Annotated in this window: 90 protein-coding genes, 1 tRNA gene and 2 riboswitches; of the genes, 55 read left to right on the top strand and 36 right to left on the bottom strand. The window is 70.7% G+C overall.

Annotated elements, in window-relative coordinates; all coding sequences use genetic code 11:
* Positions 1–114: 114 nt before the first annotated feature.
* Positions 115–1,392 (bottom strand): nicotinate phosphoribosyltransferase, encoded by a 1,278-nt coding sequence (locus tag AC5L3X_RS33870; RefSeq protein WP_494862460.1) that lies wholly within the window; start codon positions 1,390–1,392, stop codon positions 115–117.
* Positions 1,393–1,435: 43 nt separating this feature from the next.
* On the opposite strand from AC5L3X_RS33870, the gene clpS reads away from it, so the two are divergent.
* The 5 genes from clpS to AC5L3X_RS33845 all read left to right on the top strand — a co-directional run bounded on the left by clpS (position 1,436) and on the right by AC5L3X_RS33845 (position 4,053).
* Positions 1,436–1,738, top strand: coding sequence for an ATP-dependent Clp protease adapter ClpS (gene clpS / locus AC5L3X_RS33865; RefSeq protein ID WP_263648343.1), 303 nt, complete (start codon positions 1,436–1,438; stop codon positions 1,736–1,738).
* Between the two features lie 10 nt (positions 1,739–1,748).
* Complete coding sequence (locus AC5L3X_RS33860) at positions 1,749–2,279, top strand: DUF2017 domain-containing protein (protein ID WP_494862456.1); 531 nt, start codon at positions 1,749–1,751, stop codon at positions 2,277–2,279.
* A gap of 10 nt (positions 2,280–2,289) precedes the next feature.
* Positions 2,290–2,691 (top strand): M67 family metallopeptidase, encoded by a 402-nt coding sequence (locus AC5L3X_RS33855; RefSeq protein WP_494862454.1) that lies wholly within the window; start codon positions 2,290–2,292, stop codon positions 2,689–2,691.
* A gap of 140 nt (positions 2,692–2,831) precedes the next feature.
* Positions 2,832–3,104 (top strand): MoaD/ThiS family protein, encoded by a 273-nt coding sequence (locus AC5L3X_RS33850; protein WP_189126154.1) that lies wholly within the window; start codon positions 2,832–2,834, stop codon positions 3,102–3,104.
* A 1-nt stretch (position 3,105) separates the two neighbouring features.
* Positions 3,106–4,053 carry a PLP-dependent cysteine synthase family protein gene (locus tag AC5L3X_RS33845; protein WP_189126155.1) on the top strand — a complete coding sequence of 316 codons (948 nt, stop codon included), beginning with the start codon at positions 3,106–3,108 and terminating at the stop codon, positions 4,051–4,053.
* A gap of 43 nt (positions 4,054–4,096) precedes the next feature.
* On the opposite strand, the gene AC5L3X_RS33840 is transcribed toward AC5L3X_RS33845, so the two are convergent.
* Positions 4,097–6,085 (bottom strand): DUF3352 domain-containing protein, encoded by a 1,989-nt coding sequence (locus AC5L3X_RS33840; protein WP_494862458.1) that lies wholly within the window; start codon positions 6,083–6,085, stop codon positions 4,097–4,099.
* Positions 6,086–6,398: 313 nt separating this feature from the next.
* Between AC5L3X_RS33840 and AC5L3X_RS33835 the strand changes: the two genes are divergently transcribed.
* From AC5L3X_RS33835 to AC5L3X_RS33825, 3 genes are all read left to right on the top strand, one after another.
* A complete protein-coding gene (locus tag AC5L3X_RS33835) occupies positions 6,399–7,190 on the top strand; it encodes a thioesterase family protein (RefSeq protein WP_494862451.1) in 792 nt (263 codons plus the stop codon).
* A 65-nt stretch (positions 7,191–7,255) separates the two neighbouring features.
* Positions 7,256–8,122, top strand: a complete 867-nt coding sequence (murI, locus tag AC5L3X_RS33830; RefSeq protein ID WP_494862449.1) for a glutamate racemase — start codon at positions 7,256–7,258, stop codon at positions 8,120–8,122.
* The gene (locus tag AC5L3X_RS33825) at positions 8,076–8,828 is read left to right on the top strand and encodes an MBL fold metallo-hydrolase (protein ID WP_494862447.1); all 753 of its coding nucleotides are present in this window, start codon (positions 8,076–8,078) and stop codon (positions 8,826–8,828) included. The genes murI and AC5L3X_RS33825 overlap by 47 nt, the downstream gene beginning before the upstream one ends.
* Here the strand turns inward: AC5L3X_RS33825 and AC5L3X_RS33820 are convergent.
* Positions 8,813–10,054: an MFS transporter gene (locus AC5L3X_RS33820; protein WP_494862446.1), complete on the bottom strand. Its 1,242-nt coding sequence runs from the start codon at positions 10,052–10,054 to the stop codon at positions 8,813–8,815. The two genes, AC5L3X_RS33825 and AC5L3X_RS33820, sit on opposite strands and share 16 nt — an antisense overlap.
* A 68-nt stretch (positions 10,055–10,122) precedes the next feature.
* On the opposite strand from AC5L3X_RS33820, the gene rph reads away from it, so the two are divergent.
* The 5 genes from rph (at position 10,123) to AC5L3X_RS33795 (ending at position 14,752) form a co-directional block, all read left to right on the top strand.
* Entirely contained in the window at positions 10,123–10,842 is a 720-nt protein-coding gene (gene rph / locus AC5L3X_RS33815) for a ribonuclease PH (RefSeq protein ID WP_494862444.1), read from the top strand.
* Positions 10,839–11,441: an RdgB/HAM1 family non-canonical purine NTP pyrophosphatase gene (rdgB, locus tag AC5L3X_RS33810; RefSeq protein ID WP_494862442.1), complete on the top strand. Its 603-nt coding sequence runs from the start codon at positions 10,839–10,841 to the stop codon at positions 11,439–11,441. Before rph ends, rdgB begins: the two co-directional genes overlap by 4 nt.
* A gap of 47 nt (positions 11,442–11,488) precedes the next feature.
* Positions 11,489–13,108, top strand: a complete 1,620-nt coding sequence (locus tag AC5L3X_RS33805) for a molybdopterin-dependent oxidoreductase (RefSeq protein ID WP_494862440.1) — start codon at positions 11,489–11,491, stop codon at positions 13,106–13,108.
* A 751-nt stretch (positions 13,109–13,859) separates the two neighbouring features.
* Complete coding sequence (locus tag AC5L3X_RS33800) at positions 13,860–14,486, top strand: toxin glutamine deamidase domain-containing protein (protein ID WP_494862439.1); 627 nt, start codon at positions 13,860–13,862, stop codon at positions 14,484–14,486.
* A complete protein-coding gene (locus AC5L3X_RS33795) occupies positions 14,483–14,752 on the top strand; it encodes an SUKH-4 family immunity protein (RefSeq protein WP_189126163.1) in 270 nt (89 codons plus the stop codon). The genes AC5L3X_RS33800 and AC5L3X_RS33795 overlap by 4 nt, the downstream gene beginning before the upstream one ends.
* Before the next feature lie 144 nt (positions 14,753–14,896).
* On the opposite strand, the gene AC5L3X_RS33790 is transcribed toward AC5L3X_RS33795, so the two are convergent.
* The 4 genes from AC5L3X_RS33790 to AC5L3X_RS33775 form a co-directional block, all read right to left on the bottom strand.
* On the bottom strand, positions 14,897–17,386 hold the full coding sequence (locus tag AC5L3X_RS33790) for an ABC transporter permease (protein WP_494862437.1): 2,490 nt from the start codon (positions 17,384–17,386) through the stop codon (positions 14,897–14,899).
* 1 nt (position 17,387) lies between these two features.
* The gene (locus AC5L3X_RS33785) at positions 17,388–18,161 is read right to left on the bottom strand and encodes an ABC transporter ATP-binding protein (RefSeq protein WP_189126165.1); all 774 of its coding nucleotides are present in this window, start codon (positions 18,159–18,161) and stop codon (positions 17,388–17,390) included.
* 105 nt (positions 18,162–18,266) lie between these two features.
* Positions 18,267–18,917 carry a response regulator transcription factor gene (locus tag AC5L3X_RS33780; protein ID WP_494862435.1) on the bottom strand — a complete coding sequence of 217 codons (651 nt, stop codon included), beginning with the start codon at positions 18,915–18,917 and terminating at the stop codon, positions 18,267–18,269.
* Positions 18,917–20,068 (bottom strand): sensor histidine kinase, encoded by a 1,152-nt coding sequence (locus AC5L3X_RS33775; RefSeq protein WP_494862433.1) that lies wholly within the window; start codon positions 20,066–20,068, stop codon positions 18,917–18,919. Before AC5L3X_RS33775 ends, AC5L3X_RS33780 begins: the two co-directional genes overlap by 1 nt.
* A 157-nt stretch (positions 20,069–20,225) precedes the next feature.
* On the opposite strand from AC5L3X_RS33775, the gene AC5L3X_RS33770 reads away from it, so the two are divergent.
* Both AC5L3X_RS33770 and AC5L3X_RS33765 read left to right on the top strand, forming a co-directional pair.
* Positions 20,226–20,396: a hypothetical protein gene (locus AC5L3X_RS33770; protein ID WP_494862431.1), complete on the top strand. Its 171-nt coding sequence runs from the start codon at positions 20,226–20,228 to the stop codon at positions 20,394–20,396.
* Between the two features lie 326 nt (positions 20,397–20,722).
* Positions 20,723–21,052, top strand: a complete 330-nt coding sequence (locus tag AC5L3X_RS33765) for a hypothetical protein (protein WP_494862429.1) — start codon at positions 20,723–20,725, stop codon at positions 21,050–21,052.
* Between the two features lie 111 nt (positions 21,053–21,163).
* Here AC5L3X_RS33765 and AC5L3X_RS33760 read toward each other — a convergent pair.
* Both AC5L3X_RS33760 and bcp read right to left on the bottom strand, forming a co-directional pair.
* Positions 21,164–21,246: transfer RNA gene (locus tag AC5L3X_RS33760), tRNA-Leu, on the bottom strand.
* A gap of 95 nt (positions 21,247–21,341) precedes the next feature.
* Positions 21,342–21,815: a thioredoxin-dependent thiol peroxidase gene (bcp, locus tag AC5L3X_RS33755; protein ID WP_494862427.1), complete on the bottom strand. Its 474-nt coding sequence runs from the start codon at positions 21,813–21,815 to the stop codon at positions 21,342–21,344.
* A 145-nt stretch (positions 21,816–21,960) separates the two neighbouring features.
* Between bcp and AC5L3X_RS33750 the strand changes: the two genes are divergently transcribed.
* On the top strand, positions 21,961–22,287 hold the full coding sequence (locus tag AC5L3X_RS33750) for a DUF3618 domain-containing protein (protein ID WP_189126168.1): 327 nt from the start codon (positions 21,961–21,963) through the stop codon (positions 22,285–22,287).
* Between the two features lie 79 nt (positions 22,288–22,366).
* Here the strand turns inward: AC5L3X_RS33750 and AC5L3X_RS33745 are convergent, their stop codons facing one another.
* The gene (locus tag AC5L3X_RS33745) at positions 22,367–23,560 is read right to left on the bottom strand and encodes an amino acid deaminase/aldolase (RefSeq protein WP_494862425.1); all 1,194 of its coding nucleotides are present in this window, start codon (positions 23,558–23,560) and stop codon (positions 22,367–22,369) included.
* A gap of 138 nt (positions 23,561–23,698) precedes the next feature.
* Here AC5L3X_RS33745 and AC5L3X_RS33740 point away from each other — a divergent pair, with 138 nt between their 5' ends.
* Together AC5L3X_RS33740 and AC5L3X_RS33735 are read left to right on the top strand one after the other, a co-directional pair.
* Positions 23,699–24,298, top strand: coding sequence for a DUF6286 domain-containing protein (locus AC5L3X_RS33740; protein WP_494862423.1), 600 nt, complete (start codon positions 23,699–23,701; stop codon positions 24,296–24,298).
* Positions 24,298–24,798: a hypothetical protein gene (locus AC5L3X_RS33735; RefSeq protein ID WP_494862421.1), complete on the top strand. Its 501-nt coding sequence runs from the start codon at positions 24,298–24,300 to the stop codon at positions 24,796–24,798. The genes AC5L3X_RS33740 and AC5L3X_RS33735 overlap by 1 nt, the downstream gene beginning before the upstream one ends.
* Before the next feature lie 31 nt (positions 24,799–24,829).
* On the opposite strand, the gene AC5L3X_RS33730 is transcribed toward AC5L3X_RS33735, so the two are convergent.
* Positions 24,830–25,558 carry a hypothetical protein gene (locus AC5L3X_RS33730; RefSeq protein WP_494862420.1) on the bottom strand — a complete coding sequence of 243 codons (729 nt, stop codon included), beginning with the start codon at positions 25,556–25,558 and terminating at the stop codon, positions 24,830–24,832.
* Positions 25,545–26,048, bottom strand: a complete 504-nt coding sequence (locus tag AC5L3X_RS33725) for a SigE family RNA polymerase sigma factor (protein ID WP_229697643.1) — start codon at positions 26,046–26,048, stop codon at positions 25,545–25,547. Before AC5L3X_RS33725 ends, AC5L3X_RS33730 begins: the two co-directional genes overlap by 14 nt.
* Before the next feature lie 151 nt (positions 26,049–26,199).
* Here AC5L3X_RS33725 and AC5L3X_RS33720 point away from each other — a divergent pair, with 151 nt between their 5' ends.
* Positions 26,200–27,072: a hypothetical protein gene (locus AC5L3X_RS33720; RefSeq protein WP_494862419.1), complete on the top strand. Its 873-nt coding sequence runs from the start codon at positions 26,200–26,202 to the stop codon at positions 27,070–27,072.
* A gap of 36 nt (positions 27,073–27,108) precedes the next feature.
* Here AC5L3X_RS33720 and AC5L3X_RS33715 read toward each other — a convergent pair whose 3' ends face one another.
* From AC5L3X_RS33715 to AC5L3X_RS33685, 7 genes are all read right to left on the bottom strand, one after another.
* Positions 27,109–28,485: an L-serine ammonia-lyase gene (locus AC5L3X_RS33715; protein WP_189126175.1), complete on the bottom strand. Its 1,377-nt coding sequence runs from the start codon at positions 28,483–28,485 to the stop codon at positions 27,109–27,111.
* A gap of 51 nt (positions 28,486–28,536) precedes the next feature.
* Positions 28,537–28,926: a glycine cleavage system protein GcvH gene (gcvH, locus tag AC5L3X_RS33710; RefSeq protein ID WP_494862417.1), complete on the bottom strand. Its 390-nt coding sequence runs from the start codon at positions 28,924–28,926 to the stop codon at positions 28,537–28,539.
* Complete coding sequence (gene gcvT, locus AC5L3X_RS33705; RefSeq protein WP_494862415.1) at positions 28,923–30,008, bottom strand: glycine cleavage system aminomethyltransferase GcvT; 1,086 nt, start codon at positions 30,006–30,008, stop codon at positions 28,923–28,925. Before gcvT ends, gcvH begins: the two co-directional genes overlap by 4 nt.
* A gap of 34 nt (positions 30,009–30,042) precedes the next feature.
* Positions 30,043–30,141: riboswitch (glycine riboswitch) on the bottom strand.
* A riboswitch (glycine riboswitch) is annotated at positions 30,142–30,239 on the bottom strand. It lies immediately after the preceding riboswitch.
* Between the two features lie 94 nt (positions 30,240–30,333).
* Complete coding sequence (locus AC5L3X_RS33700; protein ID WP_494862414.1) at positions 30,334–31,035, bottom strand: gamma-glutamyl-gamma-aminobutyrate hydrolase family protein; 702 nt, start codon at positions 31,033–31,035, stop codon at positions 30,334–30,336.
* Positions 31,035–31,799, bottom strand: a complete 765-nt coding sequence (locus AC5L3X_RS33695; RefSeq protein ID WP_494862413.1) for a 3-oxoacyl-ACP reductase — start codon at positions 31,797–31,799, stop codon at positions 31,035–31,037. The genes AC5L3X_RS33700 and AC5L3X_RS33695 overlap by 1 nt, the downstream gene beginning before the upstream one ends.
* Before the next feature lie 50 nt (positions 31,800–31,849).
* Complete coding sequence (locus AC5L3X_RS33690; protein ID WP_494862412.1) at positions 31,850–33,193, bottom strand: aldehyde dehydrogenase family protein; 1,344 nt, start codon at positions 33,191–33,193, stop codon at positions 31,850–31,852.
* Between the two features lie 7 nt (positions 33,194–33,200).
* The gene (locus AC5L3X_RS33685; protein ID WP_494862411.1) at positions 33,201–34,571 is read right to left on the bottom strand and encodes a glutamine synthetase family protein; all 1,371 of its coding nucleotides are present in this window, start codon (positions 34,569–34,571) and stop codon (positions 33,201–33,203) included.
* A 124-nt stretch (positions 34,572–34,695) separates the two neighbouring features.
* On the opposite strand from AC5L3X_RS33685, the gene AC5L3X_RS33680 reads away from it, so the two are divergent.
* From AC5L3X_RS33680 to AC5L3X_RS33670, 3 genes are all read left to right on the top strand, one after another.
* Positions 34,696–35,400, top strand: coding sequence for a FadR/GntR family transcriptional regulator (locus tag AC5L3X_RS33680; protein ID WP_494862409.1), 705 nt, complete (start codon positions 34,696–34,698; stop codon positions 35,398–35,400).
* Between the two features lie 93 nt (positions 35,401–35,493).
* Positions 35,494–36,249: a hypothetical protein gene (locus tag AC5L3X_RS33675; RefSeq protein ID WP_189126183.1), complete on the top strand. Its 756-nt coding sequence runs from the start codon at positions 35,494–35,496 to the stop codon at positions 36,247–36,249.
* A gap of 3 nt (positions 36,250–36,252) precedes the next feature.
* Complete coding sequence (locus tag AC5L3X_RS33670; protein ID WP_494862407.1) at positions 36,253–36,648, top strand: hypothetical protein; 396 nt, start codon at positions 36,253–36,255, stop codon at positions 36,646–36,648.
* Positions 36,649–36,681: 33 nt separating this feature from the next.
* Here the strand turns inward: AC5L3X_RS33670 and AC5L3X_RS33665 are convergent, their stop codons facing one another.
* From AC5L3X_RS33665 to AC5L3X_RS33655, 3 genes are all read right to left on the bottom strand, one after another.
* On the bottom strand, positions 36,682–38,265 hold the full coding sequence (locus AC5L3X_RS33665; RefSeq protein WP_494862405.1) for a nickel/cobalt transporter: 1,584 nt from the start codon (positions 38,263–38,265) through the stop codon (positions 36,682–36,684).
* Between the two features lie 46 nt (positions 38,266–38,311).
* Positions 38,312–39,511: a tetratricopeptide repeat protein gene (locus AC5L3X_RS33660; RefSeq protein ID WP_494862403.1), complete on the bottom strand. Its 1,200-nt coding sequence runs from the start codon at positions 39,509–39,511 to the stop codon at positions 38,312–38,314.
* Between the two features lie 151 nt (positions 39,512–39,662).
* On the bottom strand, positions 39,663–41,039 hold the full coding sequence (locus AC5L3X_RS33655) for a DUF4331 domain-containing protein (protein WP_494862401.1): 1,377 nt from the start codon (positions 41,037–41,039) through the stop codon (positions 39,663–39,665).
* 203 nt (positions 41,040–41,242) lie between these two features.
* On the opposite strand from AC5L3X_RS33655, the gene AC5L3X_RS33650 reads away from it, so the two are divergent.
* The 16 genes from AC5L3X_RS33650 (at position 41,243) to AC5L3X_RS33575 (ending at position 60,387) form a co-directional block, all read left to right on the top strand.
* The gene (locus AC5L3X_RS33650; protein ID WP_494862399.1) at positions 41,243–42,964 is read left to right on the top strand and encodes an ABC transporter ATP-binding protein; all 1,722 of its coding nucleotides are present in this window, start codon (positions 41,243–41,245) and stop codon (positions 42,962–42,964) included.
* Positions 42,965–43,049: 85 nt separating this feature from the next.
* Positions 43,050–44,699, top strand: coding sequence for a urocanate hydratase (gene hutU / locus AC5L3X_RS33645; RefSeq protein ID WP_494862398.1), 1,650 nt, complete (start codon positions 43,050–43,052; stop codon positions 44,697–44,699).
* Positions 44,700–44,743: 44 nt separating this feature from the next.
* Positions 44,744–45,577, top strand: a complete 834-nt coding sequence (locus tag AC5L3X_RS33640; protein ID WP_494862397.1) for a MurR/RpiR family transcriptional regulator — start codon at positions 44,744–44,746, stop codon at positions 45,575–45,577.
* 102 nt (positions 45,578–45,679) lie between these two features.
* Positions 45,680–46,366, top strand: a complete 687-nt coding sequence (locus AC5L3X_RS33635; protein WP_494862396.1) for an SDR family oxidoreductase — start codon at positions 45,680–45,682, stop codon at positions 46,364–46,366.
* Positions 46,367–46,399: 33 nt separating this feature from the next.
* A complete protein-coding gene (locus tag AC5L3X_RS33630) occupies positions 46,400–47,584 on the top strand; it encodes an allantoate amidohydrolase (protein WP_494862395.1) in 1,185 nt (394 codons plus the stop codon).
* Positions 47,575–48,897 (top strand): formimidoylglutamate deiminase, encoded by a 1,323-nt coding sequence (locus AC5L3X_RS33625; RefSeq protein WP_494862394.1) that lies wholly within the window; start codon positions 47,575–47,577, stop codon positions 48,895–48,897. The genes AC5L3X_RS33630 and AC5L3X_RS33625 overlap by 10 nt, the downstream gene beginning before the upstream one ends.
* 100 nt (positions 48,898–48,997) lie before the next feature.
* Positions 48,998–50,146: an imidazolonepropionase gene (gene hutI / locus AC5L3X_RS33620; protein ID WP_189126195.1), complete on the top strand. Its 1,149-nt coding sequence runs from the start codon at positions 48,998–49,000 to the stop codon at positions 50,144–50,146.
* A gap of 103 nt (positions 50,147–50,249) precedes the next feature.
* On the top strand, positions 50,250–51,188 hold the full coding sequence (locus AC5L3X_RS33615; RefSeq protein ID WP_189126196.1) for a sigma-70 family RNA polymerase sigma factor: 939 nt from the start codon (positions 50,250–50,252) through the stop codon (positions 51,186–51,188).
* Between the two features lie 53 nt (positions 51,189–51,241).
* Positions 51,242–51,811: a CGNR zinc finger domain-containing protein gene (locus tag AC5L3X_RS33610; protein ID WP_494862392.1), complete on the top strand. Its 570-nt coding sequence runs from the start codon at positions 51,242–51,244 to the stop codon at positions 51,809–51,811.
* A 215-nt stretch (positions 51,812–52,026) separates the two neighbouring features.
* Positions 52,027–53,337 carry an ammonium transporter gene (locus AC5L3X_RS33605; RefSeq protein ID WP_494862391.1) on the top strand — a complete coding sequence of 437 codons (1,311 nt, stop codon included), beginning with the start codon at positions 52,027–52,029 and terminating at the stop codon, positions 53,335–53,337.
* A complete protein-coding gene (locus AC5L3X_RS33600; RefSeq protein WP_189126198.1) occupies positions 53,334–53,672 on the top strand; it encodes a P-II family nitrogen regulator in 339 nt (112 codons plus the stop codon). Before AC5L3X_RS33605 ends, AC5L3X_RS33600 begins: the two co-directional genes overlap by 4 nt.
* Positions 53,673–53,814: 142 nt before the next feature.
* On the top strand, positions 53,815–56,040 hold the full coding sequence (locus tag AC5L3X_RS33595; RefSeq protein ID WP_494862390.1) for a [protein-PII] uridylyltransferase: 2,226 nt from the start codon (positions 53,815–53,817) through the stop codon (positions 56,038–56,040).
* A 290-nt stretch (positions 56,041–56,330) separates the two neighbouring features.
* Entirely contained in the window at positions 56,331–58,991 is a 2,661-nt protein-coding gene (locus tag AC5L3X_RS33590; RefSeq protein WP_494862388.1) for a sensor histidine kinase, read from the top strand.
* Positions 58,992–59,016: 25 nt separating this feature from the next.
* Positions 59,017–59,439 carry a roadblock/LC7 domain-containing protein gene (locus AC5L3X_RS33585; protein WP_189126202.1) on the top strand — a complete coding sequence of 141 codons (423 nt, stop codon included), beginning with the start codon at positions 59,017–59,019 and terminating at the stop codon, positions 59,437–59,439.
* A gap of 26 nt (positions 59,440–59,465) precedes the next feature.
* Positions 59,466–59,828: a DUF742 domain-containing protein gene (locus AC5L3X_RS33580; RefSeq protein ID WP_189126203.1), complete on the top strand. Its 363-nt coding sequence runs from the start codon at positions 59,466–59,468 to the stop codon at positions 59,826–59,828.
* A complete protein-coding gene (locus tag AC5L3X_RS33575) occupies positions 59,809–60,387 on the top strand; it encodes a GTP-binding protein (RefSeq protein ID WP_189126204.1) in 579 nt (192 codons plus the stop codon). The genes AC5L3X_RS33580 and AC5L3X_RS33575 overlap by 20 nt, the downstream gene beginning before the upstream one ends.
* 22 nt (positions 60,388–60,409) lie before the next feature.
* On the opposite strand, the gene AC5L3X_RS33570 is transcribed toward AC5L3X_RS33575, so the two are convergent.
* A complete protein-coding gene (locus AC5L3X_RS33570; protein WP_494862385.1) occupies positions 60,410–61,180 on the bottom strand; it encodes a TetR/AcrR family transcriptional regulator in 771 nt (256 codons plus the stop codon).
* 67 nt (positions 61,181–61,247) lie between these two features.
* Here AC5L3X_RS33570 and AC5L3X_RS33565 point away from each other — a divergent pair, with 67 nt between their 5' ends.
* Entirely contained in the window at positions 61,248–61,565 is a 318-nt protein-coding gene (locus AC5L3X_RS33565) for an AAA family ATPase (protein WP_494862383.1), read from the top strand.
* On the opposite strand, the gene betA is transcribed toward AC5L3X_RS33565, so the two are convergent.
* From betA to AC5L3X_RS33540, 5 genes are all read right to left on the bottom strand, one after another.
* Complete coding sequence (betA, locus tag AC5L3X_RS33560; protein WP_494862381.1) at positions 61,495–63,132, bottom strand: choline dehydrogenase; 1,638 nt, start codon at positions 63,130–63,132, stop codon at positions 61,495–61,497. The genes AC5L3X_RS33565 and betA overlap by 71 nt on opposite strands.
* Complete coding sequence (locus AC5L3X_RS33555) at positions 63,129–64,064, bottom strand: ABC transporter substrate-binding protein (protein ID WP_494862379.1); 936 nt, start codon at positions 64,062–64,064, stop codon at positions 63,129–63,131. The genes betA and AC5L3X_RS33555 overlap by 4 nt, the downstream gene beginning before the upstream one ends.
* Before the next feature lie 86 nt (positions 64,065–64,150).
* A complete protein-coding gene (locus AC5L3X_RS33550) occupies positions 64,151–65,116 on the bottom strand; it encodes an ABC transporter substrate-binding protein (protein WP_494862377.1) in 966 nt (321 codons plus the stop codon).
* Complete coding sequence (locus AC5L3X_RS33545) at positions 65,113–67,026, bottom strand: ABC transporter permease (protein WP_494862376.1); 1,914 nt, start codon at positions 67,024–67,026, stop codon at positions 65,113–65,115. Before AC5L3X_RS33545 ends, AC5L3X_RS33550 begins: the two co-directional genes overlap by 4 nt.
* The gene (locus AC5L3X_RS33540; RefSeq protein ID WP_189126209.1) at positions 67,023–68,117 is read right to left on the bottom strand and encodes a quaternary amine ABC transporter ATP-binding protein; all 1,095 of its coding nucleotides are present in this window, start codon (positions 68,115–68,117) and stop codon (positions 67,023–67,025) included. Before AC5L3X_RS33540 ends, AC5L3X_RS33545 begins: the two co-directional genes overlap by 4 nt.
* Positions 68,118–68,448: 331 nt before the next feature.
* Here AC5L3X_RS33540 and AC5L3X_RS33535 point away from each other — a divergent pair, with 331 nt between their 5' ends.
* The 3 genes from AC5L3X_RS33535 to AC5L3X_RS33525 all read left to right on the top strand — a co-directional run bounded on the left by AC5L3X_RS33535 (position 68,449) and on the right by AC5L3X_RS33525 (position 72,069).
* Complete coding sequence (locus AC5L3X_RS33535) at positions 68,449–71,064, top strand: sensor histidine kinase (protein ID WP_494862375.1); 2,616 nt, start codon at positions 68,449–68,451, stop codon at positions 71,062–71,064.
* A gap of 140 nt (positions 71,065–71,204) precedes the next feature.
* Positions 71,205–71,519 (top strand): DUF742 domain-containing protein, encoded by a 315-nt coding sequence (locus tag AC5L3X_RS33530; RefSeq protein ID WP_372459741.1) that lies wholly within the window; start codon positions 71,205–71,207, stop codon positions 71,517–71,519.
* Positions 71,500–72,069 carry a GTP-binding protein gene (locus AC5L3X_RS33525; protein ID WP_189126212.1) on the top strand — a complete coding sequence of 190 codons (570 nt, stop codon included), beginning with the start codon at positions 71,500–71,502 and terminating at the stop codon, positions 72,067–72,069. The genes AC5L3X_RS33530 and AC5L3X_RS33525 overlap by 20 nt, the downstream gene beginning before the upstream one ends.
* A 21-nt stretch (positions 72,070–72,090) precedes the next feature.
* Here AC5L3X_RS33525 and AC5L3X_RS33520 read toward each other — a convergent pair whose 3' ends face one another.
* Together AC5L3X_RS33520 and AC5L3X_RS33515 are read right to left on the bottom strand one after the other, a co-directional pair.
* On the bottom strand, positions 72,091–73,059 hold the full coding sequence (locus tag AC5L3X_RS33520) for an SIS domain-containing protein (protein WP_494862374.1): 969 nt from the start codon (positions 73,057–73,059) through the stop codon (positions 72,091–72,093).
* Complete coding sequence (locus AC5L3X_RS33515) at positions 73,056–74,168, bottom strand: hypothetical protein (protein ID WP_494862372.1); 1,113 nt, start codon at positions 74,166–74,168, stop codon at positions 73,056–73,058. The genes AC5L3X_RS33520 and AC5L3X_RS33515 overlap by 4 nt, the downstream gene beginning before the upstream one ends.
* 169 nt (positions 74,169–74,337) lie before the next feature.
* Between AC5L3X_RS33515 and AC5L3X_RS33510 the strand changes: the two genes are divergently transcribed.
* From AC5L3X_RS33510 to AC5L3X_RS33495, 4 genes are read left to right on the top strand one after another with little or no spacing between them, the layout of a single operon-like run.
* Positions 74,338–75,459 carry a polyamine ABC transporter substrate-binding protein gene (locus AC5L3X_RS33510; protein WP_494862371.1) on the top strand — a complete coding sequence of 374 codons (1,122 nt, stop codon included), beginning with the start codon at positions 74,338–74,340 and terminating at the stop codon, positions 75,457–75,459.
* A 16-nt stretch (positions 75,460–75,475) separates the two neighbouring features.
* Positions 75,476–76,342 (top strand): ABC transporter permease, encoded by an 867-nt coding sequence (locus AC5L3X_RS33505; RefSeq protein WP_225263482.1) that lies wholly within the window; start codon positions 75,476–75,478, stop codon positions 76,340–76,342.
* The gene (locus AC5L3X_RS33500; protein WP_189126216.1) at positions 76,335–77,114 is read left to right on the top strand and encodes an ABC transporter permease; all 780 of its coding nucleotides are present in this window, start codon (positions 76,335–76,337) and stop codon (positions 77,112–77,114) included. The genes AC5L3X_RS33505 and AC5L3X_RS33500 overlap by 8 nt, the downstream gene beginning before the upstream one ends.
* Positions 77,101–78,150 (top strand): ABC transporter ATP-binding protein, encoded by a 1,050-nt coding sequence (locus AC5L3X_RS33495; RefSeq protein ID WP_494862370.1) that lies wholly within the window; start codon positions 77,101–77,103, stop codon positions 78,148–78,150. The genes AC5L3X_RS33500 and AC5L3X_RS33495 overlap by 14 nt, the downstream gene beginning before the upstream one ends.
* Before the next feature lie 11 nt (positions 78,151–78,161).
* Here AC5L3X_RS33495 and AC5L3X_RS33490 read toward each other — a convergent pair whose 3' ends face one another.
* The gene (locus AC5L3X_RS33490) at positions 78,162–78,767 is read right to left on the bottom strand and encodes a TetR/AcrR family transcriptional regulator (RefSeq protein ID WP_189126218.1); all 606 of its coding nucleotides are present in this window, start codon (positions 78,765–78,767) and stop codon (positions 78,162–78,164) included.
* A 137-nt stretch (positions 78,768–78,904) separates the two neighbouring features.
* Here AC5L3X_RS33490 and AC5L3X_RS33485 point away from each other — a divergent pair, with 137 nt between their 5' ends.
* The 6 genes from AC5L3X_RS33485 (at position 78,905) to AC5L3X_RS33460 (ending at position 86,284) form a co-directional block, all read left to right on the top strand.
* A complete protein-coding gene (locus AC5L3X_RS33485; protein ID WP_494862368.1) occupies positions 78,905–80,152 on the top strand; it encodes a glycosyltransferase in 1,248 nt (415 codons plus the stop codon).
* Between the two features lie 5 nt (positions 80,153–80,157).
* A complete protein-coding gene (locus AC5L3X_RS33480) occupies positions 80,158–81,555 on the top strand; it encodes an aminobutyraldehyde dehydrogenase (RefSeq protein ID WP_494862366.1) in 1,398 nt (465 codons plus the stop codon).
* A gap of 250 nt (positions 81,556–81,805) precedes the next feature.
* Positions 81,806–84,883 (top strand): sensor histidine kinase, encoded by a 3,078-nt coding sequence (locus AC5L3X_RS33475; protein ID WP_494862364.1) that lies wholly within the window; start codon positions 81,806–81,808, stop codon positions 84,881–84,883.
* The gene (locus AC5L3X_RS33470) at positions 84,880–85,302 is read left to right on the top strand and encodes a roadblock/LC7 domain-containing protein (protein ID WP_055507217.1); all 423 of its coding nucleotides are present in this window, start codon (positions 84,880–84,882) and stop codon (positions 85,300–85,302) included. Before AC5L3X_RS33475 ends, AC5L3X_RS33470 begins: the two co-directional genes overlap by 4 nt.
* 18 nt (positions 85,303–85,320) lie before the next feature.
* Positions 85,321–85,725, top strand: a complete 405-nt coding sequence (locus AC5L3X_RS33465; protein ID WP_225263479.1) for a DUF742 domain-containing protein — start codon at positions 85,321–85,323, stop codon at positions 85,723–85,725.
* On the top strand, positions 85,706–86,284 hold the full coding sequence (locus AC5L3X_RS33460; protein ID WP_189126222.1) for a GTP-binding protein: 579 nt from the start codon (positions 85,706–85,708) through the stop codon (positions 86,282–86,284). Before AC5L3X_RS33465 ends, AC5L3X_RS33460 begins: the two co-directional genes overlap by 20 nt.
* A 104-nt stretch (positions 86,285–86,388) precedes the next feature.
* On the opposite strand, the gene AC5L3X_RS33455 is transcribed toward AC5L3X_RS33460, so the two are convergent.
* The 5 genes from AC5L3X_RS33455 to AC5L3X_RS33435 form a co-directional block, all read right to left on the bottom strand.
* Positions 86,389–87,171, bottom strand: coding sequence for an ABC transporter ATP-binding protein (locus tag AC5L3X_RS33455; protein ID WP_494862362.1), 783 nt, complete (start codon positions 87,169–87,171; stop codon positions 86,389–86,391).
* 105 nt (positions 87,172–87,276) lie between these two features.
* The gene (locus AC5L3X_RS33450) at positions 87,277–88,734 is read right to left on the bottom strand and encodes a dihydroorotase (RefSeq protein WP_494862361.1); all 1,458 of its coding nucleotides are present in this window, start codon (positions 88,732–88,734) and stop codon (positions 87,277–87,279) included.
* A gap of 9 nt (positions 88,735–88,743) precedes the next feature.
* Entirely contained in the window at positions 88,744–89,520 is a 777-nt protein-coding gene (locus tag AC5L3X_RS33445; RefSeq protein ID WP_225263476.1) for an ABC transporter permease, read from the bottom strand.
* Entirely contained in the window at positions 89,517–90,326 is an 810-nt protein-coding gene (locus AC5L3X_RS33440; RefSeq protein ID WP_494862359.1) for an ABC transporter permease, read from the bottom strand. The genes AC5L3X_RS33445 and AC5L3X_RS33440 overlap by 4 nt, the downstream gene beginning before the upstream one ends.
* Positions 90,323–91,294, bottom strand: coding sequence for an ABC transporter substrate-binding protein (locus AC5L3X_RS33435; RefSeq protein WP_494862357.1), 972 nt, complete (start codon positions 91,292–91,294; stop codon positions 90,323–90,325). Before AC5L3X_RS33435 ends, AC5L3X_RS33440 begins: the two co-directional genes overlap by 4 nt.
* Positions 91,295–91,822: 528 nt before the next feature.
* On the opposite strand from AC5L3X_RS33435, the gene AC5L3X_RS33430 reads away from it, so the two are divergent.
* From AC5L3X_RS33430 to AC5L3X_RS33420, 3 genes are all read left to right on the top strand, one after another.
* A complete protein-coding gene (locus AC5L3X_RS33430) occupies positions 91,823–94,531 on the top strand; it encodes a sensor histidine kinase (RefSeq protein WP_494862355.1) in 2,709 nt (902 codons plus the stop codon).
* Positions 94,528–94,950, top strand: coding sequence for a roadblock/LC7 domain-containing protein (locus tag AC5L3X_RS33425; RefSeq protein ID WP_225263474.1), 423 nt, complete (start codon positions 94,528–94,530; stop codon positions 94,948–94,950). The genes AC5L3X_RS33430 and AC5L3X_RS33425 overlap by 4 nt, the downstream gene beginning before the upstream one ends.
* A gap of 5 nt (positions 94,951–94,955) precedes the next feature.
* The coding region (locus AC5L3X_RS33420) for a DUF742 domain-containing protein (RefSeq protein WP_494862353.1) at positions 94,956–95,158 on the top strand (203 nt) is incomplete at its 3' end.

Below are 95,158 nucleotides of genomic sequence, written 5' to 3'. Positions count from 1 at the left end.
GTCAACATCCTCAGGGCGGGGCTTGCCCTTCGCGACGCTGCGGAAGCGGCTTAGCGAGAAGCCGCTCCCTTCAGGGAGCGGAGGAGTCACAGGCAGCACGATACGTCAGGCGCGTCAGGCGAACTCGGTCGGGATCGCCGCGTAGCCGCGCGCGAGGTGCAACGCCTCAAGGGGGAGCAGCGCGACCGCTTCGGCGTGACGCTCGCGGGCGGCGGAGAGCGGCTCCGCGCCGACGGTCCGGCCGTCGCGCACCAGCTCGCGCAGCAGCGGGACACCGCCCTCCGGCACCACGTCCGAGGTGGTGATCAGCTCGGTCTCGGCCCGTCCGTGCTCGTCGAACAGCCGGTACGCGCGCTTGCGTCCGCCGCGCGACGGCTTGCCGACCGAGCGCTTGGCGACGGGCTCCATCCGGCCCCCGGCGGTCTCGCGGGCCACCATCTTGTAGACCAGCGCCGCCGTGGGCACCCCCGAACCGGTCACCAGCGAGGTGCCCACGCCGTAGCCGTCGACGGGGGCCGCGGCCAGGGCCGCGATGGCGTACTCGTCGAGGTCGGAGGTGACCAGGATGCGGGTGTCGAAGGCGCCGACCGCGTCGAGCTGTTCGCGCACCTCCTGGGCGGCGGCGCCGAGGTCGCCCGAGTCGATGCGGACCGCGCCCAGCTTGGCGCCGACCAGCTCGACCGCCGTGCGGACCGCCTCGGCCACGTCGTAGGTGTCGACCAGCAGCGTGGTGCCGGGCCCGAGTGAGGCGACCTGGGCCTCGAACGCGGCCTTCTCGGAGTCGTGCAGCAGCGTGAACGCGTGCGCCGCCGTACCGGCCGTGGGGATGCCGTAGAGGTGGCCGGCCATCAGGTTGGACGTGGAGGCGAAACCGGCGAGGTGGGCGGCGCGGGCGGCGGCGACGGCGGCGCGCTCGTGGGTGCGGCGCGAGCCCATCTCGATGAGGGGGCGTCCGCCCGCCGCGTTGCGCATCCGGGAGGCGGCCGAGGCGATCGCGCAGTCGTGGTTGAGGATCGACAGGATCAACGTCTCCAGCAGCACGGCCTCGGCGAACGTGCCCTCCACCACCATGATCGGGGAGGCGGGGAAGTAGAGATCGCCTTCGGCGTAGCCGTGGATGTCGCCGGAGAACCGGTAGTCGGCGAGGTAGGCCAGGGTGGATTCGTCGACCACCTGGTGGTCCCGCAGAAAAGTAAGCTCTTCGTCACCAAAACGGAATCGTTCCAGCTCGTCGAGCACCCGCCCGGTGCCGGACACGACGCCGTACCGCCTGCCACCGGGCAGATGCCGGGCGAACACCTCGAAGACCGCGCGCCTGGAGGCGGCTCCGCTGCGCAGCGCCGCCTGCAACATTGTCAGCTCATAGTGATCTGTCAGCAACGCGGTGCTCATGGTCGTCGTCACGACTCGAAGACTACGGCCGAGGTAGGGCAGGATGGTGGATGTGGGTAGCACCGCTCCAATCGCCGTCGAGCGTCCGTCAACGGACGTCCGGCCCGATCTGCCATGGGTGACGATCGTCTGGAACGACCCGGTCAACCTCATGTCCTACGTGACCTATGTCTTCCAGACCGTCTTCGGCTACACCCGCGAGAAGGCCGAGAAGCTGATGATGGACGTCCACCAGAAGGGCAAGGCCGTGGTGTCCAGCGGCACCCGTGAAGAGATGGAACGCGATGTGCAGATTCTTCACTCCTACGGCCTGTGGGCGACGCTCCAGCCGGATTCGGTCAAGTGAGGCGGCACGCGTGAGCTCCGGATTCTCTTCAGGTCGCGGCGGGTCCGTCGTCGCCGACTTCGAGGCGGCGGAGGTCTCGATCCTGCGCTCGCTCGTCACGCAGGTGCTCGGGCTGGTGGAGCCGGGCGAGACGGGTGACGATCCGCTCGAGCGCGCGCTCGGCATCGGCGCCGCGGGCGGCAAGGCGCCCGACGACCCGGTGCTGGCGCGGCTGTTCCCCTCGGCCTACCAGGACGCCGACGAGTCGGCGGAGTTCCGCCGCTACACCGAGGCGACGCTGCGCGACGGCAAGCGCGCCGACGCGCAGACCATGCTCGACACCGCCCGGCCGGGGCGCAGCGAGCTCACGCCGGAGCAGGCCCAGGCGTGGCTGCGCTCCCTCAACGACGTGCGGCTGGCGCTCGGCACCAAGCTGGAGGTGACCGAGGAGATCCACGACGAGATCGCGATGATGTCCGAGGACGACCCCCGCTATCCGGCCTACGTGACCTACGACTGGCTGACCTACCTCCAGGACACCCTGGTCCGGGCCCTCTGGTAGCTTCCGGGGCATGCTGACGATCCCGCAGGAACTCGTGGACAAGATCGTTGCCCATGCGCGGGCCGACCACCCCGATGAGGCGTGTGGCGTGATCGCCGGACGAGACGGTGTCCCGGAGCGGTTCATCCCGATGGCCAACGCCGAGCGGTCGCCCACCTTCTACCGCTTCGACTCGATGGAGCAGTTCCGCGTCTGGCGCGAGATGGACGAGCGCGACGAGGAGCCCGTGGTGATCTATCACTCCCACACGGCCACCGAGGCCTACCCCTCGCGCACCGACGTGACCTACGCCTCCGAGCCGAACGCCCACTACGTGCTCGTCTCGACTCGTGACGAGGACCAGGTGGAGTTCCGCTCCTACCGGATCCTGGACGGCGAGATCACCGAGGAAGAGGTAAGGTTTGTCCCATGATGGTCCGGCCTGTGCAGAGTTATCGTTTCGCGCACACTCCGGCTGTCGTCCTCTACGACTGTCGTTGAGCTGGAATTCCGCACCCAGCCATCGGTGTTGCCGCCGATGAACGACGACCTGATCCGAGGAGACTGACCGCGATGGCCATCGAGGTTCGCATTCCGACCATCCTCCGTAACTACACCGACGGCGCCAAGGCCGTCGACGCCGAGGGCGCCACCCTCGACGAGCTCATCAGCAACCTGGAGTCCCGCCACCCGGGTCTCAAGGAGCGGCTCGTCGAGCAGGGCAACCTGCGCCGTTTCGTCAACGTCTACGTCAACGACGAGGACGTCCGGTTCCTCGGCGGGCTCGGCACGCCGGTGTCCGACGGCGACACGGTGACCGTGCTGCCGGCCGTCGCCGGCGGCTGACATGCGTTTCGACTCACTGATCGACTCCGTCGGGCGCACGCCGCTGGTCGGTCTTCCCCGGCTCTCGCCCTCCGCCGACGTGCGAGTCTGGGCCAAGCTGGAGGACCGCAACCCGACCGGATCGGTCAAGGACCGGCCCGCGCTGTGGATGATCGAGGCGGCCGAGAAGGACGGGCTGCTCACGCCCGGCTGCACGATCCTCGAACCGACCAGCGGCAACACCGGCATCTCACTGGCCATGTCGGCCAAGCTCAAGGGCTACCGGCTCATCTGTGTGATGCCGGAGAACACCTCCGAGGAGCGGCGCCAGCTGCTGCGCATGTGGGGCGCCGAGATCATCTCCTCGCCCGCCGCCGGCGGCTCCAACGAGGCCGTCCGGGTGGCCAAGGGGCTCGCCGCCGAGAATCCGTCCTGGGTGATGCTCTACCAGTACGGCAACCCGGCCAACTGGCGCTCCCACTACGAGACGACCGGGCCGGAGATCCTCGAGGATCTGCCGGGCGTGACCCATTTCGTCGCCGGTCTCGGCACGACGGGCACCCTCATGGGCGTCGGGAGGTTCCTGCGCGAGCGGGTGCCCGGCGTGCGGATCGTGGCCGCCGAGCCGCGCTACGGAGAGCTCGTGTACGGCCTGCGCAACGTGGACGAGGGCTTCATCCCCGAGCTCTACGACGAGTCCGTGCTGACCACGCGCTTCTCGGTCGGCTCCGTCGACGCGCTGCGCCGCACCCGTGAGCTGCTGTCGGCCGAGGGCATCTTCGCGGGCGTCTCCACCGGCGCCGCGCTGCACGCCGCCCTGGGCGAGGCCCGCAAGGCGGTCAAGGCGGGGGAGCGGGCCGACATCGTCTTCGTCGTGGCCGACGGCGGGTGGAAGTACCTGTCCACCGGGGCCTACGAGGGCACCCTGGACGAGGCCGAGGAACGGCTCGAAGGCCAGCTCTGGGCTTAGGGCGGCCGGTGGGAGACCGGCCGCCCGTTCACGTGTCAGGGCTTCAGTTGAACAGCACCCGCAGGGAGAACGTGCCCTCGGTGTCGGTCTGCTTGCCGCTGAGGCCGATGGCGCGCAGGACCTGGGCGTTGGCCTTGTCGTCGCCCTTCATGCTCTCCAGGTAGTACTTCTCTACCTTGTCCAGGTCGACGAACAGGGCGAAGGTCGCCGCGTCGGCGTCGGGGACGGCCGTGGTGAAGGTCTCGTTCTCGCCCAGCTCGCCCTCGGCGGACAACTGCTTGGCGTACTCCTCGGACGTGGCCAGGGTGAACGTGCCGTCGCCCGCGACCTTGGCGATCTGCGGCGCGGCCTGGCCGCTGGAGGTCATCGCCTGCTGGACCTTGTCGAAGACGGCCTGGGCCTTGGCCGGGTCGGTGACGATGCGCACGCCGCCCTTGACCTGGTCGCTGTCCAGGCCCTCGCTGTCGACCGCGACCGTCAGGTTCTTGCCCAGGAAGGTGGCCAGGTCGTCGGGCAGCTGCAGGCCGTACGCCTGCTTGGCCTGGTCCACGAACTGCTTGAACTCGGTCCCGCCGGCGGCGGTGGCCGACTGCTCGATCTCCGCCCACCGCTTGGTGATGATCTGGTCGAGGCCCGAGATGGACAGCGCGCCCGCGGTGCTGGCCGGCAGCGTGCTCAGGTTGGCGCTCTGCGGGTCGCCGTCGGTGAAGCCCTCCAGACCGCGGACCGCGCCGGCCAGCTCGACGTAGGCGCTGTCGAAGCGGAGCGCGCCCGCGAACCGGGCGTTCTTCACCTGGCCCAGCAGCTTGGTCTGCTCCGCCGTCATCTCGCCCTTGGCCAGCTCGGCGAGCTTGCCCAGGTGACCCCAGAAGGACAGGACACCCTGTTCGCCGAGAGCGTCCAGGTCGTCGCTGAAGTCGCCGTTGGCGGCGAGGCTGCCCTCGGCGGTGGCGTACTTGTCGGCCTCGGCCTGGGTGGCGGCGAGCAGCGCGTAGTCGTCACGGAAGGCGACCCCGATCTTCTCCCCGTTCATCAGCTTGGCGATGCCCGCCTTGGCCAGCGCCTCGTCCTTGACCTGGACGGCGACGGCGACGCCCGGTTCCTTGGCGCCCGCCGCCGGCGGCAGCACGGCCATACCGATCCTGCTGCCCAGCCAGGGGTCGACGTCCTTGGCGAAGTCGAGGCCGGCGACGCTCTTGTTGCTCTTCTTGATCGCGTCGAACAGCGCCTGGCGCGGGTCCTCACCGGAGAAGGAGTCCTTCGTGACGGTGAACTTCCTGGCCAGCTGGAACAACGCCACCTTCTGGTTGGCCGCAGGGTCCAGGTCGAACCGGACGTAGGCCACGGCGGCGGCGGGCAGCACCTCGTGCGGCTGCGTGCCACCACCGCCGATCGCGCCCACGGCCCACACGGCGCCGCCACCGAGCACCACCACGGCCAAGGCGGCCGCGACGGCCATGATCCAGCCCTTGCGGGCCTTCTTCGGCGGGTCGGCGGGGCCGAAGCCCTCCGGGCCCTGCTGCTGCCAACCGGCCTGCGAGTACGGATCCTGCTGGCCGTACTGCGGCTGCTGCCCGTAGTGCGCCTGCTGTGTGTACGGGGCCTGCTGCGCGTAGGGGTCCTGCCGGGTGGGCGGCTGCTGGCCGTAGCCCTGCTGCTGCGCGTAGCCCTGCGGCTGGCCATAGCCCTGCTGGCCGTGGCCCTGCTGCTCGTGCGACTGCTGGCCATAGCCCTGCTGACCATGTGAGTGCTGACCGTGCGACTGCTGGCCGTAGGGCTGCTGGTTGTAGCCGGCCTGCTGCTGGAAGGCGGCCTGCCCGTGGTCGGGCTGGCCGTAGGACGCCTGCTGCCCGTACGGGTCCTGCTGGCCCGAGGACGCCTGCTGCCCGTACTGGGACTGCTGGCCATAGGACTGCGGTGGGTATGGCTGGCCCGGTGAAAGCGGTGGGTTCGCGGGCTCCTGCTCGGGATTCCAACGGTATGCCGTGGTCCGGTCGGGATCCTGGCCACTAGGGGGATTATTCGCAGACATCACTCAACTCACAATGTGGACTTATGACCACAGTGAAGGTAGCTGATGTTGCTAGACGGGCGCTTGCAATGTGCTGAAGTCTGGATTCATGCCCAAGTGACCTCTTTGCGCCCTGTGTTGAGGTGGACCTCGCCCTCGTCGTAGTCCTCCACCGCCGACCACGGCACGACTGCGCGTCCCGCGCACCACGCGCAGCACTTGCCATGCTCGAACTGTCCCATTCGAGTGCGTTTTCCCAGGTCGGCGCTTTGATGGACGAATGCCGTAGAGTATGGGGCTACTAGAATAAAGTTCGGATTCAAAGGCAGGGCTGATGACCAAGTTCGACGAGGCCACGCAGGCGATCCGGGTGGACGAGAGCACCTATGATGTCTGCCTCGATCCCGGATACGCGATCGGCGGCCCGCTCAACGGTGGATACCTGATGGCCGTCGTCCTCCGCGCGGTGGTGGACTCCTCGCCGTTCGATCACCCCGTCAGCACGACCTCGCAGTTTCACCGGTCGCCCGCCGCCGGCCCCGCGCGGGTCGTGGTCGAGCAGCTCAAGGCGGGCCGGACCGTGGCCTTCACCAGGGCGACGCTCGTCCAGGACGGCGTGACGCAGATCGAGAGCCTGGTCACCACGGCCACCCTCGGCGACGCCGAGCCCGCGTACGCCGACAAAGCGGGATATGTCATGCCGCCCCCCGAGGAGTGCCTGAAACTGCCGGACCCCAAGCCCGAGTCCAACATGACGCTCAACGCCCGCATGGAGATGCGCTTCGACCCGCCCACCGTCGGCTGGTTGAACGGCGAGCCGACGGGACGCCCCGAGTCGCGCGCCTACTTCAGGATGGCCGAGCCCCAGGACCCCGACCCCTACGTGCTGGCCCTCGCGGTCGACGCGCTGCCGCCCGTGGTGTTCTCGGCCGGCGCCCGTGGCTGGGCGCCGACCGTCGACCTGACCTGGCACCTGCGGGCGCTGCCGGCCCCCGGCTGGCTCACGCTGATCGGCGGCGGCCGGCTCATCTCCGACGGCTGGTTCGACGAGGACGTCGAGGTCTGGGACTCGGCGGGGCGGCTCGTCGCGCAGTCACGCCAACTGGCTCGCGTGGGACGCGGGTGACACGAACGAGCACTGTGAGCATTCTTACGCAGAGAGAATCCCGCAGGTCGCCTACCCTCTGAAGGGTGCCGGACGCGAGCATTGGGATCTTCGACAGCGGGGTGGGCGGTCTGACGGTCGCCAGAGCGATCATCGATCAGCTGCCTCATGAGTCCATCACCTACGTGGCTGACACCGCCCGTCAGCCCTACGGCCCGAGGCGCCTCGCCGAGGTGCGCACCTACGCGCTGGAGGTGATGGACCACCTCGTCGAGCACGACGTCAAGATGCTGGTGATCGCGTGCAACAGCGCCAGCGCCGCCGTATTGCGCGACGCCCGCGAGCGTTACGACGTGCCGGTCGTCGAGGTGATCCAGCCGGCCACCCGGCGCGCGGTGCGCGCCACCCGCACCGGCAGGGTCGGCGTGATCGCCACCCGGGCCACCATCCAGTCGATGGCCTACCACGACGCCTTCACCGCCGCTCCCGACGTCCGGCTCACCGGCGTGGCCGCCCCACGCCTGGTGGAGTACGTCGAACGAGGGGAGACGGCGAGCGAGGAGCTCATCGAGGTCGTACGCGAATACCTCCGGCCCGTCCAGGAGGCCGAGTGCGACACCCTCATCCTCGGCTGCACCCACTACCCGCTGCTCACCGGCGCCATCTCCTACGTCGCCGGCGACGGGGTCACGCTGGTCTCCAGCGCCGACGAGACGGCCAAGGACGTCTATCGGATCCTGCACGACCGCGACCTGGCGGCGGGAAGTGAGGCCACCCCCCGGCACCGCTTCCGCGCCACCGGCGATTCCACCCTGTTCGGCCAGCTCGGACGCCGCTTCCTGGGCCCGGAGATCGACGCGGTCGAAGTCACACCGGTGGGGGGTACTACCTCTAACGGAGGCCCACATGAAGGTGACCATCATCGGCTGCTCAGGGAGCTTCCCCGGTCCTGACAGCCCCGCGTCCTGCTACCTGCTGGAGGCCGAGGGCTTCCGGCTGCTGCTGGATCTCGGCACGGGAGCGCTGGGCGCGCTCCAACGGCACATCAGCCTCTACGACGTCGACGCCATCTGCCTGTCCCACCTGCACGCCGACCACTGCCTCGACCTGTGCGGCTATCACGTGGTGCGCACGTACGGGCCGGGCGCGCCGTACCCGCGGGTGCCGGTGCACGCGCCGGTCGACGCGCCGCGCCGGCTGGCCGCCGCCTACGGCATGCCGGACGAGCCGGGCCTGGAGACCGCCTTCGACTTCACCCGGCTGGAGCCGGGGACGTTCGGGATCGGGCCGTTCACCGTGACCGCCGGGCTGGTCAACCATCCGGTCGAGGCGTACGGGTTCCGCGTCTCCCACGGCGGCAGGAGCGTCGCCTACTCCGGCGACACGGGCGAGTCGGCCGAGCTGGTGAAGCTGGCCGGGGACACCGACCTGTTCCTGTGCGAGGCGTCGTTCGTCGACCAGCCGGACCTGCCCGCCGGCCTGCACCTGACGGGCCGCCAGGCCGCCGAGCACGCCGCCAAGGCCGGCGCCGGCCGGCTCGTGCTCACGCACCTGGTGCCCTGGAACGACCAGTCCCGGGTTCTCGACGAGGCCTGCTGCGGCTCCTACGGCGGCCCGATCGAGCTGGCCAGGAGCGGCGCCGTCTACGACTTGGCCTGAAGCTGCGCGAAGTCGCGCAACCGAGGCAACGGCGAGAACAGCAACGGGACGAACGAGATCAACCGGCCGCCCATGAACACCCAGAGCGCCTGCCGCACCCCGATCTGCTGGGCCACCACCCCACCGAGCAGCGCCCCCAGCGGCATCGTGCTCCAGACGACGAACCTCACCGTCGCGTTGACCCTGCCGAGCATGTGCTCCGGGGCGACCGTCTGCCGGTAGGTCAGTTGCCCCACGTTGTAGAGGATCGCGCCCCAGGACAGCGCGATCGAGGTGATGCTGAAGAACGACATCCGCCAGTCGGCCTGCGTCATCGGCAACAGCAAGCCGAAGGGCGACGTCACGGAGATGGCCAGCCAGGTCACCCGGGCCGTGCCGTACCTCTTGAACAGCCATCCTCCGGTGAGACCGCCCAGCAGGCCGCCCACCGCGCCCGACATGAGCAGCACGCCGATCATCCCGGGCGGTAATCGCACCACCTCGGCCAGGAACAACACCGACAGCCCGAGCACGGCGCTGAGGCACAGATTGGTGCCGGCGGTCGTGACGGTGATCGCGCGTAACAGCCGGTCCTCCCAGACGAACGCCAGCCCCTCACGGATGCCGCTCCACATGCCCGGACGTTCCTCGGCGGGTGGCGCCAGGCGGTCGGGCGTCCTGATTGAGCCGAGCAGGAGGGCCGAGCCGAGCGAGGTCAGCGCCGTGGCCAGGACGGTGACGGGCGCGCCGAGCAACTGCACCAGCGCGCCACCCGCGCTGGGACCGGCCAGGGAGCCGCCCGCCCGGACGAACTCCAGCTTGGAGTTGCCGCTGCCCAGGTCGTCCTTGCTCACCAGCTCGGGCAGGTAGGTCTGGTCGGCGACGTCGTTGAAGACCTGGGCCGCACCCACCAGCAGCGCCACCGCGAACATCACCCAGATCGACAGCAGCCCCAGCGTGTACGCCAGCGGGATGCTCGCCAGCAGCAGCCCTCGCACCAGGTCGGCGGCCACCATCACGCGCCGCCTGCGCATCCGGTCGACCCAGACGCCGGCGGGCAGGCCGATCACCAGGAAGGCCACCGTCTGCAGAGCGGACAGCAGGCCCACCTCCAGCGCGCCGGCGTGCAGGACCAGCACGGCCACCAGAGGAAGCGCCACACGTGAGATGTTGCCCCCGAGTTCGTTGGCCACGTGCGAGCCGAGAAATCTGCGGAAATCAGGGCTCCGCAACACCCCCGTTGTCATTGCGTAAGGATCCATGTGTCGGACTCGATCGGTCAAGAGTGTGGTGATGCGGAGATAGGGTGATCTGCATGTCTCGACAGGATGGCCGTGGCCCCGGCCAGCTCCGCCCGATCACCATCACCAGGCAGTGGCTCACCCATGCGGAGGGCTCGGTTCTGGTGGAGTTCGGCGGCACCAGGGTGCTCTGTGCCGCCTCCGTCCAGGACAGCGTGCCGCGCTGGCGCAGGGGCAGCGGCCAGGGCTGGGTGACGGCCGAGTACGCGATGCTGCCGCGCGCCACCAACACGCGCAACGACCGTGAGTCGGTCCGTGGCAAGATCGGCGGCCGTACGCACGAGATCTCCCGGCTCATCGGCCGCTCGCTGCGGGCCTGCGTCGACTACAAGGCCCTGGGCGAAAACTCCGTTCTGCTCGACTGCGACGTCCTGCAGGCCGACGGTGGCACCCGGACCGCCGCCATCACCGGCGCCTATGTCGCCCTGGCCGACGCCATCGGGTGGATGCGCGAGCGCAGGATGTGCCCGGGCGACCCGCTCGTCGGCTCCGTGGCGGCCGTGTCCGTCGGCGTGGTCGGCGCGGTGCCGATGCTCGACCTCTGCTACACCGAGGACGTCGCGGCCGAGACCGACATGAACGTCGTCATGACCGGCACGGGCAGCTTCGTCGAGGTGCAGGGCACCGCCGAGGGCGCGCCGTTCGACCGGGGCGCGCTCGACCAACTGCTCGACCTCGCCGTGACCGGCTGCGAGGAGCTGACGCTGATCCAGCAGGAGGCACTGGGCCGGTGAAGATCGTGCTGGCGACCCGCAACCCGGGCAAGATCGCTGAGCTGCGGCGCATCCTGTCGGAGTTCGCCGACCTCCAGGTCGTCGGCCTCGACGCGTTCCCCGCCATCGGTGACGTCGCCGAGACCGGCGTCACGTTCGAGGCCAACGCCCTGCTCAAGGCGCACGCCGTGGCCCAGCAGTCGGGGCTGCCCGCGGTCGCCGACGACTCCGGCCTCTGCGTCGACGTGCTCAACGGAATGCCGGGGGTTTTCTCGGCCCGCTGGTCGGGGCGCCACGGTGACGACCGGGCCAACCTGGAGCTGCTGCTCCGGCAGGTCTCCGACGTGCCCGCCGAGTTGCTGACCGCCCGCTTCACCTGCGCCGCCGCGCTCGCGCTGCCCTCGGGTGAGTCGCGGGTGGTCGAAGGCGTCCTGCCGGGGCACCTCGTCACCACGCCGCGTGGCGGCAACGGGTTCGGCTACGACCCGATCTTCGTGCCCGAGGGCGAGACCCGCACCACGGCCGAGTTCGCGCCCGAGGAGAAGGACGCGATCAGCCACCGTGGCCGCGCCTTCCGGGCGATGGCGCCGATCGTCCGCGACCTCCTGGCTCCCTCGTAACCACCGCGTAAGAACCCCTTCGCCCACACGGGCGTAGCGTCGGACATGTGCAGAGGAAACACGTGGTGCCCGGCTGGGCCGGCGCGGTCGCGGGGCTGGTCGCCGGGTGCGTCGCCCTCGGGGTGGCCCAGCTCGTCGCGGGGATCGTGGGGCCCGGGACGTTCCCGGTCGTGGCCGTCGGCGATGTCGCGGTCGACCTGACGCCGCCGCCCGTCAAGGACTTCGCGATCGAGACCTTCGGCGAGAACGACAAGGCCGTCCTCATCGGCGGAGTGCTCGTGGTGCTCGCCCTGGTGGCCGCCGCGATCGGGATCCTGGCCCGTCGCCGGCTCGTCCTCGGATACGCGGGGCTGGCCGCGTTCGGGGTGGTGGGCGTGCTGGCCGTGCTCACCCGGCCCGGTAGCCGCCCGCTCGACGTGCTGCCGACCGTGGTGGGCGTGCTCGCCGGCGCCTGGGCCGTTCGGTGGCTGATCCGCCGCATCACCACCCCGTCGGGTCAGCCGGTCCCGGGCGGAACGGCGGGGGAGCGGGAGGAGCCGCCGCAGGGGGCGGCGGGGGTGGAACGGCCGGCGGTGATGCGGGCCGGGGGCGAGCCGTACGCCTTCGACCGGCGTCGGCTGCTGACCGGCGCGGCGGGTGGCGTGGTGATCGCGGGGGCCGCCGCGGTGCTCGGCCGGGAGCTGACGGGACGGGCGATGGTCGACTCCGCCCGGGTCGCGGTGAAACTGCCCGCCCCCGCCGTGCCGGCCCGTCCGTTGCCTCCGGGAGTGGACTTCGGGATCAACGGCCTGTCACCGTTCGTCACGGCGAATCAGCGCTTCTACCGGGTCGACACCGCGCTCGTCGTCCCCCAGGTCGATCCCGAGACCTGGACGCTGCGCATCCACGGCATGGTCGACCGCCCGATCGAGCTCACCTACGCCGACCTGCTCAGGCGGCCGCTCACCGAGGCCGACGTCACGCTGGCGTGCGTGTCCAACGAGGTGGGCGGTCCGTACGTGGGCAACGCCCGCTGGCTCGGCGTCCGGATGGCCGACCTGCTGCGCGAGGCCGGGATCCAGTCGGGGGCCGACATGCTGCTGTCCACCTCCCACGACGGCTTCACCTGCGGCACCCCGGTCGACGTGGTGACCGACGGTCGCGACGCGCTCTTCGCCATCGCGATGAACGGCGAGGTCCTCCCGGTGGACCACGGCTTCCCGGTGCGCCAGGTGGTGCCCGGACTGTACGGGTACGTCTCGGCCACCAAGTGGGTCGTGGACGTCAAGGTGACCCGGTTCGACCGGGACGAGGCGTACTGGACGCCGCGTGGCTGGGCGGCCCAGGCTCCGATCAAGACCCAGTCGCGCATCGACCTGCCCGGGTCGGGGGCGTCGTTGGAGCCTGGCCGCACCACGATCGCCGGGGTCGCCTGGGCGCAGCACACCGGGATCGACGCCGTGGAGGTGCGGGTCGATCGTGGCGCGTGGCAGCGGGCCCGGCTGGCCCAGGTCCCCGGCCTCGACACGTGGCGGCAGTGGGCGCTCGACTGGGACGCGCCCGCGGGCCGGCACACCATCGAGGTGCGCGCCACCGACGCCGCGGGGCGCACCCAGACCGAGCGGCAGGCTCCTCCGGCGCCCGACGGAGCCACCGGCTGGCACACCATCACCGTCAAGGTGGGCTGACGGCCGCCGTCCCGCCGGATGTCATGGTTCTCGGTGTTTGTGCTGGTACGGGGGATAGTTCGGCCCGGGGAACTTCCCTGACTGCCCCTCCTGGGCGGGGGCGGGGGCCCTACGATCGGTCGTCGAGCATGACAGGAGGCAGGCCGTGTTCCGCGACCGCAAGCCGAACGTCCGATGGGCCCTTCCCGAGGGCCACTACGATCCCGTGGTCGGCGACGGGCTGCGCTGGCGCGACTACGAACGCGCCGCCGAACCGGACCCCGACGATCCGCCCGGTCCGAACGGGCCGGACGGGCCGGGTGCTCCGAACTCGGACGCTCCTAACGGTCCGGTCGCTTCGAACGGTCCGGTTGCTTCGAACGGCGCCGAAGATCTGAACGGTCCGGTCTCTTCGAATGGTTTCGGAGATCTGAACGGTCCGGTCGCTTCGAAGAGTGCCGAAGATCTGATCGGTCCAGTCTCTCCGAATGGTGCCGGAAATCCGGACGCTGCTGGAAATCCGAACCGTTCTGGAAGTCCGAACGGTTCTGGAGGTTCCGGCGAGTCGGAGGTTTCCGGCGGTTCGGGTGGGTCCGGTTCGGGAGGTCTCCGCGGTTCCGAGGGTTCCTGGGGCGACGGGGGCTCGGGAGGCTCGGGGGGCTCGGGCCGTTTGGACAAGCCCGGAAGGCTCGGGAGCTCTTCCGCCGGTCCAGACCAAGCGGCCGGGGAGAGGGCGACGTCAGGGGCCGAGGGCCCCGCCGTCGCGGCTCCGGTGCTGAGTGACTGGTTCGACCGGCCGGATCGACCGCCGCCGCTGGCGACGTGCCGGCCGTACGGTGTGCCAGGAGGGCTGGCGCAGCCGGACCCGCAGGTGGAGCAGGACCTCGTCCTCGCGGTGCCGCCAGGGGGGAGGTTTCCCGATCCGCGCGGCACCTGGGTCAGGCTGATCAACGGCGGAGGGCCGGCCGACGACCCGTTCCGGGCCTCCAACGCGGCCGACTGCGCGCTGGCCGTGCTGTCCACCTGGCACGGTGAGCCGGTCGCCGCCGCGCCCAGGCGGCCCGAGTACGACCGGATCGGCAGGCCGCTGGTCACCGGCGAGAGCGGCGGGACGGCGCGGATCGAGCGGTGGGTCGGGCATCGGTTCACCTACGCCGGCCAGGGGCGGCGCGCGTACCCCACGGTGGCGAGACGGCTGGTGGAGGCCGGGCACGGCGCCTCGGCCGTCATCGTGGTGCGCTGGCCCGGAGGCGGCTCGCACGCGTGGAACGCGGTCAACTCCGGTGGCGAGGTGATCTGGATCGACGCGCAGCGCGGTCACATGTCGGTCGAACCCCCGTACACCACGGTGACCGGCGTGTTCTGCGTCATCGTCGACAGGCAGGGCCGGCCACGATGAACCACGACCAGGCCAGGGCACTGGCGGAGGAGTACTTCAACGGCGCGCGACCCGTGGAGGATCCGGTTCCGGTGGGGATCTACGGGTTCGACGAGGGGTACGTCGCCTGGGTGCGCGAGCCCGACCCGGACGATCCGACGACCCTGCCGAGCACGGCCGGCAGCGGCTGCATCGTGATCGACAAGGTCACGGGCGAGGTGGCGATCAGGCCGCTGCTCGATCCCGAGACGGTCGCCGAGCTGTGGCCCGGCCGCACCCCGCGCTGAACGGACCCGGCTCAGGACCGGGCGCCGCCCCCATGGGACGCCCGGCCCTGCCTGTGCGGGCCATAAGGATGCAACTCGCCGTAGCCCGCACGTCTTCTAGCCCCTATATCGGGCTTTATGCCTAAATCGCCGAAAATAGTCGGTTCATCCGGTTGTCAGAGATTCGACGATCGACGCCCGGGCCGCGCGGCGCGCGGGCAGCACCGCGGCCAGGACGCCCGCCAGTCCGGAGAGCGCCACGAAGAGCGCGATCTGCCCCAGCGGCGCCGAGAACACGGCGCCGTCCAGCATCGCCCGGATGGCCGCCCAGCCGAACACGCCACCGAGCGCCACCCCGACCAGCGCGCCGATCAGGCCGAGCACCAGTGCCTCGACCGAGAGCATCCGCCGCAACTGCGCCCCGGTCAGCCCGAGGGCTCGCAGCAAGGCCGACTCCCGGGTGCGTTCGTGGACGGACAGGGACAACGTGTTGGCGATGCCGAGCAGTGAGATGAGGATCGCCAGGCCCAGCAGCCCGGTGATGATCAAAAGCATCATATCCAGGGTTTCGTCGAACTGGCCGCGTACCTCGGTCGAGCTCGACACCTTGATCGTCGGATGGCCGGCGACGGCCGCGTCCACCACGCCGCGCGCCCGATCGGCCGGCACGCCGTCGGCGGCGTTGATCAACACCCGCGAGTCGGGCACCGCCCCGAAGTAGCGGTCGAACTCCGGCTCGGCCACCGTGAGCGCCGGCAGTGGCGACTCTCCGCCGAAGAGGGCCACCACCTTCAGCGACACCGTGCCGGCCGCCTTCGTCCGCACGGTCACGGCGTCACCGGCCCGTACGCCGAGCCGCTGAGCCGTCGGAGCGGCGATCGCGACCTGGCCGGGCCCGAGGTCGCCCATCGCACCGGCCGTGACATCCGGGCTGATCGGACCGCTGAACGTGCCGACCTCGACTCGGTGGCCGCCCACTCCGGCCCTGGTGTCGCGGATCTGCACCACCGAGGTCAGCTCCGGCCGTCCGCGCAGGGTCTCGCCCACCGAGCGGGGGATGCTCGCGTCGCGTTCCTGGGTGACCAGCAGGTAGTCGATGGGGAACTGCTCGTCGAGCTTGTCGGCCACCGTCACCCGCGTGGAGGCGGTGACCACCGAGATCAGCGTCATCAGCGTCACCCCGATGGTCAGCGCCACCGTCGTGGTCGCGGCGCGGCGCGGATTACGGCCCGCGTTGTCCACGGCCAGCCGTCCCGGCACGCCGAACAGTTTGCGCGGGATCCAGCCCACCAGGGCGCTGAGCGGCTTGACCAGCACCGGCCCGATGATCAGCACCCCCAGGAAGGTCAGCACGCCCCCGCCCATGACGACGACCAGCGAGACCTGCTGACCGGGTGGCATGACCAGCGCGCCGACGGCGGCCGTGCCGAGACCCGCGAGGAGGAAGAGCGCGGCGGACAGCACCCGGAGCAGACCGGCGCGGAACGTCCGTTGCTCGGCCTGCGTGCGCAGCGCCGCGATCGGCGCGACGCGCGTGGCCGTCCGCGCGGGCAGCAGCGCCGCGCCCACGGTGACCAGCAGGCCGATGGTCAGCCCCGCCACGATCGCCGGCGCGGACAGCGTCACGGGCGCGTCGGTCGGCAGCGGCGCCTCCAGGGCGGTCAGGACCCTCAGCGTCACCGCCCCCAGCCCGTAGCCGGCCAGCAGGCCGAGGACGGCCGAGACCAGCCCGACGACGACCGACTCGATCAGGATCGAGCCGAACACCTGCCCGCGCGTGGCGCCGATGCAACGCAGCAGGGCCAGCTCCCTGGTGCGCTGCGCCACCAGGATGTTGAACGTGTTGTAGATGACCAGCGCGGCCACCAGCATCGCCACCAGGCCGAACATCAGCAGCGCGACGGTCAGCGCCTCCATCTGGACCCCGGCCCGGCTGGCCAGGTCGGCGGCCAGCTCCTCACCGGTCAGCACCTCGACGCCCGGCCCCGCCACCGCGGCGACGGCCTGCCTGAGCCGTGCCGGGTCGGCGCCGGCGACGTCGATCTCGTGGAAGCCCTTCTCGCCGGTCATCCGCTGGGCCGTGGCCGTGGTGAAACCGAGCGCGCCGGTGTAGGCGAGCTCCTGGTCGACGCCCGGATCGAGCAGGCCGACCAGCCTGAACCGGTGTTCGCGCCGGCCGGAGTCGAGCACGGTGATGGTGTCGCCGACCCGGAAACCGTGCGTCCTGGCGGTGTTCTTGTCGAGCACCGCCGTCTGGTCGTCGGATCCCGGGCCGGTGCCGCTGACGATGGTGGCGCGGTCCAGCGGGCCAGGGACGATCGAGATGGCCGTGGTGGCCAGGTCACCCACCGCCCGGCCGTCCTTGCCCAGCAGCGGAGCCTTCCCGCGTACCAGGCCCTGCGCGTCGAGCACGCCCGGCACGGCGCGCACCCGCTCCAGCAGCCGTACGGGCAGCGAGGAGCGCTCGCCCTTGGGCAGGACGGCGACGCCGACCTTGTCCGCCTCGGCCGTGACCCGCTGCGAGAACCCCGCCCGGACGGTGTCGGTGAGCACGAACGTGCCCGCGATGAAGCCCACGCCCAGCGTGATCGCCAGTGAGGTGAGCAGCAGCCTGAGCCGGTGCGCGCGCAGCCCGGCCAGTGTCGTTCTCAGCACGTCAGCCCTCCAGCCTCATCAGCGTGTCGAGCACCGACTGCGGCGTGGGCGCGGCCAGGTCGCTGACCAGCTCGCCGTCGCGCAGGAACACCACCCGGTCGGCGTACGCGGCCGCCACCGGGTCGTGCGTCACCATGACAATGGTCTGTCCCAGTTCGCGCACCGAGGCGCGCAGGAAGGACAGCACCTCCGCGCCGCTGCGCGAGTCGAGGTTGCCGGTGGGCTCGTCGGCGAAGATCACCTGGGGTTTGCTGATCAGCGCCCTGGCCACGGCCACGCGCTGCTGCTGCCCTCCGGACAGCTCGGCGGGCCGGTGGCCGAGCCGGTCCGCCAGCCCGACCGTCTCGATGACCCGGTCGAACAGCACCTGGTCCGCCTGCCGGGCGGCGATCTCCAGCGGCAGCCGGATGTTCTGCTCGGCGGTCAGCGTCGGCAGCAGGTTGAACGCCTGGAAGACGAACCCGATCCGCTCCCGGCGCAGCAACGTCAGCCGCTTGTCGCTCAGCCCGGTCAGCTCCACGTCGCCGACGTGCACGGTGCCGGAGGTGGCCGTGTCGAGACCGGCCAGGCAGTGCATCAGGGTGGACTTGCCCGAGCCGGACGGACCCATGATCGCGGTGAACGCGCCCGTGGCGAAGGCCACGTCCACCCCGCGCAGGGCGTGGACCCGGGCGTCGCCCTGGCCGTAGATCTTGGTCAGGGCGCGGGCCACCACGGCGGGAGGGGCCTGGCGCCGGGTCTCGGTGAGGGTCACGTGCACTCCTTCGGACTTCATCCGGAACTGGGCTTCGTCCCGGGACCCGATCCACGCTAGGGGCGGCAGAACCGGGTTCCATGGGCCCTGAGGAGGGACTTCGGGTAGGCCGTGCGATGACCCGGATCAGCCTTTCGGCCGAGACGAGGGCACGATCAGCCCGGCCTCGTACACGTAGACCACGGCCTGCGCCCGGTCCCGCAGACCCAGCTTGGCCAGCACCCGGCCCAGATGCGTCTTGACCGTCGCCTCGGCCACCTCCAGCCGGGCGGCGATCTCCAGGTTGGACAGCCCGCGCCCCACCATCAGCAGCACCTCGCGCTCGCGGGGCGTCAACTCGGCCACGTCGCCCGGCTCCCCGGAGGGCAGCACGGCGGCGAACCGGGTGAGCATCCGCCGCAGCGTGCTCGGCGCCACCACCGAGTCGCCGCCGTGCACGGTCCTGATCGCGGTCACCAGGTCGCCGGGCGGCACGTCCTTCAGCAGGAAGCCCGACGCTCCCGCCTTCACCGCCGCGAACGCGTACTCATCCAGGTCGAACGTGGTCAGGATGAGCACCTTCGGGCCCTCGATGCGCCTGGTCGCCTCGACGCCGTCCATCCTCGGCATGCGCACGTCCATGAGCACCACGTCCACCTCGACGGCGCGCAGCACCTCCAGCGCCTCGGCGCCGTCGGCCGCCTCGGCCACCACCTCGATGTCCGGCTGCGCGCCCAGCACCATCCGGAACCCGGCCCGCAGCAGCTCCTGGTCGTCGACCAGCATCACCCTGATCACTAGGCCGCCCTCGTCACCGGCACCGGCAGCCTGGCCAGCACCTCGAAGCCGCCGCCCGGCCGCGGTTCGGCCGACACCGTCCCGCCGTACATGCTCGCCCTCTCGCGCATCCCGATCAGGCCGTGCCCGTCGGGGCTGCGGGGCGCCGCCGCGCCCCTGCCGTCGTCGGTCACCCGTACGACCAGCTCGGATCCGGTGTAGCCGAGCTCGACCAGCGCGCGGGCGCCGGGGCCGCCGTGCTTGAGCGTGTTGGTCAGCGCCTCCTGCACGATGCGGTAGACCGCGAGCTGATGCCCCTCCGGCAGCTCCACCGGCCCGCCGCCGACGTCCAGCCGCGCGGGCACGCCCGCCTCGCGCACCAGCTCCGCCAGCTGCGCCAGGCCCGGCTGCGGCGTGTAGTCGGTGCGGTCCGTCTCGTCCTGGCGGAGCACGCCGACCAGCCTGCGCATCTCCGCGAGCGCCTCACGCCCGGTCCTGGAGATGTTCTGTACGGCCAGCCGGGCCTGCTCGGGGTCGCCGTCGATGGCGTAGCCGGCGCCGTCGGCCTGGACGACCATCACGCTGACGTTGTGCGCCACCACGTCGTGCAGCTCCCTGGCGATGCGGGCGCGCTCGGCCGCCGCGGCCATCCTGGCCTGCTGGTCGCGTTCGCGCTCGGCCCGCTCGGCGCGTTCCTCCAGGCCCTCCAGGTAGCGCCTGCGCGTGCTCGCGTACAGGCCGGTGAGCCAGATCGTCACGATGAAGATGGAGCCGCTGAAGAACATGCTGAACGAGACCGTGTCCCAGCTCACGAGCACCAGGAACACCCCCAGCTCGCAGATCAGCCCCGCCGCGAGCGCCCACGGGAACGAGCACGAGGAGGCCACCGCCCAGAGCGCCGCCAGCACCGCGAGGTTGGCAGGCAGCGGGTCGATCCCCGCCAGCCACTGCCCGAAGCTGACCAGGGCGACGACCGAGAACGCCGTTATCGGGTGCCTGCGCAGCCACAGCAGCGGCGCCAGCAGCGCCGCCGAGAGGGCCAGGTAGCCGGCGCGGTTCTGCACCGCTGGTGACCACATGGTCACCAGGGCCAGCACGACCAGCGGCGCCACCCGGAGGGCGTCCATCGCCTTGCCGTGGCGCGTCGACCACGCGCGTACCCTCCCGAACACCTCTTCACGATATGTAGGCATTGCCGGGACTTGGTCAGTCTTGAGGCTGAAGTTCGTGTACGACTCAGGTCTTACGCGGGGCTTACGGTGGTTGCGGCAATCTTGTACCTGGGAGCGCCTGTTGTGGGCGAGTAAAGGGAGATCGTGATGGCGGATCATGATCGCGCTGGTGGGTCGCGTGGCGGAGAAGAAGCGCCGCGCGACCCGGCAGACGTTCCATCCACGGATGTTCCGGACCCGCGCGATCGTCCCGGTGACGATCCATCCACGGATGTTCCGGACCCGCGCGATCGTCCCGGTGACGATCCAGCCGCGGATGTCCCCTTAGCGAACGTTCCGCCGCCGGCCGCCGCGTCGGGAGACCCGGCCTCCGGCGAGCCCGAGACCGCTACCGGACCGGCCGCTCCAGGTCCGGCGCCGACGACCCCAGGCCCGACAGTCGCAGGCCCGGCCGCTATAGGTCCGGCCGGCCCTGGGCCTGGTGCCACTGGTCATGAGTACGGTTTCGCCGGCGGTGGTCACACCGGCCCGGGTGCGGGTCCCGGGGCCGGGGCTCGGCCGCCAGGCTGGAGACCACCGCCACCGGGTGGGTTCCGCGACTTCGTACGGCAGAAGCCCGCGCAGATCATCGGCGCCGGGCTCATCGGGCTGATCGTGGGCGGACTGCTGGGGGGTGGTGCCGTGGCCGTGATCAGCGGCCACGGCACCGCCCGCGACGACCGTCACGTCCACTGGCGGCACCCGGGCTGGGGCGACCGCGGCGGGCCCGGCCACCAGGGCGGCGGGCCCGGCTACCAGGGCGGAGGGCCCGGCTACCAGGAGTGCTGGCGCGTCCCGGGCGGGATGTACTGCGGTCACGGCGGGCCGTACCCCTATCCGGCGTATCCCGCGCCGACGATGATGCCGCGCATCCCGCCCACGCCCGTCCCCACGACGTCGATGATGCCGACGCCGGTGCCCGCGACCCCGGTCCCGACGGGATAGAAGGGGCTTCGCGAGCAGTTACCCGGGGCAGGGGCTGTGAACGACTCATCTCCGGCATGCGGAGGCCGACGGAATCAGGTGACGACATTCGCCGGCCGATGTCGGCGAATGTGCGGGCGGGGGGATTCGAACCCCCACAGTGTCTCCACCAACAGAACCTAAATCTGCCGCGTATGCCATTTCGCCACGCCCGCGAGGCCCGGTCAAGGCGGGCCCGGGCTAGTTTAGCGCCCCAGCGGTCTCGCCGCCGCACCATAGCGGGCCCCTTGGCGAGGGGCCCGCGAGAGCGTCAGGCGAGGCCGAGCTTCTTCTTCAGGCTCGCCACATGGCCGGTGGCCTTCACGTTGTAGAGGGCCTGCTCGATCTTGCCGTCGGCGTCGATGACGAAGGTCGAGCGGATCACGCCCACGACCTCCTTGCCGTAGAGCTTCTTGGTGCCATGGGCGCCGTAGGCCTGGTGAACGTCAAGACCGGGGTCTGACAGCAGGGGGAAGGTGAGCGCGTCGCGTTCGGCGAACTTGGCGAGCTTCGCGGGCTTGTCCTTCGACACGCCGAGCACCACGAAACCCTCGGTGGTCAACTGGCCGAGGCTGTCGCGGAAATCGCAGGCCTGCTTGGTGCAGCCGGGCGTCATCGCGGCAGGGTAGAAATAGAGGATCACCCGCTTGCCGCGGAGGTCTTCCAGGGAGACCGACTTTCCGTCGGCTGTGGGTAGCGTGAACTCGGGCGCGGCGTCGCCGGGCGCGAGCTTGGTTTCGGTCATGTGGCCCTCCTGAGTTCCTGTGGCAAACCTACCGGCCTGCCCGCCGTGCCGTACGGCGTGCTGACCTGACAGACTGATCACGACCGGAGCGGATGCGACTCGTTCGGCACGCGGAGCGGGCATGGGCGCGGTCGAAAGGAGAGTCATGGTTGACACCGATCCCGATGAGCTGGAGCGGCGGATCGCGCAGACGCGCGCGGAGCTGGCGCACACGGTCGACGCCATCGCCGACCGCGTGAGTCCCAAGCGGGTGGCCGAGCGCACGGTCACCGACGTCAAGACGAGGGCGGGACATCTCGTCTCGTCCGTCGGCGACGCGCTGGGCATGTCGTCACGGCCGGTGGAGTTCGGCGACGACCCCGACCGGCTGTGGGAGGAGGAGCGGCCCAATCCGGGGCCGGTGCTCATCGCGGTGGGCGCGGCACTGGTGATCGGCGCCGCGTTCGTGCTCTGGCGCCGCCGTCGCCGCTGACGCGGCCGGCGCTGAGGAACGGTCCCAGGAGAACGTTCCTCAGCGGAACGGATTCGAGAGAAACGGTTTTCAACGGTCCTCAGAGGAACGTTCTGCCCTCGCCCCGATATGTGGGCACCGTCTCGACGATGGTGTCGCCTTCGACGAGGTGGAGCGCGGCGAACCGTTCGCACAGCTCGCCCGCCTTGGCGTGCCTGAACCACGTCCGGTCGCCCACTCGCAGATCCTGCGCCGTCTGGCCGATCAGCGGGGTCTGCACCTCACCGGCGCCCTCGTCGGCCGAGTAGCGCAGCCCCGCCGGGAGGTACGGCTGGGGCAGCCGGCTCCGGTCGGCGGGCCCCGAGGCGAGGTAGCCCCCGCCGAGCACCGTGACCGTGTCGAGCGCGGGGCGGCGGACGACCGGGAGGGCGAAGAGCGCGGCCGGGCGGCCGGTGAAGCCGCGGTAGAAGTCGAACAGGCGCGGGTGGAAGAACCCCGACCCCGCGGCGACCTCGGTGACGGCCTTCTCGCGCACGGTCCGCTCGATGGAGCCGGTGCCGCCGCCGTTGACGAACTCCAGGTCGCAGATCTGGCGGACGGCGTTCACGATGCGGCCGCGGCGCAGGACGAGGTCGCGGGCGGAGCGGCCCTGCATGAACCGGATCGCGCGGGTGTACATCGCGTTGCCCGGCGGGTCGTCGCCGACGCCGGCGATCTGGGCCTCGTAGGCCATCAGGCCGACCAGGTGGTAGCCGGGCCGCTTGGCGATCTCGGCGGCCAGGTCGGCGGCCTGTTCGGGCTCGCGGATGGCGGAGCGCAGCGCCCCTGCCCGGAACTTGCCGCCAAGAGCGACATATCCGGTGTCGATGTCCATAGATATCCGGATTTCGTGGCGGGGCTGCACCCCCTCCAGCACGTCGTCGAGGTGGTCCAGGTGCTCGGCCGAGTCCACGGTCAGCGTGATCTCCCTGGCCGCCCGCGCGTCACCGGCCAGCGCGGCGAGCGCCTGCCGGTCGGCCGTCGGGTAGGCCACCAGGACGTCGGTGAACCCCTCGGCCACCAGCCAGAGCGCCTCCGGCAGGGTGAACGCCATCAACCCGCGGAAGCCGTCCAGGTCGAGGATCCGGCGCAGCACGGGCCGCGAACGGATCGACTTGGTGGCCACCCTGATCGGTTTGCCTCCGGCGCGCCGCGCCATGTCCGCCGCGTTGGCGCGCATGGCGGCGAGGTCGAGGATCGCGAACGGGGGGTCGAGCGCCGCGGTGGCCCGGTCGTATCGCTGGCGGTCGTTCATACCAGGAGCGTAACGGCATACCGGGCAAAAGAATATGAGGGGAATTCACGTTACCTGTTTCGCCAGTAATGATCCCGCAAACGGGCGGCGAGGGCATGGTCGGTGCGATGCCCGCTCCGTGTACCTCTGATCGGTGTGATGACCACGCTCCAGCAGATACTGCCCGGTGCCGCCGTCGCCGCACCGGAGAGCCCGCTGCGCAGATCGCGCCGGGCGCTCAGACCCGCGCGCACCCCGGCGGGGGTCACGGTGGCCCTCGCGCTGACCGTGGCGCTGGCGCTCACCGCCGCGGAGGTGGCGACCGCGCTGGTGGGCCGGCCGCTCGGCCTGCTGCCGGTGGACCGCCTGATCGAGCTGGCCGGCCGGTCCTCGTGGCGCGACCTGTCACTCGGCGCGCTCGGTCTCGCGGCCGCCGGCCTGGTGCTGCTGCTCCTCGCGGCCGTGCCCGGCCGCTGCACGCTGGTGCCGGTCGAGGCCTCCGACCCCAACATCGTCATCGGCATCACCCGGTCCGGGCTGCGCCGCACCCTCCGCAACGTCGCCCAGGAGGTCGAGGGCGTCAACAAGGCGAAGGTACGGCTACGCAGGCGGACGATCGAGGTCACCGTGAGAACCGGCCCGGAGAGCACGGGCGCGATGCTCCGCCACGTCGGCAACGCCGTGGGCGACAGGTTGGCCGGCCTGGGCACCCTCTCCACGGGCGAGGTCGTGGTCCGGCTGCGCAGGAGGGGAATCTGATGCGGCAGTACACGGGCAACCGGATCGGCCTGGCCGTGGTCGGGGCGCTGATGCTGGTCATCGGCGGCTACGCCTGGGCGCGCGGCCAGGACAGGCTGCCGGGCCTGCCGTCACGGGCCAAGGTGCTGCCGGAGCGCGTCGCCGAGTTGATCGCCGAGCGGCCCTGGGCGCTGTGGCTGCTGGCGTTGACGCTGCTGCTGCTGGCCCTGGTCACGCTCCGCTGGCTGCTGATCAGCCTGGGCTGGGGCCGCCTCGGCGCCCGCTCCGGCACCGGGACCGCCATGCTCTGCGTCGGCCTCAAGGACATCGAGGGGCTCACCCGGGCGGGGGTGCGCGTCATGGGCAACGGCGCACGCCTGCGCGTCTCGGTCACCTGCCCGGCCGTGGCCGACGTGGGGGCCATGGTCGGCAAGCTCGACCGGGAGATCGTGGGCCGCATCCGCCGCGAGGTCCAGGACGACGAGCTCGACACCCTCGTCCGCCTCCACGTCCGCCGCTGACTCAGCCGCCCGGCCGGCTTCCCCGCCGGGGTCAGAGAGTGGAGGTGAGCCCCTCCGCGATCTTCTTCAGCTCGGCGTTGACGGCCCCGTCGCCGGCGAACTCCTTCGCGTAGATGGGGCTGAACGAGATCTCGGCCCACTGCCGGTCGCTCAGTCTGAGGAAGAGCGTCGGGGTGCCCTTCCCGCCGTCCTCGCCGACGTTCTGCACGACCAGGTAGCCGGTGCGGTCGCCGATGGTCACCTCCGCACCGTCCCCCTCGTCGCGGTAGTCCTGGATCCGGTCGCCGGGCTCCTGGACGGTCGCCTCCTCATGCATGACGATCTGGACACAGTAGCCGTCACGCCTGTCGCCCGTGTAGTTGTAGGAGGTCCAGTACCTGTCGCCGAAGTTCACCGACCAGTTGGACCACCGCAGGCGCTCGGGCAGGTAGCCCACCTTGACGTGCCCGAACTCTTTCCCGTCGCCCAGGTCCCCGAGGTTCGGCGGGTCGGACCGCAGGGGCGGGGTGTCGTCGATGGGTGGTTCCGGCGTCACGGAGACCGTGGCCTGATCGCCGGCCGTGGCCACCGAGCCGGCGGTCAGGAAGGCGACGGGCGCGGCGACGACGACGGCCACGGACGCGGCCACCGCGGCGGCCCAGGCCCTTCTCCTCTTGTGCCGGGAGGAGCGCAACACCCGCTCCGCCAGGTCGGGCGCGGCGTACAGGCTCGCGGTCTCGTCCGCCATGAGCCGGCGGATCTCTTCCTCAAGCGTGGGCATTCCTGATCACTCCTTCCACTGTTTCCCGGCCGAGCGCCGAGCGGAGCTTGGCCAGGGCCTTCGACGCCTGGCTCTTGACCGTGCCGACCGCGCATCCGAGCACCTCGGCGGTCTGTGTCTCGCTGAGGTCCTCCCAGTACCGCAGGACGACCACCGCGCGCTGCCGGGGCGGCAGGGCGCGCAGCGCCTCCATGAGCACATGACGCAGGTCGGCGTCGGTCGCGCGGGCCGACGTCTCCGGCGGGCTGTGCATCGGGATGACGCTGAGGATCGCCCGGCGGCGGGCGCGGCTGATGGCGGTGTTGACGATGACGCGCCGCACGTAGGGCTCAAGGCTTTCGTGGCGGACCCGGTGCAGGTTCCGGTACGTACGCTCCAGCGCCGTCTGCAACACGTCCTCGGCCTCCGCCCTGTCGCCACAGGCGAGATAGGCGACCCGCAGCAGGCTCGTGCCACGTGCGGCCACGAAAGCGCTGAAATCATGTTCCACGGCGCTCATGGTTGTCTGTCCGGTTTCACGCCTCCTAATACGCCTCGGCCTTCGCGATCGTTGCCCGCCGACGAGGAACAGTTCGCGGGCAACCGTTGGCCGGGACCCAGGCGTATGGACAGTTGTGACTTCGCACCCATGGAGGAAACTTATGAAGTTCGCAACCGCGTCGGCCCGGCGGCTGATCAGCCTCGGTGTGGGCCTGGCCGTGGGAGCGGCCGTCCTGGGCGTGCCGGCCGCCGCGGCCGCTCCCCCGGAGGGCGCCTACTGGCACACCAGGACCCTGACGACGACCACCCACCCCTGGCGGTTCGGCACCAAGTCGCACCCCTACTCGCTGCTCCAGCAGGAGATCACGGAGAGGTGGACCGCGCCCGACGGCAGGTCGTGGTCCGGGTACCGGGAGCTGGGGTCGCTGCCGAAGAGCGCGGCGGACAAGAAGGCGTGGCAGCGCGACGGCTCGCCCACCAAGTGGACCGAATCGATCGACGGCAAGACCGTGAAGTTGTCCACCCAGCCCGCCAAGGGCCGCGTGGACCAGGCGCCGCCGCCGAACTCGTTCTTCTTCGCGGAGCAGTGGCTGACGTACGACGAGGTCCAGCGACTGCCCGCCGACCCGGACCGCCTGAAGGCCTGGGTCGCGGAGGCGGGCCGGGTCGGCCGCGAGAACTCCATCGGCGGCAACTGGCTCTCGGCCCTGCCTGAGATCCTGTACGACCTTCCCGCTCCGAAGGAGGTCCGCGTCGCGGCCTACCAGGCGCTGCTGACGATGCCGGGCGTGCGCGCTGAGGGCAACGCGAAGGACAAACTGGGCAGATCCGGCACGATCCTCCTGATCGACAGGCCGGGCGGGAAGGGCACGGTCCCCATCAAGGTGAGACTGATCGTGGACACCGGCAGGATGGCGCTGCTGTCACAGGACGACACGGCCACGTACCCGAAAGAGCAGCTCGTGATCAAGACCAGCAAGCTGGTCGAGTCCGGCTGGACCGACTCCCCGCCGGCCGTGCCGGCCCTGCCCTGACGGGTGCCACGACAGCTCGAACCGGTGACCGGGCCGTCAGCACTCGATGACGTTGACGGCCAGGCCGCCGCGGGACGTCTCCTTGTACTTGTCGAGCATGTCGCGCCCGGTGTCGCGCATCGTCTTGATGGCCTTGTCGAGGGCGACGAAGTGACGTCCGTCGCCGCGCAGCGCGATGCGGGCCGCGGTGATGGCCTTGATGGAGGCGACCGCGTTGCGCTCGATGCACGGGATCTGGACGAGGCCGCCGATGGGGTCGCAGGTCAGGCCGAGGTTGTGCTCGATGCCGATCTCGGCGGCGTTCTCCACCTGTTCGGGCGTGCCGCCGAGCACCTCCGTCAGGCCGGCCGACGCCATCGAGCAGGCCGAGCCGACCTCGCCCTGGCAGCCGACCTCGGCCCCCGAGATGGAGGCGTTCTCCTTGAACAGCACGCCGATCGCCGCCGCCGTGAGCAGGAAGCGGACCACGCCCTCGTCGTCGGCCGACGGGACGAAGCGGGAGTAGTAGGTCAGCACGGCCGGGATGATGCCGGCGGCGCCGTTGGTGGGAGCGGTGACGATGCGGCCGCCGGCGGCGTTCTCCTCGTTGACGGCCAGCGCGAACAGCGACACCCAGTCGAGCGCGCGCAGCGGGTCGGTCTCCGACGCCTCGGTCTGCAGGCGGCGGTGCAGCTGGTTGGCGCGCCGCTTGACCTTGAGGCCGCCCGGCAGCACGCCCTCCTTGGAGATGCCGCGCCGCACGCACTCGGACATGACCTGCCACAGCCGCAGGATCTCGGCGCGGATCTCGTCCTCGGTGCGGCCGAACGCCTTCTCGTTCTCCATCATCAGGGCGGAGATCGACAGGCCGGTGGCGGTGCAGTGCTTGAGCAGCTCCTCGCCGGTCGTGAACGGGTAGGGCAGCACGGTGTCGTCCGGCTTGATCCGGTCGGCGCCGGTGGCGTTCTCGTCCACCACGAAGCCGCCGCCGACCGAGAAGTAGACCTTCTCGCGCAGCGGCTCGCCGGAGTCGGTGTAGGCGGTGAAGCGCATGCCGTTGGGGTGCTCGGGCAGCGAGATCTTCCGCTCGAAGACCAGGTTCTCGCCGACCACGAACGGGATCTCCCGTGTGCCGTACAGCTTGACCGTGCCGGAGTCGCGCATCTCCGCGAGCCGGGCGTCGATGCCGTCGACGTCCACCAGCTCGGGCTTCTCGCCCGACAGGCCCAGCAGGACGGCCTTGTCGCTGCCGTGGCCCTTGCCGGTCAGGCCGAGGGAGCCGTACAGGATGGCGTCGACGCGAGACGTCCGCGGCAGCAGGCCGTCGTCGTGCAGGCCGCGGGCGAACCTGTGCGCGGCGGCCATCGGGCCGCCCGTGTGGGAGCTCGACGGGCCGATGCCGATCTTGAAGAGGTCGAAGACGCTGATCGCCATGGAGATGCGCCTCTCAGCAGGGCCGGGGCCCGGCAGGGCCCCGGCGGACGGTCAGGACTCGCCTGAGGTGAGCGCTGTGTATTCCTCGGCGGACAGCAGGTCCTCGGGGTCGCCCTCGACGCGCACCCGGAACATCCAGCCCTCGCCATAGGGGTCACTGTTGGCCAGCGACGGGTCGTCCACGATGGCCTGGTTGACCTCGACGATCTCGCCGCCCACGGGGGCGTAGATCTCGCTCACGGACTTGGTCGACTCCACCTCGCCGACGGAGTCACCGGCCGCGATGCTGGCGCCCGCCTCCGGGAGCTGCACGTAGACGACGTCACCAAGGGCCTCCGCCGCGTACGCGGTGATGCCGACCGTCACCGTGATGCCGTCGTCCAGCCCGGCCACCCACTCGTGTTCCTTGGTGTAGCTCAGGTCGTCAGGGATGTTGCTCACTTGTTCCTCCTGTAGAAGGGCAGCTCCACCAGGTCCACTGGTTCATGGCTGCCCCGGATGTCCACGGCCAGACCTGCTTCGGCCCCGGTGTCGACGTAGGCCAGCGCGATGGGCTTGCCCAGGGTCTGGGAAGGCGCCCCGCTGGTGACCTCGCCGACGACGGCACCGTCCTTGGTGACCGGGTACCCGTGGCGGGGGACCCGGCGGCCACGCGCGACCAGGCCGACGAGCCGGCGCCGGGGCGGGGTGTCCTTGACCGCCTCCAGTGCCGACCTGCCGACGAAGTCGCCCGGCTTGTCGAATTTCACCACTCTGCCCAGTCCCGCGTCGAACGGGGTGAGCTCCGGGCCCAGCTCGTTGCCGTAGAGCGGCATCCCGGCCTCCAGCCGGAGCGTGTCGCGGCTGGACAGCCCCGCGGGCAGCAGTCCGTACGGCTCACCCGCCACGGTCAGGGCCTGCCAGAGCGGCACTGCGTCCTGGGCGGCCACGAACAGCTCGAAGCCGTCCTCGCCGGTGTAGCCGGTGCGGGCGATCAGCGCCTCCCGGCCGTCGACCAGGCCGGGCAGGCCCGCGTAGTACTTGAGCCCGGCGAGGTCGGCGTCGGTGAGCGTGGCGAGGATCTCCTGGGCGCGCGGCCCCTGCACGGCGATCAGCGCGTACTGCTCCGAACGGTCCTCCACCACCGCGTCGTACGGCTTGGCGCGGTCCGTCAGCTCCGCCGCGACCTTCTCGTAGTTGGAGGCGTTGGCCACCACCATGAACTCCTCGTCGCCCAGCCGGTAGACGATGAGGTCGTCGAGCACGCCGCCCCGCTCGTTGACGATCATGGTGTAGCGGGCCCGGCCGGGCGTGAGCGCCGACAGCTGCCCGACCAGCGCGTAGTCGAGCGCCTCGGCCGCCTGGGGGCCGGTCACGAAGATCTCGCCCATGTGCGACAGGTCGAACAGCCCGGCCGCCTGCCGGACGGCGTTGTGCTCGGCGGACTCGCTGCCGTAGCGGAGCGGCATGAGCCAGCCGGCGAAGTCGGTCAGGGTCGCGCCGAGACTCTCGTGAACGTCTCGCAGCGGTGTCGGTCGGGACATAGGTCGCACCTCAGGGCAGGGTCGGATGCCAGGATCCTCCCCCTCTGTCATCGATGCCTGAGAGCTTCGCCCAGGATTTGCCCGGACTTTCACCTTCGGCGAGGCCGCGCGGGACCTGCTTTCCAGAGGTCACCTCGTCCGTGCGGTCCTTTGCCTTGAGAGGTTCGCGGGGAGGGCTTGCTCCTTCAGGGGCCCTGGATGGCGGTCAGGGCGCTCTCCCGCACGGTTTTGTCGGTGATGTCCGCAAGCCTAGTGCCGGGACGGTGGTGTTGTCGCGTCCCGGCCCCGTCGGATCCCATGCGGGCGGGCGAGGCCCGCCCGCCCGTCAGCAGGCCGCGACCAGGGCCTCGAACAGGACGCGGTCCGTGGCCGCCTCCGGATGCCACTGGACGGCCACGGCGAAGTCGTGCGTGTCGAGCTCCACCGCCTCGATGATGCCGTCGCCGGCCGTGGCCGTGACGGTGAGCTCCGGGGCGAGGCGGTCGATGGCCTGGTGGTGATAGTGGGGGACGTCGACGGGGCCGTCACCCAGGGCCTTGGCCACCCGGGTGCCGGGGACGGGGCGCACCGGGAGCTCGCCGAAGTGGCCGGGCGAGGGGGAGTGCCCGGTGTGGCCGACCACGTCGGGGAGATGCTGGTGGAGGGTGCCGCCGAGCGCCACGTTCAGCACCTGGAGGCCCCGGCAGATGCCCAGGAACGGCAGCCGGGCTTCCAGGGCCGCCTCCATCACCGCAAATTCGGCCTCGTCCCGAAATTTCCGGATGTAGCCGGTGGTTGGCTGCTCGGCCTGGCCGTACCGCGCGGGGTCGATGTCGCCCCCGCCGGCCAGGATGAGCCCGTCGAGCCGGCCCACCAGCGAGGCCGGCTCACCGGCCGGCGGCAGCAGCACCGGCTGGCCGCCCGCCGCCGTCACCTGCTCCACGTACATGTACGGCAGCAGCGCGACCGGCAGATCCCACACGGTGTAGCGCGCCGGCTCGACGTAGGTCGTGATCCCGATGACCGGACGCCGCGTGATCCCGCCCACTACAGCGGCGTGACGTAGGCGCTGGAGATGCCGCCGTCGACCAGGAACTCCGAGCCCGTGATGAACGACGCGTCATCGCTGGCCAGGAACGCCACCGCCGCCGCGATCTCGGCAGCCTCGGCGAAGCGGCCGACGGGCACGTGCACCAGGCGGCGCTGCGCCCGCTCCGGGTCCTTGGCGAACAGCTCCCGCAGCAGCGGCGTGTTGACCGGCCCGGGGCACAGGGCGTTGACCCGGATGCCCTCGCGGGCGAACTGCACGCCCAGCTCGCGCGACATCGCCAGCACCCCGCCCTTGGAGGCGGTGTAGGAGATCTGCGACGTCGCCGACCCCATGACCGCCACGAACGACGCCGTGTTGATGATCGAGCCCTTGCCCTGCCGGCGCATGTAGGGGATCACGTGCTTGCAGCACAGGTAGACGCTGGTCAGGTTGACCTCCTGCACCCGCCGCCAGGCGTCGATCCCGGTCTCCAGGATCGAGTCGTCGTCGGGCGGCGAGATGCCGGCGTTGTTGAACGCGATGTCCACGGAGCCGTAGGTGTCGAACGCCGTCTGGTACATCCGCGCCACGTCGTCGTCGCTGGTCACGTCCGCTCGGACGAACAGCCCGCCGACCTCGGTCGCGGCCTTGGCGCCCGCCTCGGCGTCGACGTCGGCGCAGACCACCTTGGCGCCCTCCTCGGCGAACCGGTGGGCGGTGGCCAGCCCGATGCCGCTGCCCGCGCCGGTGATGACGGCGACGCGGTCCCGCAAACGCTGCATAGATGTCACTCCGTTGAGGTGGATCGCCCGCTGGTCGAGGCGGGCCGATGTCAGTCCGTTGAGATGAAGACGTTCTTGGTCTCGGTGAACGCGGTGAGGGCGTCCGGGCCGAGCTCCCGGCCGAGACCGGACTCCTTGAAGCCGCCGAACGGTGTCCAGTAGCGCACCGAGGAGTTGGAGTTGACCGACAACGCACCGGCCTCGACGGCGCGCGCGACGCGCAGCGCCCGCCCGACGTCTCGGGTCCAGATGGAGCCGCTCAGCCCGTAGCGGGTGTCGTTGGCGATCCGTACGGCCTCCGCCTCGTCGGCGAACGGCACCACCGACACCACCGGACCGAAGATCTCCTCGGTGAAGGCGCGGTCGGTGAGCCGCGAGGTGAGCACGGTCGGCGGGAACCAGTAGCCCTTGCCGGACGGGCACGAGCCCTGCAGGTAGGGCGTCCCGTCGACGAAGCCGCGCACCCGGGCCAGGTGCTCGGCGCTGACCAGCGGCCCCATCTCGGTGCTCTCGTCGAGCGGGTCCCCGACTCTGATGCCGGTCACGGCCGCGCTGAGCCGCTGGAGGAAGTCGTCGTAGACCTCGGCCTGGACGAGCAGCCGGGACCGGGCACAGCAGTCCTGTCCGGAGTTGTCGAAGACGGCGTAGGGAGCGGCTTTCGCCGCCTTCTCCAGGTCTGAGTCGGCGAAAACGATGTTCGCCGACTTGCCGCCCAGCTCCAGCGTGACCCGTTTGACCTGGGCAGCGGCCTTCGCCGCGATCTCCTTGCCCACCTCGGTGGAGCCGGTGAACACGATCTTGGCCACGTCGGGGTGCTCGACCAGGCGGGCTCCCGCCACCTCCCCTGCTCCAGGCAGGACCTGGAGCACCCCCTCGGGGAGGCCCGCCGCCAAGGCCAGCTCGGCCAGCCTCAGCGCGGTCAGCGGAGTCCATTCGGCGGGCTTCACGATCACCGTGTTGCCCGCCGCCAGCGCCGGGGCGACGCCCCAGCTCATGATCAGCATGGGGAAGTTCCACGGCACGATCACGCCGACCACGCCCAGGGGCTCCTGGAACGTGACATCGACGCCGCCGGGCACCGGAATCTGCCTGCCGTGGTTGCGCTCGGGCGCCCCGGCGTAGAAGTGCAGCACGTCGCGGACGGCGCCGGCCTCCCAGCGGGCGTTGCCGATCGGGTGGCCCGCGTTGGCGACCTCCAGCAGGGCCAGCTCCTCGCGGTGCGCGTCGACCAGGCCGGCGAACGCGCGCAGCAGCCGGGCCCGGTCACCGGGCGACACCTCGCGCCAGGTCGCGCAGGCCCGCCGGGCCACCGCCACCGCCCGGTCGACCTCGGCCGCGCCGGCCAGCTCCACCTCGGCGACGACCTCTTCCGTCGCCGGATTGATGATCTTCATGCCCCCGTCACATTCTCTCGAATCCGCGGAACAGCTCCCAGTCGGTCACCGCCGCGTCGTACGCGGCCAGCTCCACCCGGGCGTTGTTCGCATAGTGCTCCACCACATCTTCGCCGAACGTCTCGCGGGCCAGCTTCGACCCCTCCCACAAGGCCAGCGCGTCGCGCAGCGTCGTCGGCACCGTCTCGGCTCCCGAGGCGTAGGCGTTGCCCTCGAAGGCGTCCTCCAGCGCGAGCCGCTCGTCGATGCCGCGCAGCCCGGCCGCGACGAGCGCCGCGACCGCGAGGTACGGGTTGACGTCGCCGCCGGGCACCCGGTTCTCCACCCGCAGCGACGGCCCGTGGCCCACCAGGCGGAGCGAACAGGTGCGGTTGTCCACGCCCCATTTGACCGCGGTCGGGGCGAAACTGCCGGGCACGAAACGCTTGTAGGAGTTGATGTTCGGCGCGTACAGGAGAGTGAGCTCGCGCAGACAGGCCAGCTGGCCGGCGATGAACCGGGCGCCCAGCTCGGACAGCCCGTACGGCCCCGGGCCCGCCATGACCGGCTCGCCGTCCCCGGCGCGCAGTGAGATGTGGATGTGGCAGGAGTTGCCCTCGCGCTGGTCGGGCTTGGCCATGAAGGTGATCGACCTGCCCTCCTGAGCGGCGATCTCCTTGGCGCCGTTCTTGTAGATCGAGTGGTTGTCGCAGGTGCGCAGCGCCTCGTCGAAGCGGAAGGCGATCTCGTGCTGGCCCAGGTTGCACTCGCCCTTGGCCGACTCGACGTACAGGCCCGCCCCCTCCATGCCGAGCCTGATCCGGCGCAGCAGCGGCTCGACGCGGGAGGTGCCGAGCAGGGAGTAGTCGACGTTGTAGAGGTTGGCCGGGGTCAGGTCGCGGTAGCCGCGCCGCCAGGCGTCCTCGTAGCTGTCGTCGTAGACGACGAACTCCAGCTCGGTGCCGACGTAGGCGGCCATCCCCCGGTCGGCCAGCCGGGCGAGCTGCCCGCGCAGGATCTGGCGCGGCGAGGCGGACACGTCCTCGCCGCTCTCCCAGGCCAGGTCGGCCATCAGCAGGGCGGTGCCCTCCAGCCACGGCACCCGGCGCAGCGTCGACAGGTCGGGCCTCATCACGAAGTCGCCGTAGCCGCGCTCCCAGGACGACATCGCGTAGCCGGCGACCGTGTTCATGTCGACGTCCACGGCGAGCAGGTAGTTGCACCCCTCAGCGCCGTGGTGCAGCACCTCCTCCAGGAAGTAGCGCGCGGACAGGCGCTTGCCCTGCAGCCTGCCCTGCATGTCGGCGAGCGCGAGCAGAACGGTGTCGATCCGCCCGGCCGTGACCTCGTCGCGCAGCTCGTCGACGGTGAGGAATCCGGGACTGACTCGTTCGCTCACGTATCGTGGCTCCGATCCGGTCTAAGGCGCTTTCCCGTTGATTGGGCTAGTGTCAGACCATTGATGTGCATCGTGGGATCGCTTGTCAAGACCTGAGGACACCTTGGACGATTCGGCGCGTTTGATGACAGTGTTGCGCCCGGTCAGGGCGGGCAACGCCTTCGAGGAGACCGTGGAACGCCTCCTCCAGGCGATCAAACTGGGCGTGGTCGGGCCGGGCGAGAAACTGCCCCCCGAGCGCGAGCTCGCCGTCCAGCTCGGCATCAGCCGCGTCACCCTGCGCGAGGCCATCCGCGCCCTCCAGGAGGCCGACTACCTCGACGTACGGCGAGGCCGCTACGGCGGCGCGTTCGTCACCTATGTCCCGCCCCGGCCCGACACCGGTGACCTGCGCCGGGTCGTCGCCGACATGGGCACGGACGACCTGGCCGACGCGCTGACCTTCCGGATGGCCGTGGAGTGCGGCGCCGCCGCGGTGCTCGCCGCGGGCCCGCTCACCGGCGACCAGCGCGACCTGCTGTGCCGCCGGCTCGCGGACGTCAACGAGGCCGGCGTCGAGGACTACCGGCGGCTCGACACCGCCTTCCACCTGTCCGTCGCCGAGCTCACGGGCTCGTCGCTGCTGGCCACCGCCTGCGCCGACGCCCGCCTGCGGGTCAGCGACCTGCTCAACGCCATCCCGATGCTCCAGGCGAACCTCGACCACTCCGCCATCCAGCACGAGGCCATCGTGGCCGCCATCCTCGCGGGCGACTCCGAGGCCGCCCGCCGCGCGGTGTCCGAGCATCTGGAGGGAACCGCCGCCCTCCTGCGCGGGTTCCTCTCCTGACCGGACGCCTCCTGACCGGACGGCTCCTGAACAAGATGCGGCCGCTGCGGTGCGAGGTGGGGCGGCCGACCTCGTAGCATCGAGAGCAAGGTCATGGGGGATTGGTTCCAGCACAGCATCATTTCGACAGGACGGCTGCCGCTGTTCTGTTTCTTCGTCGCGCTGATCGTCGCCTTCATCGCCACCCGCGTCAACGTCCGGCTGATCCGGGCCAAGGTCGGCTGGTTCCGCGACGTCAGCGTCGGCGAGATGCACATCCACCACGTGGTGTTCGGCGTCGTGCTCATGCTGGGCGGCGGCGTCGCCGGGCTCGTCCTCTCGTCCGCCTCACAGGCCGGCTACGCCATCGCGGCGTCGGTGTTCGGCGTCGGGGCGGCGCTCGTGCTCGACGAGTTCGCGCTGATCCTGCACCTGCACGACGTCTACTGGGAGGAGGACGGCCGCGCCTCCGTCGACGCGGTGTTCATCGCGGTCGCCGTCACAGGGTTGCTGCTCATCGGCCTCCGGCCGCTCATCTGGGACTACGGCTCCTGGCTCAACCCCGCGGTGCTGATCGTGGCCAACCTGCTGCTGGCCGTCGTCACGCTGCTCAAGGGCAAGATCTGGACGGGGATGGTCGGGCTGTTCCTGCCGGTCCTGCTGATCGTCGGAGCGGTACGCCTGGCGCGGCCCGGGTCGCCGTGGGCCTACTGGTTCTTCGCGAAGGGCTCACCGCGTAAGATGGCGACGGCCGTGCACCGGGAGGAGCGGTGGCGGCGACCGGCCATCCGAGCGAAGATCGCTTTCCAGGAGTTCCTCTCGGGGCGCCATGATCTGCCGTCCAGCAGGCGGCGAGATCGGCATACTTAGGACATGTCGCTTCCTTTGCGAGGGGACGGGAGCGAGCAGTCGCTGCCCGAGCCGATCGGCCTCGACGAGGCGGTGGGCCTCAGGATGCGCGCCCTGCACGAGAGGGGCCTCGCCCAGGACTTCATCGACGTCGCCGCCGTGGCCCACCACTATTCCTTCCGCGACCTCGAACGCCTGGCCCGCTCGCACAACGAGCTGTTCTCCCTGCGGGAGCTCGTCATGCGACTGGAGTTCGTCGACTCCATCGCCGACGAGGAGTTCGAGGCGTACGGGCTGGACGAGGACCGCATCCGGGAGGTCCGGAGTTTCGCCGCCGCGTGGGCCGAGGACATCAAGCTGCGGCGGGCCGAGGAGGGCGACATCGACTACGACGATCCCGACCTGCCCGACATCGACTGAAGCTCATCGTGCCTCTTCGGCTGGCGGGCACGGTCAGAGGGAGGCCACGGAGCGGAGGGCGAGGCCGGCGCCCAGAAGGATCACCATTGCGGCCGTGCCCAGGGGGGCGAGCCCCGACAGGCGCGTCGCCAGGCCGCGCCCGGCCGCGGCCCCGCGTTCCAGCCGGTCGACCAGTTTGACCAGCAGCAGGCCCGTGACGGTGAGCGTCGCCGCCATGCCGACGCCGTACGCGGTGACGAGTGCGACCCCGAACCAGGTACGGCCCAGTGCGATCGCTCCCAGCAGCACGATCAGCGCCGACGGGCTGGGCACCAGCCCGCCCGCGACCCCGAGCCCGACCAGCCCACCTCGCCCACGCTCGTGCCTGTCACCACCCCCGAAGACATGCCCGTGCCCATGTCCGTGTCCGTGCCCGTGTCCGTGTCCGTGCCCGTGTCCGTGCCCGTGCCCGTGCCCGTGCCCATGGCCGTGGGCGTGGGTGCCGTTGCGGGCGGACTTGAGGAGGCGGAGGCCGATGACGGCGATCAGCAGGCCGCTCGCCACCCCCAGCCAGGCCAGCACCGACTCGCCGGCCAGCGCCGTGAACGCGCTGAGCAGCAGCCCCACCACCAGCACCCCGGCCGTGTGGGTGGCCGTCACCGTGGCGCCCACCACGACCGCGTCACGAGGCCGTCCCCGCCGCCCGGCCAGGTAGGCGGCCATGATGGTCTTGCCGTGCCCGGGGATCAGCGCGTGGCCGGCGCCGAGCACCACCGCGAGGCCCAGGGCCAGCAGTCCGAGCGGCGCGGTGAGCCGGTCGGAGCCGATCAGCGCGGTGAACGTCCGGTCCAGGGCCGCCAGGGCGTCGCCGATCGGGCCGCCCACCGAGATCTCGCCACTGATCCCCCCGCTGGTGCCGCCGCCGGGCGCGTCCGGAGCGTCCGAGCCACTCGGGGCACCTTGGGACGAACCGAGGGAGGAACCGGGGGAGGCGACGGTCAGCGTGGCGGCCCGCTGGTCGAGCGGGTCGGCCAGCAGGTCGTCGGGGTAGCGGCGCAGTTCGTCGCTCACGCTGGCCGAGGGCACCGACGAGCGCGCCAGCCGGACGCCGTCGCCGACGGCGGTGATCTCCCGCCAGCCGATCCGGTCCTGTTCGAAGGCGTCGGCGAACTCCACGGTCCCGGCCGGCCGGACATCGGCGATGAGCTCGCAGGTCAACCGGCTGATCTCCAGGCCACCTTGGCCGGGCGCGTAGACGTGGGCCGAGCGGGCCACCCGCCATGGCGCCGCCGTGCCGTCGACCGTGAGGCGCTGGGCGGCGGCCAGCGCGGCGCACCTGCGGGCCGCGTACGAGCCGTCCACCTCGGGCTTGGCCTGCAGCGTCGGCAGCTCCGCCGCGTCCACCACGGCGGTGTTCCGCACCTCGGCGGCGCGCAGCCGCAGCCCGTTGTAGTGGTTGACGGTGAAGTTGCCCAGCGGATGGGCCAGGCGCCCGCCCTCGGTGGCCCCGACGCCGGCCTCCCGCAGCGTGGCGGACCCGGAGTCCGCCCGCGCCGCCGCGACGAACACGACCGCCGCCGACAGCGACAGCACCAGACCCGCGAGGACGGCGAGCAGGCCCAGCCGGATCAGTCTCATCGGATCTCCTTTGCTGGAGATTTCGGGCCGCGGCCCTGGAGAGGAGTCATGAGAACCTCGCCAGGGCGGGCAGGGACGGGTCGAAGCCCGGGTCGACGCGCGCGGGCAGCCCCAGCGCCCGCTCGATCCGCGCCCGGTGATAGGTGAGCAGCGGGTGGTGCCAGCCGGTCGCGGTGGCCTCCTTCGCGTACCGCAGCGCGGCGCGCGGCTGTCCGTCCTGGAACAGGGCCCAGGCGAGGACGTCGGCGGCGACCAGGTTGGGGTTGCGGGCGTACTCCGCCCTGGCATGCCGTACGGCCAGCGCCGGGTCGCCGTGGTCGGCCTCGAACTCGGCCCAGGTGAGGTCGTCGCGCACGCCGGCCTCCCGCAGCAGCTCGCGCTGGGCCCGCAGCAGTGTCCAGTCGGCCGTCAGGCCCGCCTTGATCCTGGTCTCGCCCTGCTCGATCAGGTACTGGGGCAGGGGCAGCCGCTGGACGACCTGGTCGTAGAGGGTGAGGGCCTCGGTCAGCCGCCCGCCGAGCGCCGCGACCTTCGCCTGGCCGGCGAGGGCGGGGGTGTAGGCCGGGTACGCCCGCAGGGCCTGGCCGTACCAGTCGCCGGCCGCGCGCAGGTCGCCGGAGTGCAGGGCCAGTTCGCCCAGGTAGTGGCGGGCGAAGGCGCGGTCGGCGGGCAGGAAGGCGTCGGCTTCGGCGTCCAGCAGGAGCCGGCGGGCCGCGTCCCGGTCGCCGCGCAGTTCGGCCGCGTAGGACGCGCGGGCGAACGCGGGCACGCCGGGGCGCAGGCTCAGCATCCTGTTCACGGCCTTCTCGGCTCCGCTCAGGTCGCCGAGTTGCGTCTTCGCGTCGGCGAGCACGCCGTGCGCGGTCGCGCTGTAGGGGTTGACGTGGAGGGCGCGGTTCGCGAGCCGGGCGGCGTCGGCGAACTCGTGGCGGCCGGCGGCGAGCACCGCCTGGCCGGTCAGCACGGTGTCGTCCTCGGGAGCCAGCCGGGCGGCGGTGGCCAGAGCGCCCTCGGCCTTGGCGTAGAAGGAGGGGTCGCCGGTGATCCTGGTCTGGTCGACGTACTCCGTGCCGAGCCGGGCCCAGCCGCGGTAGTCGCCGGGCAGGCGCTTGAGGCGGGCCTGCAGCGTTTCGGTGAAGGGCGCCGCCTGCTGCTCCTGGCGTTGCTCGGGCGCGGACACCGCGACGACGGTGAAGGCCAGCGCGCCGGCCAGGACCACGCCGCAGGCGAGGACGAGCGATCGCATCGAGGGCTCCGAACGGTCCGAGGGTCGAAGAGGCCGGCCGGCCGCGACGGGGTGCACGGCCGGCCGGCCGGTGAGGCGGCGGGAAAGGAGAGACGGGACCCGCCGCGGGGGAGACCGGCCGGCAAGGAGAGGGAGCCGGCCGGTCACGGGGTCAGCGCTGGTTGACCGCGACGTTGCTGGGGAGCGGGATGTACGGGAACGTCGCCAGGAAGGGCTTGTCGTTCTTGTCCACCTTGTCCGTCAGCCCGGGGACGAGCTTGCCGGACCGCGCGGCCCCGGCCAGGGCCTGGAGCTCGATGTCCACCACGTCGTCCGACAGGCGTCGGCCGTTCGGGAAGCCCTGCAGGTCGCCGGCCAGCACGCCGAGCCTGTTGGGGTCCTTGGTGGGCGGGATCGACATGTTGAGCCGCAGCATCTCGGCGGGACGCAGCTTGCCGGCGTCCTTGTTGAGGGTCTGCGAGTTGAGGTCCGCCATGATCGGCCCGTTGCCCTTGGCGATGCCGGTCAGGAAGATCTCGAACAGGTCGTCGCGGGGCGTGGCGGGTGCCTTGATCCCGTAGATGGACTCCAGCAGTCTGGCCACCTCGGGGTCGGTGACCCGCTTGACCAGGGCCGGCACGTCGGCGTCCTTGGCGGGCGGTAGCGCGTTGAACGCGTCCTTCAGGCCGGCGGGCGCCACGACCTCGTTGACCAGGGGGTTGCCCAGGCGGGAGACCTGGACGAAACCCTTGGGGCCCTGCTTGTCGGTGGTCGACCAGACGCCGATCACCGGGTTGCGCTTGGGGTCGCCCTTGAGCGCGAGGTCGGAGGCGGGCACCTGGACGGCCAGGGTGTTGACGTTGTAGCCCCTGGTGGTGTCCTGGCCGACCTCGGACAGGTCGCCGCCGTACAGCAGGTCGAACACGCGCAGGTCGAGGAAGAACGCCTCGTCGGACTGTCCGGCGAGCGTCTTGCCGCCGTCGGGCAGGTCGGTGATGGCCTGCTTCCTGAGCGTGCCGTAGTCGGGCATGGAGGCGGGGCCCACGTTGCTCGGCGCCACGATGCCGTTGGAGACCAGGGTCTTGCTGCCGCCCGGAGTGATCCTCTTCAGGGTGTAGCGCTGGCGGTAGAGCAGGTTCTGGTCGTCGAGCGAGGTGACGGGGCCGTTGTTGTAGAGGAACGTGGTGGTGCCGCGCCGGTCCTCGTCGCGGAAGGTCCACTGGTAGGTGATGTCGGGCTTGGCGTCGCCGTCGTTGTCGATCTTGATGTTGTAGCGCGACCTGGTGGCGAACGGGTAGAAGTTCGGGCCGCCGTTGGGTTCCTGGAACGGGATCCAGTTGGCCAGCAGCGTCACCGTGTCGGCCTTGTCCGGGCTGACGAACGCGTACACGTCGGTGTTGTCGTTGAGCGGGTCGGCCAGGATCGCCGGAGCCTCGCGGTGCGAGGAGGCGGCGCCGGTGTCGGTGCGGAGCACGGCGAACGAGGAGGCGGTCAGTGCCGCCGCGACGCCGAGTCCGACCAGAGCGCGCCGGTTGATCCGGAGCTCCATGTTCGGTCCTTTCGAAGGGCTGATCGGTTTCGAGAGGTCCCGGCCGGGTTCCTCGACGCCCTATTCGTCGCAGCGGGCCCGGCGGATGTCGGTCTCCTCCGCGAGGATGAGAGGTCAACCGAAGTTGACATACTCAGGTCGTCAATCTAGGTTGACCGGTGCGGATCGGTATCTGCCGATCGTTGGGGGTTCGGGGATTCGTCGTGAGAGGGGAAACAGTGATCAAGGAGCTGCTCGCCCACATCCGTCCGCATCGCAGGATTCTGCTGATCGGCGGGCTGCTGGGCCTGATCGGGTCGGCGGCCGGATTATCGATGCCGCTGCTGGCCAAGTACGTCGTGGACGCCTTCGGCCAGGACACGTCGATGGCCGGGCCCCTCATCGGGCTGACCGTCGCCGTGCTCGTCGGAGCGGTGGTCTCGGCCGGAGGCAACTACCTGATGGAACGCACCGGCGAGGGCATCGTGCTCGGCGCCCGGCGCAGGCTCGTCGACCGGATGCTCAGGCTCAGGGTGGCCGACGTGGACCGGCTCAAGCCCGGCGACCTGCTGTCGCGGGTGACCGGTGACACGACGCTGCTGCGGTCCGTACTGACCAACGGGATCGTGGGCTCGGTCGGCTCGGTGTTCATGCTGGTCGGGGCGATCGTCATGATGGCCGCCATGGACGGCGTGCTGCTGCTGGTCACGCTGCTCGTGGTGGTGGTGATCGGCGGGCTGGTCGGGTTGATCATGCCCAGGATCCAGCGGGCGCAGAAGGAGGCCCAGGAGGCCGTGGGCGAGATGGGCGCGGTGCTCGACCGGGCCCTGCAGTCCTATCGCACGGTCAAGGCCAGCGGGGCCGAGGCGCGCGAGATCGGCGTGGTCGGCGAGGCCGCCGTGCGCGCCCGTGACCGCGGCCTGCAGGTGGCCGGATGGACCTCGCTGGCCGGAGTGGCGACCTGGATGGCGGTGCAGATCGCGTTCCTGTGCGTGCTCGCCGTGGGCGGCGCGCGGGTCGCCTCGGGCGCGCTCGAGGTGTCGTCGCTGATCGCGTTCCTGCTCTACCTGTTCTACCTGGTCGCGCCGATCGGCCAGCTGGTCGAGGGCGCGGTGCAGCTGCAGCAGGGCCTGGCCGCGATGACGCGGATCAGGGAGATCGAGAACCTGCCCGGCGAGACCGTCGAGGTGCCGCCCCCCGCCTCGGCCGAGCCCGTGGGCGTGCGGTTCGAGAACGTGGTCTTCAGGTACGGCGACGACCGGCCGCTCGTGCACGACGGAGTCGGCTTCGAGGTGCCGCCCGGCGGGCTGACGGCGCTCGTCGGGCCGTCAGGCGCGGGCAAGTCCACCGTGTTCGCCCTGCTCGAACGCTTCTACGAGCACCAGGAGGGCACGATCACGGTCGGCGGGCGTGACATCCGCGACTGGCCCCTCGGTGAGCTGCGCGGCGCTCTGGGCTACGTCGAGCAGGACGCCCCGGTGCTCGCGGGCACCCTCAGGGAGAACCTCCTCTTCGCCGCCCGGCACGCCACCGACGAGGAGCTGCGCCGCGCGCTCACCCGCACCCGCCTCGACGACCTGGTGGCCAGGCTGCCGGAGGGGCTCGACACCGCCGTCGGTCACCGCGGCGTGCTGCTGTCGGGCGGCGAGCGGCAGCGGGTCGCGATCGCCAGGGCGCTGCTGCGCAAGCCCCGGCTGCTCCTGCTCGACGAGGCCACCTCCCAGCTCGACGCGGTCAACGAGTTACGGCTGCGCGAGGTCATCGCGGAGGTGGCGGCGGAGACCACGGTCCTCGTCATCGCCCACCGGCTGTCGACGGTGACCAACGCCGACCGCATCGTGGTCATGGACGCGGGCGGGGTGCGGGCCGTCGGCACCCACGAGGAGCTGATCGGCCAGGACGAGCTCTACCGCGAGCTGGCGGCCACCCAGTTCCTCGTGACGTGAGGACGGACCACCACCCACTTCCCCGTGACGTGAGGAGTTGTACTCTGCCAGAGACGTAGATGAATGTGTTCATTCAGGAGGACGCATGAGCCGCACCGTGCGCGCGCCGCGAGGCACGACGATCACCGCCAAGGGGTGGCCGCAGGAGGCCGCGCTCCGGATGCTCCAGAACAACCTGGACCCGGAGGTCGCCGAGCACCCCGAGCAGCTGGTCGTCTACGGCGGCTCGGGCCGGGCGGCCCGCGACTGGCCGTCGTACGACGCGCTGATCAGGACGCTCACCACGCTGGAGGGCGACGAGACGCTGCTCGTCCAGTCGGGCCGCCCGGTCGGCGTCTTCCGCACGCACGAGTGGGCGCCCAGGGTGCTCATCGCCAACTCCAACCTGGTGCCCGACTGGGCCAATTGGGAGGAGTTCCGGCGGCTGGAGGCGGCCGGGCTGACCATGTACGGCCAGATGACCGCGGGCTCGTGGATCTACATCGGCACCCAGGGCATCCTGCAGGGCACGTACGAGACGTTCGCGGCGGTCGCCGCCAAGCGCTTCGGCGGGTCGCTGGCCGGCACCATCACGCTGACCGCCGGCCTCGGCGGCATGGGCGGCGCGCAGCCGCTCGCGGTCACCATGAACGGCGGCGTCGCCGTCTGCGTCGACTGCGACCCCCGCTCGGTCACGCGGCGCATCGAGCACGGCTACCTCGACGTTCAGGCGGCGTCCCTGGACGAGGCGCTGCGGCTGGCCTACGAGGCCCGCGACGCCCGCAGGCCACTGTCGATCGGCGTGGTCGGCAACGCCGCCGAGGCCCTGCTGGACCTGCTGGCCCGCGGCGCCGAGATCGACATCGTCACCGACCAGACCTCCGCCCACGACCCGCTGATGTACCTGCCGCTGGGCGTGGCCTTCGAGGACATGGCCACCGAGCGCGACAAGGACCCTGCCGGGTTCACCCAGCGGGCCCGCGAGTCGATGGCCCGGCACGTGGAGGCCATGGTCGGTTTCCAGGACGGCGGCGCCGAGGTCTTCGACTACGGCAACTCCATCCGCGGCGAGGCCCGGCTGGCCGGCTACCAGCGGGCCTTCGACTTCCCCGGGTTCGTGCCCGCCTACATCAGGCCACTGTTCTGCGCCGGCAAGGGCCCGTTCCGGTGGGCCGCGCTCAGCGGCGACCCCGCCGACATCGCCGCCACCGACCGGGCGATCCTGGAGCTCTTCCCCGAGAACGAGCCGCTGGCCAGATGGATCAGGAAGGCCGGGGAGAAGGTGCGCTTCCAGGGGCTGCCGGCGCGCATCTGCTGGCTCGGCTACGGCGAGCGCGACCGGGCGGGCGAGCGGTTCAACGACATGGTGGCGGCCGGTGAGCTCAAGGCGCCCGTGGTGATCGGCCGCGACCACCTCGACAGCGGCTCGGTCGCCTCCCCCTACCGCGAGACCGAGGCCATGGCCGACGGCTCCGACGCGATCGCCGACTGGCCGCTGCTCAACGCCATGCTCAACACGGCCTCGGGCGCGTCGTGGGTGTCGATCCACCACGGCGGCGGCGTCGGCATCGGCCGGTCGATCCACGCCGGTCAGGTCACGGTCGCCGACGGCACCGCGCTGGCCGGGGAGAAGCTCAACCGGGTGCTCACCAACGACCCCGGGACGGGTGTGATGCGGCACGTCGACGCCGGCTACGAGGAGGCCGCCGAGGTGGCCGCCGAGCGCGGGGTCCGCATCCCGATGCGCGAATCCTGAGGCCGACGGGATGAGAAACAGCAGTTGGTGACGTTGGAGCTCGTGTGACGAGCGGCTACCAGAGCGGGATGGACAGCTTGCTGGCCGGGCGCAGGCTCTCGCCCGTCCAGCGCAGGATCGCGCATTACCTGTCGGAGCATCTCGACGAGGCCATCTTCCTGTCCAGCGTCGAGCTGGCGGAGCGGGCGGGCGTGAGCCAGCCGTCGGTGACCCGGTTCGCCATGGTGCTCGGCTTCGCCGGCTACCCGGAGCTGCGCCAGGCGTTGCGACCGCTGGTGATGGGCGGCGTGCCCGACGTGCCGCAGGAGAGCGTGCTGAGGAGCGCCGTCGACGACGAGATCCGCAACCTGACGGTGGTGCGCGACCGGCTGGCGCACCTGCCGCTGCGCGAGCTGGGGGAGTCGCTGGCCGCCACCGAGCCGCTGCCCGTGCTCGGGCTGCGGGTGTCGTCGGGGCTGGCCACCACCTTCGCCTACTACGCGCGGCGGATCCATCCCGACGTGCGGCTGCTGACGCACGGCGGGTCGGAGCTGGCCGACGGGCTGCACGCCGCGCGGCGCGCCGGGGCGGAGTGGATGGTGGCGGTGGTGCTGCCCCGGTATCCGGTGGAAGCGGTGCAGGCGCTGGAGTACGCCGCGAAGCTGGGCCTGAAGACGGCAGTCATCACCGACAAGCCGGATTTTCCCGGCGACATGGTGCTCGCCGCGCCGCTGGGCGACCGGCTGGTGTTCGACTCGCACGCGGCGCCCCTGGCCCTGGCCATGGCCCTGGTGGAGGCCATGGCCGACGCGGCGCCCCTGCGCACCCGGGCCCGGCTGGAGGAGTACGAGCGGATGACCGACGAGGCCGGCACCTTCCTCCCCGGCGAGCCGCCGTAGCGACGGAGTGCCGACGCCCGGCACTCGTCTCCCGCGTGCGCGTACGTCACGAGGCCGCCACTCCATGAGGATCCGGAACGTCAAGGTCATAAGCTGTCGGCCATGAGTGAACGACCGACGGCGCTGGTCACCGGTGCTTCGCGAGGGGTGGGCGAGGCGATCGCCCGGGTGCTGGCGCCGACGCACCACCTCATCCTGGGCGGCCGGGACGAGCACACGTTGAGCGAGCTGGCCGGTGAGTTCCCCGACGCGCGGCCCTGGCCGGTGGAGCTGACCGAGCTGGCCCCGTCCGACGTCGAGGGGGTCGAGCGGGTCGACGTGCTCGTGCACAGCGCCGGGATCGGCCCGCTCGGCCGGATCGCCGAGCTGCCCGCCGACGTGTGGCGCCGCACGATGGAGCTCAACGTGATCGCTGTCGCCGAGCTGACCCGGCTGCTGCTGCCCGCGCTCCGGACGGCCGGCGGCCACGTGGTCTGCGTCAACTCCGGGGCAGGGCTGCGGGCCAACCCGGGCTGGGGCTCCTACGCGGCGAGCAAGTTCGCGCTGAGGGCGTTCGCCGACGCGTTGCGCCAGGAGGAGCCCGACCTCCGGGTGACGAGCGTCTTCCCCGGCCGCGTCGACACCGACATGCAGCGCGCCGTGCGCGAGCACGAGGGCGGCGCGTACGAGCCCGACCGCTACCTGCGGCCGGAGACCGTCGCCAGGGCCGTGCTGGCCGCGATCAACGCCGGCCCCGACGCCCAGCTGACCGAGCTGACCCTGCGCCCTCGCGGCGGCCCGGTCAACTGACGGCTGAATGGATTCATTCACTACAGTGGGTCCATGCTTGACGAACTCGCGCACATCGGGCGTGATCCCTCCACCAACGGCTACGTCAGAGACGCCTGGTCGGCCGCCGACCTGGAGCTGCGCGAGTGGTTCCGGGGGGAGGCGGCGAAACGCGGGCTCGACCTGCGCGAGGACCGCAACGGCAACCTCTGGGCCTGGTGGGGAGACCCGTCGCGCGAGCCCGGCGTGGTCACGGGCAGCCATCTCGACTCGGTACGGCAGGGCGGCGCGTTCGACGGCCCGCTCGGCGTGGTGTCCGCCTTCGCCGCCCTCGACCTGCTGAGGGAGCGTGGCGTCTCGCCGGGCAGGCCGCTGGGCGTCGCGTGCTTCACCGACGAGGAGGGCGCCCGGTTCGGCGTCCCCTGCGTGGGGTCGAGGCTGCTCACCGGCGTCCTCGACCCCGGCCGGGCGCTGGGCCTGACCGACGACGAGGGCGACACGCTGGCCGACGTCCTGACCCGGACCGGTCGCGACCCGCGCGCGCTCGGGCGCGACGACGAGACCCTCGCCACCGTGGGCGCCTTCGTCGAGCTCCACGTCGAGCAGGGGCGCGGGCTCGACGTCCAGGGCAGCCCCGTCGGGGTGGCGGCCGCGATCTGGCCGCACGGCAGATGGCGGTTCGACTTCCGCGGCCGGGCCGACCACGCCGGCACCACCCGGCTGGAAGACCGCGACGACCCGATGCTGCCGTTCGCCCGGATGGTCCTGGCGGCCCGCGAGGCGGCGGCGCGGCGCGGTGTCGTGGCCACCGTCGGCAAGGTCCGGGTCTCGCCCGGCAATGCCAACGCCGTGCCCGGTCTGGTCTCGGCCTGGCTCGACGCGCGAGGGGCCGCCGAACGAGACGTCCTCGACCTGGTGACCGAGCTGGCCGAGCTGGCAGAGGGGGCGCAGGTGAGCGAGGAGTCCTGGACGCCGGTGGTCGACTTCGACGAGCCGCTGAGAGACCGGCTCGCCGATCTGATCGGCTCCACGAGCGAGGGCGGCGGGCCGGTGCCGATCCTGCCGACCGGAGCCGGGCACGACGCCGGGATCCTGGCCTCGGCGGGTGTGCCGAGCGCGATGGTGTTCGTGCGCAACCCCACCGGCGTGTCCCATTCGCCGCACGAGCACGCCGAACGGGCGGACTGCGAGGCGGGAGTCGCCGCGCTCGCGACCGTGCTGGAGGACCTGTGCCGCTGACCTACTGGTGCGAGCAGGCGTGGCTGCCCGGCGGAGTCACCGAGGGCGTGCTCGTCGAGATCGAGGGGACGCACGTCGTCCAGGTCCGGCAGGGGGAGCCCGGAGGGGCCGAACGGCTGGCCGGGCTCACCATCCCCGGCCTGGCCAACGCCCACTCGCACGCGTTCCACCGGGCGTTGCGCGGAGCCACCCAGGCGGGCAGCGGCGACTTCTGGACCTGGCGGGAACGGATGTACGAGGTGGCCGCCCGGCTCGACCCCGACGGCTACCTGGCGCTGGCCCGAGCCGTCTACGCCGAGATGGCCCTGGCCGGGGTGACCTGCGTGGGGGAGTTCCACTACCTGCACCACGGGCCGGGCGGGGTGCCGTACGACGACCCGAACACGATGGGGCACGCGCTCGTCCAGGCCGCGCGTGAGGCGGGGCTGCGGATCGCGCTGCTCGACGCCTGCTACCTGACGGGCGGCATCGGCGTCCCGCTGGAGGGCCCGCAGACGCGCTTCGGCGACGGCGACGTCGGAGACTGGGCGGCCCGCGCCGAGATGCTGGCCGCCGCGTACGAGGGGCGGCCCGACGTGGAGATCGGCGCGGCGGTCCACTCGGTGCGCGCGGTGCCGGCCGGGCAGATGCCGATGGTCGCGGAGTTCGCCCGCCGCCACGCCGCGCCGCTGCACGCGCACGTCTCCGAGCAGCGCGCCGAGAACACCGCCTGCGAGCACGCGTACGGGGCGACGCCCGTGCGGGTGCTGTACGAGAACGACCTGCTCGGACCGCGTTCCACGGCCGTGCACGCCACCCACCTGAGCGACGCCGACATCGGCCTGCTCGGCCAGTCGGGCACCCACGTCTGCATGTGCCCCACCACCGAGCGCGACCTGGCCGACGGCATCGGCCCGGCCAGGGTGTTGTACGACCAAGGGTCGCCGCTCACGCTGGGCTCCGACAGCCACGCGGTGATCGACCTGTTCGAGGAGGCCCGCGCGGTCGAGCTGGACGAGCGGCTGGCCACCGAGCGGCGCGGCCACTGGCAGGCGGCCGAGCTGCTGACCGCCGCCACCGGCAGGGGCCACGCCTCCCTCGGCTTCCCCGACGCCGGGCAGCTCATGCCCGGCGCGTGGGCGGACCTGGTCTCCGTACGCCTCGACTCGGTCCGTACGGCGGGCACGACCGGCCTGGAGGGTGTGGTGTTCGCGGCCACGGCGGCGGACGTGCACTCGGTGATCTCCGGCGGGCGCCGCGTGGTGACCGAGGGGCGGCACCGGCTGGGTGACATCGGCGCCCTGCTGGGTGAGGCGATCGGACGGGTGAGATGACCCCCGCTGGGCGAGACGATGGGACGGATGGGATGACCTGCTGGGCGAGGCGATCGGACCGGTGGGATGACCTGCTGGGCGAGACGATGGGACGGGTGGGATGACCACGACGCTGATCGACGGGATCGGGCTGCTCTACACGGGTGACCCCGCGCGGGAGGAGATCCGGGACGCCGCGCTGGTCCTGGAGGACGGCCTGGTCGCCTGGCTCGGCCCGGCCGGCCGGGCGCCCGCGGCCGACCGGCGGATCGCCGCCGGAGGCCGGTGCGTGATCCCCGGCTTCGTCGACAGCCACGCCCATCTCGTCTTCGCCGGTGACCGGACCGCCGAGTTCGAGGCCCGGATGGCCGGCCAGGCCTACACCGGAGGCGGCATCCGCACCACGGTCGCCGCCACCCGGCGGGCCGGTGACGCCGAGCTGGCCACCCGTGCCGCCGCCCTGGTCGCCGAGATGCTGGCGCAGGGCACCACGACCGTCGAGATCAAGAGCGGCTACGGGCTGAGCGTCGAGGACGAGCGCCGTTCGCTGGAGATCGCCACCGGGCTGACCGACGAGACCACCTACCTCGGCGCGCACCTCGTGCCCGACGGCGTCACGGCCGACGACTACGTGCGGCTGGTCACGGGCGAGATGCTGGCGGCCTGCGCGCCGTACGCGAAGTGGGTGGACGTCTTCTGCGAGCGCGGCGCGTTCGACGGCGACCAGACCCGCGAGATCCTGGGCGCGGGCATCAAGGCGGGGCTGCTGGCCCGGGTGCACGCCAACCAGCTCACCGAGGGGCCCGGCGTGCGGATCGCCTGCGAGCTGGGAGCGGCCTCGGCCGACCACTGCACCCACCTGAGCGCGGCCGACGTCGACGCGCTCGCCTCGTCGGGCACCGTGGCGACGCTGCTGCCGGGCGCGGAGTTCTCCACCCGCTCGCCCTACCCCGACGCCCGCCGGCTGATCGACGCCGGGGTGACCGTCGCGCTGGCCACCGACTGCAACCCGGGCTCGTCGTTCACGTCGTCGATGCCGTTCTGCGTCGCGCTGGCCGTACGGGAGATGCGCATGACGCCGCTGGAGGCGATCAGGGCCGCGACGTACGGCGGGGCACGCGCGCTGCGCCGCGCGGACGTAGGCTGGCTGGGGCCGGGAGCACGCGCCGACCTCGTGGTCCTCGACGCCCCCTCCTACACTCACCTGGCCTATCGACCTGGTGTCCCCCTCGTCCACCAGGTGTTCCAAGGCGGTCTCCTCCTTGAGTAGGACATCCAGAACCCTCCGCTGGTCGTAGTCCTTTAGGGAATCTTTGCATCGGGCCAGACGTTGGCCGGATATAAGACGGAGCTGCGGAACGAGGTGCCAGGGGATGGCAAGGCCTACGGGGAGTCGCACGCAGGAGCAGCACGTCGCGGATCGCGACCTGCTGGGGACCTACCTGGCGGAGATCGGCCGGGTGCCGCTGCTCACGGCGGAGGAAGAGGTGGAGCTGGCCAAGCGGATCGAGGCGGGGCTCTTCGCCGAGCAACTGCTCGACAGCGGTGGTTCGGAGCCGCGTTGCGGGGACGCGGCCGACGAGGAGCTGGAGCGCCTGGCGGTCTCCGGCCAGCGGGCCAAGGACGAGTTCATCCAGGCCAACCTGCGGCTGGTGGTGGCCGTGGCGCGTAAGTACTCGGGGCGCGGGATGCCGCTGATCGACCTGGTCCAGGAGGGCAACCTGGGGCTGGTCCGGGCGGTGGAGAAGTTCGACTACAAGCGGGGTTACAAGTTCTCGACCTACGCCACCTGGTGGATCAGGCAGTCGGTGGGGCGGGCCATCCACGAGCAGGCGCGGCCGGTGCGGCTGCCCACGCACGCCGGTGAGCAGATGACCAGGCTGATGCGGGTGCGCCGCGACATGCTGGCCGAGTTCGACGTCGAGCCGACCGACGACGACCTCGCGCAGATCCTGGAGCTGCCGATCGAGCGGGTGCGCGAGCTGCGCCGCTGGGCCTCCGATCCCGTCTCGCTGCAGCTGGGCGTGGGCGACGAGGACGAGACCGAGCTGGGCGACATGATCGCCGACGACACGTGGGCCGATCCCGAGCAGCAGGCGATCGACATCCTGGAGCGCGAGCGGCTCGACCAGTGGCTGACGGGCCTGGAGGGCGACACGCGCGACATGCTGCGCTGGCGTTACGGGCTGGTCGACGGGCGCGAGCACACGCTCACCGAGGTGGGCGAGCGCTACGGCATCGGCCGTGACCGCGCCCGCCGCATCGAGCGTGACGCGCTGGCCCGGCTGCGGCGGATGGCCAACGCCGCCTGACTCTCTTCACACTCGACACCGGTTTAGCCGGTGTCGGGTGTTACGCTCGCCGCGTGGATGGTGCGGGCGGGATGACGCTCACCGCGCTCGACGGGCAGCGGTTCCGGTTCGACGCCGGGACGCTGTGCCTGGAGTTCCTGCTCACCGGCGCAATCGAGCCGGGCGAGCGGCTGCGCGAGCCCGCCGATTTCGTGGCCTGGATCGGCCGCTCCCGGCTGGACGTCGAAGGCGATGTGCTGGCCGGCCAGGGCGACCTCGTGGCCGCCGAGCGGCTGCGCGGCGCGATCCAGCACCTCGCCGAGCGGACCGCCCGGCGAGAGGGCTACGACACCGCGGACCTCTGGGCGCTCAACGAGGCCGCGGCCGCGCCGCCGCCCGTGCCGGTGATCGGCGCCGCGCTGGAGCGCGGCTGGTCCTATCCGGTGACCGCGACGCAGTTCCTGTCGGCCGTGGCGCGTGACGCCATCGAGCTGTTCAGCGGCCCCCTGGTCAGGCGGGTGCGGAGGTGCGCGGGGGAGCGTTGCCCCCTCCTCTTCCTTGACACCTCACGGCCGGGCAACCGCCGCTGGTGCTCGATGAGCCGCTGCGGCAACCGGCAGAAGCTCCGTACGAGACGCGCGTAGGCGCCGCTCCGGAGTGTCGTGCCGAACCTGCGTGTGGGCAGGTCCAGCCGACGACTTTGGCTATGCATTGCCCGAAATGTAGGGGTGTGAAAAGCCCGAAACGCTGCCGAAACACCAGTACGGCGAGATTCACGAATGTGAAACACACCCGGTCGAGCCACGAAACGGCGGCCGAAGACGCTGTGCCCACACGTCACATGTAAGGAGGGTCGGCCGTGGAGATCGATACCGGCACGACTGCCTGGATGCTCACAGCCACCGCGTTGGTGTTGCTGATGACTCCGGGGCTCGCGTTGTTCTACGGGGGCATGACCAGGGCCAAGAGTGTCCTGAACATGATGATGATGTCGTTCGTCGCCATCATCACAGTGACCATCGCCTGGATGATCTACGGGCACTCGCTGGCCTTCAGCGAGAACCCGATGTCCTGGCTCAACAACGTCGTCGGAGGTTTTGAGCACCTCGGCTTGCAGAGCCTGGTGAACACGGCCACCGCGGACGACGGCAGCGGCATGCCCAGCCTGGTCTTCTCGGCCTTCCAGCTGACCTTCGCCATCATCACCGTCGCGCTGATCAGCGGCGCCATCGCGGACCGCGCGAAGTTCGGCGCCTGGGTCCTCTTCACCGTCGTCTGGGCCACCGTGGTCTACTTCCCGGTCGCGCACTGGGTCTGGGGCGGCGGCTGGCTCAACACGATGGGCATCGAGGACTTCGCCGGCGGCACCGTGGTGCACATCAACGCCGGTGCCGCGGCGCTCGCGCTGGCGCTCATCATCGGCAAGCGGCAGGGCTGGCGCAAGGAGCCGATGCGTCCGCACAACCTGACGCTGGTGCTGCTCGGCGCGGCCCTGCTGTGGTTCGGCTGGTTCGGCTTCAACGCGGGCTCCGAGCTCGTGGTCGACGGCATCGCCGGCCTCGCGTTCATGAACACCCAGATCTGCACCGCCGTCGCCGCCGGCGCCTGGCTCGTCACGGAGAAGCTCCGCGACGGCCACGCCACCAGCCTCGGTGTCGCCTCCGGCGCCGTCGCCGGTCTGGTCGCCATCACCCCCGCCTGTGGTTTCGTCGACCCCTGGGCGGCGGCCCTCATCGGTGTGATCGCGGGCGCGGCCTGCTCCTACGCCGTCGGGCTCAAGTACAAGCTCGGTTACGACGACTCGCTCGACGTGGTCGGCGTCCACCTGGTCGGTGGCGTCATCGGCGCCGTCGCCCTCGGTTTCGTCGCCGCCTACCCCGCCACGGACGCCCAGAGCGAGGGCCTGTTCTACGGCGGCGGCTTCGGCCAGCTCGGGTTGCAGGTGCTGGGGCCGATCGCGGTCGGCGGTTACTCGTTCGTCGTCACCTGGATCATCGGAAAGATCATCGACAAGACGATGGGCTTCCGGATCGCGGCCGAGGACGAGCAGACGGGCATCGACATCACCACGCACGCCGAGACCGGTTACGACCTCGGCACCGTTCACGCCTCCGGCGTGAGCAGCCCCAACGGACCGGTCACCACTGCAGCCAAGAAGGTGGACGCATGAGGCTCATCACGGCCGTCATCAAGCCCTTCAAACTCGATGACGTGAAGGCGGCCCTGGAACAGTTCGGCATCAAGGGGATGACCGTCAGCGAGGCCAGCGGCTACGGCCGGCAGCGCGGCCACACCGAGGTCTACCGCGGCGCCGAGTACCAGGTCGACCTGGTCCCCAAGGTTCGCGTCGAGGTGCTGATCGAAGAGGATGACGCCGAGGACGTGATCGACGTCATCGTCAAGGCGGCCCAGACCGGCAAGATCGGCGACGGCAAGGTCTGGTCCGTGCCCGTGGACACGGTCATCCGCGTCCGCACCGGAGAACGCGGTCCAGAGGCCCTGTGATGGATCCGCAGCGAAGCGCGGACATCCGTCACAGGGCGGGCGTCCGAGCGGAGCTCGGCAGGTTGTGCTGGATGGATCCGCAGCGAAGCGCGGACACCCGCGACGGGGCGGGTGTCCGGGTGGAGCTCGGCGAGGAGATGTCTTGAGGGGTGAAGCCCGTTCGTATGCCGCGGCTCGCAAGGAGCGGGCCGCGGACACCGACCGCTGGCTCAAAGATCTCTTCCGCACGGCGAGCGACGGCGACCAGGTGTCCCTGGTCGCCGTCGGCAGCCTGGGCCGCGGTGAGCTCGCTCCGGGCAGTGACCTCGACCTGGTCCTTCTGCACAACGGCAGGCCGGACGTGGCCCGGATCGCCGAGCGCGTCTGGTATCCGATCTGGGACTCCGCCGTCGGTCTCGACCATTCGGTGCGGACCGTGGAACAGGCCGTGGTCGTCGCCCGCGACGACCTCAAGGCGGTGCTCGGCCTCATCCAGGCCAGGCACGTGGCCGGTGACCCCGAGCTGACCCGCAAGGCCAGGGAGGCGGTGCTCGCCGAGTGGCGGGCCGACTCCCGGCGCCGGCTGGGCGAGCTGCGAGAGGCGGCCGAACACCGGGCGCAGGTCAGTGGCGAGCTGGCCTTCCTGCTCGAACCCGATCTGAAGGACGGCCGCGGCGGGCTGCGCGACCTGCAGGCCATGCAGGCGGTCGCGGCGGCCTGGGTCGCCTCCGCCCCGGGCCCCCGCGCCCGCGAGGCGTACGAGTTCATCCTGGACGTGCGGCACGCGCTGCACGTCGTCACCGCGCGCGGCGCGGACCGGCTCGTCCTGCAGGAGCAGGACGCGGTCGCGGGGCTGCTGGGCCTGCTCGACGCCGAGGCGCTGATGCGCCGGCTGGCCGAGGCGGGCCGGACGATCTCCCACGCCTTCGACACCACCTGGCGCACGGTTGACAGGCTGCTGTCAGGGCCGGCCCCGCGTGGCCGCCGCCCGCTGGCCGACGGCGTGGTGGAGCACGGGGGCGAGGTGGTGCTCGCCAGGGGCGCCGACCCTCGCAAGGACCCGCTGCTGGTGCTGCGCGCCGCCGCGGCGGCGGCCGAGTCGGGGCTGCCGCTCGCCCCGGCCACGGTGTCCGTCCTGGCCGCTCAGTCGCCCCCGATGCCGGTTCCGTGGCCTGACGAGGCCCGTGACTCGCTGGTGTCGATCCTCGGCGCCGGCCGGGCCGCCGTCCCCGTGTGGGAGGAACTCGACCAGGCCGGCATCCTTGTCAGACTGCTTCCTGACTGGGAGCGCGTACGGCACCGCCCGCAGCGCAATCCCATCCACCGCTTCACCGTCGACCGGCACCTGATCGAGGCCGCCGCCAACGCCGCGAGCCACACCCGCGAGGTCTCGCGCCCCGACCTGCTGCTGATCGCCGCGCTGCTGCACGACATCGGCAAGGGCTGGCCCGGTGACCATTCGGCGACGGGCGAGGTCGTGGTCCGCGACATCGCCACGCGCCTCGGCCTGCCCGGCCCCGACGTGGACGTGCTGGCCACCGTGGTGCGCCATCATCTGCTGCTGCCCGAGACGGCGACCCGCCGCGACCTGGACGACCCGGTGACGATCGAGAAGGTCGCGGGCACGGTGGGCTCGCGCGAGGTGCTCGACCTGCTGGCCGCGCTGGCGATCGCCGACGGTCACGCCACGGGCTCCGCCGCCTGGAACTCCTGGAAGGCCGGGCTGGTCGCCGATCTCGTGCGCCGGGTCCGGTCGGTCCTGTCAGGCTCGCCGCCGCCCAAGGCGCCCGTGCTGTCGGCCGAGCAGGCCGCGCTGGCCAGGCACGGCGGCGGCGCGGTCCGGGTGAACGGCGGAGCCGTCACGGTGGTGGCCCCCGACCGGGTGGGCCTGCTCTGGAGCGCCGCCGGCGTGCTGGCCGCGCACCGCCTGATCGTCCGCTCCGCCTCGGCCGCGTCCGCCGGCTCCACGGCGGTGATCGACTTCTCCGTCGTCCCCGAGTACGGCTCGCCGCCCGACCCCGCCACGCTCGAATCCGATCTCCGTCTCGTCCTTGCTGGGCGCCTTGACATCGAGCAGCGCCTGGCCCGCCGTACGCGGGCCGTCAGACCCCCGCGCGTGCCGGTGGCTCCACCCCGTGTGACCTTGGTGGACGACGCCTCCGCGACCGCCACCGTGATCGAGGTCAGGGTCCATGACAGGCCGGGACTCCTGTGGCGCATCGGACGGGCGTTCGGGGAGTGCGGTCTTGACGTGAGGGCTGCTCGCGTGGAGACTCTCGGCGCGGAGGCGGTGGACGTCTTCTATGTGGTAGATCGCGCCGGACGTCCCCTCAGCGACGACGCGCAGCGGAATCAGGTCCGCGATCTGGTGCTCGCGGCACTGCGCTGACCCGACGGCGCGATGCGGTCACCTAGATAACAATTGTGCCCGATTTGCGTAGTAAGTCGGATGCTACGGATACCTTGTGGGGCGGACTTATGACCCGGAGTGATCGGGACGATTGAGGGGTAGCGGGAGCAGTGACTACGGGGAACTCCGACAGCGGCCACGCCGCGAGGCGAGACCGCGGACAGCGGCCCCTGCCCCGGCTGGGTCTGCGCAACTGGCGCGTGAGGTGGCGCCTCACGGCGCTCATCCTGGTCCCCACCGTTGTCGGCGTCGGGCTCGGGGGAGCCCGCGTGGTGGAGTCGGTCCAGAGCATCAACGACTACGACCGTACGGCCGCCGCCGCCGAGCAGGCCGGCCGGATCCGCGACCTGGTCGAGGCCGTCGGGCTGGAGCGTGACACGGGCGGCTGGCTGGACGCCGCCAAGCAGTTGAGCAAGAAGCTCGCCGACCCGTACGCCGAACGCAAGGCGCAGGTCGACGGCCTTGTCCAGGCCGTGCAGGCCGACCTGGCCACGATGGACGAGTCCTACGGCCCCCGCGTGCTCGACGTCGTCAGGCGCGCCCACGCCGACCTCGGCAAGCTGGACAGCGTCCGCAAGGAGGGCCAGCGCGACACCACGCGCTACGACTCCCTGCTCGACACGCTGCTCCGCCTGCACGACGAGCTGAGCCTGCTCAGCGACGACTCGCAGATCATCGGGCAGTTCCGCGCCCTGAGCGCGCTGGCCCGCGCCAAGGAGCAGGTCTCCCGGCAGCGGGTGCAGCTGCTGAAGGGCTACTACAACCCCGCCAGCGTCGACGCCAAGGAGGTCGAGCGGTTCATCGCCGCCAACGCCGCCCAACGCACCCAGATCGCCCTCGTCGGCCAGGAGGCGGGCGCGGAGGTCGGCATGGCGCTGCAGAAGGCGCTGACCCGGCAGGAGTACTACAACACCGAGCTCACCAAGTCGCGCGCGATCACCCTGGCCAGCGGCAAGGCGCCGGGCGTCAGGATCAGGCAGAACCTTCTCGCCGCCACCGGCCGCGACAAACCGGCGCCTGACCAGTGGTTCGACGACAACGCCACCACGATCGCCGCCCTCCGCTCGGTCGAGGAACCATTGAGCACGCAGGTGACCCTGCGCAGCCAGGACCTACGCGACGCCGAGATCCGTAATGCGATCATAGCGGGTACTTTGATCTTGGCGTTGCTTTTGCTGGTTCTGTTGCTCACCGTCGCCATCGCCCGCTCGATGGTCACGCCGTTGCGCCGCCTGCGCACCGAGGCCCTGGAGATCGCCGGCTTCCGCCTGCCGGACGTGGTCCGCAAGCTGCGCGTCTCGGGTGACGCCGCCACCGACGTGCGCCCGATCGACATCGAGGGCAACGACGAGATCGGCGAGGTGGCCAAGGCCTTCGACCAGGTCCACCGCCAGGCCGTACGGCTCGCCGGCGAGGAAGCCGAGCTGCGCGGCAACATCAGCTCGATGTTCGTCAACCTCTCGCGCCGCACCCAGACGCTGGTGGAGCGGCAGATCTCGCTGATCGACGGCCTGGAGAAGGGCGAGCAGGACGGCGCCCGGCTGTCCGACCTGTTCAAGCTCGACCACCTGGCCACCCGCATGCGCCGCAACTCCGAGAACCTCCTCGTCCTCGCCGGCCACGAACCGACCCGCAGGCGCAGCCAACCGGCCAAGCTGGTCGACGTGGTCCGGGCCGCGCTGTCGGAGGTCGAGGGCTACGAGCGCGTCCAGGTCAAGGTCCACCGGGGCACCTCGGTGCTCGGCAGCGCCGCCAACGACCTGGTCCACCTGGTGGCCGAGCTGGTCGAGAACGCCATCCAGTTCTCGCCCAGCAACGCGCAGGTCACGGTGACGAGCAGCTACGTCGAGGGCGGCGGCGCGCTGGTGTCGGTGAGCGACTCGGGCATCAGCATGACCGACGAGGAGCTGGCCGAGGCCAACCGCCGGCTGGCCGAGCCGCCCGTGGTCGACGTGTCGGTCTCCCGGCGCATGGGCCTGTTCGTGGTCGGCCGCCTGGCGTTGCGCCACGGCATCCGCGTCCAGCTCCGCAAGGGCGACGGCGCCGGCCTGATCGCCATGGTGCTGCTGCCCCCGGCGCTGATCGCCGACGGCGCCCAGAAGCCACTGCCGCAGCGCCCGGCGTTCGGCGGCGGCCACGCGCCGGCTCCCTCGGCCACCCCGCCGACCGGCGTGCCCGCCCGGAACGGCACCTTCCGCTCGTACGCCAGCTACGACTCCACCGAGGCCACCGGGCCGGGAGGGGTGCGCTACGGGATGCCGCCCTTCACGGCCGACACCGATGGCGGCGCGACGGGTGGGCGGCCTCGGCCGCACGACACGGGCGGCTACCCGTCCTACCCCAGCCCCGCCTATCCCAGCGTCGACCGCCCGGGCTCGCTCCCCTCCCGTCCTCCGGCCGGATCCGGTAATGGCGCGTTCCAGACGCCGCCTCCGGTCGGCCGGCCGTACAACAGCGACGATGTCCGCAGGCCGGCGCCTCCTCCCTCGGTGAACGTCTCGCCGATGGAGCCGGAGCGGGAGGAATATCTGCCGATCTTCGCGGCGGTGGAGTCGGCCTGGTTCCGCAGGCCGCCGGAGGAGTCCGGTCAGGCGACACCGAACCGAGATGAGCCGATCGCCTCACAAGCCGTACCCTCTGGGGAGGAAGCGTGGCGAACCGCCGCTGACGCCGGATGGCGGGCGGCGGCCGCCGCGAGCGACCCGAGTCTCGGCGGCGTCACCGCCGCCGGGCTGCCCAAGCGCACCCCCAAGGCCAACCTGGTGCCCGGTACGGCAAGCCAGCCGGCCACGGGACCGGAGCGGCAATCGCAGCGACAAGCTCCGATTCCGCCGGTCTCAGCCGACCGGATCCGCAGCAGGATGGCCAGTTACCAGCAGGGCGTACGGCGGGGTCGCGCGGAAGTACGTGAACAGGAGGAACGAGAGTGAGTGAGCGTCTTGCCAGGGAGGGCGAGTGACAACGCTTAGCCATGAGGCGCATCGGTTCGACTGGCTGATCACCGACTTCGTGCGGAACACGCCCGGGGTAGCGCACGCGGTCGCCGTCTCCGCCGATGGTCTCTGCCTGGCGAGTTCCGAGGGCTTCCCGCCGGACCGGGCCGACCAGCTCGCCGCGGTCTCCGCGGGCCTGCTGAGCCTGACCGTGGGCGCCTCGCGCGTGTTCGAGGGTGGCTCCGTCACCCAGACCGTCGTCGAGATGCAGCGCGGGCTGCTCATCGTGATGGCGATCAGCGACGGCTCGGTGATCACCGTGCTGGCCTCGCCCGACTGCGACATGGGGTTGGTCGCCTATCAGATGACGCTTCTGGTCGACCGGGCAGGGCAGGCCCTGACCCCGGCACTCCGCGCGGAGCTGCAGGCAGCCAGGACGCGGTGAGGCAATGACACCTTTGGGAGCGGGTCGTGTACGGAAGTGACGGGATCGGGGACGACGAGCCCCTCTTCCGTCCGTACGCGGTGACCGGCGGCCGATCGGAGCCGCGCTATCACCTTGCGATGGAGACGCTGATCTCGTCCATGTCCATTCCGGACGACGAGATGGCCTTGCTCACCCCCGAGCAGGAGGCCATCATGCAACTCTGCCGCTCGATCCGGTCGGTCGCCGAGATCTCGGCCCTGCTCCGGGTCCCGCTGGGCGTGGCTCGGGTGCTTGTGGCGGACATGTCCGACGAAGGGCTTGTCCGTCTGCACCAGCCACGTCTCAGCCAGGGACAGCCAGACCTCAACATGCTCGAAAGGGTGCTCAGTGGACTTCGCAGGCTCTAGCCCCGGCCTCACCTCGACGAAGATCGTCGTGGCCGGTGGCTTCGGCGTGGGCAAGACGACGTTCGTGGGGGCGGTGTCCGAGATCCTCCCGCTCACCACGGAAGCGGTCATGACGGACGCGTCCGCGGGCATCGACGACCTCGGCCTGACCCCGCACAAGCAGACGACGACGGTGGCCATGGACTTCGGCCGCCTCTCGCTCGACCGCGACCTGATCCTCTACCTCTTCGGCACGCCGGGCCAGCATCGGTTCTGGTTCATGTGGGACGACCTGGTGCGCGGCGCCATCGGCGCGGTCGTGCTGCTCGACACGCGGCGGCTGGCCGACAGCTTCCCCGCGATCGACTACTTCGAGGAGGCCAAGCTGCCGTTCGTGGTCGGCATCAACGGCTGGGACGGGCAGTTCCCGCACACGGACCAGGACGTGCGCGAGGCGCTGGCGCTGTCGCCGAACGTGCCCATCGTCCGCACGGACGCGCGCAACCGCGAGTCGGTCAAATCGACGCTGATCTCGCTCGTCGAGCACGTCGTCCGGCTCCGGGCCACGCCGGTCTCCTAGCCTCGAAGGGCGGGACGGCCGCTCAGGTCGTGCCGCCGCGCCGGTCCACCAGGACCTGGATGCCGTCGAGGACGCGGCGCAGGCCGAACTCGAAGGCGTGCTCCGGGCTGTAGGAGCCGCCCAGGGCCTCGCCGGCCGCCTGGCCGACCCGGGCGGCCGTGGGGAAGCGGGACGCGTCGGCGATCCGGCCGAAGAACGGCGCGTGCGCGGCCCACCACTGCTCGTCGGTCATGCCGGTCTGGCTCTCGGCCTGCGACGCCTCCACCGCGCCTCTGGCCGTGCCGTGCACGAAGCCGGTGACCAGGGTGATCACCGAGTCCATCTCGACGTCCGTCAGCCCGATGCCGTCGATGGCCCGCAACTCGTAGTCGTACTTGGCGGTGACGTTCGGGCCCAGCACCGGACGGCTCGTCGCCACCTGCAGCAGCCACGGATGGCGCAGGTAGAGCGCCCAGTTCTCCCGGGCGATCAGCTCCAGCCGCTCCCGCCAGCCGCCCGGCACCTCCTCCGGCCTGGCGGTCTCGCCGTAGACGGTGTCGAGCATGACGTCGAGCAGCTCGGGCTTGCCCGGCACGTACGTGTAGAGCGACATCGTGCCCACCCCGAGCCGGTCGGCCACGCGGCGCATGGACAGGGCCTGGAGCCCCTCGGAGTCGGCCACCTCGATCGCCGCGCGCACGATCCGGTCGACGCTCAGGTCGGGCTTGCCCTTGCGGCTGGTCCGCTCACTGGTGCGCCAGAGCAGCGCGAGGCTGCGGGCGGGATCTCCCTTGCCGCTGTACTCGATCGTCACCAACCGTACGGTACACCGTACGCCCAGACGGCGAGACCCACCGGGCAGCCTGAACGGTCCCAGGCCCATGATGATCGACGAGATCCAGCGCGGTGGGGACGATCTCGTGCTGGCGATCAAAGCCTCGGTCGACGCCTCGCCGAGTCGCGGGCAGTTCGTGCCGGCCGGCTCGACGAGGTTTCTGGCGACGCCGTCCCTGGGCGAGTCGTTCGCGGGCAGGGCCAGCGTGCTGGAAGTGTGGCCGTTCGCCCAGCAGGAGCTCGTCGGAGGGAGCGCATCCTTCCTGAGCTCCGCCTTTGAGGAGCCCGAAGCCCTCAGGACGGCGGCGCGTCGTGGCGGTAGAAGGGCGTGGGCTCGGAGGGCAGGGGGGTGTTGCCGAGGATGAGGTCGGCCGACTTCTCGGCCAGCATCATCACGGGGGCGTAGATGTTGCCGTTGGTGACGTACGGCATGACCGAGGCGTCGACGACGCGCAGGCCGTCGAGGCCGTGCACGCGCATGGTGGCGGGGTCCACCACCGACATCTCGTCCACGCCCATCCTGCAGGTGCAGGAGGGGTGCAGGGCGGTCTCGCCGTCCTTGGCCACCCAGGCGAGGATCTCCTCGTCGGTTTCGACGCCGGGGCCGGGTGACAGCTCGCCGCCGTCGAGCGCGGCCCAGGCGGGCTGGGAGAGGATCTCGCGGGTGAGCCGGATGGCCTCCACCCACTCGCGCCGGTCCTGCTCGGTGGACAGGTAGTTGAAGCGCAGGGCGGGCTTGTCGCGCGGGTCGGCCGACCGGACGCGGACCGAGCCGCGCGAGTCGGAGTACATCGGCCCGATGTGCACCTGGTAGCCGTGGCCGCCCGCGGGCGCCGAGCCGTCGTAACGGACCGCGATGGGCAGGAAGTGGTACATCAGGTTGGGGTAGGCCACGTCGTCGTTGGAGCGGATGAAGCCGCCCGCCTCGAAGTGGTTGGTGGCGCCCGGCCCGCGGCGGCGGAAGAGCCAGTCGGCGCCGATGAACGGCCGGCGCCACCAGGCCAGCGACGGCTGCTGCGACACGGGCTGGGTGCAGGCGTGCTGCACGTACACCTCCAGGTGGTCCTGGAGGTTGGCGCCCACGCCGGGGAGGTCGTGGACGACCGGGATGCCCAGGGGCGAGAGGAGCTCGCCGGGGCCCACGCCGGACAGTTGCAGCAGTTGCGGGGAGTTGATCGCGCCGCCGCACAGCACGACCTCGCCGGCCTCGATGCGCTCGCCGTCGCAGACGACGCCGACCGCCCGGGTGCCCGAGAAGACGATCTTCTCCACGAAGGCGCGGGTGCGGATCGTGAGGTTGCGGCGGTGCCGCACCGGGTGGAGGTAGGCGCGGGCGGCGCTCAGCCGGCGGCCGCGGTGCACGTTGCGGTCGAAGGCCGCGAAGCCCTCCTGCCGGAAGCCGTTGACGTCGTCGGTGAGCGGGTGCCCGGCCTGTTGGACGGCCTCGAAGAACGCCTCGAAGAGCGGGCCGCGCGCGGGCCCGCGCTCCAGCTTGAGCGGGCCGTCGCCGCCCCGGTGGACCGAGCCGGGATCGGCCAGGCAGCTCTCCATCTTCCTGAAGTACGGCAGGCAGTGCGCGTAGTCCCACGCGGCCATGCCCGGGTCGGCGGCCCAGCGCTCGTAGTCGAGCGGGTTGCCCCGCTGGAAGATCATGCCGTTGATGCTGCTCGACCCGCCGAGCACCTTGCCGCGGGCGTGGTAGACGCGCCGGCCGTTCATGTACGGCTCGGGCTCCGACTCGTACTTCCAGTCGTAGAAGCGGCTGCCGATGGGGAACATCAGCGCGGCCGGCATGTGGATGAAGACGTCCCACGGGTAGTCGGGCCGGCCCGCCTCCAGCACCAGCACCGAGACCGAGGGGTCGGCGCTCAGCCGGTTGGCCAGGGCGCAGCCGGCCGAGCCGCCGCCCACGATCACATAGTCGAAGCTCAACGCGGGATCCAGTCCTTCCACACGATCTTGTTCTCGTTCACCCAGCGCTCGGCCGCCTGCTCGGCCGTGAGCTTCCTGTTGATCATGTCGCTGGCCACCGCGTTCTGGTTCTCGTTCGTCCAGGAGAAGTTGCGGACCAGCTCGTACGCCCGCCCACCGGTCCCGGCGAACTTCGCGCTCACGATCTTGTCGAGGAGGTATGGCGGGTAGTCGCAGGCGACCTTGGCCGCGTCGGCGTCGCAGCCGATGGCGTAGGAGGGCAGGTTGACCTTCACGAGTTTGACCTTGGTGAAGAGCCACTGCGGCTCGTAGAAGTACATCAGCAGTGGCGTTCTGTTCTTCGTGGCCGACTGCGCGGCCTTGATCAGAGCCGCTTCGCTGCCGGAGTAGACGACCTTGTAATTGAGGCCGAGGTTCTTGACGAGGCTCTCGTCATTTGTGACGAATGTCGGATCGCCGTCAAGGATCTGTCCGAAATTGCCGGAACGGGGGGTCCGAAAAAGGCTGGCGTACTTGTTTAGGTTTCTCCAGTCCGTGATGTCAGGATATTTCTTGACCATCCACTCCGGGACGTACCATCCGATCACCCCTTTGTTCCCGGTGAGCCCGGCGGAGAGCGCGACCTTCTTCTCCTCGATGTACTGCTTCTTCAGATCGGGATGACCCCAGTTCTCGACGATGACGTCGACCTTGCCCGTTTCGAAATCCCGCCAGGAATCGGCCTCCGTCATCTGGCGGGTCCGCACCTGGTAGCCCAGTTCGTGCTTCAGCAGATAGGCGAGCACGGCCGCCTGGGCCTCGTAGCCCGCCCAGGCGTGCACGTCGATGTTGACCGTGCCCTTCGCTCTGGGGCCGGACGCGCTCTCCTCGCCGGAGCAGGCCGTCAGGAGCAGGACCGCCACCAGCGATCCCGCGAGTGTCTTGGTTCGCATGAGCGTCTCCGCGACCGTGACCCCGCCAGGCGGGGTCACGGTCAAGAGTCAGGGGGTCGGCGGGGTCGGCGGCGGCGTCGGCGGGGTCACTTGGGGATCCAGGCCTGCCACGTGGCCGTGTTGGCCTCGACCCACTTCTTGGCGGCCTGCTCGCCCGTCATGCCGTTGTTGGTCATGTCGTCGGCGACGGCGTTCTGGTCCTCGTTGGTCCAGCTGAAGTTCTTGACCAGCTCGTACGCCTTGCCGCCGGTCTGGGCGAACTTCGTGCTCACGATCTTGTCCAGGTCCATCTCGGCGTAGTCGCAGGCCACCTTCTTGGGGTCGGCGTCACAGCCCTCGGTGTACGGCGGCAGGTTGACGCGGACCAGCTCGGTCTTGCTGAACAGCCAGTGCGGGTCCCAGAAGTAGAACAGCAGCGGCTTCTGCTGCTCCTGCGCCTGCTGGGCGCCCTTGATCAGGGCGGCCTCGCTGCCCCCGGTGACGACCTTGAGGTCGAGCTTGAGGTTCTTGATCAGCGCGTCCTCGTTGCTGACGTACGACGGGTCGCCGAACAGCAGCTGGCCCTTGTCGCCCGACTCGGAGGTCTTGAACAGCTGGGCATACTTGTTGAGGTTCTTGTAGTCGGTGATGCCCGGGTGCTTGTCGGCCATCCACTTGGGGATGTACCAGCCGATGACCCCCTTGTTGCCGGTCGAGCCGGCGACCTGGGCGACCTTCTTCTCGTCGATGAACTTCTGCTTGAGGTCGGGGTGACCCCAGTTCTCGATGATGACGTCGACGTCGCCGGTCTCGAAGCCCTCCCAGGCGAGCTGTTCCTTGATCTCGGGCAGTTCCACGGTGTAGCCGAGCTCGTTCTTCAGCAGGTAGGCGACCACGTTGGCGCTGGCCTCGTAGCCGACCCAGGGGTTGATCGCGATCTTCACGGTGCCACCGGCCGACGCGCCGGAGCTCGCCTGGGGGGCGGCGGAGCCGGGCGTGTCCTCCACTTTGGCGCCGCCGCATCCGGCGGCGAGTCCAAGGACGAGCAGGCCTGCGAGCAGGCGAATCTTCATACCGAGTTCCTTTGGTGGGGTGAGGAGCGCCTGTCGGCGCCCTGCGTGATGCGGTCGAGCATGATGCCGAGCAGGACGATCGCCACGCCGGCGGCGAAGCCCATCCCGAAGTCGGTCCGCTGGGAGAAGCCGGACACCACGTCGTAACCCAGCGCGCCGCCCCCGACCAGCGCGCCGAGCACGACCATGGCGAGCGTCAGCACGATGCCCTGGTTGGCCGCCAGCAGGATCGCCTGGCGCGCCATCGGCAGCTGCACCTTGCGCAACAGCTGGCCCGGGGTGGATCCGGCGGACAGGGCGGCCTCGACCACCGGGTGCGGCACCGCCCGGATGCCCTGCTCGACCAGCCGGATCACCGGCGGCGCCGCGTAGATCACCGAGGCGAAGATCGCGGTGAACTTGGTCGGGCCGAACAGCGCGAGCGCGGGCAGCAGGTAGACGAACGACGGCATGGTCTGGGCCGCGTCGAGCAGCGGGCGCTGTACGGCGGAGTACCGTGCCGAGCGGGCCGCGGCCACGCCCAGCACCAGGCCGATCACCAGGACGGCCAGCACCGCGACGACGACCATGGTCAGCGTCACCATGCTGTGCTCCCAGAGCCCGAGCAGCGCGATCGCCAGCAGGCAGCCGAGCGCGGTGAGCGCCGGGCGGATCCCGCTCGACCACCAGGCCAGGAGCAGCACGGCCGCGGCGACCAGCCACCACGGCGCCGAGGTGAGCAGGCCCTGCAGCGGGTTCAGCAGAGCCTCGCTGGTCACGTTCTTGATCGCCTCGGTGGCGTCGTACCAGTTGACCTCGGCCCACCTGACCGCGTCGTTCACCGGGCCGCCCATCGGGAGTACCCACTGGCCGGGGAAGGCCGGCGGCAGCGCGTACGTCAGCGCCACGCCGCCCGCGACCAGCCCGGCGGCGACCGGCCACCGCCACCGGACGGTGCTCTCGTGCGCGCGGCGGTGGGCGGCGGCCATCGTGGTGCGATCGAGGACCACGGCCATGACCACGATGGCCAGGCCGGCGGGGAGCATGATGCCGACGTTCTGGCGGGACAGGCCGCGGATGATGTCGGAGCCGAGACCGGGCGCGGAGATCAGGTTGGCGATCACCACCATGGACAGCGCCATCATGATGGTCTGGTTGACCGCCAGCGTCATCGTCGACCGGGCCAGCGGCAGATGCACCCTGCGCAGCGTCTGCCAGGAGGTCGCGCCGAGCGACGCCGACGCCTCGACGGCCACGGGGGAGACCTGCTCGATGGCCAGCGCGGTGATGCGGATGGCGGGCGGGATCGAGTAGATCATGGTGGCGATGGCCCCGGCCGGAGCGCCGATCTGGAAGAACAGCACCATCGGCGCCAGGTAGGCGAACGTCGGCATGATCTGCATGATGTCCAGCACCGGGTTGAGCGCCCGGCGCAGCCGCGGCGAGCGCCCGGCCCAGACGCCCAGCGGCAGGCCGATCACCAGCGACAGCAGCACCGCGGTGCCGACCAGGGCCAGCGTGTCAACGCTCGACTCCCAGACGCCGAGCACGCCGAAGGTGGCGAAGCCCGCCGCTCCGAGCAGCCCGATCCGCCAGCCGCCCGCCAGCCAGCCGAACCCGGCCATCAGGCCGATCAGGCCGGGCCAGCCAAGCCCGTGCAGCGCGCTCTGGAGCGCGACGAAGATCGCGCCGACGAACAGCCGGATGTAGTTGATGAAGTACAGGAAGACCGGGCTGGCATTCTTGTTGTCGTCGACCCATTCGCGCAGGTCGGTGATCGCCAGGAACTGCGGGGCGTCGTCGTCGTGCGGGAGCGTTCCCGCCCCCCGGAAGATTAGGTAGCCGGCGACGAACAGGACCGCGATGCCCGCGGGCGCCGCCCAGCCGGGCACCCTGAGCCCGGAGCGGGTCCCGACTGCCGTGGCGCTCATGTCGTCGCCTGTACGGCCTGCTGGTCGGTGTCCTGTCCGGACAGGAAGGTGAGGAGGTCCACCCGGTCCACGACGCCGGCCGGCTCGCCCTCGTCGACGACCCTGATGGGGCGGGACGTGGCCGAGGCGACGGCGACGGCGTCCTTGATGACCGTCGACGCCGGCAGCTCGGGGCCGTCGAGCGGTTCGCCGGGCTCGGGCGGGCGGCAGATCCAGCGGAGCGTCAGCACGTGGCTGCGGGGCACGTCGCGGACGAAGTCGGCCACGTAGTCGTCGGCCGGCGCGCCCACCAGCTCCTCCGGTGTGCCGAGCTGCACGATCGAGCCCGCCCGCATGATCGCGATGCGCTCGCCCAGCTTGAGCGCCTCGGACAGGTCGTGGGTGATGAACACCATCGTCTTGCCGACCTCGCGGTGCAGCCGGATCACCTCGGCCTGCATGTCGCGGCGGATCAGCGGGTCGAGCGCGCTGAACGGCTCGTCGAACAGCATGACCTCCGGGTCCACCGCCAGCGCGCGGGCCAGGCCGACGCGCTGCTGCATGCCGCCGGAGAGCTGGTCGGGGTAGGCGTCGGCGTGGCCGTCGAGGCCGACCAGCGACAGGATCTCCCCGGCGCGGGCGTGCCTGGCGGCCCTGCCCACGCCCTGGATCTCCAGGCCGTAGCCGACGTTGTCGATCACCCGCCGGTGGGGGAGCAGGCCGAAGTGCTGGAACACCATGCTGACCCGGTGGCGCCGCAGGTCGCGTAACCGTGCCGGGGAGGCCTGGCCGACGTCCTCGCCGCCGATCCGGATCACGCCCGCGCTCGGCTCGATCAGCCGGGTGAGGCAGCGGACGAGGGTGGACTTACCGCTGCCCGACAGGCCCATCACGACGAACACCTCGCCGGGCCGGACGGTGAAGCTCACGTCTCTGACGGCGGCGGTGCATCCGGTCTTCTCCCTGAGCGCGGCCGGCTCCAGGAACCTGTCGTCGCACCTGAGCACCTTCTCCGCGGTGGGGCCGAAGATCTTCCAAAGCCCCTCGACTTCGATGGCCGTACTGTCGGGAGAAACCCCCACACCCGCCTCCTTGTTGACGGGGCTCAACATATGTCGTAGATAACGCGAATCTCAACGCTGTGACCTTCCGGAGACCGTCGCGCTCCTTCCGTGTTATATGTCTGGAACGTGACAATCACCCATTTATGGACACTTAAGGCGTGAAGGGTGCTTTTTGGCTAGGGATCGGCTAGAAAAGGGGCTCCAGGTTCCCGGCTCATGCGTCACACTGAACGACTTTTGTCGCGTTATGGTCGCTTGGCCGACCTGGTACGAATGTGTTCCAATTACCCGCACCTGCTGGATTTCCCCACAGGTCTCAGGACCTTCAATACGCCGATTCGGGGCGAGAGGTTTGCGTTCGGTGAGTACACAGTTGGGTGTGAGGCAGGCGGACGAAGGGAACTGGCGCCTGCGTAACTGGCGCGTCCGGGCACGGCTCGTCGCCCTCATCCTGGTGCCGACCGCCGCCGCCGTGCTGCTTGGCGGTGTCCAGGTGGTCGCGTCCACAGGGGCCGCCGCCGACTACGCCCGCACCAATCAGCTCGCCCAGCTGTCCGAACAGGTCGGCGAGCTCACCCACCTCGCCTCCGGTGAGCGCGCCAGGACCTCGTGGTTCATCGCCCAGGGCCGCCCCGAGGACGAACTGCCCGAGGTGCGCGGCCAGATGGCGCACGTGGACGAGATCGTCAAGCAGGTACGCGGCAGCGCGACGCAGCTCCAGGGCGCCGTGACCGGCCGCACCGCCGACCAGATCGAGGCCATGCTCAGCCGCCTCGACGACCTGAAGGGGCTGCGCCAGCAGGCGATCGAGGCGGACCTGCTGCCCGGTCCCGCCGTCGAGCTCTACACGATCATCATCGGCGACCTGCTCAACATCCACAACGAGCTGATCAAGGGCAGCCAGGACGACGAGCTCTTCCGCCAGACCCGCATGCTCGACGCGCTCGCCCGCGCCAAGGAGAGCGTCTCCCTCCAGCAGGCCCTGGTCACGACGGTCCTGGTCGAGGGCAGGTTCGACCAGGAGCAGCTGAAGCGCTTCCTCGGCGAGCTCTCGCGCGAGAGCAACGAGCGCAAGCGCTTCGCCGCCGAGGCCACCGCCGACGAGCGCCGCCTCTTCGACGAGACCGTCAACGGCCGGCCCGCCGACCGCATGCTGTTCCTGCGCGAGCTGGTGCTGATCAGGGCCACCGCCGGGCTGCCGCTGCGCGGACTCGACCTGACCCGCGACGAGACCGGGGCCAGGCGCGACGACGCCACCGAATGGTTCGAGGCGGCCGACGTCGTGGCCGACGCCCTGCGCGTGGTCGAGGAACGCCAGGCCACCGGCATCCTGACCCGTAGCGAGTCGCTCAGCTCCGCCGAGCAAGCCCGCGCCTACGTGGTCGCCGGCGCCGTGCTCGCGCTGCTCGTGGCCGTGCTGCTGATCACCACGGGCGTGGCCAGGTCGCTGGTCCGGCCGCTGCGCCGGCTGCGCGGCGAGGCGCTGGAGATCGCCGGGCAGCGGCTGCCCGAGTTCGTGCAGCGGGTGCGGGAGGCGCGTGACGGCTCGGTCGACGTCGAGGTGCCGCCCATCGGCGTCTTCTCCAAGGACGAGGTGGGCGAGGTCGCCCGCGCCTTCGACGAGGTGCACCGCGAAGCCGTAAGGCTGGCCGGCGACGAGGCGCGGCTGCGCTCGAACGTCAACTCGATGTTCGTCAACCTGTCGCGGCGCAGCCAGACGCTGGTCGAGCGGCAGCTGACGCTGATCGAGCGGCTGGAGCGCGGCGAGCGCGACGACACCCGCCTCGGCGACCTGTTCAAGCTCGACCACCTGGCCACCCGCATGCGCCGCAACAGCGAGAACCTGCTGGTCCTGGCCGGCCAGGAGGCGGCCCGCCGGTGGAGCGAGCCGATCGAGCTGATGGACGTGGTGCGCGCGGCGCTCGGCGAGGTCGAGAGCTACGACCGGGTCAGCATCCAGGTGCAGTCCGAGGTCGCGATCGCCGGCCAGGCGGTGACCGACGTGGTGCACCTGCTGGCCGAGCTGGTCGAGAACGCCGTCTCGTTCTCCTCCCGCGACACCAAGGTCACCATCTCCAGCAGCAGGATCAACGACGGCGGGCTGATGATCTCTGTCACCGACAACGGCCTCGGCATGAGTCCGGAGGAACTCACCGAGGCCAACTGGCGGCTGGCGCATCCACCCGTGGTGGACGTCTCGGTCTCGCGGCGGATGGGCCTGTTCGTGGTCGGCCGGCTGGCCCTGCGCCACAGCATCAGGGTGCAGCTGCGCCGCCAGGACATCGGCGGGCTGACGGCGATGGTGCTGGTGCCCGAGACGCTGCTCGCGCCCCTGCCGGGCCAGTCGCCCGGTCAGCCGGGCGTCCAGGAGCCGGCCCCGCTCGTCCGGATCCCGGCGCAGCAGGCCGGACCCGGGCACGCGCCGCCGGTCCACGCGCCACCCGCGCCGCCCGTGCCCGCCTCCGGCGCCTCGTTCACCGACACGCCGTCGATGCCCGGCCAGGGCCATCCCTCGTACGACATCCCGCAGCCCCAGCCGTCGTCCTGGTTCACCTCGGACCACACGCACTCGGCCGAGATACCGCGGCCCGACTCCGCGATCCCGCCTCCCGCCGAGCCGGAGCCGGACGAGTTCCTGCCGATCTACGCCTCCGTCGACTCCAGCAGCTGGTTCACCAAGGCGTCCGTCACCCGGGAGCCCGGTCAGGAGGCCGGTCAGGAGCCCGCCCAGGACAGGCGCGAGGAGACGTGGTCGTCGCCGGCCGACGACGGCTGGCAGGCGGCGGGAGCGGTCAGCCGGCCCATGCGGAGCGGCACCACCGCCTCCGGGCTGCCCAAGCGCACGCCCCGGGCCAATCTGGTGCCGGGCGCCGCCTCGCCGCCGGCCGCGCCCATGCCCCAGCCCCCGATCTCGCCGGACCGGCTGCGCAGCCGGCTCGCCGGCTACCAGCAGGGCGTCCGGAAAGGCCGTTCAGAGCTGGAGGAGGACGCTTGACCCTGGTCGAACGCGCCGGGCAGGTGCTCACGCCCGCCGTGCGAGCCGAGCTCTCGGCCGCGCGCCCCTGGTGATGGGAGTGAACGTTGGCATCGTGGCATGACGGTGAGCCGGAGCAGGAGCGAAGCTCCCTGGTCCGGATGTACGCCGTCACCGGCGGCCGGACGGCGCCGAGGACCGGGCTCGCCATGGAGGCGCTCGTCTCCTCGGCCACGTCGGCTCAGCTCGGAATGACGTACACGCGGGAGTATCGTGCGATCAGCGAACTGTGCCGCCAGGTGAGGTCGGTGGCGGAGGTGTCGGCGTTGCTGGCCATCCCGCTGGGAGTGGCGAGGGTGCTGGTCGCGGACATGGAGGCGGAAGGGCTGGTCAGGGTCTACCAGCCACAGCTAGAGGCGGGGCTGCCGGACAGGCGCCTGCTCGAAAGGGTGCTCAGTGGACTTCGCAGGCTCTAGCTCGGGCCTCACCTCGACGAAGATCGTTGTCGCGGGTGGATTCGGTGTCGGAAAGACGACGTTCGTGGGAGCGGTGTCCGAGATCATGCCGCTGACCACGGAGGCGGTGATGACGGACGCGTCGTCGGGCATCGACGACCTGGCGCACACGCCGGGCAAGACGACCACGACGGTCGCGATGGACTTCGGGCGGATGGCGCTCGACCGTGATCTGCTCCTCTACCTGTTCGGGACCCCGGGCCAGCACCGGTTCTGGTTCATGTGGGACGACCTGGTGCGCGGCGCCATCGGGGCCGTGGTGCTGGTCGACTCGCGGCGGCTGGCCGACAGCTTCCCGGCGATCGACTACTTCGAGGACGCCAAGCTGCCGTTCGTGGTCGGCCTCAACGGATGGGACGGCCACTTCCCGCACATGGAGAACGAGGTGCGCGAGGCGCTCACCCTCTCTCCCCACGTCCCCGTGGTGCGCACCGACGCCCGCGCCCGCGAGGCGGTCAAGCACACGCTCATCGCGCTGGTGGAGCACGCCATGACCGTCCGCGCGCACTGACCGGCCGTCCCCGCACCCCGCCTATGACCCGGCCGACCACCAGGCGGCCGCGACCAGCTCCGCGACCAGGGTCTCGGTGAGCAGGGCGACGTCGGCGTCGTCGTCGTGGCGGTAGCGGATCGTGGCCGCGGCCCCCTTGAGGTCGGCGCCCACGGCCACGACCGTCGAGCCGCGCTCCCGTACCCAGTCCATGGCCTGCTCGTCGTAGCGGGAGCCGGGGAAGAACAGCGCCCGGTAGTCGAGGGTCTTGGTGAGGTAGACGTCCACGTGCGACCAGTCGCCCGTCTCACAGGCGTCGGCGGGCCGGCGGGGGCCCTCGCGCAGCATGAGGGCCGACTGCTCGGCCGACGACAGGTGCTCGGCGGGCGCGACGGCGTAGACGCCGTGCGGGCCGTCGAGGAGTCGCAGCGCCGTGGGGAGCCACTCGTCGCGGCGCTCCAGCAGGTCGGCGGTGGCCTCGGCGGCCCGGCGCACCAGAGCCGCCACGCCGGACTCCCGTCCGGCGCCCGTCAGGCGGGCCTCCAGGGCGAGCAGCAGGGCCAGGGTGTGCTGGAACGTCCGGCACGCGACGCCGCCCCGCTCCTCGCCCGCGAGCAGGGGGACCACCAGGTCGGCCGGCTCGCCGATGGGCGAGCCGGGGGCGTTGGTGAGCGCGGCCACGAACGCCTCCGTGCCGGCGTGACGGGCCACCGCGTCCAGGGTCTCGCGGCTGCCGCCCGTGGCCGAGATCGGCACGACCAGCGTGCCCCGCGAGGCCGGGAAGGTGGCCGCGGCCGAGGCGTACTCGGCGTAGGCGTCGATCCCGGCGGCGCGCAGCCGCAGGGCGGCCACGCCGGCGGCGTAGCGGGAGCTGCCCATGCCGAGGAAGAGCACCCGCTCGATGTCCCGGGGCAGGGCCTCGAAGGGGTCGGCGGTCTCCAGCGACTCGGCCAGCGCGGCCAGGGCGGCCGGCTTGGCCTCCAGGTCGGCCAGGTACAGCTCGGAATTCACGGTGTCTCCTCGGTGTCGTCGTACCAGGTGCGCAGCACGCCCATCGGGGCGTACCGCCATCGGGGCAGGTGGCGGGCGGCGTAGATGAGCTCGCGGCACTCCTGCTCGATCTCGAACGGGCGGATCAGGGACTCGTCCAGCAGGTGCCGTCCGTCACGCTCGGCCAGGCGGTCGCGGTAGGCGTCCAGCAGCAGGCCGCGGGCCGCACGGGCCCAGTCGGCGGCCTGGCCGGGAGGGGTGCCGCGGCGTTTGACGGCCACCTGGGCGACGTGTTCCAGGCTGGTGGTGAGCTGGGCCAGGTCCCGGGCCGCCGGCTGGTACGGTTCGGCCTCGGTGACCGTGGGGTTGCCGTCGAAGTCGATCACCGCGTAGCCGTCGCGCCAGCGCAGGAGCTGGCCCACGTGCAGGTCGCCGTGGATGCGGATCAGCGGGGTGGTGATCGGCGCGGTCAGGGGGGCGAGCTCGCGCCGGAGGTCGCCGGCCCGGGAGGCCAGCCACCGGCCGTCGTCGCCCTCGGTGAGGTCGAGCGCCTCCCGCAGCGCCCGCTCGGCCCGGCCCGCCGCGCGCAGGGGGCCGGCGGGCGGGCCGGCGCCGGGGAAGGTGGCCAGGGCGAGGTGGAGGTCCGCGGCGAGGCGGCCGAGGTCGGCGGCGAAGGCGGTGCGCCCGGCCTCGGCCTCGTCGACGCACCACTCCCAGCCGTCCCGTGCCCCGGGGAGGTAGCCGGTGACCAGCGCCAGCAGCACCTCGCCGGACTTTTCGCGGAGAGTCAGGGCCGCGTAGGGAGGCGCGGTCTGATTGAACCCGGCCTCAACGAGATGGGCCAGCACGTCGACGGCCGGATGCGGCATCGGCGCGGGCGGTGTCAGCCACTTGACAACGATCTGATCACCCACGACGACCGAATAGTTTGTCTGATCGACGTGCTCGCCGAACGCGCGCTCACCTGGGACCCCGGGGTGGAAACCGGCGTCTTGGTGCGAGAAGCTGGGCAACTGCTGGAACCGGCGGAGCCCGAAGGGCAGCGGCACGTCGCCGTCCAACAGCGTGATCAGCGCGGCCGTGAGACCGCGATCTCGCTCTGTGAGATTTCTCTCACCCAGGGAGGTCAACCGCCCCCATATTGAATCCGAATTCAACAACTTGACCAAACTTCCAGGTAGCAATGTCAGCAAAAGTCTTGCTCATGTTGATTTGGCCTGCAACACTCCTGCTCTGGTCTCCCGTGCCCGGTTGGTCGCGTGACCCCTCGTACCCCGGAAATCCAAAGGAGTAGCGGCCGTGTTCCGTACCCGGTTCACCCGTCGTCTTCCGGCTGCCGTCGCGGTGGCCGGCCTCGCGCTCGCCGTCGCGGCGTGCGGCGGTGAGTCGACCGACAGCGCAGAGACGGCCCCGCAGGCGACGGCCGCCCAGCTCAACCCCAATGCCGACCTCTCGAAGCAGTCGCTCAACGTGACGGTCTGGGACGGCTACACGCCGAAGGAGCTGACCGAGAGGTTCAAGGAGAAGTTCAAGGTCTCCGACATGAAGATCGCGCTGCACGCCACCAACGAGGAGGCGATGACCAAGCTCACCGCCACCGGTGACAGCGGCATCGACGTGGCGTTCGTGTCAGGTCAGTACGCGCAGGCGCTCAACGAGCAGGGGCTGCTGGAGCCGATCCACCCCGAGCTGATCCCCAACCTGTCCAACCTGTACCCCGAGGCCACCCAGCTCTCCTACGACAAGGGCAACAAGATCTCCGTGCCCTACACCTGGGGCACGACCGGCATCTGCTACCGGAGCGATCTGGTGAAGACGCCGCCCACGAGTTGGAACGATCTCCTCAAGCCGCCGGCCTGGGCTGACAAGAAGGTCACCCTGATGACCACCGAGCGCTGGCTGGCGCTGCCCGCGCTCAAGGCCCTGGGCTACTCGGTCAACACCGACAAGGACGAGGAGATCGCCAAGGCCAAGCAGTTGCTGCTCGACGCCAAGCCGCACCTCCTCAAGTTCGACGACACCACCTTCGGTGACCTGCTCGTGTCGGGCGAGGCGGTCATGGTCGAGGCGTGGGACGGCTGGTGCCCGACCACGGACGAGAAGCAGAACATCAAGTTCACGGTGCCGAAGGAGGGCAGCGACCTCTGGGTGGACACCATGGTGATCATGAAGTCCTCCAAGAACAAGGAGGCCGCGCACGCCTTCATCAACTACATCCTGGACCCCGAGGTCCACCGCTGGGCCGCCGAGAACATCAACTACAAGGTGCCCAACAAGGCCGCGATGGACAAGGTGAAGGTGGCTCCGGGCTCGCTGCTCGGCATCAAGCCCGCCGAACTGCTCGACGGTGAGTCGATCATCGACCTGGGACAGGCGTCGACGAAGTTCGCGCGGCTGTCGTCCGAGATCACGGCAGACTAACGGCAGAACAGTCGCAGTGAAACCGCAAGCTGACGCCCGGCCGGCCTCCCCCGCGAGGGAGCGCCGGCTGGGCGCGTTCGTGTTCCTCGCGCCCGGCCTGGTCTACCTGGTCGTGCTGATGCTGGTGCCGCTGGCGCTGGTGCTCAGCAACGTCTTCTTCCAGCGCGGACGCTTCGGCGGGATCGTCTACGAGTTCACCACCGAGAACTTCACCCGCCTGATCGACCCGCTCTACCTCGGCGTGGTCGCCGACTCGCTCAAGATCGCCACCTTGACCACGCTGATCGCGCTGCTGCTCGGCTATCCGACGGCCTACCTGATCGCCCAGCTGCCGTCGAAGTGGCGGACGATCGCGCTGGTGGCGATCGTGCTGCCGTTCTGGACCAACTTCATCATCCGGGTCTACGCCTGGATCATCCTGCTCAACGGCCAGGGGCTGGTGAACTCCGGCCTGAAGGCGCTCGGCTTCGACCCGCTCGAACTGCTCTACAACGACGGGGCCGTGGTCACCGGGCTGCTCTACTCCTACCTGCCGCTCATGGTGCTGCCGCTCTACGCCGCGATCGACAAGCTCGATCCGCAGCTGCGCGAGGCGTCGGCCAACCTGGGCGCCTCGCCGTTCACCACGTTCCGCAAGGTGACGCTGCCGCTGACCGTGCCGGGCGTGATGACGGGCTCCCTGTTCGTGTTCGTGCCGACCTTCGGCAACTTCGTCATCCCCGAGATGCTGGGCGGCGGTAAGTCGATCATGGTGGGCAACCTGATCCGCACCGAGTTCCTCAAGGCCCGCGACTGGCCGTTCGGCTCCGCGCTGGCCACCGCGCTCGTCGCGGTGCTCGTCCTGCTCCTCGTCGCGCAGGCCTGGGCGGCCCGCCGTGCGTAGGTCGAGGCTGCTGCACGTCCCGTTCTGGTTCACGTACGTCTTCCTGTACGCGCCGATCATCGTGCTCGTCGTGATGTCGTTCAACTCCGGCAAGTCCGCCTACACCTACGAGGGCTTCAGCCTCAAGTGGTACGGCGTGCTGGCCCAGGACGCGAAGGTCATGGAGGGCCTGGTCAACACCCTGATCGTGGCGGCGGGCTCGACGGCGATCGCCACGGTGCTGGGCACGCTGCTGGCCGTCGGCCTGGCCAGGCACACCCGGTCCAAGACGCTCGACGCGATCGCGCTGATGCCGGCCGTGCTGCCCGACCTGGTGCTCGCGATCGGCCTGCTGGTCTTCTACGGCGTGGTGCAGTTCACGCTCGGCCTCCACTCGGTGACCCTGTCGCACGCCGTGTTCTCGATGGCCTTCGTCGCCGCGGTGGTGCGCACCCGGCTGTCGGGCGCCGACACCTCGCTGGAGGAGGCCTCGCGCGACCTCGGCGCCGGGCCGGTCACCACGTTCATGAAGGTCACGCTTCCGCAGCTGATGCCCGGCATCATCGCCGGCGCGCTGCTGGCGTTCACGCTGTCGCTGGACGAGTTCGTGATCGCCTTCTTCACGATCGGCAACCTCGACCAGACGCTGCCGATCGTCATCTACTCGATGATCCGTTTCGGGGTCACGCCTGAGATCAACGCGCTGGGCGCGATCCTGCTGCTGGTGAGCTTCACCGCGGTGATCGTGGGCCAGCGCCTGACCAAGATCGGTGAGTCACGTGCTCAAGATTGACGGGATCACCCGCCGGTTCGGCGACGTGACCGCGCTCGACGACGTCTCCCTGGAGATCGAGCAGGGCGAGTTCTTCGCCCTGCTCGGCCCCTCGGGCTGCGGCAAGACCACGCTGCTGCGCATCATCGCCGGGTTCGAGACGCCCGACGGCGGCACCGTCACCCTCGACGGCGAGGACCTGCTCGGCCGGCAGCCGAACCGGCGGCCGATCAGCCTCATGTTCCAGTCGTACGCGCTGTTCCCGCACATGACCGTGGCGAAGAACGTCGCCTACGGCCTCGAACGCGAGAAGCTGCCCCGGCAGGAGATCAAGAAGCGCGTCGGCGAGGTGCTGGAGACCGTGGGGCTGTCGGCCCACGGCGACCGCAAGCCCGCGCAGTTGTCCGGCGGACAGCGCCAGCGGGTCGCGCTCGCTCGCTCCATCGTCAAGCGGCCCCGCCTGCTGCTGCTCGACGAGCCGCTCTCGGCCCTCGACAAGAAGGTCCGCGCCGACATGCAGCTGGAGCTCAAGCGGCTGCAGAACGAGGTCGGCATCACGTTCGTGGTCGTCACCCACGACCAGGAGGAGGCCATGTCGCTCGCCGACCGCATCGCGGTCTTCGAGCACGGCCACGTGCGCCAGGTGGACGAGCCGGTCGCGCTCTACGAGCGGCCCCGCACGCCGTTCGTCGCCGACTTCGTCGGCGCCAACAACCTGTTCGAGGGCACCGCCGGCGCCGGGGGGCTGCTGACCGAGGACTTCGGCCCGCTGCCCGGCACCCCGCTGGACGGGCTGGAGGAGGGCACCAAGGCGCTGCTGGGCGTCCGGCCGGAGAAGATCCGGCTGGTCGAGGCGGACACCGTCGCCGGCGGGCTCAAGGGCGCCGTGCTCGACGTCAGCTTCTACGGCGGCGTCTCGCACATCTCGGTCGACGTGCCCGGTCATGTCAGGCCCGTCCTGGTGGCGGTCCAGGGGGCCAGCGGCGTGCAGCCCGGAGCCGAGGTGGATCTGAGCTGGGAGGCGCCCGACGCCGTCATCATCCCGGGGGCGCGATGAGCCCCCGGAGGTCAGTGGACGAGGTCGTTGCCCGTCGCCGTGCGCGCGTAGGACAGGATCAGCTCCGCGGCCTCCGCCGGGCCGATGAGCGGGTGCCTGGCCGTGATGCGGTAGCCGTAGGCGTCCTCCAGGGCCACCAGGTTGCGCGCGATCGTCAGCGAGGCGGCGCTCAACCTGAACACGCCCAGCGCGACCCCGGTGTCCAGGATCGACTGGTACATCGACACCTGGCGGTCGTAGAGCGAGGTGAGCAGCACGCCGTACATCCGGTTGCGGCCGGCCGCCCCGCCCAGCTCGTTGAGCAGCCGCACGTCCGGGTCGAGCGGGCCGGTCGGCAACCCCGACCGGATCGTCGTGGCCAGCTTCGCGACCGGGTCGGTGATGGTGGCGAGCTGGCGCAGCCGCTGCTCGTAGAACCTCTCCATCCCGGCGTGCTGGGCCTCGACCAGCAGCTCGCTGAGGTCGGGGTAGTGGTAGAGGACGGCGCCGGAGGTGAGCCCCGCCTCCTCGGCTACATGCGAGAGCTGGACCCCGTCGACACCGTGCCGGATGATGGCCCGGCGCGCGGCCTCGATGAGGTCGATGCGCCGGTCGGTGCGGCTCTTGCGCTGGGCCATGCTCACCACCTTTTTGTCGGTCGTTCAGGAACTTGCCACCATAGTGCCGTGAAGCTGACCTTCACGCCAGATGAGCATTTGAATTGTCGTTCAATTTAACCGCCCCGGAGTGCATGATGTCTCTCACCGTCCTGTTCATGCCAGAAAGTGCCTACGGGCCCACCAACAACTGCATCGGCATCGGCGACATCCTGCGTCGCCGCGGCCACCGCGTCGTCTTCGCCGCCGAGGCGTCCTGGAAGGGCAAGCTCACGGCGCTCGGCTTCGAGGAGGACCTCGTCGACCTCGCGCCCCCGGCGGAGGAGGAGCAGGACGCGGGCCAGTTCTGGAAGGACTTCATCCGCGAGACCGCGCCCGAATACCGCAAGAGCACGCTGGAGCAGCTGGAGACGGTCACCAAGCCGATCTGGGAGTCGCTCATCGACGGCGCGAAGTACTGCGAGCCGCAGCTCAAGGAGATCATCGAGCGCGTCCAGCCGGACGTCATCGTCGAGGACAACGTCATCACGTTCCCGGCGCTGCTAACGGCGGGCAAGAAGTTCGTCCGCATCGTCTCCTGCAACCCGCTGGAGGTGCGCGGCGAGAACGTCGCGCCGGTCTTCTCCGGGCTGCCCGCCGACGACCGGAGCGAGTGGGACGCCTTCCGCGCGGAGTACGACCGCACCCACCGCGAGCTGTGGAGCGCCTTCAACGAGTGGTGCGTGGAGCAGGGCACCGAGCCGCTGCCGGAGCTCGACTTCATCCACGAGGGCGACCTCAACCTCTACGTCTACCCGGAGATCGCCGACTACACGGCCGACCGCCCGCTCGGTCCCGGCTGGCACCGGCTCGACTCCTCCGTCCGCGAGACCGACGAGTCCTTCGAGCTGCCCTTCGAACGGGGCGAGGGCGCCCTGGTCTACTTCTCGCTCGGCTCCCTCGGCTCCTCCGACGTGGAGTTGATGCAGCGGGTGATCGACGTGCTGGCCACCACCCCGCACCGGTTCATCGTCTCCAAGGGCCCGCTGCACGAGGAGATCAAGCTGGCCGACAACATGTGGGGCGCCGAGTTCCTGCCGCAGACGAAGATCATCCCGCTCTGCGACCTGGTGATCACCCACGGCGGCAACAACACCACCACCGAGGCCCTGCACTTCGGCAAGCCGATGATCCTGCTGCCGCTGTTCTGGGACCAGTACGACAACGCCCAGCGGGTCCACGAGCTCGGCTACGGCGTCCGGCTCTCCACGTACGGCTTCGCCGACGAGGAGCTGACCGGCGCCCTCGATCGGCTGCTCGGCGACAGCGCGCTGCGCGACCGGCTGGCCGCCGCGGGCGAGGAGATCCGCCGCCGCGACGGCCTGCGCAAGGCCGCCGACCTCATCGAAGAATTCGGACAGAAGTAGTCACCATGCGCGAACTGATCAACCCGGCGACCGGACAGGCCCACGACACGGTTCCCGACACCCCGGTCGAAGGCGTGGCGCGGGCCGTGGCCAAGGCGCGCACCGCCTACGCGGAGTGGGCGGAGACCACGCCCGGCGAGCGGGCGCGGCTGCTGCTGCGCCTGGCGGACCTGGTCGAGGCCGACGCCGAGGAGCTGACCCGGCTGGAGGTGGAGGACACCGGCAAGCCGGCGGCCGTCTTCCGCGACGGTGAGCTGCCGTTCGCCGCCGACAACCTGCGCTTCTTCGCCGGAGCGGCCCGCTCGCTGGAGGGCTCCGGCGCCGGGGTGTTCAGTCGCGGCTACACCTCGATCATGCTGCGCCGCCCGGTCGGCGTGGTCGGCTCGATCGCACCGTGGAACTTCCCGTTCGTGATGGCCGTCTGGAAGCTCGGGCCGGCCATCGCGGCGGGCAACGCGGTGGTCATCAAGCCGGCGCCGCAGACGCCGCGCACCACGCTCCGGCTGGCCGAGCTGTTCGCCAAGGCCGGCGCCCCCGACGGGCTCGTCCAGGTGGTCACCGGCGACGCCGAGGTGGGCGAGGCGCTGGTGACCGACACGGGCGTGGACATGGTCAGCGTCACCGGTTCGACCGAGACGGGCCGGGCCGTCATGACCGGCGCGGCCAGGACGCTCAAGCGGGTGCACCTGGAGCTCGGCGGCAAGGCGCCCGCGCTCGTGTTCGAGGACGCCGACCTGGCCGAGATGGCGACCGGCGTGGCCATGGGCGCCACCTACAACAGCGGCCAGGACTGCACCGCCGCCACGCGCGTCTACGTGGCCCGCCAGGTGCACGACCAGGCCGTGGAGGCGATCCGGGCGAGACTTGCCGAAATCACCGTGGGCGACCCCTGGGACCCGGCCACCGACATCGGCCCGCTCATCTCGGCGGAGCACCGGCAGCGGGTGCACGGTTTCGTGGAACGGTCCGGCGGGCGCATCGCTCATGGTGGGAGCCCTGTCGACGGCCCTGGTTTCGCCTACCCGCCCACACTTGTGACGCATGTCGCGCAGAACAGCGATATCGTCCAGGGGGAACTTTTCGGTCCCGTGCTCGTCGTCCTTCCGTTCGACGGCGAGGACGAGGCCGTCAGGCTCGCCAACGACACGCGTTACGGCCTGGCCTCGTCGGTGTGGTCGCGCGACGTGGCGCGGGCAATGAGGGTCTCGCATCGCCTGGACGTGGGTGTGACCTGGGTTAACGACCATCTGCCGATCGCCAGTGAGGCCCCGCACGGCGGGGTCAAGGGCAGCGGATTCGGTAAGGACATGAGCCAGGAGGCGGTGCAGGAGTATTCGGTGACCCGTCACCTGATGGTCAAGCATGCGATGCCGGTGGAGCGAGACTCCTTCCGGCCAGCCTGAAAAACACGTACGGCGATATGCGGCCCAAAAATCACATTTGGTCGTATTTGATGGGAAATGTCCGGTTGGCCGATCTGGTACGGGTTGTGTTCCAATTACCCAGCCCCGACAAATCCCATGCGCCCCACGCGTGTCAGATTTTCGAGCACGTACCGGCGAGAGGTTGCGAGAGTCAGTGAGGACGGATAACCCCAGGCACACCAAGTCCGGGGAGCACACAGGCGGACGGTTCCGGCTGGGGAACTGGCGCGTGCGCTCAAGGTTGGTGGCGCTGATCCTCATCCCGACGGTCGTGGGCGTGCTGCTCGCCGGCGTGCAGCTGGCCGACGCCATCGGCACCAGCGCCGAGTACCGCCGGCTCACCCAGGTGGCCGAGCTGGTCCAGGAGACCGGCCAGCTCTCGCACGAACTCGGCAAGGAACGCACGTTAACGGCCTGGTACATCGCGGACCGGCGCCGGGCCGGGCGGCTGGCGCAGCTCGGCACCCAGCGCAAGGCCGTCGACGCCGCCAAGGCCCGCGTGCTCACCGCCATGCAGGCCATCGACGCCTCCCACTCGCCGCGCGTGCTCGCCGAGGTCGTCGAGATGCGCCGCTGGCTCGACGGGCTGGGCGGCCTGCGCGAGTCGATCGTCGGCGACAGCGTCCCGCCCCGGGCCGCCGTCCGCACCTTCTCGACCATGATCGAGGTTCTCGCCAACCTGCAGAGCGACCTGGCCGCCGGCGTCAGCGACGACCGCCTGCAGGGAGACGTCGCCGCCCTCAGCGCCCTCGGCCGGATGAAGGAAGAGGTCTCCCGCCAGCAGGTCATCCTGGTCGTGGCGCTGATCGAGCGGCAGCTCGACTACGACGACCTGTCCGACTTCCTCGGCTCGTGGAACCGCCAGCAGGCCGAGCTCGCGAGCTTCGAGCAGGAGGCCGCCGCGGCCGACCTGGCCGCGTACCACAAGGGCATGAGGGGCGTGCAGATCGACCGCGCCGACTCCATGCGCCAGCGCGCCCTGGCCCAGCTGCGCGAGTACAAGGCCATCAAGGACCTCGACGTCACCTCACGCCGTGACCTGACCCTCTGGCACGAGAGCACCACGCTGGCCGTCAACACCATGCGCAAGGTCGAGGACGGCCTGGCCCAGGGCATCGTGACCCAGACCCAAGAGCTGAGCGACGCCGAGCAGCGCAGCGCCATCGTCACCGGCGCGCTGATCCTGGTCCTGCTGCTCCTGGTCCTGGTCATCACGACCCGGGTGGCCGGCTCGCTGGTCCGCCCCCTGCGGCGGCTGCGCGCCGAAGCGCTCCAGGTGGCCACCACCCGGCTGCCCGAGACCGTCCGCGTGCTGCGCGAGTCCGGCGACAACGCCGCGGTGCCCGAGGTGCCGTCGATCGGCGTCACCACCCGCGACGAGATCGGGGAAGTGGCCCGGGCCTTCGACGAGGTCCACCGCGAGGCGATCAGGCTGGCCGGCGACGAGGCCAAGCTGCGCGCCAACGTCAACTCGATGTTCGTCAACCTCTCGCGGCGCAGCCAGACCCTGGTGGAGCGGCAGCTGCAGCTCATCGAGGGACTGGAGCAGGGCGAGGAGGACGAGAACCGGCTCGCCAACCTGTTCCGCCTCGACCACCTGGCCACCCGCATGCGCCGCAACAGCGAGAACCTCCTGGTCCTCGCCGGCCAGGAGGCCGCCCGCAAGTGGAGCGAGCCGGTGCCGCTGGTCGACATCGCCCGCGCCTCGCTGTCCGAGGTCGAGGGCTACGAGCGGGTCCAGATCCAGATCCCGTCCAGCGTCCAGATCGTCGGCCCGGCCGTGACCGACTCGGTCCACCTGCTGGCCGAGCTGATCGAGAACGCCATCTCGTTCTCGCCCCGCGAGAGCAAGGTCCAGGTCACCAGCAGCGCCGTCGAGGGCGGCGTGCTCGTGACGATCAACGACCTGGGCATCGGCATGTCGGCCGAGGAACTGGCCGAGGCCAACTGGCGGCTGGCCAACCCGCCCGTCGTGGACGTCGCGGTCTCGCGGCGGATGGGCCTGTTCGTGGTCGGCCGCCTGGCCCTGCGCCACGGCATCCGGGTCCAGCTCCGGATGCGGGAGACCGGCGGCCTGAGCGCCATGGTGATGATGCCCGACATGCTCATCGCCGGCGCGCCGGGATCCGGCCCCCAGCAGCGCGGCCAGTACGAAGCCTTCACCGACTTCGACCCGAGCGCGTTCGACCAGACCTCGGCCAACGGCACCGGCGTCTACGCCTCGCCGGCGATGGGCCTCGACGCCTCGCCGAGGCGGATGGACGACATGCCGTTGGACACCCAGTGGCCGGGGTCGCTGCCCGTGCCCGGCACCGGCAACTGGCCGTCGTTCGCCGAGGAGGCGCCGCCCGCCCCGCAGGAGCCGCGCTGGCCGTCGTTCGCCGAAGAGGCGCCGCCCGCCCGTGACCAGCAGCGCTGGCCCTCCTTCCCCGAAGAGGCGCCGAAGGCGGCGGAGCCGAACTGGCCGTCGTTCGCGACGGAACCGCCTCCGGCCAAGCAGGACGAGCCCCGCTGGGCGTCGTTCGCCGAGGAGCCGCCCGCCCAGCAGGAAACGCGCTGGCCGCCCTTCGGCGAGGAGCCGCGCCGATCGGTCTTCGACACGGACGAGCCGAAGTCCCCGTTCGCGGCCGAGGAGTCACGCTGGCCGTCGTTCGCCGAGACCACCCCGCCACCCGCCGACCCGCACGGACGCAACGGCCATTCGGCCTTCGACCCGTTCGGTCCAGGCGAATACTCCTCGCAGGACCTGACCGGCCCGCTCCCCATCGTGCGCAGCTCGCCGATGGAGGACCAGGGTGACGAGTTCCTGCCGATCTTCTCGTCGGTCGGCTCCGACTGGTTCCGCCGGCCCGACCCCGAGCAGTTCCTGCCCGGTCAGGAGCCCGGCCACGACGCGGAGCCGGAGACTGCCATCCAGCCCGCCGTGCAGTTCGACCGCGCTCCCGAGCCGCTGCCCCAGCGCCGCCCCGAGCCCCACGCCCCGGCGGAGCGGCCCGGGCTGCCGCGGCGCACGCCGGGTGGGTCGGGTGTGAGCGCGTCGTGGTCCTCTCCGGCCGACAGCGGTTTCCAGGCGGCGCAGGCGGCGGCGGAGCCGGCCAAGGGCGGCCTGACCGCCTCCGGCCTGCCGCGTCGCGTGCCGAAGGCCAACCTGGTGCCGGGAACGGCCAGCCTGGCGGAGCCGCAGGCCACGTCACCGGCGCCGCAGATCTCTCCCGAGCGGTTGCGGAGCCGGCTCTCCAGCTTCCAGCAGGGTGTACGGCAGGGCCGGGCCTTCACCCGCGGCGAAGATAACGAGGAGGAGAAATGAGAGAACTGAGCCAGGGAGCGCGTGGCATCAGTTGGCTGATCACTGATTTTGTCAACAATGTGCCAGGCGTCGCGCACACCGTCGTGGTGTCGTCTGACGGTTTGCCACTGGCGTTCTCCGAGGGTTTCCCGAAGGATCGGGCCGATCAGCTGGCCGCGGTCGCCTCGGGTGTGATCAGCCTGACGCAGGGCGCGGCACGCGTCTTCGAGGGCGGCATGGTGACGCAGACCGTCATCGAGATGCAGCGCGGACTGTTGATGATCATGTCGATCAGCGATGGTTCCTGCCTGGCCGTGCTCGCTGCGCCCGACTGTGACATGGGCCTGGTGGCCTACCAGATGACGCTACTGGTCGAGCGAGCGGGCCAAGTGCTCACGCCGGCCGTACGCGCCGAGCTGCAGGCGGCCCGTCCCCGCTAGGGACGGTGACAGGAGATCATGGTGTCAGGTCAGGGTTGGGCTGGTGATAGTACACCGCCGCATCCGGCGGTTCCCCGTTCGCAGAAGTCGAGCTCCTTGGTGCGGCCATACGCCGTGACCGGGGGGCGTACGGCTCCGCGGATGAAGTTCGCCATGGAGGCGTTGGTGTCCTCTGTGACGTCCGAATACCAAGACATTTCCCTACTAAGTCCGGAGTATCAGGCGATCATTCAGCTGACCAGGAACGTCAGGTCGGTTGCTGAGATCTCCGCCCTTTTACGCCAGCCTCTCGGCGTGGTCCGGGTACTGATCGCCGATATGGCGTCGGAAGGCCTGATCCGCGTGCACCAGCCTTCGCTGGATGAGGGGAAGCCGGACCTCAACTTGCTCGAAAGGGTGCTCAGTGGACTTCGCAGGCTCTAGCCCCGGCCTCACCTCGACGAAGATCGTCGTGGCCGGTGGCTTCGGCGTGGGCAAGACGACGTTCGTGGGTGCGGTCTCGGAGATTCTGCCGCTCACGACGGAGGCGGTGATGACGGACGCGTCGGCCCATGTCGACGACGTCTCGCTCACCCCCAACAAGACCACCACGACCGTGGCCATGGACTTCGGCCGGGTATCTCTGGATCGAGACCTGATCCTCTACCTGTTCGGCACGCCCGGCCAGCATCGGTTCTGGTTCATGTGGGACGACCTGGTGCGCGGCGCCATCGGCGCCGTGGTGCTGGTCGACACGCGCAGGCTGGCCGACAGCTTCCCGGCGATCGACTACTTCGAAGAGGCCAAACTGCCCTTCGTGATCGGCATCAACGGCTGGGACGGCCAGTTCGCGCACCAGGAGGAGGAGATACGTGAGGCGCTGTCGCTGAACCCGCACACGCCGATCGTCCGCCTCGACGCCCGCGCGCGCGACTCGGTGAAGAGCACGCTCATCACGCTCGTCGAGCACGCTCTGACCCGCCACATGCACACGCCCGCCTGACGGCTGGCCCACGTGAAAGTGCCGCCGGACCGAGGTCCGGCGGCACGTTGCGTTCGGCACGTCGCGTTCGGCACGTCGCGTTCGTAGGGAGCCAGGCGGCGAGGTCAGGCGGAGGTCGCCTGCGCGGGCACGCCGCGCACGAGCCGGCCGACCTCGGCGCGCAGGTGCACGAAGTCGGGGTGCTCGCGGGTGGTGATCTGGTCGCGGGGCCCGGGCAGGTCCACCCTGAGGTCGCCCACCACGTGCGCCGGGGCCTTCGACAGCACCACGACGCGGTCGCCGACGTAGACGCTCTCGTCGATGTCGTGGGTGATGAGCACGATCGTCATCTGGTGGTGCCCGCGCACCGTCAGCACCAGGTCCTCGAGGTCCTCGCGGGTCTGCGCGTCCACGGAGCCGAACGGCTCGTCCATGAGCATGAGCGAGGGCCGGTAGGCCAGCGCGCGGGCGATCGCCACCCGCTGCTGCATGCCGCCCGACAGCTGGAACGGGTACTTACGCCCCGCGCCCTCCAGCCCGACCGACTCCAGCGCCTCCTGCGCGGCCTCGCGACGCTGCCGCTTGTCCATGTTCCTGCGGCGCAGCGGCAGCGCGACGTTGTCGGCCACCGACATCCACGGGAACAGCGAGCGGCTGTAGTCCTGGAAGACGACGGCCAGGTTGCCGGGCGTCTGGCGGACCAGCTCTCCCTCGACCCTGATCTCGCCGCCGGTGGGCGTGATCAGTCCGGCGATGGAACGGAGCAGCGTCGACTTCCCGCAGCCGGAGGGCCCGACGATGCACAGGAGCTCACCCTCGGCGACGCTCAGCTTCAGCCCCTCGATGGCGCGGTGCTCGTTGGGGCTGCCTGGTCCGTACACATGCGTGAGGTTGTCTATCTCGAGCAAGGGATTTCCTCGGGGGAAGCCGGATTCAGTACATCGACTCTAGCGAAGCCGGGAATAGTTGCATATGCGAAATGTCCATTCCCGGCGTTCGTCAGGGGGAGCGGATCAGCTCTGGGGACGGCGCAGGTAGCGGCCCAGCGGCGGGCCCACGATCTTGCCCGCGTCGAGGACGTGGTGGCCGCGCACGAACGTGTCGGTGACCTTCGCGGTCAGCTCGAACCCCTCGAACGGGGTGTACTCCTGCGCCGACTCGGAGTCGGCGGCCCGTACGGTCCACGTGGTGCCCGGGTCGACCAGGCAGATGTCGGCGTCGAAGCCGGGGGCCAGGGCGCCCTTGTCGCGCAGGCCGTACCTGCGCGCCGGGTTCCATGAGGTGAGCGCGGCGATCCGCCCGTACGGCAGGCCGCGCCGCCGGCCCTCGGTGATGAGGCCGGGCAGCAGGTACTCGGCGCCGCCGAAGCCCGCCTTGGCCAGGAACACGTCGTCGGCCGGGGCGCCGAACTTGAGCTCCTCACGGCAGCAGGCGTGGTCGCTGACCACCCAGTCGACCGTGCCGTCGAGCACGTACTCCCACAGCGCCTCGACGTCCTCCCGCGGTCTGATCGGCGGGTTGACCTTGGCGCCGAACCCCTCTGCGGTGTCGATGTCGGCCAGCAGGTGGCCGATGGTGACCTCGCGGCGGAAGTCGATGTGCGGGAACGTCCTGGCCATCCGCACCGCGGCGTCCAGCGCCTTGCGCGAGGACAGGTGCAGCAGGTTGACGTTGCCGAGCCCGGTCTCGTGGGCCAGGTAGGAGGCGATGAAGACGGCCAGGCCCTCGGAGTGCGGCGGGCGGGAGGCGCTGTAGGCCGCCAGCCCGCTCAGGTCGCCCGCCTCCTCGACCAGCCTGGTGTAGGCGGTCATGATCTCGGCCGTCTCGCAGTGCAGCGACAGCGAGATCTCGTCGGCCAGCTCGGGGAACCGCTCACGGGCCGCCTGCACGCCGCGCATCACGAACTCGAAGTGGGCGTAGTCGTAACGCTCGTCCTCGGGCAGCATCAGGAACGCGTTCTGGTCGGCCGATCGGCCGTGCAGCCCGTGTCCGCCGTAGAACATGAAGATCTTGAACGACGAGACCCCGAATTTCTCGACCAGGTCGGGCAGCTCGTCGATGTGGGCCCGGGACATGGGCGCGAGGTGGAACCCGTAGTCGACGTACGCCTGGTCGGCCGCCTGCGCGAGCACCTCGGGGAAGAAGTCGGCGTACGGGCCGCCCCTGTTCAGGTAGTACTGGCCGGTGCGCATGTAGGTGAGCGCGGTCGTGACGCCGCCCTGCGCGCAGGCCCTGCTCTCGGAGCCGGCGTCGTCGGCCAGCCGGTTGTAGATGCCCCAGTGCTGGTGGCCGTCGACGACGCCGGGGAAGGCCAGCCGACCGGCGCCCTCGATCACGTCCGGGACGCCCTCGCCCGGCAGGCCGGGAGCGATCCGGTCGATGCGGCCGTCGGTCACGGAGATGTCCGCCGGGATGGGCTGGTCCCGATCGTGAGTGACCACCCGGACGTTCTTAAGTAACAGGTCTGTCACAACCGCCTCCTAAGCGGTGCCGCGGGCGCCGCGATGCCAGGTGAGGACGCGTCGCTCCGCCAGAAGGAACAGGGAGTTGAAGGCGTAGCCGAGCACTCCGAGCACCACCACGCCGGCCCAGATCGCCGGCATGTCGGCATTGCTGCTCGCCACGCTCAGTAAGTAGCCGATGCCGTCAGTGCTGCCCTTGAGTTCCGAAATGACCATCAGGATAAGCGCCAGAGAGACGCTGAGCCGGAGACCCGCGAAAATTTTCGGTGACGCGGCGGGCAGAATGATCCGGAACAACCGCAGATGCCGGGGCAGCCCGAAGACGGTCGCGGTGTCCGTCTGCAGGTGGTCGACGTTGCGAGCGCCGTCGATCGAGTTGAGCAGGATCGGCCAGATGATGCCGAAAACGATGGTCGCCACCTGCACCTGCGTGCCCATCTGGAAGAGCACCAGGAAGACCGGCAGCATGGCGGGCGGCGGCACCGCCCTGCCGAACTCGACCAGCGGATCGATGTAGTCGGCCAGCCACGCGGTGCGCCCCAGCGCGACGCCGAGCCCCACGCCCAGCACCACGGCCGCGCCCCACGACCCGACCACCCGGACGAGGCTGGGCCCGAAGTTGTCCACGGCCTCCTCGGTGAGCAGGAACGGCCCGGAGAACCACATCTCGTACATCCGGGAGGCGATGAGCATGGGCGGCGGAAAGAACGGGTTCGCGGCCGCGGTGGTGGCGAGCTCCCAGGCGACGAGGACGACCGGCACCAGCCAGAGCCGCTTGACGATGGTCCGGATCACGAGAATCGCCACCTGAACAGCCGCCGCTCCGCGCGTTGCAGCACGGTGTTGACGGCCAGCCCGACGGCGCCCGCCCACATCAGGGTCGCGATCACGTCGACCATCGCGTCGGCCCCGATGCCGGTGCTGGCCTGGATGAGGAACGCGCCGATGCCGCCGGCGCCGCCGACGAAGTACTCGACGCTGATGGCCAGGATGAGCGTGATCGAGGCCGCGAGCCGGATCCCGGTGAAGATGAACGGCGCGGCGCTCGGCAGCGACACCCGCATGATGACCGAGCCGCGGCCGAAGCCGAACGAGCGCAGCGTCTCGGTGGCCACCGGGTCGACGTCGCGGACGCCGTACAGGGTGTTGATCAGGATGGGCCAGGCGGAGGCGTAGACGATGAGCGCGACCTTGGCGTTGATCTCGGGCTGGAAGGCGAACAGGGCCAGCGGGATCAGCGCGACGGACGGGATGGGACGCAGGAACTCGACGATCGCCCGGGTCATCTCCTCCACGACGGGCACGGTGCCGAGGAGCAGGCCGAGGGGTACGGCGACCAGCACGGCCAGCGGCAGGCCGATGGCGGACGCCGTGAGCGTGGAGAGCAGGTCGCCGAGGAAGGCGGGGTCGAAGGCGAGGCCGACCGCCCGGGCGAGCGAGGCGGAGGCGGTCGGCAGCCAGGTGAGCAGGCCGGTGCGGCCGGCCAGCTCCCAGAGGAGCAGGAACGCCGCCACGCCGATGACGTGGCGGACGAGCTTTCCGAGCCTGGCGCGGGAGAGGTGGAGCCGTTCTCCCCGCGCCAGTGTGGTCGTCGCGGTCATCCCTGAGAAGAGACGATCATCGAGGCGACGTCGATCTTCTCCTTGATGAAGCCGTACTCGTGCATCAGGTCCGCGACCCGCTGGATGCGCTGGGCGCTGAGCGTGGTGGGGTAGGCGCCCAGGTTGATCGTGGCGGCGGTGTCCGCCGGGATCTTGGTGAACGTGGGCAGGATCTTCGTCACCGCGCTTCGGTCGGTGGCGGCGATGTTCTGGGCCTTGGCCATCGCCCGCTGGAAGGCGGCCATCGTCTTCGGGTTGGTGGCCACCCACTTCTCGGTCGCGGCCCAGCCGGTGATCGGTAACGCCTCGGTCGGCCCGGACATCGTGTCGACGAGCATGGTCGCGCCGAGCTTGTTCTTGGCCTCGCTGACGTACGGGTCGGTCATCCAGACCGCGTCCACGTCTCCCTTCTCCAGCGCCGACAGCCAGTTGGTGGTCGGCACCTCCACGTACGTGACGTCCTTGCTCGGGTCGGGCGGCGGCTTGAGCCCGCTGATCTTGAGGTGCGGGTTCATCGTGAGGACGCCGAGCCCGGCGAGCGAGTTGACGCCGATCTTCTTGCCCTTGAGGTCGGCGACCGTCTTGATGGGGGAGTCCTTGCCCACCATCACGCCGAAGCCGCCGGCCGCGCCCTGGTAGGAGTCGGCGATGTACTTGAACTTCTCCACTTTCTGGCTCTGGATCGTCAGGATGGTCGCGTAGCTGCCGAGCACCACGTCCATGCTGCCGTTGGCCAGTTTGGGCAGCACCGCCTGCGGTGCCTGGATGGCCTCGGTCTTGACTGTGAGGCCCTGCTCTTTGAAGAACCCGCGTTCTATCGCGATGAACAGAGGGGCGGAGTCGGCCCCAGGATACTGGCCGATCAAGAGAGAAGTCTTCTCCAGACCGTTTGCGTTGGCGGCCTCCGTGGTCTTGCCATCCGAGCTGGAACACCCCGTAATGACAAGGGTGACCACAAGTCCAATCATGGCGGTGCGCCCTTGAGCACCGAACCTCATGTCGCGTCTCCTTTGATCGGGGGTGATCGACGACGGTCGCACCCTAGCGCAGGCAACCCCTTGCGCATGCTCCCCCGATTCTGGAAATTATCAATATATATGCGGAAAAAATGATCACACTGTATTCATGGAGGTATGTCCGGTTCGAAGTGGACAGATGGGTGGCGTTCATCCCGAACGTGTGGCTACTGTCGAGACGTAGAGACGTGTGCTAGGTGATCGATCGACCGTGACCTTTACGGGCGATATCGATTATCAGTTGAACATAAATAGGATTTCGGTCATTTAGTGTCCCGGGGGCGGCACGGAGGCCACGCACGTGCACAACCAGATCTCTTGCACCAGGCCATCTAGGAGAGGTCGCGGAGGCCAGTGAGAAATACATTGCCCCCAGCAGGCGGGGATGCGGGATTACCAGCTGAGGAGCCCTCGCACCCGACCCCTCATACCAGAGGCAAGCCGACCCGATCGGGCGGATTCGGGCTGCGCAACTGGCGGGTGCGGTCCAAGCTCCTCGCGCTGATCGTGATCCCCACCCTGGCGGCACTGATTCTCGGCGGATTCCGCGTCGCCTCCTCCGCCAGCAGCGCCAACGAGTACGAACAGGTCAACCAGACCGCGATCGTGGCCAGCAAGCTGACCCGGCTGGCCCACGAGACCGAGTTGGAACGAGACCTCACCGCCAGCTACGTCGCGCTGGGCCGCGGCGGTGACCGAAACCCCGTCACCGCCCAATACTCCGCGGTCGACAGCCTCGTCGACGACGCCCGGGGCGGCGTCCAGGCACTCGCCGACTCCGACACCCCCCAGCGCGCCCAGGCCCTGCGCGTGCTGAACCGGTTCGACGAACTGGCCAACTCCCGCAAGACGGCGGTCGAGTCCAAGCTGAACGTCGCCTCGGTGATCGAGCTCTACGACCAGTCCATCTCCGACTTCCTCGCGCTCAACGACAACATCGACCAGGGCGCCGTCGACAAGGAGCTCACCGACAGCGTCGCCGGCTTCGCCGCCCTGTCCAGGGCCAAGCAGTTCGTCTCGCGGCAGCGCGCCCTGCTCGTCGCCGCGCTGGCCGCCGGACGCTTCGGCAAGGAGGAACTGGACGCCTTCATCGCCGCCCGCGCCCAGCGCGACGGCGAGCTGGCCACCTTCCGGGCCCAGGTGCCGCTGGAGCTGCGCCAGGCCTACGACGACACCGTCAGCGGCCAGGCGGTCGACCGTGCCGAGCTGATCCAGGCGCGCGCCATGGCGTTGCAGGACGCCGGCCTGCCGCTGACCGACCGGGGCCTCGGCCTCACCCGCGACGGCCAGGCGTGGTTCGGCGCCGTCAGCAAGACCATCGACGGCATGCGCGAGGTCGAACAGCGGGTCGCCGACTCCATTCTGCTGCGCAGCCAGACCGTCCAGCGGGCTGAGCAGCAGGGCGCGATGGTCTTCTCGTTCGCGATCGTGGCCCTGTTGATCCTCGTGCTGCTCGTCACCGTGATGATGGCCCGCTCGCTGAGCGGCCCGCTGCGCAGACTGCGCCGCGAGGCGCTGTTCATCGCGGGCCGCCGGCTGCCCGAGACCGTCCAGCGGTTGCGCGAGTCCGACTCAGGCGGGCAGGTTCAGGTGGAGCCGATCGGCGTCGTCTCCGACGACGAGATCGGCGAGGTGGCGCGGGCGTTCGACGAGGTGCACCGCGAGGCGGTGCGCCTGGCGGGCGAGGAGGCCAGGCTGCGCAGCAACGTCAACGCGATGTTCGTCAACCTGTCGCGTCGCAGTCAGACGCTGGTGGAGCGGCAGATCACTCTGATCGACGGGCTGGAGCAGGGCGAGCAGGACGAGAGCCGGCTGGCCAACCTGTTCAAGCTGGACCATCTGGCCACCCGCATGCGCCGCAACAGCGAGAACCTGCTGGTGCTGGCCGGCCAGGACCCGCCACGTCGCTGGAGCCAGCCGGTGAAGCTGGTCGACGTGGCCCGGGCCTCGCTGTCGGAGGTCGAGGGCTACGAACGCGTGGTGCTGCAGGTGCCCGACGGCGTGTCCGTCGCCGGTCAGGCGGTCAACGACGTCATCCACCTGCTGGCCGAGCTGGTGGAGAACGCGCTGTCGTTCTCGCCGCGCGAGACTCGCATCACGCTGTCGGGCAGCCGCATCGACGGCGGCGGCGTGATGCTGTCGATCACCGACTCCGGCATCGGCATGACCCAGGAAGAACTGATCCAGGCCAACGAACGCCTCACCGATTCGCCGAGCGTGGACGTGTCGGTGTCGCGCCGGATGGGCCTGTTCGTGGTCGCCCGTCTGGCGCACCGGCACGGCATCCGGGTGCAACTGCGCCCGCACGCCTCCGGCGGTCTCACCGCGATGGTCCTGCTGCCCGAGTCGATGCTCGGCGCCCAGTCGCCCGCCTACGCGAGCTCGAACCCGTCCCAGGAGGACGCCTTCAACGGGCCGAAACTGGCGCCCTCTCCCGCGCCCGTCCCGCCGTGGCAGGGCGGCACCTACCAGATGGGGCCCGGACACCCCTCCTACCCGTCCGGCCCACCGGCCCCGGAGCAGAACGGCGGCTGGCCGATGCAGCCGCAGTGGCCGTCCGACCCCGGCGGCTGGCCGTCCGACCCGCGTGCCGGCTTCGGTGACGCCGACGTCTGGATGTCCCCGCCGCGCGAACCCGGCGCCTGGCCCGCCGCGGGCAACGGTCTGCCCAGGCGGCCGCCGGTGGACGCGCCGCCCCCCTGGAACCCCCGTGAGCGGGGCGACTTCACCCGGCCGCCGGCCCGGCCCCAGCGGCCCGAGTTCCCGGAGACCGACGCGGCGAACACCGGCCCGATCCCGGCGGTCAACACGCCGCCGTCGGCCGGTGACGAGTACCTCCCGATCTTCGCCTCCGTCGAGTCCGCCTGGTTCGCCAGCGGGGCGAGCTGGGGATCGGCCAAGGCCGACGCCGGATGGAGCAAGGCGGAGGCCGTGGTGGAGCCGGTGCGTGACGGGGCGACGGCTTCGGGGCTGCCGAAGCGGGTGCCGAAGGCGAACCTGGTGCCGGGTTCGGCGGACACGGCGTCGGCGCCGAAGGGCGTCACTCCGATGCCGTCGGTGTCACCGGACCGGATCCGGAACAGGCTGTCCAGTTTCCAGCAGGGATTCCGGGCGGCACGTGACGACATCACCGAGGGCAAGGCGTATCCCTCTGACCCGAGGAACGCCAACAGGGAGGAGGGCGCATGAACGACCTGAGTCACGCCGCGCGCGGTGTCGACTGGTTGATCACTGATTTCGTCAGCACCGTTCCGGGCGTCGCGCACGCCGTCGTGGTCTCATCCGATGGTCTGCCGCTGGCGGCCTCGTCGGGGTTTCCCGCGGACCGGGCGGATCAGCTGGCCGCGATCGCCTCCGGCCTGGTCAGCCTCACCCAAGGGGCGGCCCGGGTGTTCGAGGGCGGCGCGGTCAATCAGACGATCGTGGAGATGCAGCGCGGGCTGATGCTGATCATGTCGATCAGTGACGGCTCGTGCCTGGCCGTCCTGGCGGCTCCCGACTGTGACATGGGGTTGGTGGCCTATCAGATGACGCTCATGGTGGATCGCGCCGGACAGGTGCTCACGCCGGCGGTGCGCGCCGAACTGCGCGCTACCCAGTCCAGGTGATGTAGGTGACGGACCCAAGGTGGAACAGCGGCGGCCGCGAGCCGCAGGCGTCGTCGTCTCCCGATCCGGGTTCGCCGGTCCGTCCGTACGCGGTGACGGGCGGACGTACGGCGCCCAGGGTCAAACTCGCGATGGAGGCCCTCGTTTCGTCGGCGACGGCTGAGCATCGGGAGTTCTCGCATATCACGCCGGAGTATCAGGCGATCAG

The sequence above is a fragment of the Nonomuraea sp. CX421 genome (genome assembly GCF_059358955.1).
Note: the sequence above shows the minus strand (reverse complement) of the source record. Positions and strands in the feature narration are given on the sequence as shown.

Excerpts from the sequence above, each read along its gene's own strand:
- AC5L3X_RS33870 (WP_494862460.1), bottom strand. The coding sequence starts at position 1,392 with ATGAGCACCGCGTTGCTGACAGATCACTATGAGCTGACAATGTTGCAG.
- clpS (WP_263648343.1), top strand. The coding sequence starts at position 1,436 with ATGGTGGATGTGGGTAGCACCGCTCCAATCGCCGTCGAGCGTCCGTCA.
- AC5L3X_RS33855 (WP_494862454.1), top strand. The coding sequence starts at position 2,290 with ATGCTGACGATCCCGCAGGAACTCGTGGACAAGATCGTTGCCCATGCG.
- AC5L3X_RS33850 (WP_189126154.1), top strand. The coding sequence starts at position 2,832 with ATGGCCATCGAGGTTCGCATTCCGACCATCCTCCGTAACTACACCGAC.
- AC5L3X_RS33845 (WP_189126155.1), top strand. The coding sequence starts at position 3,106 with ATGCGTTTCGACTCACTGATCGACTCCGTCGGGCGCACGCCGCTGGTC.
- AC5L3X_RS33840 (WP_494862458.1), bottom strand. The coding sequence starts at position 6,085 with ATGTCTGCGAATAATCCCCCTAGTGGCCAGGATCCCGACCGGACCACG.
- AC5L3X_RS33835 (WP_494862451.1), top strand. The coding sequence starts at position 6,399 with ATGACCAAGTTCGACGAGGCCACGCAGGCGATCCGGGTGGACGAGAGC.
- AC5L3X_RS33825 (WP_494862447.1), top strand. The coding sequence starts at position 8,076 with ATGAAGGTGACCATCATCGGCTGCTCAGGGAGCTTCCCCGGTCCTGAC.
- AC5L3X_RS33820 (WP_494862446.1), bottom strand. The coding sequence starts at position 10,054 with ATGACAACGGGGGTGTTGCGGAGCCCTGATTTCCGCAGATTTCTCGGC.
- rph (WP_494862444.1), top strand. The coding sequence starts at position 10,123 with ATGTCTCGACAGGATGGCCGTGGCCCCGGCCAGCTCCGCCCGATCACC.
- AC5L3X_RS33795 (WP_189126163.1), top strand. The coding sequence starts at position 14,483 with ATGAACCACGACCAGGCCAGGGCACTGGCGGAGGAGTACTTCAACGGC.
- AC5L3X_RS33785 (WP_189126165.1), bottom strand. The coding sequence starts at position 18,161 with ATGAAGTCCGAAGGAGTGCACGTGACCCTCACCGAGACCCGGCGCCAG.
- AC5L3X_RS33770 (WP_494862431.1), top strand. The coding sequence starts at position 20,226 with ATGATCGCGCTGGTGGGTCGCGTGGCGGAGAAGAAGCGCCGCGCGACC.
- bcp (WP_494862427.1), bottom strand. The coding sequence starts at position 21,815 with ATGACCGAAACCAAGCTCGCGCCCGGCGACGCCGCGCCCGAGTTCACG.
- AC5L3X_RS33750 (WP_189126168.1), top strand. The coding sequence starts at position 21,961 with ATGGTTGACACCGATCCCGATGAGCTGGAGCGGCGGATCGCGCAGACG.
- AC5L3X_RS33745 (WP_494862425.1), bottom strand. The coding sequence starts at position 23,560 with ATGAACGACCGCCAGCGATACGACCGGGCCACCGCGGCGCTCGACCCC.
- AC5L3X_RS33740 (WP_494862423.1), top strand. The coding sequence starts at position 23,699 with ATGACCACGCTCCAGCAGATACTGCCCGGTGCCGCCGTCGCCGCACCG.
- AC5L3X_RS33735 (WP_494862421.1), top strand. The coding sequence starts at position 24,298 with ATGCGGCAGTACACGGGCAACCGGATCGGCCTGGCCGTGGTCGGGGCG.
- AC5L3X_RS33730 (WP_494862420.1), bottom strand. The coding sequence starts at position 25,558 with ATGCCCACGCTTGAGGAAGAGATCCGCCGGCTCATGGCGGACGAGACC.
- AC5L3X_RS33720 (WP_494862419.1), top strand. The coding sequence starts at position 26,200 with ATGAAGTTCGCAACCGCGTCGGCCCGGCGGCTGATCAGCCTCGGTGTG.
- AC5L3X_RS33715 (WP_189126175.1), bottom strand. The coding sequence starts at position 28,485 with ATGGCGATCAGCGTCTTCGACCTCTTCAAGATCGGCATCGGCCCGTCG.
- gcvT (WP_494862415.1), bottom strand. The coding sequence starts at position 30,008 with ATGTCCCGACCGACACCGCTGCGAGACGTTCACGAGAGTCTCGGCGCG.
- AC5L3X_RS33695 (WP_494862413.1), bottom strand. The coding sequence starts at position 31,799 with ATGCAGCGTTTGCGGGACCGCGTCGCCGTCATCACCGGCGCGGGCAGC.
- AC5L3X_RS33690 (WP_494862412.1), bottom strand. The coding sequence starts at position 33,193 with ATGAAGATCATCAATCCGGCGACGGAAGAGGTCGTCGCCGAGGTGGAG.
- AC5L3X_RS33680 (WP_494862409.1), top strand. The coding sequence starts at position 34,696 with ATGACAGTGTTGCGCCCGGTCAGGGCGGGCAACGCCTTCGAGGAGACC.
- AC5L3X_RS33675 (WP_189126183.1), top strand. The coding sequence starts at position 35,494 with ATGGGGGATTGGTTCCAGCACAGCATCATTTCGACAGGACGGCTGCCG.
- AC5L3X_RS33670 (WP_494862407.1), top strand. The coding sequence starts at position 36,253 with ATGTCGCTTCCTTTGCGAGGGGACGGGAGCGAGCAGTCGCTGCCCGAG.
- AC5L3X_RS33665 (WP_494862405.1), bottom strand. The coding sequence starts at position 38,265 with ATGAGACTGATCCGGCTGGGCCTGCTCGCCGTCCTCGCGGGTCTGGTG.
- AC5L3X_RS33660 (WP_494862403.1), bottom strand. The coding sequence starts at position 39,511 with ATGCGATCGCTCGTCCTCGCCTGCGGCGTGGTCCTGGCCGGCGCGCTG.
- AC5L3X_RS33655 (WP_494862401.1), bottom strand. The coding sequence starts at position 41,039 with ATGGAGCTCCGGATCAACCGGCGCGCTCTGGTCGGACTCGGCGTCGCG.
- hutU (WP_494862398.1), top strand. The coding sequence starts at position 43,050 with ATGAGCCGCACCGTGCGCGCGCCGCGAGGCACGACGATCACCGCCAAG.
- AC5L3X_RS33635 (WP_494862396.1), top strand. The coding sequence starts at position 45,680 with ATGAGTGAACGACCGACGGCGCTGGTCACCGGTGCTTCGCGAGGGGTG.
- AC5L3X_RS33630 (WP_494862395.1), top strand. The coding sequence starts at position 46,400 with ATGCTTGACGAACTCGCGCACATCGGGCGTGATCCCTCCACCAACGGC.
- hutI (WP_189126195.1), top strand. The coding sequence starts at position 48,998 with ATGACCACGACGCTGATCGACGGGATCGGGCTGCTCTACACGGGTGAC.
- AC5L3X_RS33615 (WP_189126196.1), top strand. The coding sequence starts at position 50,250 with ATGGCAAGGCCTACGGGGAGTCGCACGCAGGAGCAGCACGTCGCGGAT.
- AC5L3X_RS33600 (WP_189126198.1), top strand. The coding sequence starts at position 53,334 with ATGAGGCTCATCACGGCCGTCATCAAGCCCTTCAAACTCGATGACGTG.
- AC5L3X_RS33565 (WP_494862383.1), top strand. The coding sequence starts at position 61,248 with ATGATGATCGACGAGATCCAGCGCGGTGGGGACGATCTCGTGCTGGCG.
- AC5L3X_RS33555 (WP_494862379.1), bottom strand. The coding sequence starts at position 64,064 with ATGCGAACCAAGACACTCGCGGGATCGCTGGTGGCGGTCCTGCTCCTG.
- AC5L3X_RS33550 (WP_494862377.1), bottom strand. The coding sequence starts at position 65,116 with ATGAAGATTCGCCTGCTCGCAGGCCTGCTCGTCCTTGGACTCGCCGCC.
- AC5L3X_RS33545 (WP_494862376.1), bottom strand. The coding sequence starts at position 67,026 with ATGAGCGCCACGGCAGTCGGGACCCGCTCCGGGCTCAGGGTGCCCGGC.
- AC5L3X_RS33540 (WP_189126209.1), bottom strand. The coding sequence starts at position 68,117 with ATGTTGAGCCCCGTCAACAAGGAGGCGGGTGTGGGGGTTTCTCCCGAC.
- AC5L3X_RS33530 (WP_372459741.1), top strand. The coding sequence starts at position 71,205 with ATGTACGCCGTCACCGGCGGCCGGACGGCGCCGAGGACCGGGCTCGCC.
- AC5L3X_RS33490 (WP_189126218.1), bottom strand. The coding sequence starts at position 78,767 with ATGGCCCAGCGCAAGAGCCGCACCGACCGGCGCATCGACCTCATCGAG.
- AC5L3X_RS33485 (WP_494862368.1), top strand. The coding sequence starts at position 78,905 with ATGCCAGAAAGTGCCTACGGGCCCACCAACAACTGCATCGGCATCGGC.
- AC5L3X_RS33480 (WP_494862366.1), top strand. The coding sequence starts at position 80,158 with ATGCGCGAACTGATCAACCCGGCGACCGGACAGGCCCACGACACGGTT.
- AC5L3X_RS33470 (WP_055507217.1), top strand. The coding sequence starts at position 84,880 with ATGAGAGAACTGAGCCAGGGAGCGCGTGGCATCAGTTGGCTGATCACT.
- AC5L3X_RS33465 (WP_225263479.1), top strand. The coding sequence starts at position 85,321 with ATGGTGTCAGGTCAGGGTTGGGCTGGTGATAGTACACCGCCGCATCCG.
- AC5L3X_RS33440 (WP_494862359.1), bottom strand. The coding sequence starts at position 90,326 with ATGACCGCGACGACCACACTGGCGCGGGGAGAACGGCTCCACCTCTCC.
- AC5L3X_RS33435 (WP_494862357.1), bottom strand. The coding sequence starts at position 91,294 with ATGATTGGACTTGTGGTCACCCTTGTCATTACGGGGTGTTCCAGCTCG.
- AC5L3X_RS33425 (WP_225263474.1), top strand. The coding sequence starts at position 94,528 with ATGAACGACCTGAGTCACGCCGCGCGCGGTGTCGACTGGTTGATCACT.